The sequence below is a fragment of the Chitinophaga rupis genome (assembly GCF_900109685.1).
GTDB classification, from domain to species: domain Bacteria; phylum Bacteroidota; class Bacteroidia; order Chitinophagales; family Chitinophagaceae; genus Chitinophaga; species Chitinophaga rupis.
In genome coordinates this window covers 288,357-403,699 of sequence record NZ_FOBB01000001.1, presented here as the reverse complement: position 1 = coordinate 403,699, position 115,343 = coordinate 288,357, and the positions used below count along the sequence as shown (strand labels likewise).

Sequence of the window (115,343 nt, the reverse complement as noted above, 5' to 3'; positions counted from 1 at the left end):
CATACGTTGTATTTCCTCCGGCAGGCTTTCGCTTAACCCGTATAACTCAAAGTTACTAAAACCAAGCAATAAGATCAGCTGGTTAACCGGCCCGCCGTCTGCTAGCCGGTATGCCAAAAAACGGCAGTCCTGGTAGCTGCGTTTTAAGCCGGCCAGCAGTTTGGCGCCCTCATTCATATCACTTACCTGTAAGGTGAGCATCCGTAAAAATTTGGAATGCAGCACGGTGCTGTCCCCGGTACTGAGGGTACTTAAAAAAGCTGCTTTGTACGCCAGTTTAAAATCGGCATAAGGTTCTACGTTCAACTGGTTATCTGCCCCATCGCCGGCCGGGTTTACACGATGGTCAAAATCACGCCAGGCATGGCCAAAGGTAGCATCCAGGAACTGCCCGTGGCGGGGGCCGGAAATAAAATACCAGCCATACCAGCTCCAGGTATCGCCATTGCTTTGGTGCCATACCAGGTGTTTTTTATAGCCGGTTTCAAAAGCGGCTGTTTGCCCGTTCCTGGGCTGCCATAGCGCAAACTGCGCTATGTGCTGCTGGGCCAGTAATATGTTGTAAAAGAAGAATGGCAGGAAGAAGAGTACTTTCATTTTTTAATACAAACCTAGCCAACCGGCCTGGCGCAAAATTGTAAAAAAATGAACTGCCTTACATACCGGTAAAATGGTTGCTGATAATATTCACCTCGTTGAAATATGCTTTAGGCAATTTGCCGGTAAAGGTTTTGAATAATTTTATCAGGTGTGACTGGTCATAAAAGCTGGCCTCATAGGTGCAGTCAGTAAGGCTTTTATCAGGGTGCTGTTCCCGGTAATGGATAAAATAATTGAGCTTAATAATATGGCACAGCGTTTTAGGGGTGATCCCTACGAATTTTTTAAAAGAGGTATCCAGGTGTTTAACAGAAACGCCGGTGGCCTGTATTAACCGGTCTACTTTTACATTTCCTTTCTCCTGCAATATTAAACGCACGGCAGCATTTACATAATCAAACCCTTTGCCGGCGTTTAGGGCCGCTACCTGTTTAGTCAGCAGTTTTTCAAAACGGGCAAAGGTGCAGGCGGGGTTTTCCGTAATACAATGGCGCAGTGCATCTGCAGCAGGTACATCATTTAACGGGAGCAGCTGCCCGGTAAGCAGGTCAGCAGGGAAATTAAATAGTAAAGCCAGCGTATGCGGGTAAAACCGGATACCATATAACATAGCGCCCGCCTGCAGTTGCAGCATATAGCTGTATAGGTTTTGCCCGGCAAAAAAAGCATCGGGCTCATAACCGCAGTTTTGCAGGGCCGGGTTTCTTTGGGCAATGCGCGGCTCCATATGAAAAATGATCTCATGGTGCCCATCCGGTATAATATCTTCTACATACGGCTGTTGAATACCGGCATCGACCCACAGGCACCAGAACGATTTTATGAAGGGCGCCAAGGCAGCTGGAATATAGGTTTGAACAGATACCATGCAGCAAAAATACGCCACACCATCTTATCAGGAGGCATTACGGCGGTATTTTTTATACGATTTCAGGAACCCGGATTTATCGGCATATCCTACTTCATCGGCAATATCTTCCAGGCTCAGGGAAGCATTCCCCCGCATCCAGGCAGCTTTTTTCATACACTCCTCCCGTACAAATTCGTGCAGGGTTTGATGGAAGGTTTCCTTAAAATATCTTTTCAGGGTAGACTGGCTCATGTTATACTTCCTGGCAAAATAGGCCAGCGTATGCTGCTGTATATGCGGGTTCAGAAGTATCTCCTCCCGCATGGTAATGAGCGTGCCGGTGTAATAGGAGGCCCGTAGCTGTTTCATACATTCCGCATCATTTAGGGATTTACGATAAAGGTTCAGCAGGTTACTGATGCCGGTGCTAAGCTCTACCAGCAGGTTGCCGCCGGATTCTTTGCATTGCAGCATACTGGCAAGTACATCGTGCACCCGGTAATTCATTTGCCGGGGTGTAAGGCAGCAGCCTTCTTCGCTGGCAGTGCGCAGGTGGGTTAGCGCTCTTTTCATATCCTCCCGGCTGGCTGACAGCTCATCCAGCATAAGGCCGTCCGGTACAATATGTATCAGCTCAAATTCCCCGGCTCCCAGCTTAAGTTCGTGTATGCCTGCAGGTAAGTAAAAGAAATTGAACTGGCCTGTTTGCAAAGTGCTTTCACCATACCCTTTTATATTGCTGCTGACCGGGCCCATAATAGCCAGCTGCAATACCGCCGTGCCAACCGGGCAGCGAAAATGGGCAGTTGCCGCCTGCTCTGTAATGAAGCGCTGAATATAAATGCGGTAACGTTTGTACATAAATACCTGCAGCAGCAGGTGCCCAAAATCATGTTTTGTATAGCTGGCCGTAGCCCAGCCGGCAATGAAAGGCATTAGCCTGTCGGGTACATCCGTGGGTGTACCTTTGGGAAAAATTTCCATAGATGAAAAGCTTTACCTGGCGCTGTTGTAGCCGCTCCGCCATTACAGCAGGTGTTTGGGGCGCTCCTTTAATGGTGGTCTCCCTGAAATAATTTCAGCGGCCGGGAGATAGCGCAGGTGTGGTTAAAGATCCTATTGTTTGTTATTGCTGTTATTTGGCTTCCTGCTGCTGATACATTTGCTCTAATGCAGCCAGGAACAGCTTTCCCACAGCATCACGGAAAAACTGCTCAGTGGCTTCCTGTGCAGATGGGTTATAATGTTCCATACTACTAAGAATTTTTTGCATAGCCGGGGTAATGGCGCCGCTACCTAATACAGTACCGGCATTCAGGTTTGCAGGAGGCCCTTGCGGAACTACAGGCTTTTTGTACATAGGCTGATAGTATTAGTTTGCTCAACAAATACAAATAGCATAAAAAAATAAGATCCAGGGAAAAAACGAGTAATAAATGATACGGTATTATTCTGTGTTTGTTTAATGGTAATTTTGAGTGACTTCCTTCGCCTGAACAAATTTCCTTAAATCAATTGTTACCTGCTTGTAGTATTTAAGGAGAATGACTTGTAATTTTTACCAACAGACTGCGTTTTTTATTGCAGATCCTTTCCTGTATTGTTTTTTGCCCTTTTTTGGTATTCAGTAGGCGTAAGGCCTAATTGTTTTTTAAAAGTGTTGGCGAAATAGGCCGCATCTGAATAGCCTACAGTATAAGCCACATCAATAATGGTCATTTTTCCATCTGCCAGCAGCATACAGGCTTTTTTCATACGTTGATCCTGTATGAAAGATTTAATGGTTTGCTGGTGCACTTTCTTGAACTCTTTTTCCATCACCTGCAGCTGCAGGCCCATTTTACCGGCCAGCTGCCCTATCATTAGCGGGTTTTCCAGGTTCTCTGTAATATAGCTGGCCAGCTGCCGCATTTCTTTTTCATACCTGTTGCCATTCACCACTGCCAGTTGCTGGCTGTCATCCAGTGCGTGCAGGTACAACAGCATCAGGTCATTGATGCGGGCCTGGTAATACAGCTTCCGGCGATGTCCCTGCAGCTCGCAATGCTTTATTTTCCCGATCTGGTCCAGGGCCTGCAGGCTTAACGGGCAGGTGCCGGCATTACTGCCTTTGTGAGCAGCCTGTTGCAGCTGCAGGAGCTGCTCGCTCAAAGGAGAGCCATTCTGTGAAAAATTAGACAGGTAATCTGCTGAAAGGCCTATCTGGAAAGATTCATAATAACCTTTGGAAAACAGGGCTGTGTTGCCTTTGCCGGCCGGCACATAAAAGAACTGCATTGCATTTTCACGAAGCAGCACTTCGCCAAAACCGCTTAATACAGTAGGTACTGAACCAGACAGCATGCAGTGCAGCACGCCCAGCGGCTCCAGGGCTACGGGGTATATACGTACCATTTTAGATATAAAGAATTGCGCCTGCTGTACGATCCATTCTCCATTTTCGATCATTTGCCGCAGCACAGTGCCAAAAGGGCCCTGCATGCATTCCGTATAGGTAGCACCCGGTAAACGGTGCTGCTGGTAATGTTTAGGGATCTCATTGCTCACAGAGGTATATGCCGCCGTTTTACTTGAAACGTGGTATTGCATCATGTGCATTAATTGAAGGGTCAAAAATAGAGGCGAAAGTTCCTGGTCGTTATATCCCTTCTATGCTATGTACTTGTGGTGCAGGTGTAAGATGAGGGTTCTTGCCGCAATACTTTTGCAGTAAGTACAATATTTATTGTCTGTATTAGCTGAATTTACTTACGTGCTGATAGTATTTTCATAATTTTTTCAAAAAGCGCTGTATTCTCGTATACTCCCCTGAAGTCCAGGGAATGCGGCCCATAGGCAAAAACAGGCACCATTACAGCAGTATGGTCATTGGTGCTGAAATGGCCGCTTACATACCCTTTTTGTATATCACCCGCTAACAGGCTTAGTCCGCCGGTTTCATGATCCGCTGTTACAATTACCAGTGTTTCACCATTGGTATCTGCAAATTCCATAGCGGCGCCTACTGCTTTATCAAAATCCATCATCTCCGTAACATTATAGGGTACATTGTTGGCATGGCCGCCGGCATCTATCTGTGCGCCTTCTGCCATTACAAAAAAGCCGTTCCTGTTATCCTGCAAAGTGTGTATGGTCTTCTGTAAGGAACGGGTCAGGAAATCACCGCGGCCCTTTAATACGGGTACTACCGCGCTATCGTCCAGCAGCAGCCATTTGCGGCTTGTTATTTTGTCAAGGTCTGCAAAACGCGGGTAAACGGTATAACCTTTTTGCTGCAGCTGTGGCGTAAGCGGCTGGCCTTTAAGCGGCTGTGTAAAATGAAGCCTGCCGCCGCCTATCATAATGCTTACGGGGCTGTTTAAGAAATCTGCAGCAATGTCATCTTCCATAGCGCGGTCTGCCTGGTGGCCATAGAAAGCAGCGGGCGTTGCATCCGTAATATCGCCTGCGCTGATCAGCGCACTTTCCATACCGTAACGCTGTATCAGCTGAGGTATAGGCGGATGGGCCAGGCCGGTGGCATCTACCCCGATGTAACGGTTATTGGTTTTTTGCCCGCTGGCCATGGCAGTAGCGCCGGCAGCAGAATCTGTGATATAGCTATCCGCCGAGCTGGTTTTGGAAAAACCGATATTGATCATCTGCAACAGGTTCAGCTGCCCGCGGTTACCGGTGTAGCCGGCATAAATTTCCGTAAGGCCCATGCCGTCCCCGATCAGTAGTATTACGTTCTTTACTTTTGATAGCTTATCATTATTTACATAACGTGCCTTGTAAAGCGCATGCGTATTATCGGTAGACTGGTATTCGCCGGTGGGGCGGGTTTCCAGGTAGTTTGACAGCTCATCCAAATGGTCGGTGCCAATATAATCCACGCCCATGTGCGCCAGTGTGATCCAGGTATTTACATTGTCCGGTGCGCCCCAGAAACGGATCTTTTTATGCAGCTGGTGCACGCTGTCTATCACCGCCTGCACACGTTTTTCATCTGCAGCTACCATTTTGCCCTTACCATTCCATTTCGTATACTCCTGGAAGTTATAGCTGAACAGGGGCATGCGCTGTATGGCGCCTTCCGGGTAGCTTCCCGGCTTGCCATCAAACAGGATATAGGCCGGGTATTGCGCCCATTGTGCCGGCAGGGGCTGGCTGCCGCTGATAACGATCTGCACATGCGCATTGCCGGTAATGTCCGGGTATTGCTGCAATTGCTGCACCAGTGTTTGCATGGTAAGCACACTGTCTGTTTTAAAATCGATCAGCAGCTGTAAGGGTTTACCATCTTTAAAAGCATTGCCGTTATTTTTTTTGATCATGGCCCGCAGCGGCTGCAGGTATAAAGCGGCCAGTGTACGGCTGCTGTCAATATCTTTTTCGTTATGGGCTACATACAGCTGCCCGTTCCGGGCAAATACATCCGCTTCTATGGAGCCAAAATTTTTGTAATAAGCGGTATAAAAAGGCAGGGGATGTTCGTAATCATTATGTGCGTGCGCATTGGCAGTGGTATGCTTAATGGTTTGCGCATAGGCAGAGGGTAGTATGAGGAGGGCGAGTAAAATATCCCGGATGTATCGTTGCATAAAGATGGCTGCTGTTTAAATGAAAAAGATCAATTACGAACCACGAATTTAATAATCGGTTTGATCATCTTTCATAGTTCGTAATTGATCATACTATTAAAAATTATGAGCGGTTTACCAGCCTGTGTTCTGGGTTACAACACCGCCACTGTTATCGATCTCGCTTTGCGGCACAGGCCAAACGTTATGGATGGCCGGGTTAAAAGTGCGGGCGGGCCACACTTCGCGCCCATTGGTGCCATGCAGCGCTTTGCTGTAGGCAGTCTGCGCATCGCCCCAGCGTACCAGGTCATAATGGCGGTTGGCCCACTCTCCGGCCAGCTCGCAGCGGCGCTGTTTTTTCAGCTCATCCATGGTAGCATTGGTTACATTGGCTAACCCGGCCCGGTGGCGGATCTGGTTGATCTCTGCATCTGCATTTTTACCCTGCATCAGCTTGGCTTCTGCTTTTATAAGAATGATCTCTGCATAGCGCAGCAGCGGTACGCACAGGTCCGTAGTAGGGTGGTCGCCGTTAGGGCTCAGGTGAATGCCGCCGGCATAGCTGAAAGGCTCCATGTATTTGCGGAACTGGTAGCCGGAAAGGCTGTTCAGCGATCCATACACAGTATCTTTTCCAAAAAAGGTGAAATGATCGCCGGGTTTAAGAATGGTGGCTTCCCTGCGTTTATCGCCGGTTTCATAGGCGTCATACAGCTCTTTGGTAGGCATGTAATAACCCCAGCCGTTGTACTTGCCCCAGCCTTTGTTTTCCAGCATTACACCGGGCAGTATGCTGCCCCAGCCACCGGTGCCTTTCATGGTGGAGTAAGCGCTCCAGATGTATTCTTTAGACCAGTTGTTGGCAATGGTGAACACATCGCTGAAGTTATCCAACAGCTGGTGTTTACCGCTTAAGATCACAGAATCTGCATACTGTTCTGCATGCGCATAATCCTTTTTATACAGGAACATTTTGCTCAGGAATGCCAGGGCGGCTGTTTTATGCGGGCGGCCATAGTCTGCCTGTGCCAGCTGGTCGAAGTAAGGCAGCAGGGCAGATGCCTGTTTAAATTCCTGCGCTGCATATTCATACACTATATCCGCGCTGGCTGCCCGGGGAATAGGCTTATCATTCAACAGGCTGTCGCGGTTAACGATGGGCACACCGCCATACGTATATGCCAGCTGGAAGTACATTAACCCGCTCAGGAAATAAGCTTCTCCCAAAATGCGGTTCTTCAGCGCAGCATCCATATTAATGGACGGCACTTTCAGGATAACGTCGTTAGCGCGTTTGATCACAATGTAGCGCAGCTTCCACTGTCCTTCTGTATAAGAGCCGCCTATAAAGTTGCGGTTAAAGTTCTTGATGTTATCACCTTCCGCTTTTATACGGCCGGTAACCATATCATCGCTGGCATTAATGAACCACCAGTAGCCGCGGCCATAAAAATTCTCATCATCAAACTGCTCATACATGGCGTTAGCACCGGCTATGGCATCTTTATCAGTGGTCCAGAAGTTGCCGGTAGTAGGTGCGCCTTCCGGCACAATGTCCAGCTTTTTGTTACAGGCGCCCAGCAGTACTATAACCATAACTGCCAGCAGCATTTTATTTATAATCATTTTCATATTATCATTCAATTTTAAACCATCAAATGTCCTCAGCTTTGTGCTTTATGCCTTCAGCTTTCAGCTTTTTTAATCATCAAATGCCTTCAGCTTTATGCTTTGCGCTTTCAGCTTTAAAAATTAACATTCAGCCCAACCAATATGCTACGGGCCTGCGGGTAGCGGCCGGCGTCTATGCCGTATTGGTCCATACCTACTTCGGGATCAAAACCTTTATACTTGGTAAAGGTGTACAGGTTATTAGCAGTAACGTATACACGCAGGCTGTTTAAGCCTATTTGTTTGGTAAGGGTGCCCGGTAAGGTATAACCCAGCGTTACATTCTTAATACGCAGGTAAGATCCGTTCTCGATATACCAGTCAGAGGTAGTGCCGTAGTTGCCGTTGGCATCGCTGGCATTAATGCGTGGTATATTGCTGTTGGGATTTTCCGGTGTCCATGCATTCAGAATGTCGCTGAGCATGTTGTAGTTGGTGCCTATGCTGGCGTTCATGTTAGTGTACTTCAGCGCGTTGAATAGTTTGTTGCCCTGTACACCCTGCATAAACAGGTTCAGATCAAAACCTTTGTAGCTGGCGTTAAAGCTAAATCCATAGCTGAAATCAGGATAGGGGCTGCCTGCAAACTGCCGGTCATCATTCGTGATCATACCATCGCCGTTCTTGTCTACAAAACGTATATCACCTGGTTTGGCATTAGGCTGTATCAGGTTCCCGTCCTTGTTCTTATAACTGTTTACCTCTTCTTGTGTTTTGAAAATGCCATCGGTTTTTACCACGTAGTAAGAATACAGCGGGTGGCCGGTTTCAATACGGATGGGGGTAAGGCTGCTGCGCACGTTAATGCTGTTGGGCAAAGTGGTTCTGCCTTCATCCAGCGCCAGCAGCTTGTTATTTAGCTTGGTTAAGGTAACACCTGCGCTGTATTGAAAGTCTTTCCCGCTGCTGCCGTTATAGTTCAATCCCAGCTCAATACCATTGTCGCGGAACTTGCCGGCATTTTTCCATGCACCATTGGTTACACCGGCGGTGCTGGGCGGTGCGGTTATCATCAGCATTTTTCCGGTGGTCTTTACAAAATAATCTGCCACTAATGAAAGGCTGTTGTTAAACAGGCCAATGTCTGTACCAATGTTCACCTGGCGTGAGTTCGCCCAGGTAAGGTAGGGGTTCGACAGGGCATCTTCCGCATAGCCGCCTACCTGTGTGGGATCAGCGCCTATATAAATTTGCGTGGCTTTCATGGGAATGTTCAGCGCATTACTGGGCAGGCTGGAGAGGTTGCCTAACAGGCCATAGCTGCCACGCAGCTTCAGGAAGTTGAGCCATTTAATGTCATGTAAAAAATCTTCTTCCGTAAGCACCCAGCCACCGGAAACAGAGTAATAATTCTCATAACGGTGATCGGCTGCTACGCGGGAGGTACCGTCCCTGCGGCCTAACACCGTTAACAGGTACCGGTTCCGGTAATCATAGTTCACACGGCCCAGGAACGATTCAATAGCCCATTTATCTTTTCCGCTGGAAGGTTTGTTAAGGATGGTGGCGTTATCAAAATAACGGTATTCCTTCCGTTCATCATTAAAACCGTTGGCAAATACGGTCAGGTAATCACCGTCATGCTGCTGAAAGGTATAACCGGCCAGCACGTTCAGGTGGTGATCGCCCAGCTGTTTGTTATAGGTCAAGGTTTGCTCAGAGAGGATCTCTGAAAAGTTATTGATCTGCTGGCGCAGCTCATTGCTGTTGCTGATCTTACCGATCTCCGGCGCTTTGGTGGTAAAGCTCTTGGTGTTGTCGAACGATTTGGTAACTGCAAAGTTGGAGCGGAACAGCAGGTCTTTGGTCAGCTGTATCTCTGCATAAGGGTTCAGGTTAATGTTGTTTACAGGCTCCTTATAATCCAGGCGTTGCAAAATGGCTACCGGATTTGCCAGGTCGCCATAGGCGCCGGCATATTGTTCCGGCATGCCGCTGAAAGCGCCGGTGGCTGTGTAAGGCGTTACGTTACGCGGGTAGCCTAATGCGGTATAAATAACACCGGTATAAGGGCTGGTGGTGTTGGTACCGTTACCGTTCGTGTAAGTGTAGGAAAGGTTTTCACCGATCTTTAACCAGGGCTTGATCTGCGCATCGGAATTCATACGGAAGGAGTAGCGCTCACTGTAAGTGTTCAGCAAAATGCCTTCGCCTTTACGGTAACCAAAACCCATGTAGTAGTGTGATTTGGCATTGCCGCCATTTACATTCACATTATAGTCCTGGATCTTACCGGTGCGGAAAATTTCATCCAGCCAGTTGGTGCGGGTAATTTGTCCGTCTGGGTATTTGCTGGCGTCAAATGCATCCAGGCGCTGATTGCCGGCTGCATCAGCAGCTGTATTCATTACGTCTGCAAACTGTTTGGCAGTAAGGGTATTTAATTTTTTTGCTGCCATCTGGAAACCTGCCTTGGCATCCAGCGTAACAGTGGCTGCGCCTTCTTTTCCTTTTTTAGTGGTAATGATCACTACACCGCCGGATGCGCGTGCGCCGTAAATAGCGGCAGCAGCATCTTTCAGCACGTTCATGGATGCAATGTCATTCGGATTAATAGGGCCGCCGGTATAAATAGCGCCATCCACTACGTACAATGGATCTTCTCCGTTAATGCCACCCAGGCCGCGTATATATACTTTGGGTACGGAAGTAGGATCACCACCCTGGTTTTGTACCACTACGCCCGGCGCCTTGCCCTGTAAGGCTTCTGCAAGGTCGTTCAGGGAGCGGGAGCTGAGCTTATCCAGCTGCACATCTGCTACTGCGCCTGAAAGCGTGGCCTTACGCTGGGTGCCATAACCTACTACTACCAGCTGGTCCAGGTTCAGCGCATTTTCTTCCAGCAAAATGGTAAAGCTGCGTTGAGCGCCCACCGGCACTTCTGCAGGTTTAAAACCTACCATGCTAACCTGTAATACCAGGTTGTCAGCAGCGGCTACGGACAGGGTAAAACGTCCGCCTGCATCTGTGCTGGTACCAATGGTAGTGCCTTTTACTATAACGGTAGCGCCTATTAACGGGCCGTTCTTATCTGCCACTGTACCTGCAAGGGTGATCTTTTCCGCTACCTGTTGTGCAGAGGTGTGCTGCAGCATTTCCTTATCATAAATAAGAATGGTGTTGTAGCGTTCTTCAAAAGTAAGCGACGTATTGCGCAGCAGCGCCTGCAAAATATCTTCTACTGCGCTGGCTTTGTAAGTACCGGCAGTAACGGATACTTTCTGCAGAACAGTTTCATCGTAGGCCAGGCTGATACCTGCCGTGGTCTCTAATTTCTTTAACGCGCTGGAAAGGCTGCCGGCAGGTACCTGCAGCTGGCGTACTACTTTTTTAAGCACCTGTGCGGAGCCGGGTAAGGCCATGGCTATTGCGCTCACCAGCATCAGGGCCAGTGAGGCCGCAAAGGCCAAACGGTAAAAAGCGGAATGCAATAGTGGTCTGTTTTTTTCCATATGGGTAATTGTTAAGGTCATGACAAGGCCATTAGCTTTTAGCGTGCTTGTTTTTTACGCTAAGAGCTGCAGGTAGTTGTAGTTTTTTCTTAAATAATAGTCAATGGTGCGTTATAGCCAGGCTTAATAAACAGTTAGCTGATGTTGCTGCATGCGGAAGCGGATTTTTGGTTTATAACTTATTTTTTCTATGATAGTTAATACCTGCTCCAAAGGCATTGCTGCCTGTAAGCGAAGGGTATAATTCCCCTGCTGTGTATTTAGCTGTGTATGGGATGTAACGCCATACTGCTCCTGTAACATATATAAAAGTTCCTGCAGGCTGGCATTGCGCAGCATAATAGTGCCGCTGGTCCAGGCCAGTGCATCGGGCAGCGCTACACTATCACGCAGCGCTGTTCTTTCTGCAGCTGGTATGGTAATGCGTTGTGCAGGTGTTAAAATGCCATAGTTATGTACCTGTACCTTGCCCGTTATTACGGTTACACGGCAGGCATACAATTGTTTATAGGCAGCTACAGAGAAGGAGGTGCCCAGCACGGTAGTATGTATGCCATTACTTTCTACGGTAAAAGGTTGCTGCGGATTGGTGCGCACATCAAAAAATGCCTTGCCCTGTAATAATTTAATAGTTCTGCCGTTGCGGGTGTATTGCAGAGTGGTATGTGCGCCCAGCATTACCAGTGAGCTATCCGGCAATAACAGGCGCTGCACGGCCGTGCTGTTGTTCTGCTGCGTAAGCCAGGCTGATTGTTTGGGCGTAAGCTGTAAACGTAATAAATAAGTGATGCCTGCCAGTATGGTAATGGCGGCTGCTACCTGCACCCAGCGTAAGGGCAGCGGCAGCCTGCGGCGGGCGGGGGCCGTGGCCGAAAGAATGTGCTGCAGCATGCTGTTCTTTACCTGCTGCTTTTCCTCTGCGGTAAGTAAGGCTTGTTCCGGGGCTTCCTGCTCCAGCTGATCCAGCCAGCGGTATAACAGCTGCTGCTCTTCCGCAGTGCAAAGGCCTTGTTTGAACTTATCCAGTAAATATAGCAGGGTAGCTTTGTTCACGATACAGCTGTCTTTTATATAAAGACACGCCCGCAAAAGGTTTTAACTATTTTTGGAAAGCACTTAACAATTCGGTAACATTGGGCGTTATATAGGTAGGATGCTAAAAGTATGAGATAAACGCAAGGCCAGGTACATAAGTAATAAGCACAAGCAGTAGTTAACCGGTATACCCTATCTCCTCTTTATATCCTCACAAAAAGAACCAGGCAATTGAATTCCACCTGGTTTTTAAACGTTGTAAAGCAGTATTCAGCTGGTTACGGATGGTTTGTTCGGACGAGCCCGTGCGGGCGGCTATTTCAGTCACAGACAGGTTTTCAATACGGTGCAGGTAAAATACATTTTTCATTTTCTCCGGCAAGGTATTGATAGATTGTAATAGTTGCTGTTCGGTTTCTTTTCCCTGCAGGTCTTCCAGCAGCGAATTATCGCTATCAAGTATGGCTTGCCGGAACGCAGCTACATGGTGCTCATACACCTGCTGGTCCCGCAATACGTTCAGCAGGCGGTTACGCAGCGCTTGGCGCAGGTAAGGAGCTACGGCTTTTACCTGTGGCAAGGTGTTATGTTTTTCCCAGAGGTGAATGAATAAGCTTTGCAGGGTATCCTGGGCAAGGGCGGGATCTTTTAATATTTTACAGGCATAGGTAAAGAGGGGCTCCCAGTGTTCTTCAAACAGCTGCTGAAATGCAGTTGCATCCCCTTGTTGAACCCTGTCCCATATCGTAGCCTCGTATTGCATATGGCTATTGCCGCTCAAAGATATTAACTGCGTGGAAAGTTTTACGCATAGGCGAATTTATGAAATTGTTAAGGGTTAACAGGAGTATACAAAAGAAAAATGTCCCGGCGTGAGCCGGGACATTTTTTCCAATAAGGTTAGCAGGGTTATGTTGCAGGGATAGGGAGGGCACGCTTACATTGCGGCCAGTTGCACTTTCTGTTGTAATTCGATCACGCTGTCGCGGAAGGTAATATCAGTATCCATCAGATCTTTCACCGTTTGGCAGGAGTGTATCACCGTAGTGTGGTCACGGCCGCCAAAATGTTCGCCAATGGTCTTTAAAGAATTTTTCGTAAATGATTTGGCCAGGTACATGGTGATCTGGCGGGCCTGTACAATTTCGCGCTTGCGTGTTTTCTGCAGCAGCTTATCATAAGGCACATCAAAATATTCGCACACCATTTTCTGGATGCTTTCGATGGTGATCTCTTTGGAAGATGTCTTCACAAAAGATTTCAGCACGCGTTTAGCCAGCTCCAGGTCAATCTCTTTCCGGTTCAGGGATGATTGTGCCAGCAGGGATATTAAGGCACCTTCCAGCTCGCGTACATTGCTTTGTATATTATAAGCCACGTACTTGATCACTTCTTTCGGCATCTCCAGCCCATCGTTACGCATCTTCATCTCCAGGATCTCCATGCGCGTTTCAAAATCAGGCACCTGCATGTCAGCACTCAGGCCCCAGCGGAAACGGCTCAGCAATCTTTCCTGTAAACCATCCAGGTCTTTGGGTGGCTTATCAGAAGTTAGGATCAGCTGCTTACCGGATTGGTGCAGGTGGTTAAAGATGGCAAAAAAAGCATCCTGCGATTTTTCAGCACGGGCAAAGAACTGTATATCATCTACGATCAATACATCTATCAGCTGATAAAAATGTATGAAGTCATTAATAATACTGTTCTTGGAGTGATCAATAAACTGGTTAATGAATTTCTCCGCACTTACATATAATACCGCCTTGTTGGGATGTACTCTTTTTACCTCGTTCCCAATAGCCTGTGCAAGGTGTGTTTTGCCTAAGCCAACACCACCATATACTACTAAGGGGTTAAACGAAGTACCGCCGGGTTTCTCCGAAACGGTTTTACCTGCCCTGCGGGCTACGCGGTTACAGTCACCTTCTATAAAGGAATCAAAAGTATAGTTAGGATTGAGCTGTGAGTCAATCTGTACACGTTTGATGCCCGGTATAACAAAGGGATTCTTAACCGGGTTTTGTATGGTTAACGGGAAGTCCACTTCACTGTCTTTCTGGAGCTTCGTGAACTGCGTAGGCATATTCACCGTTTTGGGATGCTGGTGTGGTGTTCCATTTTCAACTACTATTCTGTACTCTAACCTTGCCTCTTTACCTAATTCCCTCTTGATGGTTTTTCCTAACAGTCCAACGTAATGTTCTTCCAGATATTCATAAAAAAACTGACTGGGGACTTGGATCGTTAAAACATTGTTTTCAAGTTTGATGGGCTTAATAGGTTCAAACCAGGTTTTAAATGGCTGCCATTCCACAATATCCCTAATTATATTAAGACACCTTTCCCAAACTTGTTCGCAAGTTTTATTCATTGAGATTAAAAAAATTATGTTGTTGTTAATTAAGGATGTTCTCGAATTCAAAATTTCCCAACGGTGGATGTCAGAAAATTTTCAGACAGGACGACGAATATCTGTAGAAAATGTTGAAAAAAAAAATTTTCCTACCCTTGTTTATCTCCATCTGTTTACAGTCTTTGTCCTCCTGTTAGGTGTTGCTTTTTCCTTTATTTATGCGTTGATTTTCATTGTGTACTACACTAGTGCAATAAAGGTAAAATACACTGGTCTGATATACAGTTGCTTCTAATTTTGATTAACCTGTTTACCATAGATATGCTATATGAAAGATAAAATAACATGGTACAAAAAAAATGATGTTTACAACTCGTTAACAAAGTTCAACGCGGGTGTAAAACTATGTTAGTATCTGCATTAAAAAAAATGTCGTTCCTGTATCAAATACCGTGCAAATTTATTATATGAACGCGGGCCGGTGCATAGCCTGTGTAAAATTTATTTTCCGGTGAATCCTTTCAAAAGCCTATCTTTGGCGCATCTGAACAGTTAAAAAAATATTTTTATGAGTTTTGAAATCATAGGAAAGCTGATCGTAAAATATAATACGGTTCAACGCAGTGAAACCTTTAAAACAAGGGAGTTCGTTATTGAGAAATCAGATGATATCAATGGCCGGGTTATTAATAACTATATTAAGTTCCAGTGCGTACAGGACCGCACCGGTATTGTAGACCGTTATAACGAAGGCGAAACCGTAAAAGTATATTTTAATATTAAAGGCACCCGCTGGGAAAAAGATGGTAAAGTGAACTATATCACTAACCTGGATGCATGGCGTATGGAATCTGTAGTAGCCGGCGCAGCGCCAGGTGCAGACCGCATGCCTAACTATAATACCTCCCAGGAAGTACCGGCCTCCCAAAGCGGAGGAGATTCTGATGATCTTCCGTTCTAAGTGTTGTGATCTGCTTCTAATTTAATTCTAAGTATAACTACTTAAATGAATAGTAAAAGGTGAGAGGTGATTCATTCACTTTTCACCTTTCACTTTTCTCCCTGTCATACATAATTGCCATACATAGTGGCTGCATTGTTTTAGGATAAATACCTAACCTGCATGATACAACAGCTCTCTTTAAAATTATTGCCGCAGGAAGCGGCCTCAGATACAGCCATCACCCAACAGGCTGCAGCATCCCTGGGCATTCCCACCAAGAATATTACCGGTTACAACATCTTAAAGCGTTCTATTGATGCCCGCTCCCGGCAGCAGGTATATTATATACTAACGTTACAGGTATTTGTAGATGAGCCCTTCCACGCACGCGAAGTTTTCATACCATCATATGAGACGCTTGACCTAAACGCACCGCGCGTAGTAATTATAGGCGCAGGGCCGGCAGGATTATTTGCCGCATTACACCTCATCAGTGCAGGTATTAAACCCATTGTGCTGGAACGCGGGCCGGATGTGCGTACCCGCCGCCGCGACCTGGCTTCATTAAATAAGAATGGTGAGGTAAATCCTGAATCGAATTATTGTTTTGGAGAAGGCGGCGCCGGTACCTATTCAGATGGTAAGCTATATACGCGCGCTACAAAGCGTGGAAACGTGGATCACGTGCTCAACGTTTTTGTCCATTTTGGCGCAGCAGAAAAAATATTGTATGAAGCGCATCCGCATATAGGCACTAACAAGCTGCCGCATATTATTACCGCTATGCGCCAGCAGATTATTGACAGCGGAGGTGAAGTACACTTTAATGAAAAGGTGACACAATTACAGTTGCAGGATGGCGCCATCACCGGTGTAAGTACCTTTGCCGGACATACCTTTGACGCAGCGCATGTCATACTGGCTACCGGCCACTCTGCACGTGATATTTTTGAAATGCTGCATCAGCAAAAAATTCTTATTGAAGCCAAACCCTTTGCGTTAGGTGTACGCGTTGAACATCCGCAGGCATTAATAGATAGTGCGCAATACCATTGCGCGGTACGGGGCGAATACCTGCCACCTGCCAGCTATAGTTTGGTTGAGCAGGTAGAAGGGCGCGGCGTATTTTCTTTTTGCATGTGCCCCGGTGGCATTATTGCACCCGCTGCTACTAATCCTGGTGAGCTGGTAGTAAATGGATGGTCGCCCTCCAAACGTAATAACCCCTTTGCCAACTCCGGTATGGTAGTAACGGTGGATGAAACCGACTTTGCTCCCTTTGCAGATAAAGGTCCTTTGGCTGCCATGTACTACCAGCAACAGGTAGAACAGCAGGCCTATAAAATGGGCGGCGGTAAATTTGTAGCACCAGCACAACGTATGACGGATTTTGTGAACGGCAAAGTATCTGCCACCCTGCCGGATTGTTCTTATGTACCCGGCGTACACAGCACCAACTTACGCAATGTATTGCCCCGTGCCGTGCACACGCGGCTGGCAGCTGCTTTCAAAGCCTTTGGCCGTAAAATGAAAGGTTATTATACCGATAACGCTATACTGGTAGCTACTGAATCCCGCACTTCCTCGCCGGTACGTATACCCCGCGATAACGATACGCTCATGCATCCGCAGATAAAAGGTTTATATCCCTGTGGCGAAGGCGCCGGTTATGCCGGCGGTATTGTATCTGCCGCTATGGATGGAGAAAGGGTAGCCGATGCCATCATAAAATTTAATGTAAGATAACTTGTAACAATTTCCCGCTTGCAGCTACTCATCATATAAATGGATCATAATACCTGGCGCAAATACCTCAGCAAAGGGGCTATTATGAATTAAGTATGGCTACTTTGAATAACAAGGAAACAGCATTCCTTAATCTTATGGAAGTGCACAAAGGCATTATCCATAAAATTTCCAAAATGTATATGGATACCCCGGAAGATCAGCAGGATCTTTTCCAGGAGATCATATACCAGCTTTGGAGATCCTATGATTCATTTAACAGCCAAAGTAAATTCTCCACCTGGATGTACCGGGTAGCATTGAATACCGCCGTAGTTTTTTTCAGGAAAGAAAATAAGAAGATCAGCAGCATCCCTGAGCTGCCGGAGCATATCGCGGTGGAAGAAAGTCCGTCGGTACTTAAAGAGCTGCAGCTGGCGCACTTTTACAAAGCCGTGCAAAAGCTGGATAATATAGAAAAGGCATTGATCTTTTACCACCTGGAAAATTATTCGCACAAAGAAATAGCTGCCAACCTGGGCATCAGTGAAGGCAATACCCGGGTAAAGCTCAACAGGGCCAAAACAAAATTGAAAGCACTTATAAAACAACAAGGTTATGAATTTTGACGAGCTACAGTCTGCCTGGAACAGCGATGAAGGGAAAGGTGCCGTGCTGCCGGAAACCCTGCAGCGCCTGAAAAGCGCACACATGCCGGTAACAAAGCTCAGGAAAAATATGCGCAAGGAATTTATTATGCTCGTCATAATCTTTTCCCTGATGGGATTTTTTCCCCTGCTGTCAATACAGGGCGTGCCCACCATTCCCTTTTATGCCATGTATACAGCGCTGATCATGCTTACGGTATTCCATCTCACAAAATTCTACCGGTTTTACCAGCGGCTGCATGCCAACACACTCAGCTCAAAAGATAATTTATATGAAGTGTATTATGATATAAAGCTGAATATTGAAATGTATAAATCGTTCAACTATTCCATTATACCCCTCATAATGCTGTACCTGGTAATGATTGTGCTGGACCTGGATCATTTTACTACCACGCCGGTTACGCCACATAAAAAAATGGTGATCATCATTTCTTTTGTGATAACGTTCATTGTAGCGGTAATTGTAGTAATAGTGCTGGTAGAGTGGTGGGTGAGCTATGCCTATGGAAAATACCTGCGCCAGGTAGGCAAACTGTTGGATGAGTTACGGGAAGCATAATTTTTTCTTTTATATTGAGTCTTAATTGTAAGTTATTTCCTAACCTTACCTGTTATAGCATGAACTTACTGGAGGTACAGCACCTTAAAAAATACTACGCCACACACAAAGCGGTGGACGATATCAGCTTTGACATACCCAGGGGCAGCATCTTTGGTTTGCTGGGACCTAACGGCGCCGGCAAAACCACGCTGCTGCGCATGATCACCGGTATCTTTTATCCCGATGAAGGTAATATATTGTTTAACGGGCGTCCCTTTAACCCGCAGGAAGATATACACTCCATTGGTTATATGCCGGAAGAAAGAGGGCTGTATAAAAAGATGAAGGTAGGAGAGCAGGCCCTGTACCTGGCCCAGCTAAAAGGACTGTCTGAAAAGGAAGCCCGGGAAAAAGTGAAGCACTGGTTCAATAAGTTTGACATGAATACCTGGTGGAATAAAAAGGTAGAGGAGCTAAGCAAAGGCATGCAGCAAAAAGTACAGTTCATTTCCACCATCCTGCATAACCCATCCCTGCTGATCCTGGACGAGCCCTTCTCCGGCCTGGATCCGCTGAACGCAAACCTTATTAAACAGGAGATCTTTGACCTGAGCCAGGCCGGCACCACCATCATCTTCAGCACTCACCGCATGGAGCAGGTAGAGGAAATATGCGACCGCATTTTACTGGTAAATAAAGGCCGGAAGCTGCTGGAAGGGCAGGTGCAGGAAGTGAAGCAAACCTTTAAGCAGCACCTGTTCCGCATTGGCGTAGGCGCAGTACCCAACTTTGCGCAAATGGCCACGCACCACTTTACCATCATTAAACAGCATGACCACGCTTATACCGTGAAGCTGAATGAGGACAGCAGTACCAACGATATTCTGATGCACTTCATCCGTCAGGATATACCGGTAACCCACTTTGAAGAGATATTACCTACCCTCAACGAAATATTTATTACCCAGGTTCAGAAAACCGAAGAATATGCATAAGATCTGGCTCATCATAAAAAGAGAATTCCGTACCCGCGTACGCAAAAAAAGCTTTTTAATACTAACGTTATTAATACCGCTGTTCTTTGCCGGTACTATTATCATCCCTATTCTTATAGCAGTAAAAGGGGAGGATAGTAAACGCATAGCCGTAATAGACGAAAGTAAATTGTTCATTGGCAAGCTGCCGGATGCCAAAGGCATTTATTTTAAACCACTGGAGCTGGTGAAGATAGATACCTTTAAACAGAAGTACCAGGAATACGGTTATGCCGGCGTATTATACATTCCCGACATAGACATTAACCGCCCCAGCGGCATAGAATACTACAGTAAAGGCCGCGCCAGCATTATGCTGGAAAGTAATCTGAACCGGCAGGTAAATGATGTAATAGAAAAAAAGCGGATGGAAATAGCCGGCATTGACCGGCAAAAGCTGGATGAGGTAAAGAGTGATGTGAAAATAGATTTCCGCAGCGGCGATGAGGAAACCAAAGGCAGCTCCGCCGTGGCTTATGCCGTAGGCTATAGCAGCGGGTTTATTATTTACATTATACTGATGGTATTTGGCATGTCGGTAATGCGTGGAGTAATGGAGGAAAAGGTAAGCCGCATTGCAGAAGTAATGATCTCCAGCGTAAAACCTTTTCAGCTGATGATGGGTAAGATCGTAGGCATTGCAGGGGTAGGCTTATTACAGTTCCTGATCTGGGGCGTATTGCTGATGACTATACAAATGTTGTTACCCTTATTCCTTTCAGCCGATACCGTGCATACCATTAACCAGGGAGGCGCCATGGCGCAGAATGCCAATAATGCTGCGATGGCAGATGCTATGGAGAAAATAAACTTTATAGTAGGCAGCATTAACTGGAGCCTGCTCATTAGCTGTTTTATCTTTTATTTCCTGGGCGGATACTTATTCTACTCTGCTTTGTTTGCAGCCGTAGGCAGCCTGGTAAATGAGGATCCTAATGATGTACAATCCCTTACCTTCCCCATCACCTTACCGATCATTATTGGGATTATGGTTATGATATCGGCTGTACAAAATCCTAACAGCGCGCTGGCAGTGTGGGGCAGCATTATACCTTTTACATCCCCTATGGTAATGATGGCGCGCTTGCCTTATGGCGTACCGGGCACGGTAGCTTATTGGGAGCTGGCATTATCCATGATCTTCCTGGTAGCCGGTTTTTTACTCACTACCTGGCTGGCCGGTAAAATATACCGTACCGGTATTTTAATGTATGGTAAAAAGATAACGCTGAAAGAAGCGGCTAAGTGGATTGTTAGAAAGGGTTGATAGCAGCCGTTTACAGCTTGATCTTGTAAAGGTGCAGCTTATTATAGAGTGTTTTGCGGTCTATATTCATGAGCTGTGCCGCTTTGGTTTTATTATACAGGGCCTGTTTCATTACAGACAGGATCTTGTCGTATTCCGCCTGCCGGGAAATGGTTTTTAAGTGATGCTGGTCTTCCTGCGCAACTGCGGCGCCATCTTCCGCCAGCAAAGGTTCCTGCGGGGCAGTCATCATTTCCTGCGGTAAAAAAGAAAGGGGTATTTCCTGTAAACCTACAGATAGCAGGCACAATCTCCTGATCACATTTTTCAGCTCACGGATGTTGCCGGGCCAGGCGTAGGTGTAAAAGTGTTCTATTACATCATCGGAAAAGGCGCCGCATTTTTTCTGCAGCTCCTCCTGTATCTCTTCAACAAAACCGTTAATGAGCAGGGGAAGGTCCTGCAGCCTTTCCCGCAGTGGCGGAACGGCAATATTAAATTCATTCAGCCGGTAAAAAAGGTCCTGCCGGAAATTGCCTTTTTCTACACTTTTAGCCGGATCTTCATTAGAGGCTACAATAAGGCGAATGTCTACCGGTATTTCCCGCGTGCTGCCTACGGGCCTTATGGCCCTTTCCTGCACCACACGCAGCAGCGCTATCTGTACATTATAACTCAGGTTGCTTATTTCATCCAGGAACAGGGTGCCGCCCTGCGCCTCCCGGAAAGCGCCCTGCACAGCATTAATAGCGCCGGTAAAGGCGCCTTTCTCATGACCAAAAAGTTCACTGGCCGCCAGCTCATCGGTCAGGCAGCCGCAGTCCAGCGCCACAAAGGGTTGTTGGGCCCGTGCGCTGTTCATATGTACCAGGCGGGCAACCGATTCTTTACCGGTACCCGTTTCCCCGTAAATTACAATGCTATAATTGGTAGGCGCTACCAGCTTAATTTGCTGCAGCAGCTCCCGGGCGCGTTCACTTTCGCCATATACATAATGGTCGCTAAGCTGCAGGCCAGGCCCCTTTTTAGGAGCGGATACATTTAACGGCGACGGTGTTATAAGAGCGGTAACGGGCAGCGGCTGCGCGGCTGATGCGCGATTGGCTACCTCCGTTATTTGCGTGGCAGTAAAGGGTTTGGGCAGGTAATCATAGGCGCCCTCTTTTATCAGGCGGATGGCGATGCGTACATCCGGGTACCCGGTCATAATGATCACAGCGGTTTCCGGGTTAGCAGTGTGTATCACCTGCAGCAGCGTACTCCCATCCTGTTCCTTATCTTTTAACCGGAAATCACAGAACACAATATCATATGATTTTTCTTTAATCATTTTTAGTGCTGTGTTTCCCGATAAAGTAGTGTCCACCATAAAACCCTGTTTACCCAGTATGGTACGTAACAGGGAGCAAATGCCAGGTTCATCGTCAATGATCAGAATATTTTTCATGGTGTTCATTTTAAGATGATTGCCTGGCAATATCACCGGCAACAGGGGCGCTGGGGCTCTCTACACCATTAATACCGGTAGTTCCTGCCATTGCTGGAGGAGAGCTGCCGGCGTTCCTTAGCCATGCTAACCCCGATAGGCCGGCCGTTTACACGGTATCCGTCCAGCTGGGCAATGGCTTCCATTGCTGCATTGTTATCCGGCATTACTACATTCGCTAATCCTTTGGAGGCGCCGGTGAATATATCGGTGATAATACTACAGGAGGCCACCTGGCCAAATTTTGTAAAAAGGTTCCGTAAGTCTTCTTCACGAAAAGAGGGCATCAGGTTTGACACATTGATATTCATACAAGTTCACTTTTAAAAAGAAATTCAACAGGCAATTAAGTAAGGCAACAGATTAGAAAACTACCGGGAGTTTGATTGGCAGTAAAAACGTCGTTGGAGATGCTTATCGCTGTAATTGGTTAGTAAGTTAACAATAATAATGTTAAATAAATCATAATCACCAAAGAATATGACCAGTGGCGCTAATATATTTTTGTATTACGCACTTATTAGAGGGGGGCCGACAATCTTTTACAGGTTTGCAGGTACTCTTCCCAGATCTCCTGCACAATAGTGGCCGCAGGTTTAATGGTTTGTATCAGCGCGCTCACCTGGCCTATTTCCAGCTCTCCCTCTTCCAATTGCCCTTCAAACATACCCTTTTTGGCGCGGCTGCGGCCCAGCAGCGTAAGCAGCTCTTCTGCCGTGGCGCCCCGGTCTTCTGCCGTTTTTACGCTTTCATAAAACCGGTTCCTGAGCAGGCGCACCGGCGTTAACTTTTTTAGTGACAATGCAGTATCTCCCTCTTTGGCCTGCAGCACGGCTTCTTTAAAATCTGCGTGGGAGGAGGCTTCCGGCGTAGCCACAAAACGGCTACCCACCTGCACGCCTTCGGCGCCCAGCGCAAAAGCTGCTGCCATGGCCTTTCCTGAGCCAATGCCGCCCGCGGCTATAACAGGGATCTGTACCTGCCCGCATACGGCAGGTACCAGCACCATGGTGGTAGTTTCTTCCCGCCCGTTATGCCCACCGGCTTCAAAACCTTCTGCCACCACGGCATCCACACCGGCGGTTTGACTTTTTAAAGCAAATACGGAGCTGGATACTACGTGTACTACGATAATGCCGGCCTCTTTAAGCAGGGGAGTCCAGGTTTTGGGATTGCCGGCGCTGGTGAATACGATCTTCACCCCTTCGCGGATAATGATCTGCATTAGTTCCTCAATGTCGGGGTATAACAGGGGCACGTTCACTCCAAAAGGCTGCCGGGTAGCTTGCTTGCATTTGCGGATATGTTCCTGCAATACATCGGGATACATGCTGCCGGCGCCAATCAATCCCAGGCCGCCTGCATTACTAACCGCACTGGCTAAACGCCAGCCACTGGCCCATACCATGCCGGCCTGGATAATGGGATATTTTATGTTGAAGAGTTGTACAATGCGGTTAGCCATACAGCAATTTAAATATAATTACGAATTGACCATTCGTAATTGAAACCTATCCCAGGTCTATTTCCGTATTATCGCCAATATTCAAACTCTGGCTTAGCCCGCGGATATTGGCATCGCTGCCGATCAGGGAAGATTTTAACACCACCTCATACAGGTTGGTGAAAGAGCCGATAATAGAATCTTTTACAATGGAATAGCTGATCACGGTATTATCCCCTATGGCTACATTGGGCCCAATAATGGAGTGTTTGATATTACAGCCTTCACCAATGCTTACCGGCGGTATAATAATAGTGCCTTCGTAAGGCAGCACCGGGTTATTGGCCAGCTTGTATTTTTTAAGCAGGATGGCATTGGTTTCCAGCAGGGTTTCCTTACGCCCGCAGTCGAACCAGTTGCTTACTTTAAAAGGTTTGAACTGCACGTTATGCTGTATCATACATTCCAGCGCATCGGTAAGCTGGAATTCATCGTGCGATTTTATTTTCTGGTCAATATTGTTTTGCAGGCAATCATACAGCTGCGCTGTTTCCTTGATCTTGTACAATCCTACCAAAGCCAGGTTGGATTTGGGGATCTGCGGTTTCTCCACCACGCGGGCAATATGCCCTTCTTCATTGATCTCAGCTACGCCAAAGTTGCGCGGATCATCTACTTTTTTCAGTCCCAGCATGGATACGGGAGAGTTGATCAGCTCACTGTAATCCCCTTCACAAATGGTATCGCCCAGCACGATCAGGATCTCATCATTTTTCACCAGGTCGCGGGTAAGTAAAATGGCGTGGCCGGTACCTTCGCGGCTGTTTTGCTGTACAAAATGGCAGGTAAGGCCCGGGTATTTCTGCTGTACGTAATGCTGTATCTTTTCTCCCAGGTAACCTACTACAAATACAAATTCCTGTATGCCTGCTTCCACCAGCTGATCTATAATAATACTCAGGATGGTTCTCCCGGCTAGTGGTATCAGCGCTTTGGGTTGTGTATATGTATGTGGACGTAGCTTGGTGCCGGCACCTGCTACTGGTATTATGGCCTTCATTCTTAGCGTTAGGTTTAGAAAATCGTGCTGCTGTTTGTTGTTCCAGCGCTTACTCTCTGGCCGGATATGGCCCCAGGGGCGTGAAGATAGTAATTTTTTGGAACAGTCCATGGACCATCGGCCATGGACCATTTTCAATTGCATTTCATTCCCCTTTAACCTATTTTTGCAGCAAATTTTAAAGCTCCATGCAAAGAGACAACCAGATATTCAATATCATCGGCCAGGAACTGGAACGTCAGCGCCACGGCATTGAACTGATAGCTTCTGAAAACTTTACCAGCCTGCAGGTAATACAGGCCATGGGTACGGTATTAACCAATAAATATGCAGAAGGGTATCCCGGACGTAGATATTATGGTGGTTGCGAAATAGTGGACCAGAGCGAGCAGCTGGCTATTGACAGGGCTAAGGAGATCTTTGGCGCAGCATATGCCAACGTGCAGCCGCACTCCGGCGCACAGGCCAATGCAGCCGTAATGATGGCCATTCTGCAGCCCGGCGATAAAATTCTGGGACTGGACCTGAGCATGGGCGGCCACCTGACCCACGGTTCTTCCGTGAACTACTCCGGAAAGCTGTACCAGCCGTTCTTTTACGGCGTTAACAAAGAAACCGGCCTGGTAGAATATGATAAAATGGAGGAAATAGCGCTGAAAGAAAAGCCGAAGCTGATCGTTTGCGGCGCCAGCGCTTACAGCCGCGATTGGGATTATAAACGCATCCGCGCGATTGCCGACCAGGTAGGCGCTTTTGTAATGGCAGATATTGCCCACCCGGCAGGCCTTATTGCCAAAGGATTGCTTAACTCTCCCTTTGAGCATTGCCACTTTGTAACTACTACTACCCATAAAACACTGCGCGGCCCCCGCGGCGGTATGATATTGCTGGGCAAGGATTTTGAGAACCCGTTTGGTCTGAAAACGCCCAAAGGCGAGATCCGCATGATGAGCTCTCTGCTGGATACCGCGGTATTCCCCGGCATACAGGGCGGCCCGCTGGAACATGTGATCGCAGCTAAAGCAGTATCCTTCTTTGAGATCCTGACAGATGAATACGATGTATATGCCCGCCAGATCCTGAAAAATGCCCAGGCCATGGCCAAAGCATTTGTGGACAAAGGCTACCAGATCATTTCCGGCGGTACGGATAACCACCTGCTGCTGATTGACCTGCGCAACAAGAATATTTCCGGTAAAAAAGCAGAGCAAACCCTGGTAAAGGCAGATATTACCGTGAACAAGAACATGGTGCCTTTTGATGATAAATCTGCTTTTGTAACCTCCGGTATCCGCGTAGGCGTGCCGGCCATCACCACCCGTGGTATGAAGGAAGAGCATATGCCGCAGGTAGTGCAGTGGATGGATGAGCTGTTGATGGATGCAGATAACGAGGCGCTGATCACAAAGATCCGCAAAGAAGTGAACGGCTTTATGGGCCAGTTCCCGCTGTACCCGGAGCTGTAATTCAATTACGAATTATTTATTACGAATTACGAATGGATCGAAGCGATTTTTTTGTAATTCGTAATTTCTCTTGAAATAAAAAAGCCTCCATCATTTGAGTGATGGAGGCTTTTTAGTTATACCACATCCTGGGTGATCAGTTTTAAAACGCTGCAGCATTCATAACGAACTACTCAATTCGTAATTATTCATATCATAATTACTTTCAATGGCATTTCCCGCGGGGCGGGCAGGCCGTGCCCCGCTTTGGCGGGGTCGTAATTGACAATTCGTAATTCCGCTACACTGCCAGTGTAGCGGCCAGGTACGCCATCGCGCCCATGCCTATCTCAATGGCATTTTCATCAATATCAAAAGTAGGCGTATGTACGCCGGAGGTGATGCCCCTGGCCTTGTTACCGGTACCCAGCCTGAAAAAACAGGCCGGTACTATCTGTGAGTAAAAAGCAAAATCTTCTGCACCCATCCGCACTTCCGTATCTACCACCTGCTCCTTACCCATATAGGCTTCTGCTAAGGAACGTGCCTGGGTAGTTACTTCCTCATTGTTATATAAAGTAGGGTAACCTACTAAAATGTCGATCTCAATATCCGCACCCATGGCATGCGCCAGCTCAGTGGCCTGCTTCTTAATAAGCTCATGCGCTTTAAAACGCCAGGTTTCATCCATTGCGCGGAAAGTGCCCATCAGCTTAACTTCACTGGGAATTACGTTGGTAGTATGCCCGCCGTTAAATGCACAGATAGATAATACAGAAGGGGAGAAGGGATCATTATTCCGGCTCACGATCTGCTGCAGGCTTACTACCAGGTGAGATGCTACTAAAATAGTATCTACCGTAAGGTGGGGCGCTGCGGCATGCCCGCCTTTACCTTTAATGGTGATGTAAATTTCATCGGCGCTGGCCATGTATTTACCACTACGGAAACCCAGCAGGCCTGTTTCCATATTGGGTAATACATGTAGCCCTAAAATGGCCTGCGGGCGCGGGTTTTCAAGCGCGCCGTCTTTAATCATGAGGCTGGCCCCGCCGGGATGTTTTTCTTCACCGGGCTGGAACAGCACTTTCACAGTACCTTCAAATTCTTCCTTTACCTGCTGTAATATTTTGGTAGCGCCCAGCACACAGGTGGTGTGCACATCATGCCCGCAGGCATGCATTACGCCTTCATTTTTTGATTTATAAGGAACGTTATTGGCTTCTATAATAGGTAAGGCATCAATATCTGCGCGGATGGCCACCGTGCGTTTGGAAGGGTTCTTCCCTTCTACCAGCGCTACTATGCCGGTACCGGCTACATTGGCCTGGTAACGAACGCCAAATTCATCCAGCTTTTGTTGAATGAACTGTGAGGTGGCATATTCCTGGAAAGAGAGTTCAGGATGGGAATGAATATGATGTCTGATATCTATGAATGCTGGTGCAAATTCCCTGGCTAATGACTTAATTCGGTTCTTCATTCGACAATTCTTTATCCGGAGATACATTGATGAGGGCGGGCACTACAAATGCGCCGTTGGGAAACAGATCAGAGAGTTTGTCGCGCAGCTCAGTGGCTTCTTCCCGGGTTTTAAAATCACCCACACGCACTTTAAAATAAGGCGCCTGAAAGTCAAGGTAGGTACGGTAATCAGGGAAGGCATGCATCACGCGGGCTTTAGCTTCGCTGGCATCGTTCCGGCGGTTGGTGGTGATCACCTGCACCCGGAAACCCGGCTGGTTGCGGATAGCCAGCGTATTGATGTAGATCTGTTTTTTGATCAGCATATCAATACGGCTGTCTTTGATCACCTTTACATTACCGCCGCCGGCCGTTGCAAAGGAACTGTCCTGCGCAGCGGCTATGCCACCCATCAATACTAAAGCTGCTGTAATCAGATATTTCATATATAGTTAATAATGAAGACTTAATAATTAATACCGGAAGCGCCATTGGAGCCCTGTCCCCTGCTTTCCTTCATAATGGCTACGCTGGCACTGCATCCTAACCGGGTAGCGCCCGCAGCTATCAGCTCCTGGGCGAAAGCAAAGGTACGAATACCTCCGGAAGCTTTTATTTGGATATTAGCCGGCAAATGCTGCCGCATCAGCTGTACGGCTGCCACGCTGGCTCCTTTTTCCGCATACCCGGTAGAGGTTTTTACAAAATCCACCGCGTATTTGGTATACAGCGCACAGCACTGTATAATTTCATCTTCCAATAATATGCCACTTTCAATGATCACCTTGATCACTTTCCCTTTGCTGCGCACAATGGGCAGCAGGGTGGCAATTTCCTTTTCCAGGTAAGCCCAGTCCTGGTTGCGGATGGCGATCAGGTTGGCCACTATATCCAGCTCATCGGCCTCGTCTACAATAGCCAGTACGGTTTCCGCTACCTTGGCCTCTATGGCTGAATATCCAAACGGGAAACCGATCACCGTAGCCACTTTCACGCCCGTATTGCCGGTAAAGGTCTTGGCTATTTTCACAAAGGGCGGCGGCACACATACGGCCGCAAAATCATACTCCACCGCCTCCATGCACAGGGTTTTAATGTCCTCTTTAGTGGTTGTTGGCTTTAGGATAGTATGGTCAATATATTTATTTAGCTGCATGGATTACGAGTTGTCAATTACAAAATGCGTAGCATTCTTCATGGGATACAATGGAGTAGCTATAAAAAAAATTACGAATTACGAATCTAATGCTTTCTTCGCACTCATTCGTAATTCGTAATTAACTATTCGTAATTAAACTACAGATCTTTTCCGTGGCACTGCTTGTATTTCTTCCCGCTTCCGCAAGGGCAGGGATCGTTACGCCCAACCTTGGGGCCTATACGAACCGGCTCCTGGCGCACAGGTTCTGCATTGGTCGCATATTCCTGTTCTGCAGTGGCGGTGGCAGCACCTTGTCCATTACCTTCAAACTCCTGGTGAGAGGCGCGCATACGGCTCATATCCGTTTTCTGCTCGCGTCCTTCACGGATCTGCTGCTCCTGGTGCCGGTCTTCCCGAACCGGGATACCGCATTTGCACAGGAACGACACGATCTCGCGGCTGGTTTCCCCGTCCATTTGCTTGAACAGGTTAAACGCTTCAAACTTATAGATCAGTAACGGATCTTTTTGTTCATACACCGCACCCTGTACAGACTGCTTCAGATCGTCCATAGCACGCAGGTGCTCTTTCCACGCATCATCTATCAGCGCCAGGGTAATGCTGCGTTCCAGTGCGCTCAGCGTTTCCTGTCCCTGGGTATCAATCACCTTTTGCAGGTTAGCCAGCACGTTAATGCCTTTTTTACCATCGGTGAAGGGAATGGAAATATTCTCTATCTGGTGGCCCTGGTCCTTATGGATCTGGGTAATCACCGGCAGGGTTTTGGCAGCTATTTCAGCGGTTTTACGCTCATAGTTTTCCTTAGCCTGGTGGTATAATTTAGTTGTTAGGAGTGCAATATCTGTTTTCTGCAGATCTTCCGCCGTAATGTCGGTATCTATAGAAAAGTTCATGATCACATCCAGCGTAAAGGCTTCATGGTCGCCGCTTTCCTTGTGTGTGGTGATAATGCTTTCCGCCACATCGTAGAAAGAGTTGTCAATGTCAATGGCCAGGCGCTCGCCAAACAGGGCGTGGTTACGTTTGGAGTAGATCACTGTACGCTGCTTGTTCATCACATCATCATACTCCAGCAAACGCTTACGGATACCGAAGTTATTTTCTTCCACTTTCTTCTGCGCGCGTTCAATAGAGCGGGTGATCATGCTGTGCTGTATCACTTCGCCCTCTTTATAACCCATGCGGTCCATGAGGCCTGCAATACGGTCAGAACCGAACATACGCATCAGGTCATCTTCCAGGGATACAAAGAACTGGGAAGTACCGGGATCACCCTGGCGGCCGGCACGGCCACGCAGCTGGCGGTCTACACGGCGGCTTTCATGCCTTTCCGTACCTATAATGGCCAAACCACCGGCTTCCTTAACACCGGGGCCCAGCTTAATATCCGTACCACGGCCGGCCATGTTGGTGGCAATGGTTACAGCGCCTGCCAACCCTGCTTCAGCCACTATCTGGGCCTCACGGGCGTGCTGTTTGGCGTTCAGTACGTTGTGCGGTATTTTTTCAAAGGTGAGCATTTTGCTCAGCAGCTCGGATACTTCTACGGAGGTGGTACCTACCAGTACCGGGCGGCCTTTAGCCTGTAATGTCTTGATCTCGTCTATTACGGCGCGGTATTTATCGCGTTTGGTTTTGTATACCAGGTCTTCCGCATCAATACGGGTAATAGGCAGGTTGGTGGGAATGGTTACCACATCCAGCTTGTATATTTCCCACAGCTCACCGGCTTCTGTAACTGCTGTACCGGTCATACCGGCCAGCTTATGGTACATACGGAAGTAGTTCTGTAAAGTAATGGTAGCAAAGGTTTGGGTGGCAGCTTCCACTTTCACATTTTCCTTGGCTTCAATGGCCTGGTGCAAACCGTCGGAGTAGCGGCGGCCTTCCAGTATACGGCCGGTCTGCTCATCCACGATCTTTACTTTACCATCCATTACCACGTATTCCACATCATTATCAAACAGCGTATATGCTTTCAGCAGCTGCTGTACAGAGTGTATGCGGTCAGATTTCTGTGCAAACTCCTGCAGCAGTACATCTTTGCGTTGCAGCTTTTCTTCAGCAGTAATATCCAGCTTTTCAATTTCAGCGATCTCTGTACCTACATCCGGCATTATAAAGAAGTTGGCATCTTCGCCTTCCTGGGTAATAAGGTGAATGCCTTTATCCGTAAGGTCTACGCTGTTGTTCTTTTCATCTATATGAAAGTACAGCTCCTCGTCCACCTTCGGCATTTCACGCTGCTGGTCGGCCAGGTAATAGTTCTCTGCTTTCTGCAGCAGCACTTTGTTACCAGGTTCGCTCAGGTATTTAATCAAAGCGCTGTTCTTGGGCAACCCGCGCCAGGCGCGCATGAGCGCTAAACCGCCTGTTTTGGGATCGTCCTTACCTTCTGCTATTAATTTCTTGGCTTCGTTCAGGAACTGGGTGGTTACTTTTTTCTGGGCTTCTACCAGGCGTTGAATGCGGGGTTTCAGTACATGGAACTCCTGCTCTTCGCCACGCGGTATGGGGCCGGAAATGATCAGCGGGGTACGGGCATCATCCACCAGCACACTATCCACCTCATCCACCATGGCATAATGGTGTTTGCGTTGCACCATTTCCTCAGGGCTGTGCACCATGTTATCACGCAGGTAGTCAAAACCAAATTCGTTATTGGTACCATAGGTAATATCAGCGTGGTAGGCGTTGCGGCGTTCCGCGCTGTTGGGCTGGTATTTATCTATACAATCAACCGTAATGCCTAAAAATTCAAAGATAGGGCCGTTCCATTCGGAGTCACGGCGGGCCAGGTAATCATTCACCGTTACAATGTGCACCCCTTCACCGGCCAGCGCATTCAGGTAAGCCGGCAGGGTGGATACCAGGGTTTTACCTTCACCCGTGGCCATTTCGGAAATTTTACCCTGGTGCAGCACCATACCACCTACCAGCTGTACATCATAATGCACCATATTCCAGGTTACATCACTACCGGCAGCAGGCCAGGTGTTCTTCCACGTCACTTTGTCACCCTCAATGGTCAGGTATTTTTTGGTAACTGCCAGCTGGCGGTCCAGCTCAGTTGCGGTAGCGGTAAGGGTGGTATTCTGGGAAAAGCGGCGGGCCGTTTCCTTTACTACGGCAAAAGCTTCCGGTAACAGCTCATCCAGCACTACTTCTATCTGTTTGTCCCGGTCTTTTTTCAGCTTATCTATTTCCTGGTAAATACTGTCTTTGGTAGAAACGTCGGCTTCGTGTTCCGCGGCTTCCTGTTTGGCAGCAATAGCATCATCTATATTGGCCAGGTGTTCTTTGATCCGTTGACGGAAAACCTGGGTTTTATTACGAAGCTCATCCAAAGGAAGGGATTGCAGTTTTTCATACACTTCATTGATCTGTTTCACACGCGGCAGTAAAGCCTTAACATCTCGTTCAGACTTATGTCCGCCAAAAATTTTTGTCAAAAAACCTAACATGAGTATAAATTATTGAATGCAAATAATGGTCAACACAAATAACATGCTTGGAAAATACAGGTGACAAGCTGTCAGCAATACACCCTTTTTACAAGGACTGTAAAATTATGAATTATTTACTGATAGGGGAGTATTAATTAACTGGTACTTATAAAGTGATCATTTAAGCCGGCGGTAATTGTCATTTTTAGCGCCGGCCGGCAGCCGTAATTTTTTAACAGCAACCCACAAATGGGGGCTTCCATCTGTCAAATAAAAACAAAATAATCAGAGGCAGGAGTGGAAAATATGCAATAAGTTTTTATAAATTTAAACGTTTTAAGGTCCATACTATATATTAACACGTTTAAAACTAAATCTAAAATTCACACGTAATATGGAGAATCTGATCCAGTCCAAAAAACTGTTCTATACAAGTTGTTTGGCGTTAATTGTCACCGCTATGACCTTTGCAATCAGGGCTAAGATCATGACCATGTGGGGAACCGATTTTAAGCTTACCGGTGAGCAGGTAGGGCTTATTGCCGGCACAGCCTTCTGGGGTTTTACCCTGGCGCAGATCATAGGAGGCCCGTTAATAGATATAGTAGGTATGCGCAAAATATTAACGCTGGCTTTTGTAGGGCACTTGCTGGGTGTGGCAGTTACCATTTTTGCTACCTCTTTCTGGACGCTTTTCCTGGGTACCTTGCTGATAGGCATTGCCAACGGTAGTGTAGAAGCTGCCTGCAATCCATTGGTGGCTACTATTTACTCCACCCAAAAAACCAAAATGCTCAACCGCTTTCATATGTGGTTCCCCGGGGGGAATGTAATAGGCGGCTTAATAGCCTATTTTATGATCGATGCATTGCATCTGAGCTGGCAGGCACTTATGGGCGTGTTGCTGGTACCGGCCTTAATATATGGTGTATTGTTCCTGACCCAGCGCTTTCCGCAAACGGAGCGTGCCGCTTCCGGCATTTCATATAAAGGAATGCTCAAAGCCTGTGTAGGCCCATTGTTCATATTTATGGTATTGTGCATGTTCCTCACCGCCTCTACAGAGCTGGGAACCAGCCAGTGGATAGAGGCCCTGCTGAAACAAGTGGGCGTATCTGCCATCCTGGTATTTGTGTTTATAAACTTTATAATGGCCATTGGCCGTTTGTTTGCAGGTCCGGTGGTACACCGCCTGAACCCCGCCGGTATGCTGCTTTTCTCTGCCGTATTTGCTACATTAGGCCTGTTCTGGTTAAGCCATGCCAGCGGGTATGAAGCTTTTGCTGCTGCTGCCGTATTTGCTGTAGGGGTTTGTTATTTCTGGCCTACTATGCTGGGTTTTGTATCAGAATATATTCCGGAAACCGGCGCGCTGGGCCTGAATATTATGGGCGGCGCAGGTATGCTGTCTGTAGCCATTATATTACCTTTTATGGGTAGCTGGTATGATGGTAATAAAGCCAAAGCATTACAGCAGGGCGCCGACCAGGTAGCCGCAGAATTACAGGCCGGCAGGGATACTATGATGACCGTGATCATTTTACCGGTAATACTGATCGTTGCCTTTTTGTTCCTCTTCCTGAAATTCAGGAAAAAATCAAAGGTTTCCTTAACACAAACACAGCCCGCTGCACAAACCATATAACCTGAGCAGTTGAGGCCTTGAAGCATATATAAATCACTAAGCATAATTGATAAATTGATTTGCCAATGAACCGTAAGCTAAGAATGGGAATGATCGGAGGCGGTAAAGATGCCTTCATCGGAGCAATCCACCGTATTGCCGCCAACATGGACGGCCTGATCGAACTGAAAGCCGGCGCGCTGAGCGTAAACCCGGAGATAGCCGTGGATTCAGGAAAAATGTTATTTCTGGACCCCGAACGCACCTATACGGATTTTAAAGTAATGCTGGAAAAAGAGGCCGCCCGCCCCGCGGATGACCGCCTGGATTTTGTAACCATTGTTACGCCCAACTTTGCCCACTTTGAACCAGCCATGATGGCCCTGGATAAAGGCTTTAACGTAGTAATTGAAAAGCCCATCACCTTTACCCTGGATGAAGCCAAACAGCTGAAAGCCAAAGTAGAGCAAACCGGTTTAACCCTGCTGCTTACCCATACCTATACCGGCTACCCCCTGGTAAAACAGGCCCGCCAGATGGTGAAGGAAGGTGTGTTCGGCAAGATCCGTAAAGTTTGGGTAGAGTACCCACAGGGATGGTTAAGCAAAATGTCAGAAAGAGAAGGTAATGCGCAGGCAGCCTGGAGAACAGATCCCAAACGTTCCGGCAAAAGCGGTTGTATGGGCGATATCGGTACCCATGCCGCCAACCTGGCAGAATATATCAGCGGCGCTAAGATCGAAAAGCTGTGTGCCGACTTAAACATACTGGTACCGGGCCGCGCCCTGGATGATGATGGCGGTGTGCTGTTGCGTTTTGATAACGGTGCAGCCGGCGTATTACAGGCATCGCAGGTAGCAGCCGGTGAAGAAAATGCACTACGTATAAGGGTATACGGCGAAAAAGGCGGCCTGGAATGGGCACAGCATGAGCCCAACACCCTGCTGGTAAAATGGCTGGACCAGCCCGCGCAGATCTACCGCGCCGGCGGCAATTACGGCGGCTACCAGAGCAGCTACGCCGTACACAATACCCGCACCCCCGGTGGCCACCCTGAAGGGTACCTGGAGGCGTTCGGTAACCTGTACCGTAACTTTGCACTCACGCTCACGGCTAAGCTGGATGGCGCCCAGCCATCGCCTGAAGCGCTGGATTTCCCCAGTGTAGATGACGGCGTACGCGGCATGGCGTTCATTGACAATGTGGTAAAATCTGCACAGAGTGAGCAGAAGTGGACGACGTTCGAGATTTAATAAGATCATACATGTAAAATGCTGGGGTAAAATGTAAAAGTATGGGAGCTAAGACACGCTTTATGCCAACGTTGGCTTTCTGCGTTTACCTTTTGCAGCTGGTGTTTTATAGCTGGTTTTTACATTCTTCACAACGGAAACAGCACACAATATGAAAACAATAAAAGGACCAGGCATATTCCTGGCGCAGTTTGCAGGAGATGCCGCGCCTTTCAATAACCTGAAGAATATTTGTGAATGGGCCGCCGGCCTGGGTTTTAAAGGGGTGCAGATCCCTACCTGGGTAAGCAGCTTTATTGATCTGCAAAAGGCTGCGGAAAGCAAAACCTATGCAGATGAGATTAAAGGGATCGTAAACGCCGCGGGCCTGGAAATAACAGAGCTGAGCACCCACTTACAGGGCCAGCTGGTAGCCGTGCACCCTGCGTATAATGAATTGTTCGATGGGTTTGCACCTGAGCAATACCGTAATAACGCTGCCGCACGTACGGAGTGGGCGGTGCAGCAATTGAAGTATGCAGCCAAAGCCAGTCAGAACCTGGGTTTAAAGGCGCATGCCACCTTTAGTGGTGCGCTTTTATGGCAAACCGTATACCCCTGGCCCCAGCGCCCTGCCGGCCTGGTAGAAACCGGGTTTAAGGAGCTGGCCAACCGCTGGCTGCCCATCCTCAATGAGTTTGATGCCAATGGCGTGGACCTGTGTTATGAGATCCACCCCGGAGAGGACCTGCACGATGGTATTACCTATGAGCGCTTCCTGGAAGCCACTGGTAACCATGCCCGTGCCTGCCTCCTGTACGACCCCAGCCATTTTGTATTACAATGTTTGGATTATCTGGAGTATATTGACATCTATCACGAGCGCATCCGCATGTTCCATGTAAAAGATGCGGAATTTAACCCAACCGGCCGTTCCGGCGTGTACGGCGGTTACCAGGGCTGGATAGACCGTCCCGGCAGGTTCCGCTCCCTGGGCGATGGACAGGTGGATTTTAAAGCGGTTTTCAGTAAATTAACGCAATATGGCTTTGACGGCTGGGCAGTAATGGAATGGGAATGCTGTATAAAACATCCGGAAGACGGCGCACGCGAAGGCGCGCCTTTCATCAAAGATCATATCATAAGAGTAACGGAAAAAGCCTTTGATGATTTTGCCGGCACCGGCCCTAATGAAGCGCTCAACAGGAAAATACTGGGACTTTAAAAAGCAATTGGCTTTTAGCTTTTTGCTATTAGCTAAAAAACAGAACATAATCACTAACAGCTAACAGCTAAGTGCTAATAGCTATGCATAACGATCAACATTTAACAACTAAACTACGAGAATCAAACATGAGAAAGCGATTTTTGGCGCCGTTTGTACTGAGTGCCTTTTTCTTCGCAGCCTGCGGCGGTGGACAGAAAAGTGGTGAGCAGGCAAGCAGCAGCAACGCAACAGCAGGCCAGGAAGGCGGTGCGGTAGATACCTCAATGGTATCACCCGGCGCCAATGCACCCGTAGCCAAAGGCAAAACCCTGATCGATGACCAGGATTGCAAAACCTGCCACAAGGAAGATACCAAGCTGGTAGGACCAGGCTATAAGGAAATAGCACAGAAGTACGAGAATAACGACAAGAATGTGGAAACCCTTGCCGACAAGGTGATCAAAGGCGGAAGCGGTAACTGGGGCGAAGTAGCCATGCTGCCACATCCCTCCTTACAGAAAGAAGACGCCAAAGAAATGGTGAAGTATATTTTATCATTGAAATAAATGAACGATCCCGGAAAGACACCTGTTTTTCCGGGATACTGTTTTACTGCCCTTGTTGCGCAGGAACAGCCCCTACACACAAATTGAGAGATCCGGAAACCATGCGGCCAGTAAATGAACGGTGCGCACAGGATACGAATTGTCTGTTACGCAGGAGCATAGGCAGCAGCAGGAAAACGGCCCGTTCCGTTCATAAAAAACAATACTAAAAAGCAATTAATCTTATCTACATTACAAACTGCTAAAATTCTAAACGTACTCAGTTATGAAATTACCATTCAAAAGCTTGCTCCTGGCTGGTACCCTCATTACCACGTCTGCCATGGCGCAACAGGTGAATACATTATCATCCAAGGAAAAAAAAGAAGGCTGGAAACTGCTGTTTGATGGGAAAACCACCAAAGGCTGGCATACCTATCTGCAAAAAGACGTAAGCCCCGCCTGGAAAGTAGTGGATGGTGCGCTGGAGCTGGACCCGGAAGCTAAGAAGAGCGGCGCACCCGGTGGCGACCTGGTAACAGATGGAGAATATGAAAATTTTGAGCTGTCCGTACAATGGAAAATATCCGAAGGTGGTAACAGCGGTATCATCTTCATGGTACATGAAGATCCTGAGTATAAGCAAACCTATCTTACCGGTCCTGAAATGCAGGTGCTGGATGATGCTAAACATCCCGATGGTAAGATCACCAAACATAATTCCGGCGACCTGTATGATCTGAAAAAATCAGCACAGAACGCAGTAAAGCCAGTAGGAGAGTGGAACACGGCTAAGATCAGGAAATACAATAACCAGCTTACTTTATGGCTCAATAATGTTGAAACCGTGAATGTAACAATAGGTTCAGATGAATGGAAAGAGCTGCTGGCCAATAGTAAATTCAAAACATGGCCGGGTTTTGCCAAGTTCTCCAAAGGGCACATTTCCCTGCAGGACCATGGCCATGAGGTATCGTATAGAGATATTAAGATCCACGTTCTTTAATTAATTACGAATTGTCAATTACGAATTGGTATTTCATTGTAGCTGTATTTGTTTGTAATTCTGATATAACGTTAAGGTACATACGAGTTCACCTTCGCCGCATTCTAATTCGTAATTGATAATTCGTAATTCCATATTACGCGCATATGAAAACTAAAAACATCACACTCCTCTTATGCTTGCTGGGCTTCTTCCTCACTTCCCAGGCAAAGCCTAAACCCAAACTACTGGTGTTTGCAAAAACCGCTGGCTTCCGGCATGATTGTATACCCGTTGGTAAGCTGGCCATGATAAAGCTGGGTGAGGAAAACGGCTTTGCAGTAGATACTACGGAAGATGCCAGTGTATTCACCCCTGATAACCTGAAACAATATGCAGCCATCTTATTCCTGTGCACCACCGGCAATGTGCTGGATGATGCACAGCAGGCAGCTATGGAAGGTTACATCCGTGGCGGTGGCGGTTTTATGGGCATCCATGCCGCAACCGATACGGAGTACGACTGGCCCTGGTATAATAAGCTGGTAGGCGCCTGGTTCCTGAGCCATCCCAAACAGCAGGAGGCAACTTTGCTGGTGGTAGACAGGAACAATCCCGCCACCAAACACCTGCCCGAAAAATGGATCAGGAAAGATGAGTGGTATAACTTTAAAGACATTAATCCGGATACGCACGTACTGATTAAAATAGATGAAACCTCCTACGAAGGAGGCAAGAACGGGGATAACCATCCAATGTGCTGGTACCATGATTTTGATGGCGGCCGCGCATTTTATACTGAAATGGGCCATACCAAAGAATCCTATGCCGATCCCCTGTATTTACAACATGTGCTGGGTGGCCTGCAGTACGCTATGGGTACCGGTAATACAAAAAAGAAGCATTAAGCACTTACCATAAAATGAGATACATACTAGCTATTACGGTAATGCTGGGCCTGGGCGTCCTCATAACCGCTTGTCACAAAACCCGTCCCGGAAAACCCAAAGTACTGGTGTTTTCCAAAACCACGGGTTTTCGTCATTCCTCTATACCTGCCGGCATCAAAGCAATTCAGAAGCTGGGCGAAGAGAATGGCTTTGATGTGGATACCACAGAAAATGCCGACCGGTTCCGGGAAGACAGCCTGCAGCAATACGCAGCCGTTATTTTCCTGAACACCACCGGCGATGTTTTAAACAACTACCAGGAAGCCGACTTTGAACGCTACATACAGGCCGGCGGCGGATTTGTAGGGGTGCATGCCGCTACAGATACGGAGTATGACTGGGGCTGGTATGGTCAGCTCGTAGGCGGCTATTTTGATAATCACCCGCCAGGCGTGCATAAGGCCACCCTAACCATAAAGGATAAAACCTTTCAGGCCACCAAAGACCTGCCGGAGAAATGGGAGCATTCCGATGAATGGTATAATTTCAAAAAGCTGGATAAAACCACGCATGTGCTCATAACGGTAGATGAGAAAACTTACCAGGGCGGCACCATGGGCGAGCACCCCATAAGCTGGTACCACGACTTTGACGGCGGCCGCGCTTTTTATACAGAGCTGGGGCATACGGATGAAAGCTATACGGAGCCTAACTACCTGAAACATTTACTGGGCGGCATCAAATACGCCATTGGCAGCAACCAGTACATGGATTACAGCAAAGCCACCACCCTGCGTGTACCGGAAGAGGATCGTTTTACCAAGAATGTGCTGGTCTCCGGTGAGTTCTTTGAACCCACGGAAATGGCTATACTGCCTGATCTGAACATACTGGTGGTACAACGCCGCGGTGAGATCCTGTACTTTGACCAGGCCACCAAAAAGCTTACACAGGTAGGCGCCTTACGGGTATACTGCAAAACAGATGTACCCAATGTAAATGCAGAAGAAGGTTTGCTGGGTATTACAGCCGATCCCGATTTTAAGAATAACCACTACGTTTATTTATACTATTCACCGGCAGATACGTCTGTGAATCGCCTGTCGCGCTTTAAGTTCGAGAATAATAAGCTGGATACAGCCTCTGAAAAGATCATTCTGCAGCTGTACTCACAACGTAATATTTGCTGCCATACCGGTGGCTCGCTAACGTTTGATGCCAGCGGCTTGCTGTATCTCTCTACCGGCGATAACAGTACGCCGTTTGATGAACCGGGTCAGAAATATGTGAGCAAGGGTTACGCTCCCCTGGACGACCGTCCCGGCCACCTGCAGTACGATGACCGCCGCACCGGCGCCAATACCAACGACCTGCGGGGTAAGATCTTACGTATAAAAGTGAATGAAGACGGCAGCTACTCCATACCGGAAGGCAACCTCTTTAAGCCCGGTACTAAAAATACCCGGCCGGAGATATACGTAATGGGTACACGAAATCCGTATCGTATCTCTGTAGATAAAAAGAATGGTTACCTGTACTGGGGTGAGGTAGGCCCGGATGCCAATAACGATGATCCTAACCGCGGCCCCCGTGGTTATGATGAAGTGAACCAGGCTAAGAAAGCCGGTAACTTTGGTTATCCCATGTTTGTAGGCAACAACTACCCTTACCGTTTGTATAATTATGAAACCGGCGAAAGCGGTCCTGCATTTGACCCTGCCCACCCGGTAAACAATTCCCGCAACAATACCGGTATAAAAGACCTGCCGCCCGCGCAGCCGGCCTTTATCTGGTATCCGTATGCAAAATCGCCCGACTTCCCGCAGGTAGGCAGCGGTGGCCGTAATGCCATGGCAGGGCCTGTATACTACAGTGATCTGTATGCCAACCAGCAGGCCACCCGCTTCCCGGACTACTATAATGGTAAGCTGTTTATTTATGACTGGGTACGTGGCTGGATCAAAGCGGTAACCCTGAACCCGGATGGCAGCTACTCCAAAATGGAGCCCTTTATGGAGCATACCAAGCTCAATGCGCCTATTGATATGGAAATGGGCCCCGATGGCCGTATCTATATCCTGGAATATGGTAATGGCTGGTTCAGCAAAAATCCGGATGCAGCCCTGGTGCGTATAGATTACAATGGTGGCAACCGTGCGCCTAAAGCCGTATTAACGGTAAATAAGCTTACCGGCGGCCTGCCCTTTAAAGTAAAGCTCAGCGCCCGCAGCTCCATAGACCCGGATGGCGATAAGCTGAAATACCTGTGGTATTTTGGCAATGGCAGCAAAAAAGAAACTACAGAGCCGGAGGAAGAATATACCTATACTACCGCCGGTGAATATCCGGTAGCGGTAGAGGTGATAGATGATAAAGGCGCCAGCACCCGCAGCTATACCACAACCTTATACGCCGGTAATGAAACCCCGGATGTGAAAATAGACATCATTGGTAACAAGATGTTCTACTTCCCTGGTAAACAGGTACACTACACGGTAACCGTAAATGATAAGGAAGATGGCAGCAGCGCTAATGGTAAGCTGGATGTATCCAACATCTTTGTAAAAGCAGAGTATGTGGAAGGCCGTGATAAGGCCGCCCTGCCGCAGGGCCACCAGATTATTTCCGGCGCCATTGCCGGTAAGAATATGATGGAAGCCAGCGATTGTAAAACCTGTCATAAGCTGGATGAAAAATCCATCGGGCCATCCTTTAAGGAAGTAGCGGAAAAGTATAAGAACGATCCTGCTGCACCGGACTACCTGGCCAATAAGATCATTAAAGGCGGTGGTGGTGTTTGGGGCGAAACCGCGATGTCGGCTCACCCCACTATTACCAGCGGTGAAGCGCACCAGATCGTGGAATACATTATGTCACAGTCGGCAGATGCAAAGAAACCGGAATCCCTGCCGCTGAACAGCTCTATAGATCCTACCCTGGGTAACCCGCTGAAAGATAAAGGCGTGTTTTACCTGATGGCCAGCTATACGGATAAAGGCGGTCCTGGTATTAAACCTATTACCGGTACTGCAGGTGCGGAGCTGTTTAACGCTAAGCTGTCTGCCGCGGATTATGATAAGGCCGATGGGGTATCCACTTTCAGTGTAGACGGGCAAAAGTACCTGTTACCGGCTGCCAACGTAACCGGCTGGGCCGCTTATGATCATATAGACCTTACCGAAGTAACCGGTATTGAGCTTACCTACTTTGCACAAAAGGCCCCGCAATATGGCTACACAGTAGAAGTGTTGCTGGATGGCCTGCAGGGTACCAAGCTGGGTGAGGTAACAATTGGCCCCGGCATGAAAACCGTGCCAGCGCCTAATACTGCGCTCATTACCTTTACGCCAATATCAGATGCCAAGCAGCATACCCTTTACCTCCGTTTAAAAGCAGCAGATGCTGCAGAACAAGCGCCGGTAGCAATTGCCAGCTTGCAGTTAATGTCAAAATAGTTTAATTATAAAGTTGTTTAAGTAAAGGGCAGCCTGGTACCAGGCTGCCCTTTTGATTAAAATTGAAAGCTTCCAAATCCCATTATCTTTCCTTAACTTATTACTCCGTTCCCAACCCATATTTCAGTTATGAAAAAACAACTGCTTTACCTCCTGTTAATGGTTTTTGTATTACCCGCCATGGCTCAAAGCCATCACCCGGAGCCTAAAACCTTATCCATTGGCGCTGCGGCGCCGGCTTTTTCCCTGAAGGGTACGGATGGGAAAACCTATACCCTCAACAGTTTTGCCAAAGCCAAAGTGCTGGCTATTGTTTTTAGCTGTAACCATTGCCCCACAGCACAGGCTTATGAGGAGCGTATTAAACAGCTGGCCAAAGACTATGGCCCGCAGCAGGTAGCCGTGGTGGTCATATCTCCCAACAGCCCAACAGCCGTGAACCTGGGTGAGCTGGGGTATACGGAAATGGGAGATACCTATGAGGAAATGCAGCTCCGCGCCAAACAACATGCATTTAACTTCCCGTATCTATATGATGGTGATGATCAGAAGGTAGCCCTGGCCTACGGGCCGGTAGCCACGCCCCATGCCTTTATTTTTGATGAAAGCCGCAAGCTGCGCTATACCGGCCGCCTGGATAGTAAGGAAAAACCCGGCACCGGCCAGGCAGAGGATATCCGTGGGGCTATTGATGCAGTACTGCACCACGAGGAAGTGAAAACACCGGTGCAGAAAACCTTTGGCTGCTCTATTAAATGGGCCTGGAAAGATGAGTATAACGCACAGCTGTATAAGGAATGGGCCCAGCGCCCCGTAAGCCTGGATACCCTGGATGCCACCGGCATCAAAGAATTATTAAAGAACAAGGGCGATAAGCTGCGCCTCATTAATATCTGGGCCACCTGGTGCGGCCCCTGCATACAGGAGCTGCCTGCCTTTATAAATACCGACCGTATGTACCGGGAGCGGGATTTTGAATTTATTACCATTACCACTGATAGCCCGGAGAAAATGAGCAAAGCCCTGACCCAGCTTAAAAAGCTGCAGGCCTCCAATAAGAATTACCTGTACACGGGCAGTGATAAATACCAGCTTATAGAAGCCGTAGATCCGGACTGGCAGGGAGCTTTGCCATATACTGTATTGGTAGAGCCCGGTGGTAACATTGTGTACCGGCACCAGGGCGCAGTGAACATGCTGGAGCTACGCAAAGCAATTGTGGAAAACAAGCTGATAGGGAGGTATTACTAAAAGCTATGGTTTTCCCGTGTGAAGTTCATGTCAGGTGCCCCAAAATGAGCCGGCAATTCCATTGCTGTCCTATTCGGGTGTAATTGGTATCCTTCCCTCCTAAAAAGGCTCCGTAACCCGTGTGCAACCCGTGCGCAACTCCTCCCCCCTACATAAAACCCTACCCGCAATACTACCGCTTCGTGATCTTCATCATCGCCTTCCTTTGCTTTTTGAGTGAGCGTTGGCTGGCATAGGTATAATCAACCAGCAGCACAATGATCAGGATGAACAGGCCAAAGAACTCCCGGGTTTCCTCAATCCAGGGCTTGGTGGCCTTCATGGTTTCAGCAATATTTTCTGCATGGTGGTGTACTGCCCAGTCCATTACCCCGTATTTGTCGAAGAACAGGTACACCGCATAGGCCAGGTACACAAATACCCCCGCCAGGTAGGCGCCCCGGTAAAACTGTTTACGTGCCGCCAGCGCACACAGCACGGCAGCATACAGGTAAATGGGCATCCACACATAAGGGTCCGGGTCGTTATATTGTAAGCCGGCAAATACGATAAAAACCAGGCAAAATAGTATGTTGAATATTTTCATGAACACTTTCATGATATATAGCTTTTTAACACAAATTATAAATGTTTATATGAAATACGGTTATTTTATACAGTGTGTTGGCATTCAGCGAAGATTTTTTCAAAAACGTTAAATAAACACTTGTAAATGTTAAAATAAAGTTATAAATTGGTCAGGCAAACGAGCAATGATAAGTAAGAAAGAGAAGCGTACAACCAAAATCTATTTTTAGCCAGGACTTGTTATCTACGTATGCAAACCAAGTAAGCTTTCCGCGTTAACTTAAAAAGACCAAGATCACTCTAAAAGATAATCAAATAATTATACACTATTAAGTCTTTATAAAGCCACGTTATGAAAAAAATCTACCACAGCCTGGTGGCAGGGTGCTGTTGCATGTTATTACTACTTTGCGTCAACAGCACCTTTGCCCAAACCAAGAAAATTTCCGGGAAAATTACTGCAGAAAACAATGAACCTGTTACGGGTGCAACCGTTCAGGTAAAAGGTACCAGCACTGGCACCGTCACAGATGTGAGCGGTGCCTTTTCATTAACGGTACCTAACAACGCAACACTGGTAGTTTCTTTCGTAGGGTACAAACCACAGGAGCTCACTGTAGGAGCAGGCTCTGTCTACAACATTAGCCTGGAAACCTCCGCCAGCGCGCTCAATGAGCTGGTGGTAACAGGGTACACCACCCAGCAGCGTAAAGACATCATTGGTGCTGTATCCACTGTAAAAGCAAAAGAGCTGGTAGCCGTACCGGCCGGTAACGCAGAACAGCAGTTACAGGGCCGCGTAGCCGGTTTAACGGTATTGTCCTCCGGCCAGCCAGGCACCACCAGCCTGGTGCGCATCAGGGGCTTTGCCTCTTTTGCCGGTAACGAGCCGTTGTACATTGTGGATGGGGTACCCACCTTCAGTATTGAAAACCTTAATAGTTTTGATATTGAAACCACTACCGTGCTGAAAGATGCCGGTTCCGCCTCCATTTACGGCGCCCGTGCCTCTGCAGGCGTAATTGTGATCACCACTAAACATGGCAGCCGCCGTAATGATGGTAAGATCCAGGTAACCTACGATGGTTCCTATGGCTGGCAAACACCCGGTAAAGGTTTTGATATCCTGAACCCCGAAGAAACCGCCAAATGGACCTGGATAGCTGAACGTAATGCCGGTAAGGTAGAAGCCAATGGCAACCCTACCCATCCCCAGTACGGCACTGGCGTAAACCCCGTGCTGCCGGATTATATTTTGGCAGGCGGCAAAACCGGTGTGTTTGCCGGCGATCCGGCCATTGATGCCAGCAAATACAATGTTGATTTTAATAAAGGCGACATTTACCAGATCGTAAAAGCTAACAAAGCCGGAACGGACTGGTATGATGCAATTACCCGCACAGCGCCCATCCAGCAGCATGCAGTAGGCCTGTCCGGCGGTAGTGAGAACTCCCGCTTCTACGCAGGTTTCGGATATTATAACCAGGAAGGGGTAGTGCTGAGCACCTACCTGAAACGTTACTCCATCCGCGCCAACTCAGAGTTCTCTATCAAGAACCGGGTGCGCATCGGGGAAAACATTCAGATGACCTTCCGCGATAACCCGCAGCTTACCAACCTGAATGAGGGTAATGCCATTTCCCTGGCCTACCGTATGAACCCGCTGATCCCTGTACATGACGAATTTGGGGGCTGGGCCGGTACTGCAGCCAAAGGGTTTAATAACCCCAGTAACCCGGTAGCGAACCAAACCCGTTCAAAAGATAATAAAGGTCACGCCTTCGGTATTTTCGGTAACGTATATGCAGAGGCAGACATTTTAAAAGACCTCACCTTCCGCAGCAGCTTTGGAGGTAATCTGTTTAGCTTTTATGCAAACGGTATTACCTCCCGCACCTATGAGAATTCTGAAAACATAGGTAGTGATCAGCTGTATGAAAATTCAGGTTATGGCTACAGCTGGACCTGGACCAACACCATGCGCTATGAGCATACCTTTGGAATAAATAATATCAAGGCCCTGGTAGGTATAGAAGCCATCCGCGATGGTGCCGGCCGTGATATGAACGGTACAGGCCTTAACCCCTTTACCAATGTAGTGAACTACCGCACCCTTACCGGCACCCAGTCATCCGGCCGTACGGTAGGCAGTGAAGGCAGCCCCGGTAATGATATCTTCTCCATGTTTGGTAAAGTGGATTATACCCTGATGGACCGTTACCTGATCAGCGCCGTGCTTAGAAGGGATGGTTCCTCTAACTTTGGTATCGCCAACCGTTATGGTACCTTCCCGGCTGTTTCCGCCGGCTGGCGCGTTAGCCAGGAAGAATTCCTGAAAGGCGTTTCCTGGATCAACGAATTAAAGCTCCGCGGTGGCTGGGGTAAAATGGGTAACCAGCGTATAGATCTGAACAACCAGTACAACCTGTACGCCGCCAGCGCCTCCTTCTCTGCTTACGCCATAGACGGCGCCAGCACCGCCACCTTTGAAGGTATCAACAAAGCCAGGATCGGTAATCCGGAAGGCCGTTGGGAAACCAACATCACTACCAACGTAGGTCTGGATGCAACCTTGTTCAACAACACACTGGACTTTATATTTGATATCTATAATAAAAAGACCAGCAATCTGCTCTTTAACCCGGAACTGCCCGGTACCGTAGGTCAGGTAACTTATCCTACCATTAACGTAGCCAGTATGAGCAACAAAGGCATAGATATGCAGCTCATTAAACGCGGCACCTTTGCCAAGAACTGGCGCTACGAAGCCAATTTAACCTTAACAACATATAAGAACAAGATCACCAAGCTGTCCGAAGGGGTAGACTATTTTGACGGTAACAGCTTTGGTTCATCCCGTATCGGTACTTTCACCCGTAATGCCGTAGGGCAACCCATTTCCGCCTTCTTTGGCTATGATGTGGTAGGTCTTTTCCAGGATGATAATGATGTAAAGAACAGCGCCGCACAGGATGGCGCTGCCCCCGGCCGTTTCAAGTACCGGGATGTGGATGGCGATAAAAAGATCACGGCTGCCGACCGTACCTTCTTTGGCGATCCCAATCCCCGCGTAACTTCCGGCCTGGATATCACCATCGGTTACAAAGGTTTTGATTTTAACATGTTCTTCTACGCCGTAACCGGCGCCAAGGTAATTAACTACACCCGCTGGTTCACCGACTTCTTCCCCTCTTTCCCGGGGCAGGCCATCAGCGGCCGTGTACGCGATTCCTGGACGCCTGAGAACAAAGGCACTACCGTACCCATTTTTGAGGATGTATCCAACTTCAGCACCAATACCCAGCCAAACTCCTATTACATGGAGAATGGCGCTTACCTGCGGGCCCGCAACGTGCAGCTGAGCTATACGCTGCCCGCATCCACTATCCGTACTATTGGTATGGAAAAGCTGAAGATATATGTGCAGGCTGTTAACCTGTTCACCATTACCGGTTACAAAGGCCTGGACCCTGCCGTAAGCGGTGTGGATACCAACTTTGGGGTAGACTATGGTAACTATCCGCTTACACGCCAGTTTATCCTGGGTTTAAACGCCATTTTCTAATAGGTAACGATAGAATATAAAAAAAACACCTGCAACCGGGCAATTGCCTTAAAGCAGCAGGCCCGGTTCCAGGTGATAGCTCAAAGAACAAAAAATTTCCACATGAAAAATAAGATCATCATAGGCATGTTGCTGGCCGGAGGAATTGCAGTGGGGTTATATGCATGCAAAAAATCTTTCCTCTCACGGGATCCCATCGGGCAGCTGGGCGATGCTGACGTAGCAACCAAAAAAGGCGTGGAAGAACTGCTCATAGGCGCCTATGCGGTGCTGGATGGCAACTATAACGGTTTTAACTGGCAGGCCTCCTGTACCAACTGGGTATACGGCAGTATTGCCGGTGGCGATGCGCACAAAGGTTCTAACGCCGGTGACCAGGCAGATATAAATCCCATTGAAAGATATGAGGCATTATCTACCAACGACTTTTTTAATGTAAAATGGAAAGCCGTTTACGACGGGGTAGCCCGCACCAATAACGTGCTAAAAGCACTGGCAAAGGCCGATGTATCCGATGCGGACCGTGGCCGTATACGGGCAGAGACCCGCTTCCTGCGCGGTTTTTATCACCTGGAAGCTAAGAAGATGTGGAACAACATCCCGTATGTAGATGAAACAGTTGATTATGTAGCCAACAACTACAAAGTAGCTAACACAGAAGATGCCTGGCCTAAAATAGAAGCCGATCTGAAGGCCGCTTATGATAGTCTGCCGGCAATAATGGCACAGGTAGGCCGCGCCAATAAATGGGCCGCTGCCGCTTTCCTGGCTAAAGCCTATATGTTTGAGAAAAAGTATGCAGAAGCCAAACCGCTGCTGGAAAGTATCATGGCAAACGGCACAAATCCCAAGGGCGTAAAATATGCCCTGGCCGCCCGTTACCAGGATAATTACAATGCAGATACCAAGAACGGCCCGGAATCCATATTTGCTGTACAGGCGTCTGTAAATGACGGTGGTCAGGGAAACAACTCCAACCCCGACCAGATCCTGAACTTCCCCTATTCTGATAAAGGAGCCCCCGGCGGCTGCTGCGGATTTTTCCAGCCCACACAGGAGCTGGTGAACTCTTTCCGCACCGCAGGCGGACTGCCGTTGCTGGATGGCACCTACAATGCCAACCCTGTAAAAAGCGATATGGGCATAGCTGCCGACAAGCCCTTTACCCCGGATGCAGGTCCGCTGGATCCGCGCCTGGACTGGACAGTAGGCCGCAGGGGTATTCCCTACCTGGACTGGGGCGCACATCCCGGCATCTCCTGGATCCGCGACCAGTCAAACGGTGGCCCTTACTCACCTAAAAAGAACGTGTATTACAAATCACAGGAAAAGGTGCTTACAGATGGTTCCTCCTGGACCAATGGCCTCACCGCCATTAACTACATCCTCATACGCTATGCAGATGTAATTTTGTGGGCCGCAGAATGTGAGGTAGAGATCGGTTCCCTGGAAAAAGCCCGGGAATATGTGAACCTCATCCGTGAGCGTGCTGCCAACACGAACGGCTGGGTAAAAAATGCAGCCGGTAATGCACCCGCCGCTAACTATGTAATAAATGAGTATGCAACCCCCTGGACCGATAAAAATGCGGCCCGTAAAGCAGTTCACTTTGAAAGGAAGCTGGAATTTGGAATGGAAGGCCACAGATTTTTTGATTTAGTGCGCTGGGGAGAGGCAAGTTCCACTTTAAATGCTTATATTGCATACGAAACGACAATAATGAGCCTGTTAAAAGGCGTTAAGTTCACTGAACCGAAAAATACTTATTACCCGATACCGCAGCGGCAAATTGATTTGAGCGCGACCAATGGGGTCTCCGCTCTGAAACAGAATCCTGATTATTGATCAGGTTTTAGAATGGCGGAAGGAGAGGCACTTGTGCCTCTCTTTTATTTCTACCTGGTTTATATAAGAATACCACAAGAACAGATACCTACAACACACATTACAAGAGAACAAATTTCACCGGACAATGAAAGCGCCTAAACAATTAGGCTGGTGCATGTGGATGTTATTATTTACTGTAGCCTGTACGCATACACCTGTCCTGTTTGAGCAAATAACCGCATCCCGCTCAGGGATTGATTTTGCAAACACCATAACGGAAAGTGACAGCCTGAATGTGCTGAACTTTGAATACATCTATAACGGTGGCGGCGTGGCCATAGCCGATTTTAATAAAGATGGCAAACCCGATGTGTTCTTTACCGGCAACATGGTGCCCAACCGTCTATACCTGAATGCCGGCAGTATGCATTTTAAGGATATTACTGCCAAAGCAAACGTGAATGTGCCCGGCCGCTGGAATACCGGCGTATCAGTAATTGATATTAATAACGATGGCTGGCCCGACCTCTACGTGTGCGCTGCTATGAAAAAAGACAGCGCCAGCCGGCAGAACATGCTGTTCGTGAACCAGGGCCTGGATAAAAACGGTACACCGGTGTTTAAGGAAATGGCACAGGAATACGGCGTTAACGATGCCGGTTACTCCATTATGGGCGCTTTCTTTGATTATGATAATGATGGTGACCTGGACCTCTATGTGCTTACCAACCAGATAGATTCCGCACACTTTCCCAGCAAATACAAACCCCGCCACCTGGACGGCAGCAGCCTGAATACAGACCGCCTGTACCGGAACGACTGGAACGATTCCCTGCATCATGCCTACTTCACCAACGTATCCAAACAGGCCGGTATTCTCATAGAAGGTTATGGCCTGGGCATAAACATTACCGACATTAACCACGATGGCTGGAAAGATATTTATGTAGCCAACGACTATCTTTCCAATGACATCTTATACATCAACAATCATAACGGCACCTTTACAGACCGTTCTGCCACCTACCTGAAACATACCGCCTACTCCGCTATGGGTACGGATGTTAATGATATTAATAACGACGGCCTGGCCGACATCATTAGCCTGGATATGCTGCCGGAAACCAACCTGCGCCGGAAAATGATGATGAATGCCAACAATTATTTCACCTACATCAATAACGATCAATACGGCTACGAATACCAATACCCGCGCAATATGCTGCAGCTGAACCAGGGCCTTGTACCCGGTAAGGACAGTATACCCGCCATAGCCTTCAGCGATATTGGTTTTATGGCTGGCATAGCAGCCACAGACTGGAGCTGGACACCCATGGTAACAGACTTTGATAACGATGGGTACCGGGATATTGTGATCACCAACGGCTTTCCGCGGGATATTACAGATCATGATTTTGTATCCTTCCGCGCAACCGCCACTCCTTATGCCTCTACTGAATTTATGCTGGAGCAGCTGCCCCGGGTAAAAGTGCCTAACTATGCCTTCCGCAATAACGGGAACCTTACTTTTTCCAATGTTACTAAACAGTGGGGCATGGAAACACCCACCTTCTCCAATGGCGCTGCCTATGCAGATCTGGATGGAGATGGCGACCTGGATTATGTGGTCAATAATATAAACGATGTAGCCACGGTGTACGAAAACCATAGCAACGGGCAGCCCCATGCCGCACACTGGTTACGCGTACAGTTCAAAGGCCCTCCGGGCAACCGTCTGGGCCAGGGCGCCTGGGTACAGGTAAGGGGAGGTAACCAACAGCAACAGGTATACGAAAACACCATTTACCGCGGTTACCTCTCGTCCGTGGAAAATGTAGCGCACTTTGGTTTGGGTAGTGCAGATACGGTTACCGCCGTTAAAGTAACCTGGCCGGATGGTAAGGTGCAGGTATGGAACAACATACCCGCCAACCAGGTGTTGGCCGCAGACTATGCCAATGCAGCGCCCGCGCCGCCCGCCGCCACACCGGCCCTCAGTGCCCCGCTGTTTGCAGATGTAACAGATAGCAGCGGCATTACCTTTAAACACAAAGAATATGATTATATAGATTTTAATGACCAGCGCCTGCTGCCGCATAAATTGTCGCAATACGGTCCTGCGCTGGCCGTGGGCGATGTGGATGGCAATGGGCTGGATGATATTTTCATAGGCGGCGCCACCCAGTACAAAGGCACTTTCCTGTTACAGCAGCCCAACGGCAGGTTTATGGAAAAAGACCTGCTCCCAGGCCTGGCAGACAGCAAGGCTGCAGAAGATATGGGTTGCCTGCTGCTGGATGTGGATGGCGATAATGACCTGGACCTGTACATAGCCAGCGGCAGCTGTGAGAACAAAGCCGGTAGCCTTAGCTACCGCGACCGCTTGTACCTCAACAACGGCAAAGGCAGTTTTACAGAAGCAGCGCAGGCCCTGCCCGCCATTTATACCAGTAAATCGTGCGTAAAGGCCGCAGATTTTGACCGGGATGGTGATCTGGACTTGTTCATTGGCGGCAGGGTAGAACCGGGCAAATACCCCGCTCCCGTTAGCAGCTACCTGCTCAGGAACGATACGCACAACGGCGCCGTAAAATTTACAGACGTTACTGCTCAGGCAGCGCCCGCCCTGCAGCACCTGGGCCTGGTATGTGATGCCCTGTTTACAGATTATGATAATGATGGCTATACCGACCTGCTGCTGGCAGGGGAGTGGATGCCGCCCGTATTCCTGCACAACAATAAACAGGGCCGGCTGCTGCCCGCTAAAACCGGGATGGAAGCAGAAACCGGCTGGTGGGGTAGCCTGGTGTCCGGCGATTTTGATAACGATGGGGATATGGATTACATAGCCGGTAACACAGGCCTCAATACTTTATACAGCGCAAGCGCACAGGAGCCGGTATGTATGTACGCCGCCGACTTTGACAAGAACGGTAGTTACGATGCTATACCCACCCTGTTCCTGCCGGATAGTATGGGCCGCCGCCGGGAATTTCCTGCCCATACCCGGGATGACCTGATCAAACAAATGATCATGATGCGGGCGCGTTTTCCGAAGTATCACGATTTTGCAGTAGCCACTATCCAGGATATTTTAAAACCGGAGGAATTAAAAGATGCCCTGCAGCTAAAGGCCACCAACCTGCGCTCCTGTTATTTTGAAAATAAGGGTAACGGCCGTTTTACCTGCAGCCCGCTGCCTTTGCAGGCACAGGTAGCGCCCCTTTATGGCATGGTGGCCGCTGATGTGAATGGGGATGGTAACCTGGATGTAGTGATCAATGGAAATGATTTTGGAACAGAAGTATCTGCAGGCCGTTATGATGCGCTGGATGGGCTGGTGCTGCTGGGTAATGGCAAAGGAGCTTTTTCACCCATGGATATACGCAGCAGCGGTATTTACCTGCCTGGTGATGGTAAAGCCCTGGTACAATTACAGGGACCGCACGGGCAGCTGCTGCTGGCAGCCTCCCAGAACCAGGGACCGTTAAAATTGTTTAGCAGCCGCAAAGCTGCGCGCTTACTGCCTTTGCAAAGTAAAGATGCCTGTTTAACGGTGCATTACGCCAACGGGCACACGCAAAAGCAGGAGTGCAGCTACGGGCAGGGTTTCCTGTCGCAGTCCGGCCGTTACGCAGCATTTACGGCGCCGGTAACAACGGTGGATATTACGGATTTCAGCGGCCGTAAAAGAACGGTTAGCCTGCCGTAACACCGGCAAACATTGTAGTAAGTAAAAGAAATTCCACAGTGCAACGTATCATTCATATAAGTATCCTGTTATGGCTTGCCGCGCTTTCTGCGTGTAAGCAGCCGGCGCCTGCACCCAAGGCTAATCCTGCGCAGCTGCAGGATCCGGAGGTAATGCATGCTTCCGTAAAACGGTTAACAGATGTAATTGTGTACGATATTTTTTCACCCCCGGTAGCCAGCCGTATCTACGCTTATTCCTGTTTGGCTATGTATGAGGCGGCACGGTATAACGAGCCTGCATACCCCTCACTGGCTGCGCAAATGTGGGCGTTTGCACCCATGCCGCAGCCGGAAAAAGGTAAGCAATACAACTTTCTGCTGGCCGGCGCCCGCGCCTTTGAGGTAATAGCGCAAAAAGTTACTTTCTCAACCGACTCGCTTAAGCTGTTTGAGCAGCAGCTCTACAGCCGCTTTAAAGCAGCAGGGTTAAATGATACCATCTTTAACAACTCTGTTGCTTTTGGAGAAGCCGTTGCCGCCAAAGTGCTGGAACGCGCTGCCAAAGACAATTACAAGGAAAGCCGCGGTTACCCGCGTTACACCGTACCCCGGCAAAAAGGCACCTGGCAGCCTACGCCGCCGGATTATATGGATGCGGTAGAGCCTTACTGGAGCAGCATTCATCCTTTTATGCTGGATACCTGCAGCCAGTTTAAACCCCTGCCCGCCAATAAATATAATGAGGCAGATACCACCTGCCGTTTTTACCGGGAAATGATGGAAGTGTACCACACCTGTACGCATTTGAGTAAAGAACAAATAGCTATTGCCAGCTTCTGGGACTGCAATCCCTACGTAATGCACCATACCGGCCACGCTATGTTTGCCACTAAAAAAATTACCCCGGGCGGCCACTGGATGGGTATTGCAGCCATTGCCTCCCGGCAGGCCAAAGCAGGGTATGTACAAACCGCACAAGCCTATGCATTAACCGCCGCTACTTTACTGGATGCCTTTATTGCCTGTTGGGATGAGAAGTACCGCAGCAGGGTTATACGTCCGCAAACGGTCATAAACCAGCTGGTAGATCCCGGCTGGGAGCCGCTGTTACAAACACCGCCTTTCCCGGAATATACCAGCGGCCATAGCGTAATATCCGGCGCAGCAGCCGTTACACTTACCCGGCTGTATGGCGATAATGTAGCCTTTGCAGACACCACGGAAGTGGAATACGGCGCCGGGCAGCGTAACTTTACTTCGTTCACACAGGCCGCAAATGAAGCCGGTATCAGCCGTTTATATGGCGGCATTCATTACCGCTCATCTATAGAGAACGGGTTACAGCAGGGCCGGAGCATTGGCGCATTCATTGTACAGAAAATGCAGGTACACACCCCCGGCGCAGTGGTAGCGCAAAACGCCACCACCTCCCCGCAGGCCGGTATACACAAGGCTAAACGGTAGATCCTGACAGGTACTGTCATACCAGGCATTCATTTTCATGCACCTGCTCCCAGGCGGGCATCTCGGGCGCCGGCCGCAACCGGAACTACTACGCTTCGGACAGCTTTCTGCTTTCACCTTTCCGCTTTTTTATCCGTTCATCAAATTCTGCTATCTTTATCCCCTTGATCATCTATTTTTCGCGATCAGAATACAGGCGCAATGGAGCAACCATATGACTATGACAGAGATAAGGTGAGCGCTTATCTATATGCCATTATTGAGCAGCACAGCACAGATCAGGCCCTTGCCTGGCTGGCGCAACGCAGTAAAGTGCTACAGGATTCAGCATCCGTACAACAGTTTAATCTCACCTTTAGCGCTATCCCGCGTTTTACGGGGAAAGAGATTGTTACGTTATCTGCCGGTACTATCCATGAGTTACAGGAAACCGCTCATGGATTTTTCGTACAGGGCTATACGTTAGACCGGCTGGCGCGTACCTGGTGGTTATTACAATGGCCGGCAAATGACCGGGTTAATTACGTACAAACCATAGAAGGGCTGTTTAATGCCGCAGAAATGAATGAGCTGGTAGCGCTGTATGGTGCGCTGCCCCTGCTGCCCTGGGCGCAGGAGTGGAAGCTGCGCACTTCAGAAGGCATCCGCTCCAATATAGGTACTGTGCTGGAAGCTATTATGCTGCACAATACATACCCGGCCCGGTACCTGGATGAACCGGCCTGGAACCAGCTGGTGCTGAAAGCATTTTTTACAGATAAAGCCATACATGATATTATAGGGTTGGATGAGCGGGCCAATGCAAAGCTGGCCGCCATTCTTATTGATTATGCGCATGAGCGCTGGGCTGCCGGCCGCCCGGTAAATCCCATGCTCTGGCGCCTGGTAACCCGTTTTATTGATGATGCCAATATGCCGGATATACAACGGGTATGGCATTCCGCAGAAAATATTGAAAAGGAAGCCGCTGCCCTTACCTGCTATTATTCCACGTATGCCCCCGCCCGCGCACTGTTGCAGCAGGCACCGGTGCTGGAGCAGGAAATAAAGGAAGGCCTGTTAAGCTGGGGCCGGGTAGCAGCAAAACAAGTGAACTAAAAAAGAGATTTTCCATGTGTTATAGTCATCAGTTATCAGAAAAGGACCTGCAGCCATTATCCGTGCTGCCGGATTACCTGGAGCATATTAAGGGAATGCGTTTCTTTGATCCGCATGTGCATATGACTTCCCGTACTACAGACGATTACCAGGCCATGGCAGATGCCGGGGTCACCGCAATCATAGAACCTGCCTTCTGGCTGGGACAGCCCCGCACCGGGGTAGATACCTTCCGTGATTATTTCAGCAGCCTTATTGGCTGGGAAAGGTTCCGGGCAGGCCAGTTTGGTATAAAACACTATTGCACCATAGGCCTTAACTCCAAGGAAGCTAATAACGAAAAGTTAGCAGAAGCCGTAATGGAAATACTGCCCCTTTTCATTTACAAAGAGGGGGTAGTGGGCGTGGGTGAAATTGGTTTTGATGACCAGACAGCCCTGGAGGAAAAGTATTACCGCGCCCAGCTGGAGCTGGCTAAGGAAGCCAATTTACCCGTACAGATCCATACGCCGCACCGCGATAAAAAACAAGGTACCCAGCGCAGCATGGACATTGCCATAGAACATGGCCTGGATCCCTCCATGGTGATCGTAGACCATAATAATGAGGAAACCGTAAAAGAAGTGTTAGACCGCGGTTTCTGGGCTGCATTCACTATTTACCCCTTTACTAAAATGGGTAATGAGCGCATGGTGGAAGTGGTAAAACAATATGGCAGCGAGCGTATTATGGTTAATTCTGCGGCAGACTGGGGTATCAGTGATCCCCTGGCAGTTCCAAAAACAGCAGCATTAATGCACGAAAGTGGTATTGACTTGCATGATATTCATTTGGTAACTTACCGGAACGCTATAACAGCCTTTGCCCAAAGCGGCCAGATTAACGAAGCCGACTTTGAAAAGGTGAAAACAGTAGATCAGAGTGAAAAATTTAACGGAAGCACAGTGCTAAGAGGCGGCCAGCAGCCGCGGATGGATAGGAACGCTATGCGGATCCGCTAACGTAAAGGATTGTATGGAGAAAAGATTTATTGATAAAACCCCTATATCCGGTGAGTAGTTATATACTTAGCAAATCGTTGGGTTATTTGAAGTTGGTGCGACCAGCCAATTTGTTAACCGCAGTGGCAGATATACTGGCGGGAGTAGCTGTTTCCGGTTTTTTGCACAAAGCATATACAAACTACCTGGATCTATTACCCGTAGCCTGTTTGTGCCTGGCCACTGTAGGCCTGTATGGCGGCGGCGTGGTGTTCAACGATGTATTTGACGCATCCCTCGATAAAATTGAACGGCCCGAAAGACCCATTCCCAGCGGGCTGATAACAAAAACACAGGCAGTGATACTGGGTAGCTACCTGTTCCTGTTAGGCATACTGGCAGCATTTACCGTAGGCCGTGCCGCCGGTTACATAGCACTTGCCATTATGGCTTCCGCGCTTATTTATAATAAGTGGGGCAAACACCTCAGCTGGGGGCCGGTGAACATGGGCCTGTGCCGTGGCCTGAACCTGCTGCTGGGCATTAGCTTAATTGAACCTGTATTACAACATTATACCTGGCTGGCCGTAATACCCGTTATTTACATTGCAGCGGTAACCGCTATCAGCCGGGGAGAGGTGTATGGCGGCAGTATTAAAACTTTGCGTATAACCGCTGTGTGTTATGCATTTGTATATGGCACTATCGGGGTATTAGCCGTGGCTAACAATCATTTATTACCGGCGTTACCCTTTTTAGTATTAATGATCGTAATGATCAATGCGCCCCTGATCCGTGCCATGAAAGATCCCAGCGGGCCTAATATCGGCAAGGCTGTTAAAGGAGGCATTCTTGCCCTTATAGCCATGGATGCTGCCTGGGCAGCGGCTTTTGGTTCCTGGCCATATGCATTGCTGATCTTATTGCTGCTGCCGTTATCGGTACTATTGGCAAAAGCCTTTGCGGTAACCTGATAAATGTGCAAATGATAAATATGCAGATATGCAAATGAAGCGCTCCGTGAAAACAGTCACTGCCTGCCTGCACGTTTGCACATCCGCACATTAATCAACCCAATAGCACATTCTCTCTCATCTGCACATTAGTTTAATCCAGCAGCCCTCTTCGTATCGCTTCCTTCACCAACCCGGCCGTATTTTTCACCGCCAGCTTCTGGGTCAGGTTCAAACGGTGCGTTTCTACTGTGCGCAGGCTAATGAATAGCATATCCGCTATTTCCTGGTTGGAATGTTCTTCCGCTATTAGTTTCAGTATTTCTTTCTCCCGGCGGGTCAAAGGTATTTCGTAGCTGTTCCTTTTCTGGCCGGTCAGCACTTCATTCAGCAGGCTTTGTTTCAGGGAATCATCCAGGAACTGTTCGCCTGCATGTACCTTTTCAATGGCGGTTACTAAAGTAATGGGATCGGTGTTCTTCAGCAGGTAGCCGGCTGCCCCATTGCGCAGCATTTGTTTAATGTAATGCGTTTCCATAAAGCTGCTAATGGCAATCACCTTAATATCAGGATATGCTTTGTATACCTGCCGGCAAAGCTCCATCCCATCCATACCGGGCATTTGTATATCCAGTAACAGCACGTGGGGCGGGTTGGTGCTAAGACCGTTAAGTAATTGACCCGGGTCAGTGGTCTCGTAAACAACGGAAATATGCGCGTAGGGCGCCAGCATAGTTTTTATGCCATTGATCACCAGTAAATGATCATCAGTAATGGCCACTTTAATCTGCATATAGTTTTAAATTATGGCTACACTGTAAACGGGTTACTTAATACGGAAGGCTTACCGTTTACAGCTAATTATTAGTTATAATGCTTACGTCAAATTCAATGTATGCTGTGGTACCCTGCCCGCTGGCCGCATCAATGGCAATGTTACCATTCAGCGCCCGTATGCGGGACTGCAGGCTAATAAGGCCATTGCCATGCTGCTGCACATGCTGTTGGTTAAAGCCTACGCCGTTATCCTCTACCGTAATGGCCAGGGTTCCGTTGTGCTGGGTTAGCTGCACCAGGGCTTCGCTGGCCTTTGAGTGTTTGATAATATTGTTCACCAGCTCCTGCACAATGCGGTAAACTGATAGTTCAAAGTTGGGCTTAAACCGGCCAATATCCCCGTTAGTATAAAAGCTTACCTGCAGTGTGCCGGAGTAGCTGATGTTCTTACAAAATGTTTGCAGCGCATCTTTTAGCCCCAGCCGGTACAGGGTTTCCGGCATCAGGTTATGAGCGGTTTTTCGTATATCCGTAATGGCGTCATCCAGCAGGCCAATGGCATGGGTATACGCCGGGTTCTGTTTTAATACTTCCTGGTTTTGCCGGATAGCGCTGAAGTGCATTTTTACGGCAGACAGCAGCCCGCCCACCCCATCATGCAGATCTTTGGACAGGCGCACCCTTTCCTTTTCCTCCCCCTGCATCAGGGCTTCCAGTACCTGCACGGTTTTTTCCTTTTCCAGTGTTTGCAGCTGTTGTGCCTGCAGCTTATTCCGTTGCCGGTAGCGGTACCAGAACAGGAAGGCCAGCGCCGCTAACAACCCAATGGCCAGCAGGAAAATGGCCTGCCACTTGGCTTTGGATGCCAGCTCCAGGTCTTTTTGTGTAAGCAGCAATTGCTTTTCTGCAAGTGCTTTATCTTTCTCCGCCGTTTGAAAAGCTATTTCCAGCTGATGCACCTGTTTGCGGGTGCTGGCGCCTAACAGCGTATCATTCAGCGCCTCATATTGTTTACGGTATTGCAGGGCCTGCGCCGGCTGGTTCAGCGCTTCTTTTATTTCCGCCGCTGTTTGGTAGGTTTGGCGCAATTCATCATTAGCCTGCATACGTTGGGCCAGTGCAATGGTAGCGGCAATCACCCTATCTGCTTTAGCTGCCTGCCCGGTTTTCAGCAGCTCCTGCCCAAAGCCCAGCTGTGCGTATAAGCGGTAGTCCTGGTCCTCATAAGTGTCTGTAATGGCCATGGTTTGCTCATACTGGCGCAAGGCCTTCTGGTGTTGGTTCAGGTCAGAGTAAATGCTGCCGGTATTGATCAGCCCATCCATTACCAGCGTACTGTCGCCCAGGTAACGTCCCAGCTGTATCACCTCCTGGTAGGCGGCTATTGCCTCGGGAATGTGTTTTTGCCGGGTAAGGGCCCCGCCCAGGTTCACCAGCGCAGCCGCAATACGGGCGGTATCTTTAAGGGCCCGCGACAATGCAAGGGCACGGGTGGCGTACAGGTGGCTCTTCTCATAATCCTCTGTATTAAAAAATACGGAGGCCAAGTTATTATATAGCTTGGTCAGCTGTTTGGTGTTCTTGTGTTTTTCAGCCAGCATTATGGCCAGTAAGTAATAGCGGGCAGCCTCCGGAAAGGCGCCCATATTATGATACTCATTGCCGATATTATTGTAAGCTCCCAGCAGGTTGGGCTCATCTTTCAGTGCTTTAAAAATAATAGCCGCCTGGCTTACCAGGTGCAGGGCTTTGGCATACTCCCCGCGCTGGTTCAGCACAAATACATAATAGGATGTAAAGATACCCACGCCGCGCTGGTAGCGCATTTGCTGCGCCAGGTGCAGGCCTTTCCGGTAAAAGAAGGCCGCGCTGTCCAGCTGTTCCGGGTAATACAGGTCACCATACTGAAAGCAGGCTATAACACTGTTGGTATCAGCCGGCTGGCGTTGCATGATACGGTATAAGCTGTCTTTATGCAACGGTTGCTGGGCACGGGCATAAGATCCCGTGAAGCAGCATAGCAGTATGTAAATAAAAATCCTGTTCATACCTGTGATCTTGGTGTTGGCGTACCCCACAATATGCACCGGAGCGCTATTGCAACAAATTATGTGTACGAAAAACCTACAGCTTTGTTACAGGGTTAACAGTTGGGTAGTAGTGTTTTAAATGTATTGTCCGGTGCAAAAATCGTTATTTCAGTTTAGATGCACAAGAGGGAACAGTGCTGATCTTTTACGTACTAATACGTAACACGGAAATTGGGGATTACTACGCTTATGGGCCCGCTGGAAATCCGCTTACTTTACAGCCTGATGGATCTAGTCTAATCTCTGCATATAGATAAGAGGCACATGTAATGCCCTCAAAACACCCGGCCCCGGTATTTACCGGGGCTTTTTACCGTTAAAATAATTGCGGCGCCCGCCCCGGCTAATTTTAGATATTTTTGTACTTTGATACTTTAATTTATTCAACAGAAAGGAGTTTGGGAGATGCAGATCAGCAATTATATCCAGCAGTCATTCCAGGTAAACTATGCTTACCGGGTTTTCTTTACCCATCATATTTTCAGCCCAGATAATAATACACTGTCGGCCTACCTGCAGGAGCAGGCCAGCCCCTATTATCAAAAGCGGTTGCTGGTAGTGGCAGATGAAGGGGTATGGCAGCAGCATCCCTACCTGCAGCAGCAGGCAGGCGCTTACCTGCAAAATGTACCCGGTTTTGAGCTGGCCCCGGAGATCATTATTATTCCCGGTGGGGAAGCCGTGAAGAATGATGAAGCGCTGTTTTTCCGTTTGGTTGATGCCATTGACAAATATGCCATTGACCGCCACTCCTTTGTAATAGGCATTGGCGGCGGCTCTGTACTGGACCTGGTAGGTTTTGCCGCAGCAGTATCGCACCGCGGGGTGCGGCATATTCGTATACCCACTACCGTATTATCGCAGAACGATTCCGGCGTAGGGGTAAAGAACGGCATTAACTATAAAGGCAAAAAGAATTTCTTAGGCGCTTTTGCACCACCCGCCGCCGTATTCAACGACGCACATTTTCTAACCACCCTGGAAGACCGTGACTGGAACGCCGGTATGGTAGAAGCGGTAAAAGTAGCGCTGATAAAAGATGCCGCCTTTTTTGAGTGGATGGAACAGGAAGTAACAGCCCTGGCTAACCGTGATATGGAAGCCATGCAACAGCTGGTATACCGCTGTGCAGAGCTGCATTTAAGCCATATTGGCGGCGCAGGTGATCCGTTTGAAAGCGGCTCATCCCGCCCGCTGGATTTTGGCCATTGGAGCGGGCATAAGCTGGAGCAGCTTACCAACTTTACCTTGCGCCATGGCGAGGCGGTTGCCATAGGTATTGCATTAGACAGCGTATACACACAGCTGTTAGGTTGGCTGGATAAGGATGCAACAAACCGCATCCTGCACTTATTGCAGCAAATGAACCTGCCCATTTATCATCCCCTGCTGGATATGCAGGCCGGCGACACATCGCCGGTAATAAAAGGGCTGGAAGAATTCCGTGAGCACCTGGGTGGCCGCCTTACTATTTGCCAGCTCAAAGGCATTGGTTATGGTGCAGAGGTGAATGATATGAATATAACACTGTTGCAACAGGCCGGTGAAATACTTAAAAAGCTATCAGCAGCTGGCGAATAGTATAATATACGTACCTAAGTAAGCATCAAAAGAACTGTAACTATGCAAACACCTTACGGTCATCTTACCTACTGCACTAATATACACCCCGGTGAAAGCTGGGACGCGCATTTTAAACAGCTGCAGCTGCATATACCATTGGTAAAAGCAGCCTTAAGCCCGGATCAGCCTTTTGGTATTGGCCTGCGCCTTTCCAATAAAGCCAGCCTGGAGCTGAGTAAAGAAGCCGCCCTGCAGGAGTTTAAAGCCTGGCTGCAGGAGGAGGGCTGTTATGTGTTTACCATGAATGGTTTTCCTTATGGCGGCTTCCATAACGTAAAAGTAAAAGACCAGGTGCATGTGCCCGACTGGACCACCGGCGACCGCGTAACCTATACCATTCGCCTGTTCCGCTTACTGGCAGCGCTGTTGCCGGAAGGTATGGAAGGCGGGGTATCTACTTGCCCCTTGTCTTATAAATTATGGAACCGCTGTGCAGAAGAAAAGGCATCCGTTACAGAAAGCGCTACCTTAAACCTCCTGTTAGTGGTAGAGCAGCTGGCTCGTATACGCCGTTCCGGCGGGCCTTTGCTGCATATAGATATAGAGCCTGAACCGGATGGCATGCTGGAAAATTCGCGGGAATATATTGACTGGTATTTTCAGCAGCTGATGCCCGCAGGCATTCCTTTCCTGTCAGATAAATTAGGCGTAACGGAAGAAGCAGCAGCCCTGATGCTCAAAGATCATGTGCAGCTGTGTTACGATGTTTGCCACTTTGCGCTGGCCTATGAGCAGCCGGAGGCCGTGTTGAACAGCATGCGGCAGCATGGCCTTAAAATAGGTAAGCTGCAAATAAGCGCAGCGCTGAAAGCCTTACTGCCGGCAGCCGGCAGCCAGGAGCGCGCCAATGTTATAGATGCCTTCCGCACCTTTAATGAGCCCACTTATTTACACCAGGTAATAGCGCGTACCGGTAACGGCTACACGCATTATCCCGATCTGCCGGAAGCGCTGGCCGATGCACAGAACCCGCAGGTGCAGGAATGGCGTTCGCATTTTCACGTGCCGCTGTTCATAGATCATTATGGTTTACTGTCAGCCACGCGGGAAGATATTCAGCAGGTGCTGGCCCTTCAGCAAACGCAGCTCTTCACCACCCACCTGGAAGTGGAAACCTATACCTGGGACGTATTACCGCCGGATCTGAAGCTGCCAATGGACCAGTCTATAGCACGTGAGCTGGCCTGGGTACAACAACAGTTGGAATTATAAAGCATTCATTATAGCTTTGTTGAGGATTTGTAAGTACGGTCATATCAATGTTCTATGAGAAAAACAGTAGTGTTGGATGTAGTAGGGCTGTCTACATCAGTAATCGGCAGGCATACACCATTTTTACAGCAATATGTACAACAGCATCACCTGGCTACGGTAAAGCCCATGTTACCCGCCGTAACCACCGCAGTTCAAAGCACCTATGTAACCGGTAAATGGCCTGCGGAACATGGTATTGTTGGCAATGGATGGTATGACCGGGAAGATTGTGAAGTGAAGTTCTGGAAACAATCCAACAAACTGGTACAAAGCGAAAAGATCTGGGAAAAGGCCCGCCGCCTGCAGCCGGATTTTACCTGCGCAAAAATGTTCTGGTGGTACAATATGTACTCCACGGCAGATTACTCTGTAACTCCGCGCCCGCAGTACCTTTCAGACGGGCGTAAAATGCCGGACTGCTATGCGCATCCCGCCTCTTTAAGAGATCACCTGCAGAAAGAGCTGGGCCAGTTTCCGCTGTTCCAGTTCTGGGGGCCTGGCGCCAACATAAAATCCACGCAATGGATAGCAGATGCATCGCAGGTAACAGATAACCTGTACGACCCAACGCTTACGCTTATTTACTTACCCCACCTGGATTACTGTCTGCAAAAATTTGGACCGGATGAAAGTAAGATCAGCAACGAGCTGCAGGAGATAGATAACGTGTGCAAACAGCTGGTTACCTTCTATGAAAAGAAAGGTGCGCAGGTGATCCTGTTATCAGAATATGGTATTAACCCGGTGAATAACCAGGTACACCTGAACCGCATATTACGGCAGGAGGGATTGTTGCAGATCCGCGAAGAAAGAGGCCTGGAGCTGCTGGATCCCGGCGCCTCAAAAGCCTTTGCCGTAGCGGATCATCAGATAGCGCATATTTATATCAATGACCTGGCCAGCGCCAAAAAGGTGCGGAATATTATTGAAAATGTGCCGGGTGTGGCACAGGTGCTGGACCGTGAAGGTAAGCGTAAACACCAGCTGCACCACGAGCGTGCCGGTGATTATATACTGGTAGCAGACAGCGATAGCTGGTTCACGTATTACTATTGGTTAGATGATAATAAGGCGCCGGACTTTGCGCGCATTGTAGATATTCACCGCAAACCCGGTTATGATCCGGTAGAAATGTTCCTGAACCCCGCGGACCCGCTGGTGAAAGCAAAGATCGTAGGTAAGCTGCTGAAAAAGAAAATGGGCTTCCGCTACCTGATGGATGTTATACCGCTGGATGCTACGCTGATCAAGGGTTCGCATGGCGCTTTGCCGGCAGATAGCGCCTATCACCCGGTGCTTATTACTCCGCAGGCGCTGAACAAAGAGCAGCTGGTAGCAACAGATGTATATGATGTGATCTGGAATACCATGCAGTAACGTATTATTGTCCTATACCATGTCCTACACCACAACGGTGTAGGACAAACAGATGCTCACCATCCCTTTAAACCCAAACCCCTTCCTCACTGTTAACTATAATCGCACGCTCATCACTAATTATTTGCATTTCTATGCTTTGTTCCCTTATTTTATACTTTATGCAACCGATTGTAGTTGCGGAGATCATCCTAAAAAAATACACGTAATGAAAAGACGAGATTTCTTGAAAACCGGTACCATGGCAGGCATGGGCGCTGGTCTTACCTACCTGAACTTCCCGGTGTTCGGCCAAAAAGCCCCCAGCAATAAAGTAGTACTCGCTGTAATGGGTGTAAACTCCCGTGGTAGCTGGCTGGCCCAGGTAGCCGCTAAGTTGCCCGGTGCAGAAATTGGTTATATATGCGATGTGGAGGACGGCGCCATTGATAAAGGCCTGAGAGCCGTTGCCCGCACCGGGCAGCAGCGTAAACCCGAAGTAATTAAAGACATCCGCAAGCTGCTGGAGAAGAAGGATTTTGATGCGCTGATGGTGGCCGCTCCTGACCATTGGCATGCACCCGCTGCTATTATGGCCTGTGCAGCCGGTAAACATGTGTATGTAGAAAAACCTTGTAGCCAGAACGGGAATGAAGGGGAGCTGCTGGTACAGGCAGCCCGCAAGCATAGCCGCCTGGTGCAAATGGGCAACCAGCGCCGCTCCTGGCCAAATTTACAGCAGGCCGTAAAAGAGGTGAAGGAAGAAGGTATTATCGGTAAGGTATATTATGCCCGTGGATGGTACGTGAATAACCGCGCGCCCATTGGTATTGGTAAAAAAATTGCCGTACCCGCCACCCTGGACTGGAACCTATGGCAGGGCCCTGCGCCGCGTAAAGATTACCTGGATAATATAGTGCATTACAACTGGCATTGGCGCTGGCATTGGGGCACCGGCGAAGTTTGTAATAATGCCACGCACGAGCTGGATTGCATGCGCTGGTTCATGGGGGTAGAGTTTCCCACCAAGGTAACCTCTGCCGGCGGCCGTTATGCCTACCCGCCGGATGATTGGGAAACACCGGATACCCAAACCATCAACTTTGAATTTGAAGGCGGCAAGTCCATTTCCTGGGAGGGCCGTAGCTGTCATCCTTTTGAGCTGGAAGGCAGTGGCCGCGGTTTCGTTATTTTTGGCGATAAGGGCAGCCTGTATAACTCCGGCGGAGATAGCTATAAGATCCTGGATACTAAAGGCAAGCTGGTAAAAGAAGTAAAACAGCAGGATGCGCAGCAGAATGTGACCAATACCGTTAGTCCGGGTGGTGAGTTCCTGGATGGCATTCATATCAACAACTTCCTGGAAAGCATTCGTGGTAAGGCTAAGCTGAATTCAGACGTTGAAACCGTGGGGCATCCGTCAGTAGTACTCTGTCATTTGGCTAATATTGCGCAGCGGGAAGGGCGTGTGTTACACTGCGACCCTAAGAACGGGCATATCCTGGAAGATGCCGCAGCGGCTAAGCTGTGGGCCAGAACATATGAGAAGGGCTGGGAACCGAAAGTATAATCCCATTCATGATTTACGATTTTAGATTTGGGATTTATTGAGAGGTAGGTATACACGATCGCACAATCAAATCTAAAATCGTAAATCTAAGATCTAAACCATTTACACTCTTGCCTTCAAGACTGCATCCCGTTCTTCCGGAGGCAGCATCTTTACAACCAGGTCATAGGCCTGTTGTATAAAAGCCTGTAGCTCGCTCCAGTCAAGATTGGAAGGATGTTTTACCTGCACCCAGTGATAACGGGCCAGGTAGGGCATGGGCACAATATCAGGCCTTGCTATCAGGCTGTGAAACTGGTCCGGTGTGCATTTGAAGGACAACTTGTAAGGAGGGTCTACCCGCATGGAGCAGAATAGCTTTTCTCCTACAGAGAAACACATTTCCTCATTCCACTTCTCTTCGGCGGTTACGCCCGGAAATGACAGGCAGTAATTGAATGTAAGATCTAACATAATGCCCCTAGGTTAAAGCAGTTAATAAAATAGATAAGCTGTGCTGATTAAATCACCAAGCCGCAAAAAGAAATGAGGTCGAAAGCTGGATTGACTGTCAAGAACCAGTCAGCGGCGTTTCATAGAATAAAGCGTGGCTGAATGTTTGTAACCGTCCAATAAAAAGATATGGTCAATCTGACTCTGACCTGAAGGTTCCCTCGAATGTTGTGTTGATCCCGTATAGCTATATAAATTTAAGTATCTTTTCTCAAACTGAAATGATAAAATTGTTAATGTTGGGCCTGACAAAAACGCCTGCTGGGAACGGGCTGAATGTCATTTTAGCGAAAGAGTGCTGTAAATAACAGATGGCAAAAATACACATGTATAAAAACTGTGGCCACAATGCCCTACTTAAACAAGCAATAAGGGCAACAAAACAATTTTAAGCATAGCTCTCATTGTTTTATTGCCCTTTTGGTAAAAAACTTTCAGATTAGATTACCTGACAGGCAGCCTTATTTTTCAAAACGGCGTTTCATTTTTTGTTCCAGGATGCTTAACGGCACACTGCCATCTTTCAGCAGCTCATCGTGAAAGTCTTTCAGGCTAAACTGGTTACCCAGCTGCTGCTCATACTTATGCCGCAGCTCCAGTATTTTCAGCTCACCGGTTTTGTAGGAAAGCGCCTGCCCCGGTATAGCCATGTACCGTTCTATTTCGGCAGTGGCATCATGTTCGGAGGTAGGCTCATTATCCAGCATGTATTTCAGAGCCTGTTCGCGGCTCCAGCCTTTGGCGTGCATTCCTACATCCACTACCAGGCGAATGGCGCGGTGAATTTCATCGCTCAGGCGGCCAAAGTACTGGTAAGGATTCGTGTACAGGCCCAGCTCTTTACCCAGGCTTTCACAGTACAGGGCATAGCCTTCACCATAAGCCCCATTCCAGCTAAAACGCCGCAATTTGGGCAGCGAATCATTTTCCTGCTGCAGAGATACCTGGAAGTGGTGCCCGGGAATAGCTTCGTGTAAGAACAGGGATTCCATGCCTACATAGCTGAACTCTTTAGCATTCAGGATGGGTACGTAAAAAATACCGGGACGGGTACCATCGGCGCTGCCCTGGTTATATTCCGCACTGGCTGATGCGGCGCGGAAGGCCTCTGTTTGCCTGATCTCAAACGGCGTTTTTGGAATATGCCCGTATATGCGCCGCACGTTAGGCATGATCTTATTTTCAATGGCTTTAAAGGAATCCAGCACCTGTGCCGGTGTTTTAAAGATCTTGAACTGTGCATCATTGCGCACAAATTCAAAGAAGGCCGGCAGGTCGCCTTTAAAGCCGGTACTGTTCTTTACTTCTTCCATTTCACCGCGTATGCGCGCCACTTCCTTTTCGCCGGTAGCAAATATTTCATCCGGTGTTTTATCCGTAGTGGTCCAGTAGCGGATCAGGTAAGCGTAATAGGCCTTACCATCCGGTATGCCCCCAATACCACTGCTGGTGCGGGCTTTGGGCAGGTACTCTTTCTCAAAAAAGGTTTGCAGCTTAGCGTATGTAGGCAATACATACTGCTCAATAGTTTGGCGGTAGGCGCCGGCAAATGCAGTGTCAACCCCGGCTGGCAGTGTTTTCAGCGGGCTGTAAAAAACATTGCCGGTATCTTTTTTAGCCAGGTCCCTCATTTGCGGGATCACTTTTATCACCAGTGTTTTGGGTAATACATAGCCCGTTTCCATGCCTTTGCGCATGCAGGCAATAGCGGTATCGCCCCACTCTGCAAAGCTTTTCATGCGCTGCATAAATTTCTCGTAATCCTCCTTGGTTTTGAACGGCTGTGCGCTGGTGCCGGAACCCAGCTGTCCCAATGTAAGCGTAAGCCCCCAGAACTGTTGTATAGGCATCAGGTAGTCATGGAACTGCAGCCCCTCTTTGTAGATGTTTAATTCACGTTGTAATACATCATAGCTGATACGGTCATTGGGCGTTAAGGCAGCGGTATCCACACCCTGTAATTGCTGCAGGTAGCCGTTAAAGAAGCTATCCTCGCGCTGGCGGAAAGCCTGGCTAATATCAATGTTCAGTAAGCCATCGTATTGATGTTCGCCATTGAAAGTAGCATCCAGGGGAAACAATTGCATTTTCCCGTCATAATACTTATCAAGTATATGGTGGAGTGAATCGGCAGCAGCCTTGGTATCCTGCCCGCCCCCGTGGGTGCTGCAGGCGTTGAATGCCAGTACTGTGGCCAGTAGTAAGCAAGTAGATCTTATTGTAATCATTGAAGTGGGTTTGACTAAAAATAAAAAAACACTCCGAAGAATCGGAATGTTTTATATAGAACAGTGAACAATGAAAACTTTTTAATGACGGTGTAGCATGATCTGCAAACGCACTTAATCGATTACCACTATACTAAGACCGCTGCACCGGTTATAATGTTTTTATACGCAAGCTGCGGAAGGAAACCTCATTACCATGATCCTGTAAGAGAAGGTGACCTTCCGGCCATAAGCCGAAATTTTCCCAGTTTTTATATTTGCTGATGGCTACTAAGTCTTTGAAAGCCTGTGACCCACGTTCATACTCCAGCACTTTGAAGCCGTTTAGCCAATGTTCCACATGGTTATTTCGAAACACAATAATACGCCCTTTATTCCATTCTCCAATCGGTTTCAACGCTTGTTTTATCTGTTTTCGAGGCATCAGGTCATACAGGGACGACAGGGTACGGTCCCCATCACGCCCCAGCTTGGCATCGGGATGTTTTTCATCATCCAGCACCTGGTATTCCAGCCCAATAGCTGACTTTCCATCTGTTTTATATGACTCTTTCACAAAATATTTCAGGCCGCTGTTGGCGCCTTCTGTTAGCTTAAACTCAAATTCCAGCTCAAAAGCGCCGTATTCCTTATCGGTTACAATATCGCCACCGGAGCCCATTTCGTTCCCGTTAGACTGGTGAATGGTGATGGTGCCGTCATTCAGTGTCCAGCCGGCAGTTGGAAACTCTTTTTTATATGCGCCTCTCCAGCCTTTGCTGGTTTTGCCATCCCATAACAGCTGAAAACCATTCTTTTTCTGCTGGGCGGAAAGATCGTTCGGGATATTATCTACGACATAGATCTGATCATACGGTGAGTACTGGTTATTAGCCGGATCTTCTATGATGCGGATATTACGCCAGCGGATGTTCTTACCTGCATCGTCGGCTTTTTTGCCAATGCTATGTACCTGCAGTGCAATGAACCCTTTGGGCAGGGCCGTATCCACCAAATGAGCAGTAGGTACGCCATTTACCCAGGTGCGTATTTCAGCGCCCCTGCATTCTATACGGTATTTATTCCAGTCGTTTTTCTTAAAGGCGTTTTGTCCGGCCGGATTAAGCTCCATGGGATATTGCCAGCCGCGGCGTCCTTCCTCATAAATACCTCCGCTCCATTTCCTGTCTGAGGGGTCTATCTCCATCTGGTAACCAAACACGCGGCCGTTCTGGTAGTCCTGCCGGCTTTGGCTGCGGAACTGAATGCCGGAGTTAAATTCCTTGTCCAGCTTAAATTCCAGTTCCAGTATAAAATTGCCGTATTCTTTTTCTGTAGCCAGGAAAGAGTTTGGTGTTTCTAATACAGTTGTCCCGATGATTTCGTTGTCTGTTGCGCTGTATTGAGCTTTACCCCCCAGTTGTTTCCACCCCTTCAGGTCCTTGCCGTTAAAAAGTGATTGCCATTGTCCTTTCTTGTCGCCCGGACCGGCGCTTACTACGCCGTGTAACAGCAGTGCACTGCTGCATAGTATTAGTAATTTTTTCATCCCGTGTATTTATAGTTTTAGCAGGTGCCGCAAAGTGCGGTGTCTGATTAGTTCCTCTACATGCTGATTCTGAACCCAATTTATAAAATTTGGGGAGAAAATACACAACCGATTGCATGAAATTGTGATGAACGGAAAACTTATCAGACCGGGCTGTTGTTACAGCCGATTGAAATGCTTACCTGTTCTGTAAAATGGCTTATGCAACCGTTTGCGTAAAATTGCATAAAAAGAGTGTTAATTACTGTTAAAATTTGCGCGATTATTTGCCGGATAAACCCGCTCCGGGCTAAATAATTTGCGCGCAAAATATTGCCTCTGCTCCGGCAGCAAACCTGCTTTCCCGTTTTTTCCTTCCTGATTTTACTTTTTCTTTGTGCCATGCAAACACTTTTACAACAGATCAATGACACGGCAGCTTATTTACAAAAGTTCAACTATCACCAGGCTAAAGCAGGTATTGTGCTGGGTACCGGGCTGGGAGAGCTGGTGCAGCATATACAGGTTGAAAAAAGCATTCCTTATCACGAAATACCCCACTTCCCGGAATCTACCGTGGAATCACATAAAGGACAGCTGATCTTCGGCCGCATAGGAGCCGTGCCGGTAATAGCCATGCAGGGGCGGTTTCATTACTATGAGGGATATACCATGCAGCAGATCACGTTTCCCATACGCGTAATGAAAGCATTGGGCATACAACACCTGCTGCTTAGCAACGCGGCCGGTGGTATGAATCCTGCCTTCAAAAAAGGCGACCTGGTGCTGCTGGATGATCATATTAACCTGCAGCCGGAAAGCCCTTTGCGCGGATTAAATTCCCCGGCTTTCGGCACGCGCTTCCCGGATATGAGCAGCCCATATGATAAGAACCTGGGGCAGCTGTTGTTACAGGCTGCTGCGGATAAAGGATGTACCCTGCACAAAGGTGTATATGTTTCCGTAATGGGGCCTAACCTGGAAACCCGTGCAGAATATCGTTTTTTGCGAATGATCGGGGCGGATATGGTGGGTATGAGCACCGTGCCGGAGGTGATTGTTGCCAATCAATTACAGCTGCCCTGTGCTGCTGTTTCCGTGATCACGGATGAATGTGATCCGGATAACCTGCATCCTGTTTCTATTGAGGAGATCATTGCTGTTGCGGGCAAGGCTGATGAAAAGCTGAGCAGCATTTTTGCGGAGGTAGTGAAGCGGATTAGTTAACCTTTCTTTCGCCTATAAAAAGCAGAAGTCCCGCCAACCGGCAGGACTTCTTTATGTTATCTTTTATTGTCGTTATCGTCTTCTTCATCATCGTCTTCTTCGTCCTCATCCTCATCGTCGTCAAAATCTTCGTCTTCATCTTCTTCATCTTCTTCAAAGTCCTCTTCCTCTCCATCCTCGTCGTCATCATCTTCCTCCTCCTCATCCTCTTCATCTTCTTCGTCATCTTCATCCTCGTCCTCGTCTTCATCCTCTTCGTCTTCCTCTTCATCATCATCGTCGAAATCATCTTCATCATCTTCATCCTCCTCCTCTTCCTCCTCTTCGTCATCTTCATCATCTTCATCCTCGTCCTCTTCATCCTCAAAATCCTCATCATCCCCCAGATCCTCATGCAGATCATCTTCTTCCTCATCTTCTACCTCATCATCGCCAGGACCGGGGCCAATAGCTTCTATATCAGGAGTTGCTGCTTCATCATCAGCCATATTATTTTCCGTATCAGCAACCGGTTCGTTATCAGCATTGGCTTCCTCATCCGTATCCATTTCTGCTTCTGTATCTACCGGCGGCACTTCCGTTCCGGTATCGGTGTGGGCCGCTTCGTCTATGATGTTTACGGTTGGAATAAATGCATCTTCCAGCAGCTCACCATTTTCGGACACCATCAGCACAGCGTTATTATCTGTAAATGCTTCGTCGGTAATAAGGGTAGGCTGTATCATGGTTTCTTCATCAAATACTTCACGCAGCTTGGGCAGATCAGCAGGGGAGTTTAATCCAAAGTAATCCATAAAAGCCTTGGAAGTGCTGTACAGCAGCGGCTTACCGGGCAGCTCTTCACTACGGCCGGAGATCACGATCAGCTCTTTTTCCAGCAGTTTCTGAATAGAGTAATCAGAGCTTACCCCACGGATATGTTCTATTTCGCCTTTGGAAATAGGCTGCTTATAAGCAATAATGGCCAGGGTTTCCAGCGCGGCAGTGGAAAGGCGTTTCAGGAACTTTTCCCCGTTCAGCTGCGCTACCGTCTGGTAATAATCTTTTTTAGTAAGGAACTGGTAACCTCCGCCGCTTTCCCGCACTTCAAATGCATAAAATTCAGACAGGTATTTTTCACGGATAGCTTCCACGGCAGTTTCTACCTGGTCTAAAGTAGCACGGTCTTCCAAAAAAGCTAAGGCATTATTGAGCAGATCCACTAATTCCAGCATAGGCAGCGGCCTGTCTGCAGCAAAGATCAGTGATTCAACATGCGGTATGATCTGAGAGATTTCCATTGATAATTAGTTTGCAACCTTACAGCCTCACAGGTGGTTAAAACCCGCGCGTGCTGTAAATAAAAACGTCAAAGACCGAAAGTTACAGTCTTTGACGTTATGTAAGAAATCGAAATTTTTTGATGTTGATTTGTTGTGAATAACCTTCACTTTTAACCTGCCAAAGCGGCGGCGCCACTTACAATTTCTGTAAGTTCTGTAGTGATGGCAGCCTGACGGGCGCGGTTGTAGGAGAGTTTCAGGTCGCGCAGCAGCTCATTGGCATTTTCTGTGGCTTTATCCATGGCTGTCATACGTGCGCCATGTTCAGATGCGTGTGCATCCAGGATGGCTTTAAAGAACTGCGTGTTTAAGATCTTGGGCATTAGCTCCGCGATCAGCGTTTCTTTTTCGGGTTCAAAAATATAATCGGCCTTGATCTTCTGTTTAGCATTCCCTTCTTTATGCTCTACTTTGGCAATGGGCAGGAATTGTTCTGCTACATATACCTGGGTAGCGGCATTGCGGAACTGGCTGTACACAATATCCACGGCATCATACTCGCCTTTGATAAAACCGTTCAGCGCAATGGCAGCGGCCTGTTTTACGTGATCAAAATTCAGGTCGGCAAACAGGTGCCAGTACTGGTCATTGATCTTGTAACCATTCTTCACAAAATGTTCCCAGCCTTTTTTACCAATGGGCATTATCTGCACCTGGCCTTTGGCATATTGCTCCGCGTATTTTTCGCGGATCAGCTGTTTGGCCAGCTTAATAAGGTTGGAGTTATAAGCGCCGCACAGCCCGCGGTCAGAAGTAATTACCACGATCAGCACTTTTTCCACGGCACGTTGGTTAGCCAGGGCCATATCAATATCGCCTTCTGTGCTGGAAACAATGTTCTGCAGGATCTCCTGGAGCTTAACAGCGTACGGGCGCATCTGTAAAATGGCATCCTGCGCACGCCTTAATTTGGCGGCACTTACCATTTTCATAGCCTTAGTGATCTGCTGGCTGGATTGTACTGATTTTATGCGGTTACGAACTTCTTTAAGCTGTCCGGACATTTTTAATTATGAATTTTCAATTACGAATGGTGGGGAGTATCCCCGCTCAATTTGGCTGCAAAGGTAAGCATTGACAACTTAATTAGGAAATGCCCCGGAATGAATATTTGCGTCTATGGCAAATTGTTAACTATGAATGAATTACGAATTGTTTAATTACGAAATGCAAGACATTATGAATGCTATTGAAAATAATCATGACTATGAATAATTACGATGGGATTGAAGCGTAGGTAAAAAATAAAGTCCTGCATTTAAAATGCAGGACTTCCATTTATAAGAAACTCAATTCGTAATTGACAATTCGTAATTAACTCAGTATCCGTCGTTCTGCGGAAAATCGCCCGGGTTGCTCACACGGTCTATCTGATCCTGCGGAATAGGCCGCAGCAGGTGTTTGGGCAGTATATTCTTAGCGGCATCCGGATTATGCAGTTTTACCCTTTCCAGCAGCTTGCCGGTACGTTTCAGGTCAAACCAGCGGGTTTGCTCGCCTACCATTTCGCGGTCTCTTTCATCCAGCAGGAAATCCAGGGTTATTTGGGCTTCGGTTACTTTCATGGCGTCTTTATGGGCCGTAGTTTCTTCCGGCGTGGCACCTACCCTGGCGGCCCGCATACGCAGGGTGTTCACCAGGGGCACGGCTGCTCCCTTTTCCCCTTTCATGGTCAGCGCTTCTGCGGCATTCAGGTAATCTTCCGCCAGGCGGAAGGCAATAAAGGGCCTTACGCCGGAGGCCTGGTTATCCGGGCGCATGGCATCTGCAAACTTATTCAGGGATGGGTATAGCACCAGCGTATAGTTACGGGGAGGCACCAGCAGGTAAGGTTTGCTTTTGATCATAGCATCCGTTACATCATAACCCGGCATCCATACAGAGGTATCGCCTACTTTCAGCGTGGCCGTGGCGTTGTTGGCGCGCCATACTGAAGTAAAGAATTTTTCGTAACGGGTATCGTGTACACGTTCCTGGTAGAGGGTATCCAGCAGGAATTTTGTAGGCTTAAAACGCTTCCAGGGTGTACCATTGGCCAGATCGCGCTTCATACCGGCCAGTATATCATACTGCATCAGGAAAAAGCGGCAGGCATTATTATCGCTGGAGTTGTACAGTGCATCTGTGGTGTATTGCACAGCCCATACGGTTTCCGCGTTATTTTCCTTTCCCTGTGCCCAAACCTGTCCTACATCCGGCAGCAGTGCAAAGCCATAATTGTTGATCACCATTTGCGCATACTTAGCGGCATTGTCAAAGTCGGTAGCCTGTTTATAGGCGGTATACCCGCGGGTTAAATATACGCGGCCCAACAGGTGCTCTGCAGCCGGTTTGCTGGCGCGGCCCCATTCAGAAGGCGCATCCGGCAGGTTCTGTTCTGCATACAGCAGATCGTCAATAATAGCATTATAAATACTGCCTACAGAATCACGGTGCGCTTCAGTTTTAATCTCCGTATTCTCATGCAGATTTAAAGGCACGGCGCCAAACATCTGCGCCAGTATAAAGTAATAATGCGCGCGGCAAAAGCGTGCCTGGGCTACCCCATTCTTTTTAACCGCTGAATCCAGGTTCGGGATCTTATCCGCCCGGTCTATCACCACATTGCAGGTATTAATGGTTTGGTAAATGGTATTCCATAATTCCCGCAGGTGGGCATAACGGCCGTCCAGCTGGGAGGTATATTGATTTGCAAATTTAAAATCACCATCGGAGCCGTTGGTGTAGGTATCTGTACCAAATACAGAAAGCGTCATGCCCCTTTCTGTGCTGTAAAAGCTGCGCATGGCTACATAAGAGCCGTTAACAGCAGAGGTAAAGCCACTGGGCGTATTATAGAAATCATCGTTTACAGTAGACACCAGCTTTTCTTCCAGCATCTTATTACAGCTTACTGCCGCAAAACCCAGCAGGGCTATTAACCAGCATATTTTTCGAGTATTCATAACGTTCATTTTTTAACATTAAAAAGTAGCATTCAAACCAAACTGCAGCATCCAGGTGGCTGGTGCATCCACGGCGATAGTGGTCACATCTTCCGGGTCAATGCCTTTGTATTTCTGGCGGTAAGGCGCTATGATCAGCGGTTGTTTCACATCCGCATGCACGCGCAATGCCTGCATACCCCAGCGTTTCATTAAACCTTCCGGTAGGTTGTAACCAACACCGATGTTGCGGATCTTGAAGAAAGAACCATCAAAATAGCTGAGCGAGGTGTAGTTATTAGGCCGCTCCTGGTTACGGTTAGGACGTGGAAACTCATTGGTTGGGTTAGATGGTGTCCAGTAGTTTACATCCAGGTTATTGTAACGGCCGAACAGGGTATTGTAGTTCTGGTAAAAATCACTTTTAACCATACCGCCTATACGTGCAAATGCTACAATGGAGAGGTCTATGCCTTTCCAGGAGAAGCGCTGCGTCATACCACCGGACCAATCCGGCTGCTGGGAGCCCAGGATCACGCGGTCATTGGCGTCCAGCTTTTTATCATTATTCACATCGTTCAGGCGTATCTCGCCCTGGTGCTGCTGGTATACCTGCGCTTCTGCTTCGGTTTGCCAGATGCCTACTTTCTGATAATCGTAGTACACCGTGATAGGCTTGCCAATGAACCAGGCATTACCCGGATCGCTTTTTGCGCCATTGCCTAAGGAAAGTATTTTTTCACGGTTGGTAAAGAAGTTTACATCCATGTTCCAGTTAAAACCATTGGGATTCTGGATAATGGCGGTGGACAAAGCAATTTCCACACCTGAGTTCTGGGTTTCACCCACATTCACCAGCACAGAGCCAAAGCCATTGCTGATGGGCAGCAGCTTGTTTAACAGCAGGTCGCTGGTTTTCTGGCGGTACCAATCCACACTACCGGTTACACGGCCTTTAAACACGCTGAAATCAAAACCTGCGTTCACAGAGCTGGTAGTTTCCCAGGTAAGATTGGGATTACGCAGCTGGTTGGGCAGGTAACCCAGCACGCCCTTGTTGTTATAGGAATAAGGGCTGCGTAACAGTGAGCCCTGAGTAGCATAGGGAGGAATACCGGTGTTGCCTATTTTACCATAGCTGGCGCGTAGTTTCAGGTTATCCAGCCAGGCAACGGATTTCATGAAATTTTCATTGGTCATGTTCCAGGCAACGGCCACGGAAGGGAAATAGCCCCATTGCTTACCGGGCGCAAAGCGGGAGGAGCCATCTGCACGCAGGGTTAAGGTTACCAGGTAACGGTCATCAAACCCGTAGTTAATACGGCCCATGTAGGAGAGGATGGTCCAGGTGCCTAGCTGGCTGCCCAGTGCTGTTACGTTACCTGCTTCGTCCAGGTTGTAGAACTGCTGCGCTTCTACAGGGATGCCTCTTACGCTGGCGTTGCTGGAATCTTCCCGCTGGCGTTGTACGCTATACAGGGCAGTAACGCCAATGTTATGTTTCTGATGTATTACTTTGTTATAGGTTAAAAGGTTTTCTACCGTGTAAGCCAGCGTAGTATAGTTGGTCTTCTGGGCAGTAGCATCGCCGCCGCCTATCAGCAGGTCGGTATTGTTCTTACCCTGGAAAAGGCCGTAGTTGCTTTGCTGAATATCCGGGCCTACGTTCAGGCGGTATTTAAGCCCATCTATAATATCCACTTCGCCATACAGGCTGGTGAACAGGCGGAAGCGGTTGCGGTCCTCTACGCGGTTGCCGGGCACATAATCCAGCAGGGCATTGGGTTGCTGGCTATCGCCGGTGGGCAGTATGATCAGGTTACCATTGGCATCATACGGATCTGCAATGGGCAGCATTTTTAACGCTGCGCTCATGCCGTTATAGGTTTCGCCCCGGCGTTTGCTGTAAGTGCCCAGTAAGGATATGCCTGCGCGTACACGTTTACTGATCTCCTGGTCCAGGTTCACATGCAGGTTATAGCGCTCATAGCTTTGCAGCTTGAATACGCCCTGTTGTTTAAAATATCCCAGGCTGGCCGCATACTTGGTTTTTTCTGAACCGCCGGATACACCCAGGTTATGGGAGGTTTGCCAGCCGGAAGAGAGCAGCAGCTTTTGCCAGTCGGTATTTACACCTCTTTTAATATTGGCGTATTCGGTGGCATTAAAAACGGCGGCATCGGAAGAATCGGGATTGTTATCATTATACTTGCCAATGGTGCGGTTGGCTTCCCGGCGCATGTTGGTGTACTGTGTTGCATCCATCATATCTGATTCGCCCAGGGCCTTAATAATACCATAGTCCGCATTATAGGTAACGCGTACCGGAGAAGAGGATTTACCTCTTTGTGTAGTTACCAGGATAACGCCGTTGGCCCCGCGGGAACCGTAGATGGCGGTAGCAGAGGCATCTTTCAGCACATCCATGGAGGCAATATCAGAAGGGTTAAGATCATTCAGATTGCCTGCATATGGAATACCATCTACAATGTACAAGGGATCATTACCCGCAGTAATGGAGCGGTTACCACGTACACGCACGCGGGGCTCATCCCCGGGTTTGTTACTGTTGATCAATACATCAATACCTGCTACGCGGCCCTGCAACGCCTGTTGCGGGTTGGTAACAGATACTTCCTGTATGGATTTGGCATTAATAGAGGCAATAGCGCCGGTTACGTCCTTTTTCTTTTGGGCGCCATAACCTACTACTACCACTTCTTCCAGCTTCTTAAGATCTTCGGCCAGCTGAATATCAACGCTGGAGCGGCCATTAATAGCCTGTTCCTGTGACAGGTAGCCGATAAAAGAGAACACCAGTGTAGTGCCGCCGGCAGGCACCTGCAGCTTATAGCTACCCTGCCCATCGGTTTGGGCGCCGGCAGATTTACCTTTTACAGACACGGTTACTCCCGGCAGCGGTGCGCCGGATTTGGCATCTGTAACTTTTCCCTGAATGGTGGTGGTGTTTTGTGCGTGGATGACGAGGTGGTGGCATAGCAAAAGCAGCAACAGTCCCCCCGTTTGTAACAAGTTCTTCATACCGTGTGAATTTCTATTTAACGATTAGCGGTTTGGTTCAAAAATGTCTACAAGTTTTAACACTATTTAACAGTAACGCGTACCTCAAGATAGCTATTTCTATGGAAAATGCAAACGATTGCATTTAGAAAACAAAAAAACAGCACACAAGCTGATCCAAAAGGAACAGGCCGCTCGCGGCCGATTGTGTGCTGTTTGAGAATATACTGAAGGATTACAGGGTGCGGATGCGGATATTGCGCCACCTTACTTTGATGCCGCCCCCGGAATGGATCTGTAAGGCGATCTGCCCGCTGCGGGCGCCGATTTTTTCATCGGTTAAAGTGATCATTTCATGCCCGTTAAGCCAGGTGGTTACTTCGTTGCCCTTTACTTTCACTTTCATGGTATTCCATTCTCCCATTTTCAGGTATTGCTCCTTATCGGCCGTGGGCTGTATCAGCCATCCACGCCCGTAAGATTCATAGATACCGCCGGTGTGCATGTTGGGCGGGGCTACCTCTGCCTGCCAGCCGGTAATTTTAGTGCCTTCTATACTGGAGTGGAAAAATACGCCGCTGTTGCCATTGGCCTCCTGCTTAAATTCCACGGTAAGCTCAAAATCTTTGTACTCTTTTTCAGTACCCAGGTAACCATACTCTTTATCCGGGCCGCTTTCACATACCAGGAAGCCATCTTCCACATACCATTTTTCTGTTCCGTAAATTTTCCAGCCATCCAGGTTCTTCCCGTTGAACAAGGCTTGTGTTTTCTGCGCCTGGGTATTGGTGGCAAGGCATAATAAAGTGATGGCCAGCAACCCGGCGTTCAGGCAGTAGCGTAATGACGTGAATTTTTTCATGATGCTGCTTAGTTAAGGAATTAATGATTCACAATGCCTTAAGATAAGCATTTCTATGAAAGTTAGCGGGTACAATCCAGCTGCCCGGTAGCCGTATAAAACAGGGGGATGGTGGATTGCTGATGGCTATTCCCCACTACCTGTCCGTTTTGCAGAATGCTTTGTGTGTAGGTATAACCGGAGAAGTTGTTGGCTGATACGGTACGGTAATAAAGATCATCCCATAACCAAAGGCCTTTCAGCGGGTTGGGCTTATTATCATAACCGGTAAAGGTTTCCTCCTCCTGGGAAATAACCTGCTCATCGTACCGGGAAGTGCTGCTGCTTTTTACGCTTTGCAGGTTGCCGCTGTTGTCAAAAACAAAGCTGCGGGTAATATGTACACTACGGCTGAACGTTTCCGTTTTGATGGGCTGATTTTTAGCGTTGTAGTAAAAATAGGTGGTATCCGGGGCTTTGACAATACGTTTTAACCGGCCGTTTTCCAGCAGCAGGTTACGCTGGTTGGGATCCATAATAACATTAGTTCCGTGGTAATGGGTGGTAAGGGTAACATTGTTGCCATTATACACCGCTGTATCATACACCAGCGTGCTGAATATATAGCTAAAGCCACCACTGGTGGCTATGGCCAGCAATCCGCCTGTGCGCACATTCGGGCGCCCGTTCAGGTAAGATAACCCCATCATGGTACTACCCCCGGGACTGAACATCACCGGTCCGGTGCTGCTATAAAATCCATGGCTTACAGGCAGCAGGAATTTAGCGTTCAGGCTATCCACCGGCGGTGTTTGCGGTTGCGGGTTATCGGACTTTCCACAGGAGAATATGGCCATTACTGTTATAACAGCCAGGTATAGGTAAGGGCGGTTGAACATGGGTAAACAATATTTAGGCTAAGCTACAAATTCCTGCATAAAAAAAGCCCCGTTCACCAGGTGGCAAACGGGACTTTTTTATTATCCTTTTAGCAATTACCGGGCTACGTTCACGGCGCGTTTTTCGCGGATCACCGTTACTTTGATCTGTCCGGGGTACTGCATTTCCGTTTGAATTTTGGTAGCAATATCAAAAGAGAGGCGGTCTGCATCGCTGTCCGTTACTTTATCACTTTCAACAATTACGCGCAGCTCGCGGCCGGCCTGTATGGCGTAGGCTTTTTCCACACCGTCGTGGGCCAGGGCCAGGTTTTCCAGGTCTTTGATACGCTGCAGGTAGCTCTGCATAATTTCACGGCGTGCACCGGGGCGGGCGCCGCTGATAGCATCACAGGCCTGCACAATGGGGGAAATCACATACTGCATTTCCATTTCATCGTGGTGGGCGCCTACGGCGTTCACTACGGCAGCATGCTCGCCGTATTTTTCACACAGCTTGGCGCCTAAAAGGGCATGGCTCAGCTCTGTTTCTTCATCGGGTACTTTACCAATGTCGTGCAGCAGGCCGGCGCGTTTGGCCAGTTTGGGGTTCAGGCCCAGCTCTGCGGCCATTACACCACACAGGTTAGCGGTTTCTTTGGAGTGCATGAGCAGGTTTTGTCCGTAAGAGGAACGGAAACGCATTTTACCTACCAGGCGTACCAGCTCTTTATGCAGGCCATGGATGCCCAGCTCTATCACGGTTCTTTCACCAATGTCCATTACCTGCTCTTCCAGCTGTTTCTTGGTTTTTTCTACTACTTCCTCAATACGGGCGGGGTGTATACGGCCGTCCTGTACCAGGCGCTGAAGGGAGAGGCGGGCTATTTCCCTGCGCAGGGGATCGAAGGATGATAATACGATGGCTTCCGGGGTATCATCCACGATCAGGTCTACACCGGTAGCTGCTTCAATGGCGCGTATGTTACGGCCTTCACGGCCAATGATCTGGCCTTTAATTTCATCGCTTTCCAGGTTAAATACGGTAATGGCATTTTCAATGGTTTGCTCAGCTGCCGTACGCTGGATGGATTGTATAATAATCTTCTTTGCTTCTTTATTGGCCTTGCTCTTGGCGTCTTCAATAATCTCCTGGATGTGGGCCAGTGCCTGGCTGCGGGCTTCTTCCTTCAGGCTTTCCACCAGCTGGTGCTTGGCTTCTTCTGCGGTAAGGCCGGCTACTTTTTCCAGGCGGCGGATATGCTCTTCCTGGTGTTTTTCCAGGTCATTGCGTTTAATGGCTACCAGCTCCATCTGCCGGTTCAGGTTTTCCTTAATGGCTTCATTTTCCTGTACCTGTTTCTGCAGCTGCTCATTCTTCTGGTTCAGGCCTAACTCTTTCTGCTTAATGCGGTTCTCCGAATCGGCCAGCTTCTGATTACGCTGCAACACTTCCTTTTCATGCTCCGTTTTTAACTGCAGATATTTTTCCTTGGCTTCCAGTAATCTGTCTTTTTTCAGGTTCTCTGCACTTATCTGGGCATCACTTATGATCTTCTGGGCCTGTTGCTCTGCATCCTGTATCTTCTGCTGCGTGTTTTTGGCAAATATCACCTTACCTAACACTATTCCAATTACCAATGCCACCACCGCGGCTATTGTCGTTATTACAGTTGTATCCATACAAAAAATTTAAAATTGAATATATATTGCATTCTTCGTCACCGCCTTTTTAAGGAGGTGGTAGAACTTGACGCGCGAAAATAACAAAAATAATGTGCAGATGTGCGATGTGCGGGTATGCAGAACAGTGTAAATGGCCTGTTTTACAACTTCTTTAACGAAATGGTAAGTAATTAAGCTGCTTTATTTCAGTTGGTTACGAATTAATGAAATAAATTTATATTACTCCCTGTTAATCTATTTTCTCAAAAGATCCCAACACAATCAAAAAACCACACATCATTTCAACTGCTCATCCAACAGTGCTTCCAGCCTTTGCAATTTTTCCTGTAAATAGGGGGCTCCTTCTGCCTGTGCCTTTCCGCCACTGGTAACAGGGTGGGTAGCGTACATGATCAGCGCCATGGCAATGTAATCCTGGAGGTCTTTACCGGCATAGGCCGTTTTGAACTCAATGATCTTGTCATTCACCTCTTTCATGATGCGGCGTACGGCTTCTTCTTCTTCCGGTTTGATCTTAATCCGGTAAGAGCGGTCTGCCACTACTATATTTACAGGAATCAGTTGTTCCATAACTACTAATTAACACTTTTCCCGGCTAACTGTTTAATAATGCTATACAACGGTCTATTTCTTTTATATAGTCGTTGATCCTGGTGCGCATTTCCTTTTTAAAGTCCTCATCCTCTTCCGGTGAGGCGGGCGGCCCGGCTGCTACCGTGGCTATTTTGGCCAGGTGCAGCTTTTGTTCCAGCTGAATAATGGTTTGCTGCTGCGTACGCGCTTCCTGCTGCTGGTGCTGCAGCTGCTCCTTCAGCCACGCATTTTCCGCCTGCTCCTGTTGCAGCTTTTTCAGCAGCAGTTGCAGCTTTTCTTCAATGCGTTGTATGTGTTGCTCCAGAGCCATTATTAATCTGATGATGTGCTGATATGCTGGTTTTTGTTAAGGACCATTTAGATACTAACCGGCACATTAGCACATTGAACCATTACTTTCTTATCTGCGCCTGCAGTTGTGTTTCAAAAGTTTTTACCAGCTTGTCCATTACGGCATCTATTTCTTTATCTGTAAGCGTTTTCTGCGTATCCTGGAAGGTAAAGCTTACTGCGTAAGAGCGCTTGTTGGCCCCCAGCTTTTCGCTTTCAAAAACGTCAAACAAATTGATATGTTGCAGTAGTGAGGATTTCACGGTGCGCGCAGCGGCTTCCACATCCGCAAACCGTACCTGTTTGTCCAGCACCAGCGCCAGGTCCCTGCGTACGGCCGGGAATTTCGGAATTTCGCTGTAAAAGGTATCCTTTTTTGGTAAAGCGGCCAAAACAGCCTGCCAGTTAATATCGGCAAACCATACCGGCTGCTTAATATCAAACTGCTTCAGCCTGGGGCCGGATACGGCGCCCAACTGTACCAGGGCCTGGCCGTTACCATTTATCTGCCAGGCAAATTGCAGCCCGTCCACTTCCAGCTCTGCCCATTGTAATGAGCGGATGCCCAGCTGGGCCAGCACATTGCCTACATATCCTTTCATGAAATAAAAATCTACCGGGGCGGCTTCGTATAACCAGCTTTCCGGTCTTTTACGGCCGGTAAGGTACAGGCATAGGTGCTCCGTTTCCTGGTATTGGCCCTGGCCGGTAGTGGCGTAGGTTTTACCAAATTCAAAGAACAGCAGGTCCTCATTTTTGCGGTTCAGGTTATAAGCTATGCTTTCCAGGCCGGTTTCCAGCATGGAGGGGCGCATTACATCCAGGTCTGCGCTGAGGTTGTTAATCATTTTTACCGTGCGCTCCAGCACTTCCGGCGTAAAATATTTGCTGTTGGTAATGGAGTTGGTGAATATTTCATTAAAACCGTTGCCTGCCAGGTAACCGGCTATTTTTTCGCGTACCGTTTCCCGGTCCGGCCTGGCCGTAATGGCCGGGGTAATAAGCACCTGGGAGGGGATCTCCACATTATCCAGGCCATCGATACGCATTATTTCTTCTACAATATCGGCAGGTATGGAAATATCCGGTTTGCTGTAGGGTACATTTACCTTCAGGTGCTCGGGTGTTTCCGCCAGTATTTCAAAACCCAGGCTGGCTAATATGTTACTGATCTTCTCTTTGCTGTATTCCTTGCCGCTCAGCTTTTTAATATAAGCCCAGGTAGCGGTTACTTCCGTTTTAGGTTTGGCCTGCGGGTAAACGTCTGTTATTTCTGACGCAATCTTACCACCGGCCAGCTCACAAATAAGAGCGGCAGCGCGTTGCAGTACAAATACGGCATTGGATATATCCACTCCTTTCTCAAAACGGGTAGCGGCATCTGTACGCAGGCCGTGCCGGAAAGAGGAGGCGCGGATGCCCGTGCCGGTAAAGCAGGCGCTTTCCAGGAAAATGTTGTGCGTGGTATCAGTTACCCCGGAGTGCAGGCCGCCAAATACGCCGGCTATGCACATGGGTTCACTGTTGCCGTTGCAGATCATAAGGTCTGCAGCATCCAGCTTACGTTCCTTGCCGTCCAGCGTTACAAAGGGCGTTCCGGCAGGCAGGTTCTTTACAATCACTTTACTGCCGGTAATAGCATCTGCATTAAAAGCATGCAGGGGCTGCCCGGTTTCGTGCAGTATAAAATTGGTAATGTCTACTATATTATTAATAGGCCGTACCCCGATGGCTAATAATTTATTACGCAGCCAGTCCGGTGAGGGGGCGGTTTGCACCCCGGTAATGGATACACCGGCGTAGCGGGGGCAGGCAGCTGTGTTTTCCACACTAACGCTAATGGATAATGGGGTGGCTGCTTTAGGCAGCTCCGGTATTACGGGCAGCTTAGCCTGGTACTGGCGGGTATTTTCCAGGTTATTATAATAGGCGCATACATCCCGGGCCACGCCTATATGGCTCATGGCATCCATACGGTTGGGGGTAAGGCCAATTTCGTATATCCAGTCCTGTACGGGCTTAAATATTTCGCGGGCAGGGGTACCGGGTTGTAAGGCTGCATCCAGCACCAGTATGCCGGCATGGCTGCTGCCCAGCCCAATTTCATCTTCTGCGCAGATCATGCCCTGGCTTTCTTCCCCACGGATCTTTGCCTTTTTCATGGTCATGGGCTCACCGCTTAGTGGGTAAATAGTAGCACCAATGGGGGCTACCACCACTTTCTGGCCTACGGCTACATTAGGTGCGCCGCATACAATGTTCAGCGGTTCCGGGCCGCCAGTATTTACGGTGGTCAGTTTCAGCTTATCTGCGTTCGGGTGTTGTACGGCTGTCAGCACTTCGCCTATCACCAGCCCTTCCAGGCTGCCTTTTACGGATTCAAATTTTTCCAGGCTTTCCACTTCCAGGCCTATACGCGTTAATATAACAGACAAATCCTCCGGTGAGGGCTGTACCGGCAAATATTCACAAAGCCAATTGTAAGAAATAGTCATTTTACAAGATAATAAAGTGGTGTAAAGATAATTAAAAAGTCCACAGTCCACGGTCTATGGTCCACAGCCTGTTATGTAGTTTATAAAGGCAAAAACAGGCGCTTGGCCATGAAAGGCGGGTGCTAAAATGGATCGTGACCGGCGAACGCGTCCGGGTTTTCTCCCACGAACATGTGAATTACGATCCAAGGATTATGTGGAAAATCTTTTTACACAAAGTGTGTGAATAATCGGAGATTTGCAGGGTATTTTTGTGCCAATTGGTGGATAACAGGAGCTCAGTCAGTGGATAACTGACATTTTGCGTGTGAATATTGTGTGCGTGAGGTTTTATAAATATTATCCGGTTATGGTACGGCTTTAATGAAAAAATGCCTTTACCTTAGTTTTTACAGCTCAAAAAAGTTTACAATTTGTTAAAGAAGAACTGAATACCGGGATGCTAAAAAATTTGTAGGACCCATTGGGGAAACAGGCCATAACAGTAGTACAGTAATCTATTTTTCATTCATTTTTCTTAATTCTTTTAACATAAATGGATCTTAATCTCAAGAAAGACCGTAAAGATGTACGTAGGAAGCCGTCCATTGATGTATCCAGCATGGTATACGGGAAAATACCACCACAGTCAAAAGATATGGAGGAGGCCGTACTGGGGGCCATTATGCTGGAAAAGGGTGCTTTTGATACCGTGATAGAGATCCTGAAACCGGAATGTTTTTATGTGGAGGCGCATCAGCGCATTTTCCTGTCTATGCAGCGGTTAGCCGCTAAATCCATGCCGGTGGATATCCTTACCGTGGTGGAAGAACTGAAGTCTTCCGCAGAACTGGAAATGGTGGGTGGGCCTTTTTATGTTACCCGGCTTACCAACACCGTTGTTTCCTCTGCCAATATTGAAGCGCACGCACGTATCATCCTGCAGAAATTTATTCAGCGGGAGCTCATACGTATATCCGGCGAAATACTGAGTGAAGCGTATGAAGATACGGCCGATGTGTTTGACCTGCTGGATGGAGCGGAATCCAAACTGTTTGAAATTACCAATAATCACCTGCGTAAGAACTACGATTCCATAGACCGCGTACTGGTGAATACTATGAAGCGTATTGAGGACCTGCGTAATAAAGGCGACGATATTACCGGGGTACCTTCCGGCTTCCCATCGCTGGACAAGGTTACCTATGGATGGCAGCCAACGGATCTTATCATCATAGCAGCCCGTCCATCAGTAGGTAAAACAGCGTTTGCGCTGAACCTGGCCAGGAATGCGGCTTTGCACCCACGTTTTGCCAAAGGCGCTGCGGTGTTCTCACTGGAAATGTCCTCCGGGCAGATCGTACAACGTATCCTGTCCGCGGAATCAGAGATCAAGCTGGAAAAAATTTCCCGTGGTAAGCTGGAAGAGTATGAGATGAAGAAGCTGATGACACACGGTATTGAACGTTTGGCCAAGGCGCCCATCTTTATTGATGATACGCCGGCGCTGAACATTTTTGAGCTACGCGCTAAATGCCGCAGGCTGGTGCATAACCACGGCGTAGGGGTGATCATCATTGACTACCTGCAGCTGATGAGCGGTGGCGGTGAAGGCCGTAACACCAACCGTGAGCAGGAGATCAGTAAAATTTCCCGCGATCTGAAAGGCCTGGCAAAAGAGCTGCATGTACCGGTGATAGCACTGTCGCAGTTAAGCCGTGATGTGGAAAAACGTAAGGATGGCAACAAGATGCCGCAGCTGAGTGACCTGCGTGAATCCGGCGCCATTGAACAGGATGCGGACATGGTAATGTTCCTGTACCGTCCTGAATACTACGAAATTACCGCCAATGAAATGGGCGAATCCAATAAAGGTGAAACGCACGTGCGTATAGCCAAACACCGTAACGGCCAGCTGGATACCATTAAGCTGCGCGCGGTGCTGGAGTTCCAGCGTTTTGAGGACGATGGCAGCCTGGAAGGCGGCGGCGGTCCCGGTGGCGGCAACCCGTATGCAGGCATGCGCCAGAGCGGCGGCGGCAGCAATGATGAAGCCAAGATGTTTATTCAGAAAGGCTCTAAAATGAACGATATGGATTTTGGAGATGATGGGTTGGAAGACGCTCCTTTCTAAATTCCGGTACTGTAAAGAAATTCAAAGAAAAGGGAGAGGGGCACTTCTCTCTTTTTCTTTTTGTATTAGCATCATACTATTCTAGTTCCATGTTTTTAAAATACAAGCCGTTTTATAAGGATAATTTCCGTTTAGCCTATCCCGTGGTTATTTCACAACTGGGGCATACCCTGGTAGGCTTATCTGACAGCATTATTATAGGCCATACCGGCGAAGTGCCGCTGGCGGCCGTTTCCCTGGGCAACAGTATTTTCACCATTTTTATGGTAACTGGTCTTGGCATATCCTACGGGTTAACGCCGCTGATAGCGCAGGAGAACGGGCGGGGAAACCGGTCCTATTGCGGCTGTTTGTTAAGCCAGAGCTTATTGATCAATATAACCGTAGGGTTATTGTTATGCGCGGTAATTGTTACCGGCAGCTATTACATACCGCTGCTGGACCAGCCGGCGGCGGTAGCCACACAGGCTAAGCCCTTTTTGCAGTTCCTGGGATTTTCCTTTTTCCCCTTAATGATCTACCAATCATTTAAACAATTTGCAGAGGGGCTGGGCTTTACCCGGCAGGCCATGAACATCAGCATTATCGGGAATGTGATCAATATCCTGCTGGGCATTACGCTGGTGTTCGGGTTGTTTGGCTTACCGCGTATGGGCGTAATAGGTGTGGGCATTGCTACCTTAACAGACCGTGTGCTGATGGCAACTGCCATGGGCTGGTATGTGCTCAGCGCGCCACGGTTCAAGCCATATTTGCAGGAGTTCCATTTCAGGGATGTATCGCGGGCCACTATACAAAAGATCCTGGGTATTGGCGCACCGGTGGCGCTGCAATACCTGTTTGAAGTAAGCGCTTTTAGCGGCGCCGTAGTAATGGTGGGCTGGATAGGCGCACGTGAGCAGGCTGCCCACCAGATAGCTATTAGCCTGGCTACCATGACCTACATGATGGCCAGCGGCGTATCGGCCGCAGCAGGTATTAAAAGCGGTAACTTCTTTGGCGCCCGGCAGTTCCGGGAGCTGCGCCTGTCGGCCATTGCCAGCTACCATATGGTGCTGGTGCTGATGGGCACTGCGGCCCTGGTATTTATGCTGGGTAACCATTTGCTGCCACTGATGTATATTAAAGAGCCGGAAGTAATTCTGATTGCCAGCCACCTGCTGATTATTGCTGCTTTTTTCCAGCTGTTTGATGGTACACAGGTAGTAGGGCTGGGGATCTTAAGAGGTATGGGCGATGTGAAGGTGCCTACCGTTATTACCCTGCTGGCTTACTGGGGATTGGGTTTGCCCATTGGTTATTTACTGGGCATTCATCTGAACTTTGGTATACAGGGCATTTGGTGGGGACTGTTACTGGGACTGCTCACGGCTTCTGTGTTATTGTTCATCCGCTTCCAGGTTAAAACGCGTAAGCATATTGTTTTACCGGAGACTGTTATTTCAAATTAATCCTTAATTTTTAGCATGGAATTACCTGTTTTCTACGCCAAAGGCCTGGACCCTGCTGCTACTGCTTACACCATGGACGAGCCTACCTCTAAATACTGTGTGCAGGTACTGCGAAAGGAAAGGGGCCAGCAGGTGCTGCTGGCCAACGGGCAGGGGCAAAAATTTACGGCCACGATCACAGACGACAATAGGAAAAAATGCACGGTGCAGATCCTGCAATGTGAAACCCTGCCGGCGCCCGCGCCCATCTTACGTATAGCCATTGCCTTTACCAAAAATACCAGCCGTATGGAGTGGTTCCTGGAAAAAGCCACAGAAATAGGGATACAGGGTATTATTCCCCTGCTTACCCATCGTACGGAAAAAGAAAAGTTTAAAACAGAACGTTTAGAGAGCATACTGGTAGCTGCCATGCTACAATCCCAGCAATATTATTTACCCGGGCTGGCTGCCCCGGTTGCATTTGAGACCCTGGTAAAGCAGCCTGCAGCTACACAGCGTTTTATAGCGCATTGCTTACCGGAGCAAAAAATGCATTTACAGCAGGCTATGCAACCCGGGCAGGATACCTTATTATTAATAGGACCGGAAGGCGATTTTACACCAGCGGAAATAGAGCAGGCACTGGGAGAGGGCTTTCAGCCGGTATCCTTAGGCAATACGCGCTTACGTACGGAAACCGCCGGGGTAGTGGCGTGTGTGCTGATGAATTCAATCAATGCTTTTTAATGTGCCGGTAAATATGATTACATGTGGCCCTTAACAAATGCCAGGCACCTTTATGCAACATAAGTGCTTTAAGATACTGGTGAATTTAGCGAAATGCAATCCTCAACAAATACCAGCACATTAGCACATCGGCACATTCCTTCTCATTTGTACATCTGCCCATTATTCCTTCTCCTTCACCGTTGGCTCCCGCAGCTCCACAGGCTTCGTTGTTTTCTTGCGCATCACCATGTTCAGCATTTCTACGCCAAAGGAGAAAGCCATGGCAAAATATACGTAGTTCTTTAAGTGCAGGTCGTGCGCCCTTTCCGCGTCCCAGCCTTCTATGATCAGGATGGCGCCTACCATTACCAGGAAGGAGAGGGCCAGCATTTTCAGGGTAGGATGTTTATGTATAAAGTCGCTGATGCGGGGTGCAAACAGGAACATAATGATCATGGCTATGATCACCGCAATGATCATAATGGGTACCTGTTTGGCCAGGCCCACTGCGGTAATAATACTATCAAAAGAAAACACGGTATCAATTACAATGATCTGCCCTACCACATTCAGCAGGGATACCTGTTTTCCGCCTCCTTTTATAGTCAGCGTTTCTTCCTCCCCTTCCAGCTTGTGGTGAATTTCGCGGGTGGTTTTAATCAGCAGGAATAAGCCACCGCCCAGCATGATCAGGTCGCGCAGGCTAAACCCATGGCTGCCTATGTGGAACAGCGGGTTCACCGCACGTACAATGTAACCGATACACAGCAGCAGTATAACGCGTACGCCTATACCGGTAAACATCCAGATGCGGCGGGCCTGCAGGCGTTTCTGCTCCGGCAGGCGGTTCATAACAATAGATACGAAAATAACATTGTCGATACCCAGTACAACTTCCATCAGCACCAGGGTCAGTAAGCTGATGAGGGATTCTGTAGTGAACAATTGTTCCATGATGGTATGAGTTGATGAATGGAGGATCAGCCTTTTAATAATCCTTTACAAATATTTTTAACAATGGCAGGGCCTTCATAAATGAACCCGGTATATACCTGCACCAGGGAAGCGCCGGCATCCAGCTTTTCTCTGGCATCGGCAGCCGTAAAAATGCCGCCGGCTGCAATAATGGGTATTTGTTCACCCGCGCGTTCGTGAATATAGCGGATCACCGCAGTGGATTTATCTTTTACCGGCAGGCCGCTTAAACCGCCCGCTCCTATGGCTGCTACTTCGGCGGCGGGTGTTTGCAGGCCTTCCCGGCTAATGGTGGTATTGGTAGCTACAATGCCGGCCAGCCTGGTTTCCTTCACAATTTCAATAATATCATCCAGCTGTTCGGTGGTCAGGTCCGGCGCTATTTTTAATAAAATTGGTTTGGGTTTGCTTTTTTGCTGGTTTAACAACTGCAGGTGGTGCAGCAGCTGCTTCAGCGGCTCTTTTTCCTGCAGGGCGCGCAGGTTGGGCGTATTAGGCGAGCTTACATTTACCACAAAATAATCCACCACATCAAACAGGGCATGAAAGCATTTTTCATAATCGCTCACTGCTTCCTCGTTAGGGGTTACCTTATTCTTACCAATATTCCCTCCTATAATAATATTGGAGCGGCGTTTTAGCAGGCGCTTGGCGGCTGCAACGGCGCCTTCATTATTAAAGCCCATTCGGTTTATAAGTGCCTGATCTGCCGGCAGGCGAAAAAGGCGGGGCTGGTCATTACCCGGCTGGGGCAGGGGCGTTACCGTACCTATTTCCACAAATCCAAATCCCAGGCTGGCTAGTTCGTCGGTATAGCGGGCATCTTTATCAAAACCGGCGGCCAGGCCTACCGGGTTGCGGAAGGTAAGTCCCCACAGCTCTTTTTCCAGGCCGGTGGTTTTGGTATTAAAGCTGGCATTCAGAATGGTTTTGCCCAGCGGCAGGCCATGAAGCAGCTTAATGCCCCGCATTACGCTATGGTGAATGCTTTCCGGGGGAAATTTGAACAGCAGTTGCTTAATAAGTTGATACATGTGTGGTGCAAAGATAAAAACTAATGAGTGAATTTGTGGGCATGTCAGGGAGATGTTGGCCGGTATAAACTGCTCATGTGCCGATTTAACTTATTGTATACCTGCACTTCCGCTATTAATATTCTATTTTTGAGCCCGGAATAGGGGAATGCCTGTGCCGGTACGTCTCATAGGAGAAGGCCGGCCGGTTTTATACCCCGCTGTACTGTGCCATTCTGTAGTATGTCACATAACTGTTTAACCATCAAACGATCAGTGTATCTATGTCATTAACCGCAAAGCTGCTGCTTGGGATGCTGTTGTGCTGTTTTCCGCTGCAGGTGCTGGCCTGGGACTGGCATACCAAAGTAACGCTTAGCCTGAAAGACCAACCCCTGCTGGTGGCCTGCCAGCTGCTGGAAAAAAAATATGGTATCCATTTTTCGTATAGCCGTGATGTAGTAGACCTTTCGCACCGCATAACGCTGGAAGTGCGCAACAAGCCGCTTAAAAAAGTGCTGGAGCTATTATTTGAGCCTTATGATATTGCCAGCTCCCGCATAGGCAACCAGGTGGTGCTAACCATGAAAAACAAGCCCCTGCGTACTATTAGCGGGTATGTGGAGGATGCACGCAACGGTGAAAAGCTGATCGGCGCCACGGTTTACTGTCCTGCACAGCGGGCTGGTACGGTTACCAACCAATACGGCTTTTATAGTATTACCCTGAAAAAAGATACCAGCAGCCTTTATGCCTCCTATATAGGTTATACCCCGCAACGTTATAAGCTGCCGGCTACCGGTAACCGGCAAATTGCCATGGCGCTGCAGCCCACCAACAGCTTACAGGAAATAGTGGTTACAGAAAATATGAAGGCGCATTTACAGGAGCAAACCCAGATGAGCAAGGTAAATATTCCTGTTACTGAAATAGAGGCCGTGCCCCGGCTGCTGGGCGAAGCCGATGTGATGCGTACCCTGCAAAGCCTGCCTGGTGTAACGGGCGGAGCAGACGGTAGCGGCGGAATGAGTGTGCGGGGCGGCAGCCCGGATCAGAACCTGATATTGCTGGATGGTACCCCGGTATTTAATTCGGAACATGTGTTCGGCATCTTCTCCGTGTTTAACCCGGACATCATCAAGAATGCTGACCTGTATAAAGGCGCTTTTCCGGCCCGTTATGGTGGAAGGTTATCTTCAATCATAGATGTTTCCATGAAGGATGGGGATATGAAAAATTATCATGGCGAGGTTTCCATCAGCACCATTGCCGCAAAGTTTATGATAGAAGGGCCGCTGTGGAAGAATAAAACCTCATTTGTGCTATCCGGCCGCCGCTCTTATATTGACCTGTTAATGGATGATGCTGTCAAGAACGTTATGGACTTAGGTGACAAAGGCGATTTCTTTGCTTTTTTCTATGATGCCAATGCACGCATCAACCACATTTTTTCTCCGAAAGACCGTCTTTACCTGAGCGCTTATGGCGGGGAAGATGCGCTGGTCATAGCCCAGGATCACGACTACGAAACTACCGATGCACCGGACCAGCGGCGTTACCAGGAAAAAAGTTCCTTTAAGCTGGGCTGGGGTAACCTTACCGGCACGCTGCGCTGGAACCATGTATTTAACCAGCGTTTATTTTCCAATGTAACATTCAATTATTCGCAATACTTTTTCCTTACGCATTATCATTACAATTTCCGGTCTTATACGATTGATGAACATTCGGAGCTGTATGGCCGTTATACTTCCCGGATCCAGAATGCGGTGGGCAAAATAGATTTTGACTACCGCCCCCGGCCCGGCCATGCTATTAAATTCGGGGTGGCCTCTACCACGCATATTTTTAAGCCAGGTACTTTTTTCTTTGAAGATAATTCTGCTACGCCCTCCCTGCCGGATACCTCCTATAATAACTTTAACACCGTGGGCGTGGATATGGTATTGTATGGGGAAGATGACTGGCAGCTAACCCCTGATCTGCATTTGAATGCGGGCCTGCATGCGGCCGGTTTCCTGGTGGAGAAACGTTTTTACCGTTCCGTACAACCCAGGCTGGGCCTGCGTTATCTGCTGCCTAAAGGCTGGGCTTTAAAGACGGCATACACGCACATGTACCAGCCTATTCACCTGCTTACCAATAACGGTACCAACCTGCCCACAGACCTTTGGGTGCCTTCCACACCTAAGGTAAAGCCCATGTTATCAAAGCAGTTCACGATAGGCGTAGCCAAAACTACGGAAGATCACCAGTATGAGTTTTCACTGGAAGGTTATTACAAGACCATGAATAACGTGATCGAATATACGGAGTATGCTTCAGCATTCAGCTCTGCCGGTAAAAAGTGGGATGACCAGGTGATCATTGGCAAGGGCCGCAGCTATGGTACGGAAGTGCTGCTGGAAAAAAAGCAGGGCCGCACCAAAGGCTGGCTGGGGTACACACTGGCATGGTCTGACCGGCAGTTTGCAGAAGTGAATGAAGGTAAACGGTACCCGTATAAATATGATGCGCGGCATAATCTGGAGCTAACGGTTATACACCAATTCAATAAGACCTGGGAAATATCTGCCGGCTGGCAGTTCTCAACCGGCAAACCTTTAACGCTGCCGGTTGCCAGCTATGAGGGTATACAGGAACCCTCGCCCTACGATCCACAGCAGCCTGTACCACCACGGGCAGATGAGCTGGGCGAGCGCAACCAATTCCGCACCAGTAATATACACCGCCTGGATCTTAGCGTTACCTACACTAAAAAGAAAAGATTGTGGACCAAGAGCTGGAACCTGAGCCTGTATAATGCCTATAACCAGAAGAACCCATTTTATTACTATGTGAAATCGGACCCGGTGGCAAAAGAGCGGTACCTGGCGCAAAAAACCATTTTGCCCATACTGCCCAGTATTTCCTATTCAGTTAAATTTTAAAAAGTTGTTTATGCGTTTTATTATCGTATATGCTATAGGGTTAATAATGCTGCTTGCTGCCTGCGACAAAAAGGCCCGGCTGAACCTGCCTTATGATGGCGACAAAATTGTACTGAACACCTTTATGCTGGTGGATAGTGTGGCTTACATCCGCGTAACCAAAAGCGAGCCGGTGGTATCCAGCAATGATCCGGAATTTACAGAGCTGGCTAATGCGCAGGTGACCATACTGGAAAACGGTCAGCCCTTTTCTGCCGTACACCGGCAGGTAATAAACGGGCGCGGATATTTTGTATCTGATAGTGTGATCAGACCGGGAAAAATATATACGGTTACGGCGGCCGCTACGGGCTTAACGGCTGTAAGCGCTACAGATAGCATTCCTGCCCGGCCGGAAGTGAGTGATCTTTTTGCGCAAAAAACAGCCAGCCAGGTGAACTTCACACTGAAAGATCCGGGGAATATTATCAATTATTACCGCATTCATATTTATGCGGCAGACAGCACCGACGGAGCCATCCGCCCGCTAAGCCGCATTCAGTACCGCCTGGATCCTTCCTTCAATAATAATTTCGCCGACATTGTCAACGATGCCTATTACGAGGACCTGGTGGTAAAAGATGAGCGGATCTCCGGCAGAAGCATTGTTTTTGTGCTGCAAACCTCCCTGCCTGTTACCTACAAATATATAATAGCAGAAGTAGTTGGCTTAACAGATCAGGGGTACCGTTACCTTAAAAGTTTGGATGATCAGCAGGATAACCAGGAGGAAGGCAACTTCCTGGCGCAGCCGGTAAAAGTTTACTCTAACGTTACTAATGGGTATGGCATAGTCGCTGGCATGTATGCAAAACGCATTTACTGTAAGGTGAAAGAGTGATCAATCATTGATATGATACCGGTTAATGACCTCGTTGATCTTACACGAAAATTTTACGCATTCCGTAATAATTACAGATTCCAGTTCCTTATAACCCTCTGATTCCAGGTGGTATAGTTGTGGGTACACCGTTTCTATCATTTTTTTGGTGGCTTCTATCAGGCCATCCTGCATGCTTACCAGCTGCTGCTGCTCATACATGGCATCCTGGTATAAAGGCGATAGCGGATTTAGAATTTCATCCCAGTCCATAATAGTGATGTGTGGTTTAATTAATGGATATGTGTTGTAATCAGCGCAGGGCCGTAAAGAATAGAACAATTTCCAGCCGGTTTGGTTCAAAAGTGGGCCTGGCAGTTTTTCCTTTTGCGTAAATGAGCCCGGTTTAAATTCCCGATTTGATTAACGTTTTACATTTTCATGACGTAGCTTTGTCCTACTCCTTTACTCCGCCGCATGAATGTAGCCGTCTGCTGCTCCCCGTGTAAATTCCGCTTACACGCAGGCAGGCCCTGATATTCACATGAATCTGCTGTTTAAGAAACGTACCCGCCGTACTTAAGATTTGTACGGTAGAGGGATTAGTTTGCCCCTGAAGAAACTTGCCGGAACATGGCGGAGTAAAGTGTTCCCGGTAGGTGGTGGTTGGCCCAAACCCCGGGTAGGGTCAACCATTTTTTTTAAAATACACTCTGTTAACAGCTCAAACTATTTATCATGCAACTAATCAGGCTACGGCCCCTGCTCATATTATTATTGGGTTCTCTTTTTATTGCTGCCAGCACACAGGCGCAGCGCCGCATTGTATCCCTGAATGGTACCGTTACAGAAGTAGTGTGCGCCCTGGGTTTTGAAAAATCACTGGTAGGGGTGGATGTGACCAGCACGTACCCTGCCTCCGTACAAAAGCTGCCTAAAGTAGGGCATAACCGCAACATTTCTGCTGAGCCTGTACTGGCCCTGCAACCGGACCTGATCCTGGCTACTTCCAATTTCCTGGCGCCGGCAGTGATCGGACAGTTCAATGCTACCGGTGTAAAAACCGTAGTGCTGCAACAGGAATATTCTGTGGAGGGAACCAAAAAACTGATCCGCGAAATAGCGGCTGCCCTGCAGGCCACAGAAAAAGGCGCCACCCTTTGCAAACAACTGGATCAGCAGCAACGGGCGCTGAAGGTGATCCCGCAAGCAAAAAAAGTATTATTCATTTATGCACGTGGCGCCGGTACTATGATGGTAGCCGGCCAGGAAACGCCGCTGGATAAAATTATAACGCTGGCTGGTGCAAAAAATGCCGCCAGTGGTTTCAAAGATTTTAAACCGCTTACGACCGAAGCGCTGGTAGCTGCCAATCCAGACGTGATCTTATTATTTGACAGCGGCCTGGAAAGCGTAGGCGGGGTAACCGGTTTATTGAAAGTGCCGGGTGTTCAGCAAACCACTGCCGGTAAACAGCAAAAGATCATTGCTATGGATGGCCAGTTCCTGTCTGGTTTTGGGCCGCGTGTGTTGGAGGCGGTTAAAGTATTGTCTGAAAAGCTTAAAGCGTAAAGCAGAAAGCATAAAGCGCAAAGCATAAAGCTGAAGGCACAATGCCCTTAATAAATGCCAATAGCTTTTTGCTTTATGCTTTCAGCTTTCTGCTCCCAAAAAATTATGAAACGTATCAGCCTTTCCATACTAACCACCGCCCTGGTATTAGTAATGATCATTGCAATTGGTACCGGCGCTATGCATATGTCGCCATGGCAGGTAATAGGTATTTTACTAAAGGGTATTGGCATACAGCTGCCGGTAACCTATACGGAGCAAATGCCTGCGGTGTTGTGGATGATCCGCCTGCCGCGGGTAGTGCTGGCGGTAATAATAGGCGCCGGTTTAGGCGTTTCAGGAGCGGCCCTGCAGGGATTATTCCGTAATCCGCTGGCTGATCCTGGATTGATAGGTATTAGCGCCGGTGCTTCGTTAACAGCAGCTATGCTGATAGTGCTGCATGTGTTTTTACCCTTTATGGTAAGCGGCAGCATTTTTCAAACCTATGCGCAGAACATTATTACCTTTTTGGGAGCTATGCTTACGGTGCTGATCGTATTTCGTATGTCCGTGCACGGTGGCCGCCCCATTGTATCCGTAATGCTGCTGAGCGGTATTGCCATTAATGCCCTGTGCAGCGCTTTTACCGGGTTAATGACCTATGTGGCGGATAATGAGCAGCTGCGCAATATTACCTTCTGGACACTGGGCAGCCTGGGTGGCGCCACCTGGCAAACGGTGCTGGCGGTACTGCCATTTGTGCTGATACCGGTATTGATGCTGCCACGTATGGCGTCTGCGCTCAATGTATTTGCATTGGGCGAGCAGGAGGCTATGCATAGCGGTGTGCAGGTGAACAGGCTGAAAACACAACTCATTATTTACGCCACCATGGCGGTAGCGGCGGGCGTAGCTGTAGCAGGTATTATTGGTTTTATTGGGCTGGTGGTGCCACATATCATCCGCCAGTTCACAGGGCCGGATCACCACATTCTTATACCCAGCGCAGCTTTGGCCGGCGCTATTTTACTCACCGTGGCCGACCTGCTATGCCGTACTATTATTGCCCCGGCTGAATTGCCGGTGGGTATTATTACGGCCATTACCGGCGCACCGGTTTTCATTTGGCTGATCTTAAAAGAGAAACGTTTAATTGCTGTATAATGTTGGTTGTAAAAGATGTTTCATTGTCGTTTGGCAATGTGCCGGTGCTGGCGCAAATGCAGCTGCAGGCGCAGCCGGGCGAGCTGTGTGTGCTGATGGGTGCTAACGGCGCCGGCAAATCTACCCTGCTGCGCACCATTGCGGGGGAGTATAAACATTACCACGGCAGCATTCTGCTCAATGGGCAGGAGCTGCATCACATGCCGGTGGATGCGCAGGCGCGGCAACGTGCGGTGCTTTCCCAGCAGCTGAACCTGCAAATGCCCTTTACTGTGGCAGAAGTAGCGGCCATGGGCCGTTATGCTTACCGCGCAGCAGAAAGGTTATACGATAAAGAGATCATAACCTATGCCTTAAAATTATTACAGGTATACGACCTGAAAGACCGTAGCTATCCCACGCTTTCCGGCGGGCAGCAGCAACGCGTGCAAATGGCGCGGGTATTGGCGCAGCTGCTGGAAGCGCCGGACCTGCATGCGATGGACTACACCGGAAAAAAAATGCTGCTGCTGGATGAGCCGGTAACGGGCATGGATATACTCCATCAACAGCTGGCATTACAGCTGGCCGTACAATTAAGCCGGCAAGGGGTGCTGGTAATAGCCGTACTGCACGATTTTCAGCTGGCAGCCGCTTATGCGCAGCACATTTTTCTTCTGAAGAATGGCCATGTATATGCACAGGGGCCGGTAGATACGGTATTATCGCCCCCGCATATCAAACATTGTTTTGGGGTGGATGTATCGGTGCTGCATCATTCATTGTGCGCTTATCCCCTGGTGGTTACCAATACAGCCGCCACTTTATTTTCATCATCTGCCCTACAGGCAACAAACGCTTATTAATAACCATGAACAATACAATTACCAATAGCCTGCAAGCTCAATGGCAGGCATACCGCCAGCAAAATCCCAAAACCAGGATCCGGGATGCTGCCCGCGCCCTGCAGGTAAGCGAAGGCCAGCTGGTAGCAGCCTGCACTGGCGGCACAGTGCTGCATTTACGGAATGATTATCCCGCTTTGCTGCAACGTATGCCGGGCGTAGGAAAAGTAATGGTGCTTACCCGCAATGAAAGCTGCGTAATAGAAAGAAAAGGCGTGTTTGAAGATGTGCGTACAGAAAGCCGCCATGTAGGCGTAGTTGTAGGTAAGGATATAGACCTGCGTATGTTCTTTTCAAAATGGGTATATAGTTTTGCCGTAAAGGATGATGAAGCGCTGGGCTTCAAAAACTCCTTACAGGTATTTGACGGGCAGGGTAATGCCGTGATCAAAATATATACGGTGGCCGATACTAATCTGGCAGCCTGGGATCAGCTGGTGCAGGACTTTACCGCGCCGGAGCAACCTACTGATATTACCATTACGCCTGCCGCGGCAGCGCCTACCTATGCACAAACTATAGATGCCAAAGCATTTTTGGATGAGTGGGCTGCGTTGCTGGATACGCACGACTTTTTCCCGCTGCTTAATAAATACAAAGCCGGCCGCCTGCATGCGCTGGAAATAGCAGAAGGCCGCTTTACCCGTAAGGTAGCTGCTACCTGTGTAAAATCGCTGCTGGAGCAGGCTGCAGCCAGCGGCCTGGAAATTATGGTATTTGTGAGCAACCCTGGCAACATTGAAATTCATACCGGGCCGGTACATAAGATCGTGGAAATACCAGGATGGATCAATGTAATGGACCCTGACTTTTACCTGCACCTGAAAACAGATGATATTGCCCAGTGCTGGGTAGTAGAAAAACCATCTGTAGACGGTACGGTTACTTCTATAGAAGTATTTGATGCAAACAATGAAATGATCGTACAATTCTTTGGCAAGCGCAAGCCCGGCCAGCCGGAGCTGTCGCAGTGGCGGGAGCTGGTGCAAAGCCTTTAAAAATGTAAAAATTTCAAATGTAGAATGTAAAAGTCCGGTGCTTCGGTTCCGCACTTTTACATTTATGATTTTACATCGAAATTTTAAATTTTGCATTCCTTTTCCTTTTAGCGTAAATACTTTTCCTGATCCGATCATTACTACTACTTACTGCTGCTTACTTTTGTATTGCCGTTCTCCGCCGGCGTATATAACAACATCTTTTTTCAGCATAATAGTTTTTTACGAATCTATGAAACCCATCTGTCTGCCCGCTATGCCGGCCAGGTACCTGCATGTGTATGGCGGGTATGACAGGCCAATAACAGCAGTTTGTTAAACAAGTAATGTATGTGCGAAACCAGGATACTGTCCCGCAAAGGCCAGATGCGTATAGGACATTGTGTGCATTGTAAAACCGTTTTTCTGTGGCATGGTAATGTGCTGCTGCATTTTACCCCGAACGACTTTGTACAGTTCAGCGAAACGCTGGGTCACCGGGAATTTTGCGATCACTCGCTGCCCTTTCCGGATGATGAGGAACGGGTGATCATTCACACTCCCTGCCAGGATATCAGCTTCACCTTTACCAAAGCAGAATGGGAAACCCTGCGGGCAGCGGTGGAAGAGGCTTTGCTAATGCAGCAGGTGTATGCGCTGATATAAGCATACCAACCATAAATCAAATACCTGATGAAACAATTAATGGCGCTGTTCTTTTGCTGCCTCCTATGCCGTATAAACAGTTTTGCACAGGATACCACTGTTCAGTTAAAGGATGTGGTAGTAACCGGGCAATATCAGGCGCAGTCTGTTAAACAATCCGTGTACCGGGTGCGCATTATTAACAGCGAACGTATTCAGCTCCGGGGCGCTACAGATGTAATAGGTGTGCTAAGCAATGAGCTGGGCATCCGCCTGTCAAACGATGCCACGCTGGGCGAAACGGATGTAGAGCTCATGGGCATGCCGGGCCAGAATGTAAAGGTATTGCTGGATGGCGTGCCGCTGGTAGACCGTGGCAGCACCAAACAAAGCTTAAGCCAGGTAGATGTTAACTCGATTGAACGTATTGAGATTGTAGAAGGACCTATGTCTGTAGTATATGGTACAGATGCGCTGGCAGGTGTTATCAACATCATCACAAAAAAACGTACGGATAACCTGACGGTTACAGCCCGGGTGCAGGAAGAAACCGTGGGTACAGAATACAAGCCCTTTCATGGCAAAGGGCTGCATAACAAAAATATTGGCCTGCAATGGGGCCATGGCAGCTGGTTTGCCAACGGCGGTTATACCCGTAATAATTTTGGCGGCTGGCAGGGCGATTATACCGGCCGTAAAAAAGAATGGCATCCCAAAGACCAGTCTTTTGCCAGTGGCATGTTAGGTTACGGCAACCGTACCTGGGAAGTATGGTACCGGCTGGATCACCTGCATGAGAATATTAAAAACCAGGGCGATATTAATACCGGCAACTACAAAGCCACGGATCAGTTTTTTTATACCAACCGCTATACCCACCAGGTGCAGGCCGCCTGGAAACCCGGTGAGCGCCTGAGTGTGAACGGCGCGCTCTCTTACCAGGACTATCAGCGTAAAACAGAAACCACCATTAAAGATTTTCGTACCAATACCGCTACGCTGTCGGGCGATGCCGGTGCGCAGGACGTATCAAAGTTCAGCACCTTTTTTTTCAGAAGTACCGTACAGTACAAAATATCAGAGGGGATATCATTGCAGCCGGGTGTGGAATATAAAAGGGATGCCAGCAGCGGCCAGCGTATCGAAGGCTCGCCGGTGATCAGTGATTATGCCTTTTTTGCATCTGCAGAAGTGAAACCAGCCACCTGGCTTAACATCAGGCCGGGGCTGCGTTTCAGTAAAAATGCTGTGTATGATGCGCCGCCGGTGATCCCTTCCATTAACACCAGGTTTGCATTAAGAAAAGACCTGGACCTGCGCCTGTCATACGCGCGCGGTTTCCGGGCGCCCGCATTACGCGAATTATACTTTTACTTCTTTGATGCCAGCCATTCCATTAAAGGAAATTCCAGCCTGAAGGCGGAATATTCGCACAGCGTGAACGGCTCGCTTAGTTGGCAGGCCCTTAGTAAAGATCCGCTGCATTATACCATTGCCCTGAGCGGTTTTTATAATGATTTCAATAACCTCATAGATGTTGGTTATGATGCGGTGGACCCCAGCATCAGCACCTACATTAACATCAATAAGTTTAAAACTACCGGGGGCATGCTGGAACATTCCCTGCAATGGAAAAATCTGCAGGCCACCCTGGGCTTCCTGTACATAGGCCGCTACAACCGCTTTGCAGATGATACGGCGTATACTAAAACCGGCAGCTCGCCCACTTTTACGTGGACGCCGGAAGTGAATGCAAATATCATTTATCACATTAAGCGTATAGGCGCTACCGTAAATATATTCTACAAATTCAGCGGGGTACGGCCTACCTATGAGCTGGTAGCTGTAAATAATGCGGAAGTAGTACACCTGGCAAAAACAGCCGCTTTTCATTATGCGGATGTTACCGCATCCAAACGCATTAACAAGTACCTGACACTGAATGCAGGGGTAAAAAATGTGCTGAATGTAGACCGGCTCAAAAGTACCTCCGCAGATATTGGGCAGGCGCATAGCACCGGCGGCCCGGTGTTAATGTGGTATGGCCGCTCTTACTTCCTGGGGTTGAATTTCCGCTGGGCAAAAATTAAGAATTAACAACTAATAAATTGCACATGTACACAACAAAACATTTACAGGCCGGTGGGCAGCGTATGCGGCAGGTTTTTGTATGCCTTACCTTAATAGCAGCGCTTAATGCCTGCAGCAATGATGATGATACCATACCCGTTATACCGCCTTCCGGCGGTTCTGAAATGAAGCTGGATGGCGGTGGCGGCACCGGCGCACCCAACGCGGTGTTTGTAGACCTGAGCGCAGCCAAACAAACTTCTGTGGCCCGCATAAGCTGGGATCTTGGATTTTATAGCGGCGCCGATTACCGTGTGATCCTTAACTATACCTCTTCCCTGTCTGTAAAAGCCCTGGCCAAAACAGATCTTACACAGGTTAGCCTTACGGATACCGTTGGCATTAGCCTGGCCCTGGGGCAGGGAGCAGGCACCCTGGATATGGTGGACGATGTATATGGCGACCTGTCCAAAACAGCTATAGCAGCGGTATCCGCTACGGACGCGGAAAACAAGGTATACCTGGTAAAACCGGAAACCGCCAATGCCGCAGATCCCAAAACCTGGTATAAAATAAAGATCAGCCGTAACGGTAACGGTTATAAGCTGCAATACGCCAAGCTGGGGGAAGCAGCCATTCAAACCGCTGATATCAGCAAGGACGGCAACTTTAATTTTACCTTTTATTCCTTCACCACCAATAAGGTTGTAACGGTGGAGCCTAAAAAGGCGGAGTGGGACATTCAATGGTCATACGGCGTGTACCTGACCGGCGGTGGCGGCGTATTCTTACCTTACCTGTTCTCTGATTTTGTATACAGTAATAGCCTGGCCGGCGTGCAGGCCGCAGAAGCCACCACGGCCGATGGGTTTAACTATGATACCTTTGCAGCCGCAGACCTTTCCAATACAAAACTGGTATACAGCGCCACCCGCGATGCTATTGGCAGTAAATGGCGGGTAACTTCCGGTGCCACGGTAGGCATAAAAACCGACCGCTTTTACGTGGTAAAAGATGCCGGCGGCAACTATTATAAGCTGAAGTTCATCAGTGCCGGAATAGGGCAGGATGGCGGCCAGCGCGGATATCCTGAAATTGCGTATAAATTGATAAAGTAAAGTGTGAAAAGCACAAGGGCAGGGGTTGGCGTTAGCCGGCCCCTTTTTTATGCCTGCCGGTCACCGGTAAAAGTGACAGCAGTATGGGCGGTGGTATATTTATTGATATCTTTAGTGCATTATGGAATTCAAGGATTATTATAAAACACTGGGCGTAGAGAAGGGAGCAACAGAGGCGGAGCTGAAAAAGGCTTACCGCAAGCTGGCTGTCAAATATCACCCCGATAAAAATCCTGGTGACAAAGCGGCAGAGGAAAAGTTCAAGGAAATAAACGAAGCATATGAGGTGCTGGGCGATCCTGAAAAACGGAAAAAGTACGACCAGCTGGGTGAGAACTGGAAAAATTACGAGCAGCACGGCGGCCGCGCCCAGGATTATGACTGGGGCCAATGGGGCAGTGGCGGCCAAACCTATAGCTATCAGGGTAATGCGGAAGATATGTTTGGCGGGGAAGGCGGTTTTTCCGACTTCTTTGAGCAGCTGTTCGGCCGGTCTTTTGGCGGCGGCGGTGGCAAGCGGCAGCAAAGGGCCACACGGGGCCAGGATATTGCAGCTAACATGGAAGTATCCCTGGAGGATGCCTATGCAGGCGGCCCTAAGCAGGTTAACGTAAACGGATCAAGGTTAAATATAAAGCTGAAACCCGGCCTGTACGAAGGGCAGGTGATACGCCTGAAAGGCAAGGGAGTACCGGGCCGCAACGGCGCAGAAAGCGGCGACCTGCTCATTACCATACATTTAGCGCCGCATCCGCAGTTTGAGCTGAAAGGCCAGGATGTATATGCCGATGCACCGGTAGACCTTTATACGGCTGTATTGGGCGGTAAGATTACCGTTCAGGGCCTGGGCGGACCGCTGAATATGAATATTCCGGCAGGCACCGACAGTGGGCGGATCTTTCGCCTGAAAGGCATGGGCATGCCATCCTTCAATAATGCCTCCCAGCCGGGAGACCTATACCTGACGGCCATGGTTCACATTCCCCAGCATTTGAGCGAACAGGAAAAGGCCCTGTTTACACAACTGGCTAACCTGCAAAAGAAATAGCCCACCAGGGTAAAACATAGTTCAACAGATTTTTTGACAGACAGCAGCAAAAGCGTACTGAACAAACAACAATTGTTGTAAATTTAGCTTTAAACCCAATTTTGAATGATCATTAACGGTAATGGCCATACCAATAAGAAATGCATATTGGTGGCGGACGATGATGCCGATGACAGGGAGTTAATAAAAGTAGCTTTTGAGGAGAATGAGGCAGATACTGCCATCTATTTTGTGGAAAATGGAGAAGAGTTAGTACACTACCTGCACCGGCAGGGGAAGTATAAAGACGAAGGGGTTTATCCCTTTCCCAGCCTGATACTGCTGGACCTGAACATGCCTAAGAAAGACGGCAGGGAGGCACTTCGTGAAATAAAAAGTCATCAGCAGCTGAAAGCCCTGCCTATGGTTATCCTCACCACTTCTACAGCAGCCAAGGATATTGTACATTGTTATGAGCTGGGCGTGAACAGCTATATGATCAAGCCGGCCAATTTCTCCGACCTGGTGCAATTTGCTGCTATGTTACATGCTTACTGGTTTAATACGGTGCAGCTGCCTTTATAGAACCTGTTTGAAGAAATCTGTTTCCCTCGCCCACTCAAGAAGAAAAGATACCAGGAAATAACCCGATGATACGATCATCAGTCCTAACGCAAGCAATCCGATTTCGAAGAATGCCTTAATACCAAGAAGATCTGCCGCATTTGCGGCATAGGTAAGGAGTGCGAGTAATGCGCCGGTTACAAACAGGGTAAGGGCAATTTTTTTCATTGATGAATTTAAAGTGACGGGTATCTACATACCCTATACGAAGGAGCAAAGATATCATCTTTGGTGATAGAAATAATCAAACCCGGCAGGGTTTGAACTATCCCGGAAATAATTATTTTTTTACCATGTAAAAAGAGCTGGCTAAAAGGCACGAAGAACATTGTTGCAACATTGAAAAACAGCGATTTTTTATGCATGGACCGCTGTTTTTACAAAGCGGTTTCAGTGCCCTTTTAGCCAATAAAAAAGATGTTATAACATTTTATGCTGCCGGATCATCTTCCGTAGTATCAGCCGGCTTTTTCTTCTCGCTGCGGCCTTTTTCCACCCACCAGTATAACGGCGGTATAATTAATGGTGCAAACAGCAAGGTGCTGGTTAAGCCGCCTATGATCACAGTGGCAAGGGGGCGTTGCACATCCGAGCCAATACCCGAAGAAGTAGCAGCCGGTATTAAGCCTGCAATAGCTACTACCAGGATGGACAGGAGCGCGCTTAACTGCTCCCTGGAGGCCAGGTACACGCTTTCCTTCAGGTCATGATCGCCGGTGAGCTTTAAGCGGGTGATAGCTGATACCAATAGCACACCTGCCATTACCGAAATACCAAAAATGCTTACAAAACCTACGCCTGCCGACACATTAAAATGATACCCGCGTATGAACAATGCCATAATACCGCCGGCCATGGCAAAGAAGATGCAGCTGATGGTAACCGCTGTATGCGGCATATTGCGGAACAGCATAAACAGCACCAGGAATACCATTACAATGGTTAACGGAATGGTGAATGAGAGCTGTTTGCTGGCCCTTTGCAGGTTCTCATACTGCCCGCCGTAAATAATGGCGTAGCCTTTTGGTATGTGCAGCTGCGCATTTATTTTGCTGCTCACCTCCTTTACAAAACCGCCCTGGTCGCGCCCGCGTATGTTGGTACGCACAGTGATCATACGTTTGTTGTTGTACCGGTAAATGTTCGTTTGCCCCTGCACGTAGTCTATGCTGGCCAGCTGGTTCATAGGTACCAGTGCACCTGTAGCAGCTGTTACCTGCAGGTTTTTCACCGCTTCAATGTTGTTGCGGTTCTCTGCTAAATAACGGATCACAATATCGTAACGTTTGGTGCCATCATACAGGGTGCTGATGGCTTTGCCGCCAATAGCCGCTTCAATAATGTTCTGAATATCTGCCACGTTAATGCCAAAACGCGCGGCATTTTCCCGGTTAATGTTAATCGCTATCTGCTCCTGCGGGCCTTCCTGCTCAATGTTCACGGATTCTGAGCCGGCCATGTGCTGCACAATATTGGCAATGGTATCTGCTTTGCCGCGCATCATAGTCAGGTCGTCGCCTACAATGGAAATGGCCAGGTCTGCGGCGCTGCCGGTTACAATTTCCATTACCTGGTCAATGATAGGCTGGCCGGAGGAGAAGTGCACTGCGGGCATGGCCCGTTCCAGGTCGTGGCGTATGCTGGTCACCAGTGTTTTTTTGGAAATAGTATCGCTCCATAATTTATATTCCTTTAAGCCCACCAGGATCTCATTACGGTTAGCAGGGAAGGGATCGGTACCATCATCATTACGGCCGGTTTGCGTGATCACAAAATCTATCTGGGGATATTTGGCAATGATCTCCCTGATCTTAGGCGCATACCGGGCATTTTCCTGGATGGTGATGCCGGAGGGGAAGTTGCCGCGTAAAAAAATGGAGCCTTCATCCAGCTCCGGCAGAAACTCAGAACCCAGGCTGCCGCCTGCCAGTATCAGCATCACTACTATTGCAAAACCGCCTATCACGGATGTTTTGGGGCGTTTTAATACTGTGCGCAATGCTTTACCATAGCCATTTGCCAGAAAGGTAAGCACCACATTTTTATGCTCTTTCAGTGGTTTACCCTGCCCGCTGAATGCTTTCTTGTATGCAAAGGATATTAATACCGGTATCAGTGTAAGCGCTGCCAGCATGGAGCCAATTACTGCAAAGGCCAGCGTAAGCGCCATGGGTGAGAACAGCTTGCCTTCCACGCGCGTCATCAACAAAATGGGCATGTAGGCCAGTATGATGATGGTAACGGAGAAGAAGATCTCCCGCCCTACTTCCTGTGCAGAGAATAAGGTGAGGGCGATGATGCCTTTTCGTTTTTCTTCCATGGGCGCCGTGCGGTACGTTCGTATCAGGTGCTCCGCCATTACACAGGCGCCATCTACAATAATCCCAAAGTCAATAGCGCCCAGGGAAAGCAGGTTGGCCGGTATGCCGGTGAGCCGCATTAATATAAACGCAAACAGCAATGAAAAGGGGATGGTGAGCGCTACTACCAATGCGCTGCGCAGGCTGCCCAGGAAAAATACCAGGATAATGATCACGATGGATACGCCTTCCAGCAGCGTATGGCCTACAGTTTCCAGGGAGTGATCGATCAAAAAGCTACGATCATATAAGGTACGCAGCTTAACGCCTTTGGGCAGCTCATCTGTTTCCAGGTCGGCAATGCGTTCTTTTAATATTTTTAATACCTCACTGGGATTTTCGTAGCGGCGCAGGAGTATAATGCCTTCTACGCCATTATTGGAGCTTACACCGGCGCTTTTAATAGTATACCCCATTACGCCACTGGGTGGGGGCGGCGCAATTTCCACGGTGCCTACATCGCGCAGGAACACCGCCATGCCATTGCTTTCCGTGAGCACAATGTTCTCAATATCCGTTTCTGTTTTTACGGCGCCCAGGCTGCGCACGGCAAATCCCTGCTCGCCACGGGCAATAATGTTACCGCCGGTGTTCCGGTTGTTCTTTTGTACGGCGTCTATTACATCTTCCATGGAAAGGCCGTACTTCCGCAGCTTGTCGGGCGAAGTAAGAATATGGTATTCCTTTAGCGGCCCGCCAAAGGTGGTAATATCCGCAATGCCGGGTACCTGCAGCAGGTAAGGTTTAATAACCCAGTCCTGCAGGTCGCGGATATCAGTGGGTGTATAGGAGGGTGGGGCTTCTACCACGTACCGTAGTATTTCCCCTACGGCGGTGGTCAGCGGCGCCAGCTCCGGGCTTACGCCGTCCGGCAATTCGGCGGTGGCTATACGCTCATTTACCTGCTGCCGTGCAAAATAGTCATCTGTACCATCTTTAAAGGTTAGCTGCACTACGCTCAAACCAAATATGGTGCGGCTTCTGCGGTCCAGCACATTGGGTGTGTTCTGCAAAGCCCTTTCAATAGGAATGGTTACCTGCTGCTCCACTTCTTCTGCTGCCCGGCCGGGATATTGCGCTACTATGATCACGTTGGTATCTGCAATATCCGGGTAGGCTTCTATTTTAAGCATGGTAAAACACCAGTAGCCAATGCCCATCAGGGCAGCGCCCATGAGTATAACAGCCCAGCGGTTTTTAAGCGAGAATATTAATAAGCTACGAATCATCTGATCTTAGATTTCAGATTTAATCAATCCTTTCCACCTGGTTCACTACAATAAAACCGCTGCTTATTTCTTTGCGCAGGGCTTTCAATGCATGTCTTACTTTTTCATCATCATCAATAAAAGTGATGAGCATGGGCGGTTCATCAAAGCTGAACCAGCTATCCGGCCGTTTCAGCTGGTGATGCACTCCAAAACCTATCTGCCCACGGAATGCAGTGGCGCCGGCTATTTTGTGCCGGATCAGGAACCGCATGATGAACTCATATAAAGGTTGTGCACCGTATACTTCGTCTTTGTCAATATAGATCTGTGCCTGAAGCATGGGGAAATGATGTTTTTGAAGTTTTTCAGTATCCGAAGCTTAATCCCTTTAACTGCATTACGCCGTTCACCACTACCTGCTCGCTTCTTTCAAGGCCTTTATAAATATTCACCCGGTCGCCTATTTGCAGGCCGGTGCTTACTTCCTTTCTTTCAAAGGTGGAGGGCGCTGTTTTTACAAATACGTAGCTGCGGCCCTGTGAGGTAATGAGCGCAGATTTGTTAATGCTGATCATGTTGCTGCTGCTACGCTCCGGGTCCGGCTTTACCGGGAAAGTTACCGTGGCAAACATACCGGCTTTTAGCTGCTGGCCGGGATTGCTGATGCGGATGCGCAGCTTTACCATACGGGTGGTATTATCTATTACATCGGCAACATTTTCGATCTTTCCATTAATATGCATTTCCGGGAAAGAGGGCAGCACCATGGAGCAGACATTGCCTTCCTTTACATTGCTGATCTGTGTTTCCGGTATGTCGCAGATCACATACGCGGTGCCGGGTGTGGCGGTGCGTAAGGCCACCGGTTCAAAACCACCTGCTTTTAACCTGGCCTCATGCTCAATAATAGCGGCCCTTTCATTGGCCAGGTTGGTTTGTTCCATAGACAGTGCTGCCTGTGCATCCAGCAGGTCTTTACCGGTGGCGGCGCCGTGGTTAAACAGGTCCTGCGCGCGGTCCAGCTCTATTTTACGTTGTTTGATATTGATATCCTGTATATGCCGGATGTTGATCATGTGCTGCATGAGCTGTGTGTAGCTGCTTTCAAGGTCAGGGTTATCAAACAGCACTACGTTCTGCGCACCTTCCTGCGAGGTGAGTACGGTAGCGGCTATACGTGCCGGCGCATGCAGCTCACCGGAAAGGGCAGAGTCGCCGGCCGGCTCCGTCTGGAAGAAAGATACCATAGCCGTATCTGTAAAGGTGATGCGTTTGCCATCATTCTCCACTTTAGGCACCGGATCCGCCTCTGCGGTAGCTTCCTTTTTTTTATGGGTACATGCTGTTAAAAGCAGGCATGCCGTTAAAAAGTATGTGGTTGTCCTGTTCATTATAATTGATTAATAAGGCCGGTTACAAATAATAATTGCAGGTAGCTCTGGTAGTAGGATTGCAGCGCATCATAATACAGCAGGCGCGTATCATACCAGTTACGCTGGGCATCCAGGAAATCTATAATGGTGGTGCCGCCGCGCAGGTATGCATACTTCACATTATCCAGGATCTGCTGCGATTGTTGTAACACCCCGCTATATTGCTGTATGTTATTTTTCTGCACCAGGTAGGTTTTGTAGGCCGTGCTTACATCTGTTTGCACCTGCAGCTGGGTGGCCTGCAAACTTTGTTCTGCCTGCGCTTTCTGGATCTCTGCTTTTTTGATCTGCCCCTGGTTGCGGTCAAAAATGGGCAGGCTGATGGTGCCAAAGAAACCCACATACGGCACGGAGTTCTGCGGGTTGTAGATCACGCCCAGCTCCGGCTGTGGCCAGGAAAGGGATTTCTGGTACTTAATGCTGCTGGTGGTTTGTGCAATGGTGCTTTTTACCAGCATTACATCTGAACGGTTTTCCTGGCTCAGGTTAATTAAGCTATCCAGCGTGGCGGTGGGTATTAATGTTTCTACGGCGCTGCTGGTATCTACCTGCACGCTGTCTGCCGCGCCGGTTAAGAGCTTCAGGGTTGCCAGCTCATTGTTGTAATCCTGGAAGAATACGGTTAGCTGCAGGTTATATTGTTGCAGCAGCACCTGTGTACGGGTAAGGTCTGTTTGAGTGATCACCTGGTTTTTGTAGCGCAGCTCATTGATCTTTACCAGGCTATCCAGGTTGGCGCGGCTTTCCTGCAGCAGGGTAAGCTTCTTTCTCAGCACCCAGGTGTTAACCCAGCTGCTGCCTACATTCCAGGAAAGGTTACGTACATTTTCCTGGTAGGTATTATTGGCTACCGCAATACTCTGGTTAGCGGATTCAATCCTATACTTGCGCTGGCCCGGCCATTGGATTGGTTTGGTCAGCTGCCACCATACCTGCCGGTTGCTGTTATCAGACCATTTGGTGCCGGCCGGAAAATGCCCGGCATCAGCCAGCTGCAGGGTTTGATTGTTGAGATTAGGGTTAGGCCGCAATTTGGCAGTAATCACATCTGCCTGGGCAGCGCCAATATTCAGGTACTGCGCCTTCAATACCGGGCTGCTTTGCCGTGCCGTATCTATGGCGGAGGACAGGGTAAATACTGTTTGGGCAACAGCATTTCCGGCGCCTGCAAGCAGGCAGGTAGCCACAGCAATAACAAGCTTTGGGTTCATGCTAATAGTTTACCACATTTTTAGATAACCGGGATAAGTTTAACAAAGTTCATGCTCGCCTTGTTATGCAGCACTGATTTTAAGGGTATTTTAAGAGGCGCCTTAAAAACAGCTTAGAATACTATAACTACTATTAACAAACATTTGCGCATAGGGTTCATCCAAAATAGAAAACCGCCTAAAGAGGCGGTTACACTAATATTCACGTTATGAAAACCCAAAAACAAACACCTTACAGGTGTTGTAAATCGCTTGATGATGCACAATATTAGCCCTTTCCTGGTCCATGAGTAGTTAATCGCCGGTTAAGGATTGGAAGGAAACCTGCTAGGGGAGCGGGTTGCTAATGTGCCGGGTTTTGATAATGACCTTATTATATGCCAGGTTGGCGAATGCATTTTAAAACCCTATACCGGCAAAATATACCGGCACATTAGCATATTAGCCCATCATTATTTTATGGCCTGGTATACCGCTACTTTAAACTCCTCACCAATACGCCAGTACGGGGAAAGGTATTCCTGTGTGAACAGCAGCCCTACCAGCTGTTCCTGCGGGTCGGCCCAGTAATGTGTATTAAAAGCGCCGCCCCAGCCAAAGGCGCCGGTACTAAAGGGCAGCAGGTAATTGTTCTTTGCGGTTTCCAGCGCAAAACCGGCCAGGCTGAATTGAAAGTTTTCCGGCTGCGGCGGCAGCGGTGAAATGCGCATACTATCTGTAAGCTGGTTGGTAAGCATCAGTTCCACTGTTTTGCGGCCCAGCAATCTTTTATTCTTATACACACCCTTATTTAAGTAAAGCGACAGGAACTTTGCATAATCCGCCACCGTGGAGCTTAAGCCTGCCCCACCGGATAAATAGGTGCCGCCCAGGTTAGGGAACAGGGGATCTACGCCTTCATAAATTGGGTGGGTTACCGGCAGCAGCGCTTTGCCCTTACTTTCATATAAGGTTACCAAACGGTTTTGCAGGCCGGCAGGTAAATGAAACCAGGTATCCGTCATTTCCAGCGGCTCAAAGACCCGTTTGCGCAGGAAAACATCAAACGGCTGCCCGCTCCAGATCTCTACCAGGTAGCCTAACAGATCGGTATTAATGCCGTAGGTGAAAGCGGCGCCGGGATCATGCTGTAAAGGCATTTGCGCCAGTAAGGCCATCTTTTCTTTAAGGGTGGACTGCGTAGTGCCAATACCGCTGGGAATACCGGCTTTGGTATAAATAGCCCACATGGCTGGATCGCTGAAAATGGCCGGGTATGCAATGCCGGAAGTTTGGCGCAGCAGGTCGCGGATGGTTATTTCCCTGCTGGCCGGGCGGGTGGTGTAGCTGCTGTCTGCTGCATTAAAATGCAGCAGTACCCGCGGATTTTTAAATGCAGGAATGTAATCGGATACCGGGTCGTCCAGCAGGAACTTCCCTTCCTCCCACAGCATCATTACCGCCAGGCTGGTAATGGCTTTGGACTGGGAGGCGATACGGAAAATGCTGTTGGTTTGCATGGGTTTTTTAGCGGCTGCATCTGCGTAGCCAAATGCTTTGTTGAATACGATCTGCCCATTACGGATGATCAGCGCAGTGGCGCCGGGTATATGCTGCGCGTTAATGTGGCGGGTAATTAAGCTGTCAATACGGGCCAGGCGTGCTGGGTCAAAGCCCTGCTGCGCTTTTGTTACGGATCCGGCAAAAAGGATCCCCAACAAAAGCAGCACCTGCTTTTGCAAATATTTCATGATAAAAAAGTTATGATGGAATGTTACTGGAAGAAGGGAACGGGACTAATAGAATGTAAGATCATAAATGTAAAAGTGGAATACTGCTACGCCAGGGATTAAGCCATCTACGCAACATCCCACTTTTACATTCTTTTATTTAGCCCGGATATACTACCTATATAATTGATCTTACAAGACCGCCGTCTGCACGCAGGGCGGCGCCGTTGGTTGCGGCCGAGAGCGGGCTGGCTACATAGGTGACCAGGTTGGCTATTTCATCCACACCGGCAAAACGTTGTATGAGGGAAGAAGGGCGCATGGTTTTAAAGAAATCTGCTTCTACTTCCTGCTCTGTTATGTTTTTGGAAGCGCCTATCTGTTTTATAAATTCTTCCACCCCTTCAGAGCGGGTAGGGCCGGGCAGCACACTGTTCACCGTTACGCCGGTGCCTTTGGTCAGCTCTGCCAGACCGCGGCTAATGGACAGCTGCGCGGTTTTGGTAGTACCGTAATGGATCATTTCTTCCGGGATGAGAATGGATGATTCACTGGAAATAAAAATGATGCGGCCCCAGTTCTTTTCCAGCATTTTGGGGAACAGTGCGCGGGACATACGTACACCGCTTAATACATTCACCTCAAAAAAGCGCAGCCATTCTGCATCGGTAATTTCTGTAAAGGGTTTGGGCTCAAAAATACCGGCGTTGTTAACGAGGATGTCTACAGCGCCCAGCCTGGCGATCAGTTGATCTACTTCTGCGGCTTTGGAAAAATCGGCTGCTATACCGGCTGCTTTGGCTCCGGGTACCTGTTGGTTCAGCTTTGCTACTGATTCATCTACTTTCTGTTGTGATCTGCCGTTAATAGTAACGGTGGCGCCTTCCTGCAGCAGCTGTTTGGCAATGGCAAAACCAATGCCCTGTGTGGAACCGCTGATGAAGGCTGTTTTGCCTTTTAACTGTAAGTCCATTTTATAAGTGTTTATTTAAGTTGTTATCAATTTCCGGGTGTAAAGGTCCGGATGAATTTCCTATAAATAAAATAGTTTGATTTATGGCTTGCTATAAATTTATTTATAGTTTTGCCCTATGATCAACTTTGAGTGGTACCGCACCTTTAAAGCGATTTACCAAACCGGTACCTTAACCGGCGCTGCGCAGGAGCTGCTGATCTCCCAGCCTAATGTAAGCCAGCACCTCTCATCCCTGGAAAGCTACATAGGTCAGCAGCTGTTTGAACGTAAGCCACGTAAAATGGTGCCAACTGATTACGGCAAGCTGTTCTACACCCAGATCATTGAAGCGGTGGAGAAGCTGGAAAATGTAGAAACGCATTTCCGGCATGATTGTTTAAGCAAGCGGCTGCCGCTAACCAGCATTGGCGCGCCCAAAGAATTTTTTAACGCCATGCTGGCCCCCCATATCAGCCAGCTGCCGGCGCCTATTGTAGCGGAATTTGGCGTTACCAAAGACCTGGTGCCCCGCCTTACCAAGGGGGAGCTGCATTTTTTAATTTCCACCAAACAGCTGGAGCTGCCTAATATTATATATGAACCGG

87 protein-coding genes (2 of these 87 cut by a window edge) are annotated in these 115,343 nt (G+C 48.5%); 42 read left to right on the top strand and 45 right to left on the bottom strand.

Annotated features, from left to right (window positions below):
- The 11 genes from BMZ54_RS01525 to dnaA all read right to left on the bottom strand — a co-directional run.
- Window positions 1-597, bottom strand: partial view of a hypothetical protein gene (locus tag BMZ54_RS01525; RefSeq protein WP_089906389.1) — the 5' portion only. It extends 84 nt beyond the left edge of the window; 597 of the gene's 681 nt are visible here — the first part of the coding sequence; its start codon is at window positions 595-597; its stop codon lies beyond the left edge, outside the window.
- 58 nt (window positions 598-655) lie between these two features.
- The gene (locus BMZ54_RS01520) at window positions 656-1,468 is read right to left on the bottom strand and encodes a helix-turn-helix domain-containing protein (RefSeq protein WP_089906388.1); all 813 of its coding nucleotides are present in this window, start codon (window positions 1,466-1,468) and stop codon (window positions 656-658) included.
- Window positions 1,469-1,495: 27 nt separating this feature from the next.
- Complete coding sequence (locus tag BMZ54_RS01515; protein WP_089906387.1) at window positions 1,496-2,434, bottom strand: helix-turn-helix domain-containing protein; 939 nt, start codon at window positions 2,432-2,434, stop codon at window positions 1,496-1,498.
- 151 nt (window positions 2,435-2,585) lie between these two features.
- Window positions 2,586-2,810: a hypothetical protein gene (locus BMZ54_RS01510; protein ID WP_089906386.1), complete on the bottom strand. Its 225-nt coding sequence runs from the start codon at window positions 2,808-2,810 to the stop codon at window positions 2,586-2,588.
- A 218-nt stretch (window positions 2,811-3,028) separates the two neighbouring features.
- Window positions 3,029-4,042: a helix-turn-helix domain-containing protein gene (locus BMZ54_RS01505; protein WP_162277447.1), complete on the bottom strand. Its 1,014-nt coding sequence runs from the start codon at window positions 4,040-4,042 to the stop codon at window positions 3,029-3,031.
- Between the two features lie 152 nt (window positions 4,043-4,194).
- Complete coding sequence (locus BMZ54_RS01500) at window positions 4,195-6,033, bottom strand: alkaline phosphatase (protein WP_089906384.1); 1,839 nt, start codon at window positions 6,031-6,033, stop codon at window positions 4,195-4,197.
- A gap of 114 nt (window positions 6,034-6,147) precedes the next feature.
- Window positions 6,148-7,647: a RagB/SusD family nutrient uptake outer membrane protein gene (locus tag BMZ54_RS01495; RefSeq protein WP_089906383.1), complete on the bottom strand. Its 1,500-nt coding sequence runs from the start codon at window positions 7,645-7,647 to the stop codon at window positions 6,148-6,150.
- A 113-nt stretch (window positions 7,648-7,760) separates the two neighbouring features.
- A complete protein-coding gene (locus BMZ54_RS01490) occupies window positions 7,761-11,138 on the bottom strand; it encodes a TonB-dependent receptor (protein ID WP_089908199.1) in 3,378 nt (1,125 codons plus the stop codon).
- A 123-nt stretch (window positions 11,139-11,261) separates the two neighbouring features.
- Complete coding sequence (locus BMZ54_RS01485; RefSeq protein ID WP_089906382.1) at window positions 11,262-12,191, bottom strand: FecR family protein; 930 nt, start codon at window positions 12,189-12,191, stop codon at window positions 11,262-11,264.
- Window positions 12,192-12,384: 193 nt separating this feature from the next.
- The gene (locus BMZ54_RS01480; RefSeq protein WP_143080875.1) at window positions 12,385-12,936 is read right to left on the bottom strand and encodes an RNA polymerase sigma factor; all 552 of its coding nucleotides are present in this window, start codon (window positions 12,934-12,936) and stop codon (window positions 12,385-12,387) included.
- 174 nt (window positions 12,937-13,110) lie between these two features.
- Window positions 13,111-14,544, bottom strand: coding sequence for a chromosomal replication initiator protein DnaA (gene dnaA, locus BMZ54_RS01475; RefSeq protein WP_089906380.1), 1,434 nt, complete (start codon window positions 14,542-14,544; stop codon window positions 13,111-13,113).
- Window positions 14,545-15,094: 550 nt separating this feature from the next.
- Between dnaA and BMZ54_RS01465 the strand changes: the two genes are divergently transcribed.
- From BMZ54_RS01465 to BMZ54_RS01440, 6 genes are all read left to right on the top strand, one after another.
- A complete protein-coding gene (locus BMZ54_RS01465; protein WP_089906378.1) occupies window positions 15,095-15,487 on the top strand; it encodes a DUF3127 domain-containing protein in 393 nt (130 codons plus the stop codon).
- Between the two features lie 162 nt (window positions 15,488-15,649).
- Window positions 15,650-17,215 carry an NAD(P)/FAD-dependent oxidoreductase gene (locus tag BMZ54_RS01460; RefSeq protein ID WP_089906377.1) on the top strand — a complete coding sequence of 522 codons (1,566 nt, stop codon included), beginning with the start codon at window positions 15,650-15,652 and terminating at the stop codon, window positions 17,213-17,215.
- Between the two features lie 95 nt (window positions 17,216-17,310).
- A complete protein-coding gene (locus tag BMZ54_RS01455; protein WP_089906376.1) occupies window positions 17,311-17,823 on the top strand; it encodes an RNA polymerase sigma factor in 513 nt (170 codons plus the stop codon).
- A complete protein-coding gene (locus BMZ54_RS01450) occupies window positions 17,813-18,424 on the top strand; it encodes a hypothetical protein (RefSeq protein ID WP_089906375.1) in 612 nt (203 codons plus the stop codon). Before BMZ54_RS01455 ends, BMZ54_RS01450 begins: the two co-directional genes overlap by 11 nt.
- A gap of 59 nt (window positions 18,425-18,483) precedes the next feature.
- Window positions 18,484-19,401, top strand: a complete 918-nt coding sequence (locus BMZ54_RS01445; protein WP_089906374.1) for an ABC transporter ATP-binding protein — start codon at window positions 18,484-18,486, stop codon at window positions 19,399-19,401.
- Window positions 19,394-20,707: an ABC transporter permease gene (locus BMZ54_RS01440; protein ID WP_089906373.1), complete on the top strand. Its 1,314-nt coding sequence runs from the start codon at window positions 19,394-19,396 to the stop codon at window positions 20,705-20,707. Before BMZ54_RS01445 ends, BMZ54_RS01440 begins: the two co-directional genes overlap by 8 nt.
- A 10-nt stretch (window positions 20,708-20,717) precedes the next feature.
- On the opposite strand, the gene BMZ54_RS01435 is transcribed toward BMZ54_RS01440, so the two are convergent.
- The 4 genes from BMZ54_RS01435 to BMZ54_RS01420 all read right to left on the bottom strand — a co-directional run bounded on the left by BMZ54_RS01435 (window position 20,718) and on the right by BMZ54_RS01420 (window position 24,676).
- A complete protein-coding gene (locus BMZ54_RS01435) occupies window positions 20,718-22,133 on the bottom strand; it encodes a sigma-54-dependent transcriptional regulator (RefSeq protein WP_089906372.1) in 1,416 nt (471 codons plus the stop codon).
- 68 nt (window positions 22,134-22,201) lie between these two features.
- Window positions 22,202-22,483 carry an RNA recognition motif domain-containing protein gene (locus BMZ54_RS01430; protein ID WP_089906371.1) on the bottom strand — a complete coding sequence of 94 codons (282 nt, stop codon included), beginning with the start codon at window positions 22,481-22,483 and terminating at the stop codon, window positions 22,202-22,204.
- Between the two features lie 209 nt (window positions 22,484-22,692).
- Window positions 22,693-23,637: an NAD(P)H-dependent flavin oxidoreductase gene (locus BMZ54_RS01425; RefSeq protein WP_089906370.1), complete on the bottom strand. Its 945-nt coding sequence runs from the start codon at window positions 23,635-23,637 to the stop codon at window positions 22,693-22,695.
- Window positions 23,638-23,683: 46 nt separating this feature from the next.
- Window positions 23,684-24,676, bottom strand: a complete 993-nt coding sequence (locus BMZ54_RS01420; protein WP_089906369.1) for a sugar phosphate nucleotidyltransferase — start codon at window positions 24,674-24,676, stop codon at window positions 23,684-23,686.
- 188 nt (window positions 24,677-24,864) lie between these two features.
- On the opposite strand from BMZ54_RS01420, the gene BMZ54_RS01415 reads away from it, so the two are divergent.
- On the top strand, window positions 24,865-26,142 hold the full coding sequence (locus BMZ54_RS01415) for a serine hydroxymethyltransferase (protein ID WP_089906368.1): 1,278 nt from the start codon (window positions 24,865-24,867) through the stop codon (window positions 26,140-26,142).
- A gap of 280 nt (window positions 26,143-26,422) precedes the next feature.
- On the opposite strand, the gene BMZ54_RS01410 is transcribed toward BMZ54_RS01415, so the two are convergent.
- The 4 genes from BMZ54_RS01410 to secA form a co-directional block, all read right to left on the bottom strand.
- Entirely contained in the window at window positions 26,423-27,604 is a 1,182-nt protein-coding gene (locus BMZ54_RS01410; protein ID WP_089906367.1) for a M20 metallopeptidase family protein, read from the bottom strand.
- Window positions 27,588-28,031 (bottom strand): SPOR domain-containing protein, encoded by a 444-nt coding sequence (locus tag BMZ54_RS01405; protein WP_089906366.1) that lies wholly within the window; start codon window positions 28,029-28,031, stop codon window positions 27,588-27,590. Before BMZ54_RS01405 ends, BMZ54_RS01410 begins: the two co-directional genes overlap by 17 nt.
- A gap of 20 nt (window positions 28,032-28,051) precedes the next feature.
- Window positions 28,052-28,741 carry a deoxyribose-phosphate aldolase gene (deoC, locus tag BMZ54_RS01400; protein ID WP_089906365.1) on the bottom strand — a complete coding sequence of 230 codons (690 nt, stop codon included), beginning with the start codon at window positions 28,739-28,741 and terminating at the stop codon, window positions 28,052-28,054.
- A 140-nt stretch (window positions 28,742-28,881) separates the two neighbouring features.
- Complete coding sequence (secA, locus tag BMZ54_RS01395) at window positions 28,882-32,211, bottom strand: preprotein translocase subunit SecA (RefSeq protein WP_089906364.1); 3,330 nt, start codon at window positions 32,209-32,211, stop codon at window positions 28,882-28,884.
- Between the two features lie 376 nt (window positions 32,212-32,587).
- Between secA and BMZ54_RS01390 the strand changes: the two genes are divergently transcribed.
- From BMZ54_RS01390 to BMZ54_RS01355, 8 genes are all read left to right on the top strand, one after another.
- Window positions 32,588-33,838, top strand: coding sequence for an MFS transporter (locus BMZ54_RS01390; protein WP_089906363.1), 1,251 nt, complete (start codon window positions 32,588-32,590; stop codon window positions 33,836-33,838).
- 65 nt (window positions 33,839-33,903) lie between these two features.
- Complete coding sequence (locus BMZ54_RS01385; protein WP_089906362.1) at window positions 33,904-35,070, top strand: Gfo/Idh/MocA family protein; 1,167 nt, start codon at window positions 33,904-33,906, stop codon at window positions 35,068-35,070.
- 151 nt (window positions 35,071-35,221) lie between these two features.
- Window positions 35,222-36,274 (top strand): sugar phosphate isomerase/epimerase family protein, encoded by a 1,053-nt coding sequence (locus tag BMZ54_RS01380; RefSeq protein WP_089906361.1) that lies wholly within the window; start codon window positions 35,222-35,224, stop codon window positions 36,272-36,274.
- A gap of 128 nt (window positions 36,275-36,402) precedes the next feature.
- Window positions 36,403-36,822, top strand: coding sequence for a c-type cytochrome (locus tag BMZ54_RS01375; protein ID WP_089906360.1), 420 nt, complete (start codon window positions 36,403-36,405; stop codon window positions 36,820-36,822).
- 265 nt (window positions 36,823-37,087) lie between these two features.
- The gene (locus tag BMZ54_RS01370; RefSeq protein WP_089906359.1) at window positions 37,088-37,807 is read left to right on the top strand and encodes a 3-keto-disaccharide hydrolase; all 720 of its coding nucleotides are present in this window, start codon (window positions 37,088-37,090) and stop codon (window positions 37,805-37,807) included.
- Window positions 37,808-37,953: 146 nt separating this feature from the next.
- Window positions 37,954-38,694, top strand: a complete 741-nt coding sequence (locus BMZ54_RS01365; RefSeq protein WP_089906358.1) for a ThuA domain-containing protein — start codon at window positions 37,954-37,956, stop codon at window positions 38,692-38,694.
- A 14-nt stretch (window positions 38,695-38,708) separates the two neighbouring features.
- On the top strand, window positions 38,709-42,131 hold the full coding sequence (locus BMZ54_RS01360; protein WP_089906357.1) for a ThuA domain-containing protein: 3,423 nt from the start codon (window positions 38,709-38,711) through the stop codon (window positions 42,129-42,131).
- A 129-nt stretch (window positions 42,132-42,260) separates the two neighbouring features.
- Entirely contained in the window at window positions 42,261-43,382 is a 1,122-nt protein-coding gene (locus BMZ54_RS01355) for a redoxin family protein (protein ID WP_089906356.1), read from the top strand.
- 172 nt (window positions 43,383-43,554) lie between these two features.
- Here the strand turns inward: BMZ54_RS01355 and BMZ54_RS01350 are convergent, their stop codons facing one another.
- On the bottom strand, window positions 43,555-43,980 hold the full coding sequence (locus BMZ54_RS01350) for a transmembrane 220 family protein (protein WP_089906355.1): 426 nt from the start codon (window positions 43,978-43,980) through the stop codon (window positions 43,555-43,557).
- A 321-nt stretch (window positions 43,981-44,301) separates the two neighbouring features.
- Here BMZ54_RS01350 and BMZ54_RS01345 point away from each other — a divergent pair, with 321 nt between their 5' ends.
- The 7 genes from BMZ54_RS01345 to eboC all read left to right on the top strand — a co-directional run bounded on the left by BMZ54_RS01345 (window position 44,302) and on the right by eboC (window position 57,550).
- On the top strand, window positions 44,302-47,514 hold the full coding sequence (locus BMZ54_RS01345) for a SusC/RagA family TonB-linked outer membrane protein (RefSeq protein ID WP_202909109.1): 3,213 nt from the start codon (window positions 44,302-44,304) through the stop codon (window positions 47,512-47,514).
- A 102-nt stretch (window positions 47,515-47,616) separates the two neighbouring features.
- Window positions 47,617-49,359, top strand: coding sequence for a RagB/SusD family nutrient uptake outer membrane protein (locus tag BMZ54_RS01340; RefSeq protein ID WP_089906354.1), 1,743 nt, complete (start codon window positions 47,617-47,619; stop codon window positions 49,357-49,359).
- Between the two features lie 127 nt (window positions 49,360-49,486).
- The gene (locus BMZ54_RS01335; protein WP_089906353.1) at window positions 49,487-53,053 is read left to right on the top strand and encodes a VCBS repeat-containing protein; all 3,567 of its coding nucleotides are present in this window, start codon (window positions 49,487-49,489) and stop codon (window positions 53,051-53,053) included.
- A 38-nt stretch (window positions 53,054-53,091) separates the two neighbouring features.
- Window positions 53,092-54,498, top strand: coding sequence for a vanadium-dependent haloperoxidase (locus tag BMZ54_RS01330; RefSeq protein ID WP_202909108.1), 1,407 nt, complete (start codon window positions 53,092-53,094; stop codon window positions 54,496-54,498).
- A gap of 201 nt (window positions 54,499-54,699) precedes the next feature.
- The gene (locus BMZ54_RS01325) at window positions 54,700-55,596 is read left to right on the top strand and encodes an EboA domain-containing protein (protein ID WP_089906352.1); all 897 of its coding nucleotides are present in this window, start codon (window positions 54,700-54,702) and stop codon (window positions 55,594-55,596) included.
- Window positions 55,597-55,610: 14 nt separating this feature from the next.
- A complete protein-coding gene (locus tag BMZ54_RS01320) occupies window positions 55,611-56,597 on the top strand; it encodes a TatD family hydrolase (RefSeq protein WP_089906351.1) in 987 nt (328 codons plus the stop codon).
- 95 nt (window positions 56,598-56,692) lie between these two features.
- Complete coding sequence (gene eboC, locus BMZ54_RS01315; protein WP_089908188.1) at window positions 56,693-57,550, top strand: UbiA-like protein EboC; 858 nt, start codon at window positions 56,693-56,695, stop codon at window positions 57,548-57,550.
- A 133-nt stretch (window positions 57,551-57,683) separates the two neighbouring features.
- On the opposite strand, the gene BMZ54_RS01310 is transcribed toward eboC, so the two are convergent.
- Window positions 57,684-58,322: a response regulator gene (locus BMZ54_RS01310; RefSeq protein ID WP_089906350.1), complete on the bottom strand. Its 639-nt coding sequence runs from the start codon at window positions 58,320-58,322 to the stop codon at window positions 57,684-57,686.
- A 64-nt stretch (window positions 58,323-58,386) separates the two neighbouring features.
- The gene (locus BMZ54_RS01305) at window positions 58,387-60,354 is read right to left on the bottom strand and encodes a tetratricopeptide repeat-containing sensor histidine kinase (protein WP_143080874.1); all 1,968 of its coding nucleotides are present in this window, start codon (window positions 60,352-60,354) and stop codon (window positions 58,387-58,389) included.
- Window positions 60,355-60,801: 447 nt separating this feature from the next.
- Here BMZ54_RS01305 and BMZ54_RS01300 point away from each other — a divergent pair, with 447 nt between their 5' ends.
- The 4 genes from BMZ54_RS01300 to BMZ54_RS01285 all read left to right on the top strand — a co-directional run bounded on the left by BMZ54_RS01300 (window position 60,802) and on the right by BMZ54_RS01285 (window position 66,199).
- Window positions 60,802-61,977: a 3-dehydroquinate synthase gene (locus BMZ54_RS01300; protein WP_089906348.1), complete on the top strand. Its 1,176-nt coding sequence runs from the start codon at window positions 60,802-60,804 to the stop codon at window positions 61,975-61,977.
- Between the two features lie 42 nt (window positions 61,978-62,019).
- Window positions 62,020-63,231, top strand: a complete 1,212-nt coding sequence (eboE, locus tag BMZ54_RS01295; protein WP_089906347.1) for a metabolite traffic protein EboE — start codon at window positions 62,020-62,022, stop codon at window positions 63,229-63,231.
- 54 nt (window positions 63,232-63,285) lie between these two features.
- Window positions 63,286-64,650: an alkaline phosphatase family protein gene (locus BMZ54_RS01290; protein WP_089906346.1), complete on the top strand. Its 1,365-nt coding sequence runs from the start codon at window positions 63,286-63,288 to the stop codon at window positions 64,648-64,650.
- A gap of 208 nt (window positions 64,651-64,858) precedes the next feature.
- On the top strand, window positions 64,859-66,199 hold the full coding sequence (locus BMZ54_RS01285; RefSeq protein ID WP_089906345.1) for a Gfo/Idh/MocA family protein: 1,341 nt from the start codon (window positions 64,859-64,861) through the stop codon (window positions 66,197-66,199).
- A 102-nt stretch (window positions 66,200-66,301) separates the two neighbouring features.
- On the opposite strand, the gene BMZ54_RS01280 is transcribed toward BMZ54_RS01285, so the two are convergent.
- From BMZ54_RS01280 to BMZ54_RS01270, 3 genes are all read right to left on the bottom strand, one after another.
- A complete protein-coding gene (locus tag BMZ54_RS01280; RefSeq protein ID WP_089906344.1) occupies window positions 66,302-66,652 on the bottom strand; it encodes an MmcQ/YjbR family DNA-binding protein in 351 nt (116 codons plus the stop codon).
- 500 nt (window positions 66,653-67,152) lie between these two features.
- The gene (locus BMZ54_RS01275; protein WP_089906343.1) at window positions 67,153-68,919 is read right to left on the bottom strand and encodes a DUF885 domain-containing protein; all 1,767 of its coding nucleotides are present in this window, start codon (window positions 68,917-68,919) and stop codon (window positions 67,153-67,155) included.
- A 151-nt stretch (window positions 68,920-69,070) separates the two neighbouring features.
- On the bottom strand, window positions 69,071-70,447 hold the full coding sequence (locus BMZ54_RS01270; RefSeq protein ID WP_089906342.1) for a 3-keto-disaccharide hydrolase: 1,377 nt from the start codon (window positions 70,445-70,447) through the stop codon (window positions 69,071-69,073).
- A gap of 381 nt (window positions 70,448-70,828) precedes the next feature.
- Here BMZ54_RS01270 and BMZ54_RS01260 point away from each other — a divergent pair, with 381 nt between their 5' ends.
- On the top strand, window positions 70,829-71,653 hold the full coding sequence (locus BMZ54_RS01260; RefSeq protein ID WP_089906340.1) for a purine-nucleoside phosphorylase: 825 nt from the start codon (window positions 70,829-70,831) through the stop codon (window positions 71,651-71,653).
- A 56-nt stretch (window positions 71,654-71,709) separates the two neighbouring features.
- On the opposite strand, the gene scpB is transcribed toward BMZ54_RS01260, so the two are convergent.
- The 10 genes from scpB to pheT all read right to left on the bottom strand — a co-directional run bounded on the left by scpB (window position 71,710) and on the right by pheT (window position 85,744).
- The gene (gene scpB / locus BMZ54_RS01255; protein WP_089906339.1) at window positions 71,710-72,933 is read right to left on the bottom strand and encodes an SMC-Scp complex subunit ScpB; all 1,224 of its coding nucleotides are present in this window, start codon (window positions 72,931-72,933) and stop codon (window positions 71,710-71,712) included.
- Window positions 72,934-73,085: 152 nt separating this feature from the next.
- Window positions 73,086-73,979 (bottom strand): ATP synthase F1 subunit gamma, encoded by an 894-nt coding sequence (atpG, locus tag BMZ54_RS01250; protein ID WP_089906338.1) that lies wholly within the window; start codon window positions 73,977-73,979, stop codon window positions 73,086-73,088.
- 315 nt (window positions 73,980-74,294) lie between these two features.
- Window positions 74,295-75,920: a RagB/SusD family nutrient uptake outer membrane protein gene (locus BMZ54_RS01245; protein ID WP_162277446.1), complete on the bottom strand. Its 1,626-nt coding sequence runs from the start codon at window positions 75,918-75,920 to the stop codon at window positions 74,295-74,297.
- Between the two features lie 18 nt (window positions 75,921-75,938).
- On the bottom strand, window positions 75,939-78,941 hold the full coding sequence (locus tag BMZ54_RS01240; RefSeq protein WP_089906336.1) for a SusC/RagA family TonB-linked outer membrane protein: 3,003 nt from the start codon (window positions 78,939-78,941) through the stop codon (window positions 75,939-75,941).
- A 214-nt stretch (window positions 78,942-79,155) separates the two neighbouring features.
- Window positions 79,156-79,782, bottom strand: a complete 627-nt coding sequence (locus tag BMZ54_RS01235) for a 3-keto-disaccharide hydrolase (protein WP_089906335.1) — start codon at window positions 79,780-79,782, stop codon at window positions 79,156-79,158.
- A 62-nt stretch (window positions 79,783-79,844) separates the two neighbouring features.
- The gene (locus BMZ54_RS01230; protein WP_089906334.1) at window positions 79,845-80,660 is read right to left on the bottom strand and encodes a hypothetical protein; all 816 of its coding nucleotides are present in this window, start codon (window positions 80,658-80,660) and stop codon (window positions 79,845-79,847) included.
- Between the two features lie 96 nt (window positions 80,661-80,756).
- Window positions 80,757-82,322 carry a ribonuclease Y gene (gene rny, locus BMZ54_RS01225; RefSeq protein ID WP_089906333.1) on the bottom strand — a complete coding sequence of 522 codons (1,566 nt, stop codon included), beginning with the start codon at window positions 82,320-82,322 and terminating at the stop codon, window positions 80,757-80,759.
- Window positions 82,323-82,601: 279 nt separating this feature from the next.
- Complete coding sequence (locus tag BMZ54_RS01220) at window positions 82,602-82,895, bottom strand: cell division protein ZapA (protein ID WP_089906332.1); 294 nt, start codon at window positions 82,893-82,895, stop codon at window positions 82,602-82,604.
- Between the two features lie 25 nt (window positions 82,896-82,920).
- Entirely contained in the window at window positions 82,921-83,229 is a 309-nt protein-coding gene (locus BMZ54_RS01215) for a hypothetical protein (protein WP_089906331.1), read from the bottom strand.
- 82 nt (window positions 83,230-83,311) lie between these two features.
- The gene (pheT, locus tag BMZ54_RS01210) at window positions 83,312-85,744 is read right to left on the bottom strand and encodes a phenylalanine--tRNA ligase subunit beta (protein WP_089906330.1); all 2,433 of its coding nucleotides are present in this window, start codon (window positions 85,742-85,744) and stop codon (window positions 83,312-83,314) included.
- A gap of 535 nt (window positions 85,745-86,279) precedes the next feature.
- Here pheT and dnaB point away from each other — a divergent pair.
- The 3 genes from dnaB to BMZ54_RS01195 all read left to right on the top strand — a co-directional run bounded on the left by dnaB (window position 86,280) and on the right by BMZ54_RS01195 (window position 90,037).
- The gene (gene dnaB, locus BMZ54_RS01205; protein ID WP_089906329.1) at window positions 86,280-87,857 is read left to right on the top strand and encodes a replicative DNA helicase; all 1,578 of its coding nucleotides are present in this window, start codon (window positions 86,280-86,282) and stop codon (window positions 87,855-87,857) included.
- An 89-nt stretch (window positions 87,858-87,946) separates the two neighbouring features.
- Window positions 87,947-89,308: an MATE family efflux transporter gene (locus BMZ54_RS01200; RefSeq protein WP_089906328.1), complete on the top strand. Its 1,362-nt coding sequence runs from the start codon at window positions 87,947-87,949 to the stop codon at window positions 89,306-89,308.
- A 15-nt stretch (window positions 89,309-89,323) separates the two neighbouring features.
- Entirely contained in the window at window positions 89,324-90,037 is a 714-nt protein-coding gene (locus BMZ54_RS01195) for an RsmE family RNA methyltransferase (protein ID WP_089906327.1), read from the top strand.
- A 162-nt stretch (window positions 90,038-90,199) separates the two neighbouring features.
- Here the strand turns inward: BMZ54_RS01195 and BMZ54_RS01190 are convergent, their stop codons facing one another.
- Window positions 90,200-90,973, bottom strand: a complete 774-nt coding sequence (locus tag BMZ54_RS01190) for a TerC family protein (RefSeq protein WP_089906326.1) — start codon at window positions 90,971-90,973, stop codon at window positions 90,200-90,202.
- 26 nt (window positions 90,974-90,999) lie between these two features.
- Window positions 91,000-92,028, bottom strand: a complete 1,029-nt coding sequence (locus BMZ54_RS01185) for a quinone-dependent dihydroorotate dehydrogenase (protein WP_089906325.1) — start codon at window positions 92,026-92,028, stop codon at window positions 91,000-91,002.
- 263 nt (window positions 92,029-92,291) lie between these two features.
- Between BMZ54_RS01185 and BMZ54_RS01180 the strand changes: the two genes are divergently transcribed.
- Window positions 92,292-94,937, top strand: coding sequence for a TonB-dependent receptor (locus BMZ54_RS01180; RefSeq protein ID WP_089906324.1), 2,646 nt, complete (start codon window positions 92,292-92,294; stop codon window positions 94,935-94,937).
- A 10-nt stretch (window positions 94,938-94,947) separates the two neighbouring features.
- Window positions 94,948-95,817, top strand: a complete 870-nt coding sequence (locus tag BMZ54_RS01175; protein WP_089906323.1) for a DUF4249 domain-containing protein — start codon at window positions 94,948-94,950, stop codon at window positions 95,815-95,817.
- Here the strand turns inward: BMZ54_RS01175 and BMZ54_RS01170 are convergent, their stop codons facing one another.
- Window positions 95,818-96,069, bottom strand: coding sequence for a hypothetical protein (locus BMZ54_RS01170; RefSeq protein WP_143080873.1), 252 nt, complete (start codon window positions 96,067-96,069; stop codon window positions 95,818-95,820).
- 465 nt (window positions 96,070-96,534) lie between these two features.
- On the opposite strand from BMZ54_RS01170, the gene BMZ54_RS01165 reads away from it, so the two are divergent.
- The 9 genes from BMZ54_RS01165 to BMZ54_RS01125 all read left to right on the top strand — a co-directional run bounded on the left by BMZ54_RS01165 (window position 96,535) and on the right by BMZ54_RS01125 (window position 105,820).
- The gene (locus tag BMZ54_RS01165) at window positions 96,535-97,368 is read left to right on the top strand and encodes a heme/hemin ABC transporter substrate-binding protein (RefSeq protein ID WP_089906321.1); all 834 of its coding nucleotides are present in this window, start codon (window positions 96,535-96,537) and stop codon (window positions 97,366-97,368) included.
- A gap of 105 nt (window positions 97,369-97,473) precedes the next feature.
- Complete coding sequence (locus tag BMZ54_RS01160) at window positions 97,474-98,514, top strand: FecCD family ABC transporter permease (RefSeq protein ID WP_089906320.1); 1,041 nt, start codon at window positions 97,474-97,476, stop codon at window positions 98,512-98,514.
- Complete coding sequence (locus tag BMZ54_RS01155; RefSeq protein ID WP_089906319.1) at window positions 98,514-99,359, top strand: heme ABC transporter ATP-binding protein; 846 nt, start codon at window positions 98,514-98,516, stop codon at window positions 99,357-99,359. The genes BMZ54_RS01160 and BMZ54_RS01155 overlap by 1 nt, the downstream gene beginning before the upstream one ends.
- A gap of 5 nt (window positions 99,360-99,364) precedes the next feature.
- Window positions 99,365-100,396 carry a hemin-degrading factor gene (locus tag BMZ54_RS01150; RefSeq protein WP_089906318.1) on the top strand — a complete coding sequence of 344 codons (1,032 nt, stop codon included), beginning with the start codon at window positions 99,365-99,367 and terminating at the stop codon, window positions 100,394-100,396.
- A gap of 330 nt (window positions 100,397-100,726) precedes the next feature.
- Window positions 100,727-101,041 (top strand): DUF6686 family protein, encoded by a 315-nt coding sequence (locus tag BMZ54_RS01145; protein WP_089906317.1) that lies wholly within the window; start codon window positions 100,727-100,729, stop codon window positions 101,039-101,041.
- A gap of 27 nt (window positions 101,042-101,068) precedes the next feature.
- Window positions 101,069-103,117, top strand: coding sequence for a TonB-dependent receptor plug domain-containing protein (locus tag BMZ54_RS01140; protein ID WP_202909107.1), 2,049 nt, complete (start codon window positions 101,069-101,071; stop codon window positions 103,115-103,117).
- Between the two features lie 17 nt (window positions 103,118-103,134).
- Window positions 103,135-104,208, top strand: coding sequence for an HmuY family protein (locus BMZ54_RS01135; RefSeq protein ID WP_089906315.1), 1,074 nt, complete (start codon window positions 103,135-103,137; stop codon window positions 104,206-104,208).
- A gap of 121 nt (window positions 104,209-104,329) precedes the next feature.
- A complete protein-coding gene (locus tag BMZ54_RS01130) occupies window positions 104,330-105,256 on the top strand; it encodes a DnaJ C-terminal domain-containing protein (RefSeq protein WP_089906314.1) in 927 nt (308 codons plus the stop codon).
- A gap of 105 nt (window positions 105,257-105,361) precedes the next feature.
- A complete protein-coding gene (locus BMZ54_RS01125; protein WP_089906313.1) occupies window positions 105,362-105,820 on the top strand; it encodes a response regulator in 459 nt (152 codons plus the stop codon).
- Here BMZ54_RS01125 and BMZ54_RS01120 read toward each other — a convergent pair.
- The 7 genes from BMZ54_RS01120 to BMZ54_RS01085 all read right to left on the bottom strand — a co-directional run bounded on the left by BMZ54_RS01120 (window position 105,815) and on the right by BMZ54_RS01085 (window position 114,756).
- Complete coding sequence (locus BMZ54_RS01120; protein WP_089906312.1) at window positions 105,815-106,027, bottom strand: hypothetical protein; 213 nt, start codon at window positions 106,025-106,027, stop codon at window positions 105,815-105,817. The two genes, BMZ54_RS01125 and BMZ54_RS01120, sit on opposite strands and share 6 nt — an antisense overlap.
- 262 nt (window positions 106,028-106,289) lie before the next feature.
- A complete protein-coding gene (locus BMZ54_RS01110; RefSeq protein ID WP_089906310.1) occupies window positions 106,290-109,448 on the bottom strand; it encodes an efflux RND transporter permease subunit in 3,159 nt (1,052 codons plus the stop codon).
- A 19-nt stretch (window positions 109,449-109,467) separates the two neighbouring features.
- Entirely contained in the window at window positions 109,468-109,770 is a 303-nt protein-coding gene (locus tag BMZ54_RS01105; protein ID WP_089906309.1) for a DUF190 domain-containing protein, read from the bottom strand.
- Window positions 109,771-109,795: 25 nt separating this feature from the next.
- Entirely contained in the window at window positions 109,796-110,821 is a 1,026-nt protein-coding gene (locus tag BMZ54_RS01100) for an efflux RND transporter periplasmic adaptor subunit (RefSeq protein WP_089906308.1), read from the bottom strand.
- Window positions 110,821-112,074, bottom strand: a complete 1,254-nt coding sequence (locus tag BMZ54_RS01095; protein ID WP_089906307.1) for a TolC family protein — start codon at window positions 112,072-112,074, stop codon at window positions 110,821-110,823. Before BMZ54_RS01095 ends, BMZ54_RS01100 begins: the two co-directional genes overlap by 1 nt.
- A gap of 452 nt (window positions 112,075-112,526) precedes the next feature.
- A complete protein-coding gene (locus BMZ54_RS01090) occupies window positions 112,527-113,804 on the bottom strand; it encodes a serine hydrolase domain-containing protein (RefSeq protein ID WP_089906306.1) in 1,278 nt (425 codons plus the stop codon).
- Between the two features lie 157 nt (window positions 113,805-113,961).
- Window positions 113,962-114,756 (bottom strand): SDR family NAD(P)-dependent oxidoreductase, encoded by a 795-nt coding sequence (locus BMZ54_RS01085; protein WP_089906305.1) that lies wholly within the window; start codon window positions 114,754-114,756, stop codon window positions 113,962-113,964.
- 118 nt (window positions 114,757-114,874) lie between these two features.
- Between BMZ54_RS01085 and BMZ54_RS01080 the strand changes: the two genes are divergently transcribed.
- On the top strand, window positions 114,875-115,343 hold the 5' portion of the coding sequence (locus BMZ54_RS01080) for a LysR family transcriptional regulator (protein WP_089906304.1). Its footprint extends 440 nt past the window's final position; only the first 469 of its 909 coding nucleotides appear in the window; it begins with the start codon at window positions 114,875-114,877; its stop codon lies off the right edge, out of view.

Bases quoted from the DNA above. Each gene is read 5' to 3' on its own strand.
- atpG (WP_089906338.1), bottom strand. From the start codon at position 73,979: ATGTCCGGACAGCTTAAAGAAGTTCGTAACCGCATAAAATCAGTACAA.
- BMZ54_RS01480 (WP_143080875.1), bottom strand. From the start codon at position 12,936: ATGCAATACGAGGCTACGATATGGGACAGGGTTCAACAAGGGGATGCA.
- BMZ54_RS01305 (WP_143080874.1), bottom strand. From the start codon at position 60,354: ATGAACAGGATTTTTATTTACATACTGCTATGCTGCTTCACGGGATCT.
- BMZ54_RS01405 (WP_089906366.1), bottom strand. From the start codon at position 28,031: ATGAAATATCTGATTACAGCAGCTTTAGTATTGATGGGTGGCATAGCC.
- BMZ54_RS01370 (WP_089906359.1), top strand. From the start codon at position 37,088: ATGAAATTACCATTCAAAAGCTTGCTCCTGGCTGGTACCCTCATTACC.
- BMZ54_RS01430 (WP_089906371.1), bottom strand. From the start codon at position 22,483: ATGAATATCAATGTGTCAAACCTGATGCCCTCTTTTCGTGAAGAAGAC.
- BMZ54_RS01385 (WP_089906362.1), top strand. From the start codon at position 33,904: ATGAACCGTAAGCTAAGAATGGGAATGATCGGAGGCGGTAAAGATGCC.
- BMZ54_RS01155 (WP_089906319.1), top strand. From the start codon at position 98,514: ATGTTGGTTGTAAAAGATGTTTCATTGTCGTTTGGCAATGTGCCGGTG.
- BMZ54_RS01230 (WP_089906334.1), bottom strand. From the start codon at position 80,660: ATGTTCAACCGCCCTTACCTATACCTGGCTGTTATAACAGTAATGGCC.
- BMZ54_RS01360 (WP_089906357.1), top strand. From the start codon at position 38,709: ATGAGATACATACTAGCTATTACGGTAATGCTGGGCCTGGGCGTCCTC.
- BMZ54_RS01310 (WP_089906350.1), bottom strand. From the start codon at position 58,322: ATGCAGATTAAAGTGGCCATTACTGATGATCATTTACTGGTGATCAAT.
- BMZ54_RS01320 (WP_089906351.1), top strand. From the start codon at position 55,611: ATGTGTTATAGTCATCAGTTATCAGAAAAGGACCTGCAGCCATTATCC.
- BMZ54_RS01140 (WP_202909107.1), top strand. From the start codon at position 101,069: ATGAAACAATTAATGGCGCTGTTCTTTTGCTGCCTCCTATGCCGTATA.
- BMZ54_RS01090 (WP_089906306.1), bottom strand. From the start codon at position 113,804: ATGAAATATTTGCAAAAGCAGGTGCTGCTTTTGTTGGGGATCCTTTTT.
- BMZ54_RS01460 (WP_089906377.1), top strand. From the start codon at position 15,650: ATGATACAACAGCTCTCTTTAAAATTATTGCCGCAGGAAGCGGCCTCA.
- BMZ54_RS01130 (WP_089906314.1), top strand. From the start codon at position 104,330: ATGGAATTCAAGGATTATTATAAAACACTGGGCGTAGAGAAGGGAGCA.
- BMZ54_RS01270 (WP_089906342.1), bottom strand. From the start codon at position 70,447: ATGAAAAAATTACTAATACTATGCAGCAGTGCACTGCTGTTACACGGC.
- BMZ54_RS01450 (WP_089906375.1), top strand. From the start codon at position 17,813: ATGAATTTTGACGAGCTACAGTCTGCCTGGAACAGCGATGAAGGGAAA.
- BMZ54_RS01245 (WP_162277446.1), bottom strand. From the start codon at position 75,920: ATGAATACTCGAAAAATATGCTGGTTAATAGCCCTGCTGGGTTTTGCG.
- eboE (WP_089906347.1), top strand. From the start codon at position 62,020: ATGCAAACACCTTACGGTCATCTTACCTACTGCACTAATATACACCCC.
- BMZ54_RS01465 (WP_089906378.1), top strand. From the start codon at position 15,095: ATGAGTTTTGAAATCATAGGAAAGCTGATCGTAAAATATAATACGGTT.
- BMZ54_RS01420 (WP_089906369.1), bottom strand. From the start codon at position 24,676: ATGAAGGCCATAATACCAGTAGCAGGTGCCGGCACCAAGCTACGTCCA.
- BMZ54_RS01515 (WP_089906387.1), bottom strand. From the start codon at position 2,434: ATGGAAATTTTTCCCAAAGGTACACCCACGGATGTACCCGACAGGCTA.
- BMZ54_RS01100 (WP_089906308.1), bottom strand. From the start codon at position 110,821: ATGAACAGGACAACCACATACTTTTTAACGGCATGCCTGCTTTTAACA.
- BMZ54_RS01300 (WP_089906348.1), top strand. From the start codon at position 60,802: ATGCAGATCAGCAATTATATCCAGCAGTCATTCCAGGTAAACTATGCT.
- BMZ54_RS01105 (WP_089906309.1), bottom strand. From the start codon at position 109,770: ATGCTTCAGGCACAGATCTATATTGACAAAGACGAAGTATACGGTGCA.
- BMZ54_RS01495 (WP_089906383.1), bottom strand. From the start codon at position 7,647: ATGAAAATGATTATAAATAAAATGCTGCTGGCAGTTATGGTTATAGTA.
- BMZ54_RS01150 (WP_089906318.1), top strand. From the start codon at position 99,365: ATGAACAATACAATTACCAATAGCCTGCAAGCTCAATGGCAGGCATAC.
- BMZ54_RS01500 (WP_089906384.1), bottom strand. From the start codon at position 6,033: ATGCAACGATACATCCGGGATATTTTACTCGCCCTCCTCATACTACCC.
- BMZ54_RS01220 (WP_089906332.1), bottom strand. From the start codon at position 82,895: ATGGAACAACTGATTCCTGTAAATATAGTAGTGGCAGACCGCTCTTAC.
- BMZ54_RS01425 (WP_089906370.1), bottom strand. From the start codon at position 23,637: ATGGCTAACCGCATTGTACAACTCTTCAACATAAAATATCCCATTATC.
- deoC (WP_089906365.1), bottom strand. From the start codon at position 28,741: ATGCAGCTAAATAAATATATTGACCATACTATCCTAAAGCCAACAACC.
- BMZ54_RS01365 (WP_089906358.1), top strand. From the start codon at position 37,954: ATGAAAACTAAAAACATCACACTCCTCTTATGCTTGCTGGGCTTCTTC.
- BMZ54_RS01235 (WP_089906335.1), bottom strand. From the start codon at position 79,782: ATGAAAAAATTCACGTCATTACGCTACTGCCTGAACGCCGGGTTGCTG.
- BMZ54_RS01375 (WP_089906360.1), top strand. From the start codon at position 36,403: ATGAGAAAGCGATTTTTGGCGCCGTTTGTACTGAGTGCCTTTTTCTTC.
- BMZ54_RS01260 (WP_089906340.1), top strand. From the start codon at position 70,829: ATGCAAACACTTTTACAACAGATCAATGACACGGCAGCTTATTTACAA.
- BMZ54_RS01240 (WP_089906336.1), bottom strand. From the start codon at position 78,941: ATGAAGAACTTGTTACAAACGGGGGGACTGTTGCTGCTTTTGCTATGC.
- scpB (WP_089906339.1), bottom strand. From the start codon at position 72,933: ATGGAAATCTCTCAGATCATACCGCATGTTGAATCACTGATCTTTGCT.
- BMZ54_RS01355 (WP_089906356.1), top strand. From the start codon at position 42,261: ATGAAAAAACAACTGCTTTACCTCCTGTTAATGGTTTTTGTATTACCC.
- BMZ54_RS01095 (WP_089906307.1), bottom strand. From the start codon at position 112,074: ATGAACCCAAAGCTTGTTATTGCTGTGGCTACCTGCCTGCTTGCAGGC.
- BMZ54_RS01440 (WP_089906373.1), top strand. From the start codon at position 19,394: ATGCATAAGATCTGGCTCATCATAAAAAGAGAATTCCGTACCCGCGTA.
- BMZ54_RS01120 (WP_089906312.1), bottom strand. From the start codon at position 106,027: ATGAAAAAAATTGCCCTTACCCTGTTTGTAACCGGCGCATTACTCGCA.
- BMZ54_RS01285 (WP_089906345.1), top strand. From the start codon at position 64,859: ATGAAAAGACGAGATTTCTTGAAAACCGGTACCATGGCAGGCATGGGC.
- BMZ54_RS01165 (WP_089906321.1), top strand. From the start codon at position 96,535: ATGCAACTAATCAGGCTACGGCCCCTGCTCATATTATTATTGGGTTCT.
- BMZ54_RS01340 (WP_089906354.1), top strand. From the start codon at position 47,617: ATGAAAAATAAGATCATCATAGGCATGTTGCTGGCCGGAGGAATTGCA.
- BMZ54_RS01160 (WP_089906320.1), top strand. From the start codon at position 97,474: ATGAAACGTATCAGCCTTTCCATACTAACCACCGCCCTGGTATTAGTA.
- BMZ54_RS01200 (WP_089906328.1), top strand. From the start codon at position 87,947: ATGTTTTTAAAATACAAGCCGTTTTATAAGGATAATTTCCGTTTAGCC.
- BMZ54_RS01085 (WP_089906305.1), bottom strand. From the start codon at position 114,756: ATGGACTTACAGTTAAAAGGCAAAACAGCCTTCATCAGCGGTTCCACA.
- BMZ54_RS01135 (WP_089906315.1), top strand. From the start codon at position 103,135: ATGTACACAACAAAACATTTACAGGCCGGTGGGCAGCGTATGCGGCAG.
- BMZ54_RS01490 (WP_089908199.1), bottom strand. From the start codon at position 11,138: ATGGAAAAAAACAGACCACTATTGCATTCCGCTTTTTACCGTTTGGCC.
- BMZ54_RS01275 (WP_089906343.1), bottom strand. From the start codon at position 68,919: ATGATTACAATAAGATCTACTTGCTTACTACTGGCCACAGTACTGGCA.
- BMZ54_RS01215 (WP_089906331.1), bottom strand. From the start codon at position 83,229: ATGGCTCTGGAGCAACACATACAACGCATTGAAGAAAAGCTGCAACTG.
- BMZ54_RS01380 (WP_089906361.1), top strand. From the start codon at position 35,222: ATGAAAACAATAAAAGGACCAGGCATATTCCTGGCGCAGTTTGCAGGA.
- BMZ54_RS01455 (WP_089906376.1), top strand. From the start codon at position 17,311: ATGGCTACTTTGAATAACAAGGAAACAGCATTCCTTAATCTTATGGAA.
- BMZ54_RS01170 (WP_143080873.1), bottom strand. From the start codon at position 96,069: ATGGACTGGGATGAAATTCTAAATCCGCTATCGCCTTTATACCAGGAT.
- dnaB (WP_089906329.1), top strand. From the start codon at position 86,280: ATGGATCTTAATCTCAAGAAAGACCGTAAAGATGTACGTAGGAAGCCG.
- dnaA (WP_089906380.1), bottom strand. From the start codon at position 14,544: ATGAATAAAACTTGCGAACAAGTTTGGGAAAGGTGTCTTAATATAATT.
- BMZ54_RS01145 (WP_089906317.1), top strand. From the start codon at position 100,727: ATGTGCGAAACCAGGATACTGTCCCGCAAAGGCCAGATGCGTATAGGA.
- secA (WP_089906364.1), bottom strand. From the start codon at position 32,211: ATGTTAGGTTTTTTGACAAAAATTTTTGGCGGACATAAGTCTGAACGA.
- BMZ54_RS01195 (WP_089906327.1), top strand. From the start codon at position 89,324: ATGGAATTACCTGTTTTCTACGCCAAAGGCCTGGACCCTGCTGCTACT.
- BMZ54_RS01505 (WP_162277447.1), bottom strand. From the start codon at position 4,042: ATGATGCAATACCACGTTTCAAGTAAAACGGCGGCATATACCTCTGTG.
- BMZ54_RS01110 (WP_089906310.1), bottom strand. From the start codon at position 109,448: ATGATTCGTAGCTTATTAATATTCTCGCTTAAAAACCGCTGGGCTGTT.
- BMZ54_RS01435 (WP_089906372.1), bottom strand. From the start codon at position 22,133: ATGAAAAATATTCTGATCATTGACGATGAACCTGGCATTTGCTCCCTG.
- BMZ54_RS01325 (WP_089906352.1), top strand. From the start codon at position 54,700: ATGGAGCAACCATATGACTATGACAGAGATAAGGTGAGCGCTTATCTA.
- BMZ54_RS01190 (WP_089906326.1), bottom strand. From the start codon at position 90,973: ATGGAACAATTGTTCACTACAGAATCCCTCATCAGCTTACTGACCCTG.
- BMZ54_RS01390 (WP_089906363.1), top strand. From the start codon at position 32,588: ATGGAGAATCTGATCCAGTCCAAAAAACTGTTCTATACAAGTTGTTTG.
- BMZ54_RS01445 (WP_089906374.1), top strand. From the start codon at position 18,484: ATGAACTTACTGGAGGTACAGCACCTTAAAAAATACTACGCCACACAC.
- BMZ54_RS01175 (WP_089906323.1), top strand. From the start codon at position 94,948: ATGCGTTTTATTATCGTATATGCTATAGGGTTAATAATGCTGCTTGCT.
- BMZ54_RS01410 (WP_089906367.1), bottom strand. From the start codon at position 27,604: ATGAAGAACCGAATTAAGTCATTAGCCAGGGAATTTGCACCAGCATTC.
- BMZ54_RS01350 (WP_089906355.1), bottom strand. From the start codon at position 43,980: ATGAAAGTGTTCATGAAAATATTCAACATACTATTTTGCCTGGTTTTT.
- BMZ54_RS01125 (WP_089906313.1), top strand. From the start codon at position 105,362: ATGATCATTAACGGTAATGGCCATACCAATAAGAAATGCATATTGGTG.
- BMZ54_RS01415 (WP_089906368.1), top strand. From the start codon at position 24,865: ATGCAAAGAGACAACCAGATATTCAATATCATCGGCCAGGAACTGGAA.
- BMZ54_RS01180 (WP_089906324.1), top strand. From the start codon at position 92,292: ATGTCATTAACCGCAAAGCTGCTGCTTGGGATGCTGTTGTGCTGTTTT.
- BMZ54_RS01290 (WP_089906346.1), top strand. From the start codon at position 63,286: ATGAGAAAAACAGTAGTGTTGGATGTAGTAGGGCTGTCTACATCAGTA.
- BMZ54_RS01510 (WP_089906386.1), bottom strand. From the start codon at position 2,810: ATGTACAAAAAGCCTGTAGTTCCGCAAGGGCCTCCTGCAAACCTGAAT.
- BMZ54_RS01345 (WP_202909109.1), top strand. From the start codon at position 44,302: ATGAAAAAAATCTACCACAGCCTGGTGGCAGGGTGCTGTTGCATGTTA.
- BMZ54_RS01280 (WP_089906344.1), bottom strand. From the start codon at position 66,652: ATGTTAGATCTTACATTCAATTACTGCCTGTCATTTCCGGGCGTAACC.
- BMZ54_RS01520 (WP_089906388.1), bottom strand. From the start codon at position 1,468: ATGGTATCTGTTCAAACCTATATTCCAGCTGCCTTGGCGCCCTTCATA.
- pheT (WP_089906330.1), bottom strand. From the start codon at position 85,744: ATGACTATTTCTTACAATTGGCTTTGTGAATATTTGCCGGTACAGCCC.
- BMZ54_RS01185 (WP_089906325.1), bottom strand. From the start codon at position 92,028: ATGTATCAACTTATTAAGCAACTGCTGTTCAAATTTCCCCCGGAAAGC.
- BMZ54_RS01335 (WP_089906353.1), top strand. From the start codon at position 49,487: ATGAAAGCGCCTAAACAATTAGGCTGGTGCATGTGGATGTTATTATTT.
- rny (WP_089906333.1), bottom strand. From the start codon at position 82,322: ATGGATACAACTGTAATAACGACAATAGCCGCGGTGGTGGCATTGGTA.